This is a genomic window from Acetobacter sp. P5B1, assembly GCF_018811985.1.
In the GTDB taxonomy this organism is placed as follows: Bacteria; Pseudomonadota; Alphaproteobacteria; order Acetobacterales; family Acetobacteraceae; genus Acetobacter; species Acetobacter cerevisiae.
Genome location: NZ_JACRVS010000002.1, coordinates 171,390 through 286,732, shown reverse-complemented (window position 1 = coordinate 286,732; position 115,343 = coordinate 171,390). Strand labels below are relative to the sequence as shown.

Below are 115,343 nucleotides of genomic sequence, written 5' to 3'. Positions count from 1 at the left end.
CATGCCCTGCGTCTGGCTGAGACCATGAGTGGGCAGCGCTATTGTTTCCTTGGCATTCTGGATAGTGACGGGCAGGTTATCCAGACGATCTCACCGCCGGGGAGCGGGTGCCAGAATATCGGTGTTACAGACCCCGCGCCCTCCTTCCAGGGAACCTTGCTGGAAGCCGTGCAGGAAGATGGAAATCCGGACTCTAAAGGGACTTTCCTACGGATTACAGTTCCGGCGATTTTCCTCTCCATTCCGGAAACACGCGGCTATCTGGTCGGCATCCTGCAACTTTCCAGAAAAGCGGCCTATCTGGCTAATAGTGCTGGCTGGCAGGCGTTTTCTGATGAGAGCAATCCCCTCCAGGCCTGGCTGATCAATCAGGATGGAACGCTGTCTTCCGTCTGTACGGACTGTCGTTGGGTGCCCCCGGCAGAGGCGGTGGTGCATCAGTTACAGCAAAGGCTGGAGGCTAGCGAGGGCTCGGTGGTCTCCATGCCAACGGCTGAAGGAGGCTATGCACTGGGAGCTATTGCCGGTGGGGCCGATATTCTGGTGGCCACCCAGAGAACTCCGCGAGAAGCCGATGCGCTGCGCACGATGGTGCTGGAAATCTCGGCGCTAATGATTCTTCTGGTGGCGGGCCTGATTGGCGTGACTCTGGCTGCCAACATTGTTCTTGTCTGGCCGCTGCGCCGCCTGACTTATTCTGTGCAAAAATGGCAAATGGAAGGGGTTTTTGATGCTCGCATTACCCGCGCTATGCCGTTGGAACTTCAACGTCTCGGGCAAGCCTTTACCCGTGCCACGCGCAGACTGAGTCGGCACGAGGCGCGGCTGAACAAGGCGATGGCGCATCAGGAGCTTCTGATGCGTGAAATTCACCATCGGGTGAAAAATAATCTTCAGATTGTGGCCTCGCTGCTGAATTTGCAGGCCAGCCGGATCTCTCACCCTGAGGTCCGGGCAGAGTTTGCGCTTGCGCGAGACCGGGTGCGGGCTTTGGCCACTCTGCACAAAACGCTTTATGCGGAAGACCGACTGGATAGTCTGGATATGGCCAGCTTCCTGCGCGAGTTGTGCGAGCAGACTTTGCATGTTGCGGGGGAGGGGGAGACCGGGCGGATTACGCTCAAGGTTGAATCTGATGACTTCCGGATGAACCCCGATCAGGCCGTGCCTCTGGCGCTGATTATGACCGAAATTGTCACCAACTCTATCAAATACGCTTTCCCTGATGGGCGACACGGCACCATCTCCGTCGCACTGCGTCTGGTAGATCAGATTGTCACCCTGACGATTGCAGATGATGGAATCGGGTGCAGCTTTGATGACGACACACCTGGCGAACGACACGGTATTGGCCGAAAACTGATCCGCGGCTTTGCCCGGCAGCTCAATGCCCAACTTTTCCGAAACGGGGAAAATGGGACTGTCTATAAATTTGTATTTCCGCTGATCAGCGAGTGAAAAAAGTGTCTTTTGATGCATAAAAGACCTGCCACTCATACGCCGGGGCATAGGCGTTATGCTCTGCCCGCAGTAGGGAGCGGCGTCCTTAGGTGTTTGCGTCCTTCGCTGTCCGGTATAAATGCCTAGTTTATGAGTGGTGACAAAGCAGCGATACGTGACTGGACGCGGACACAGTCGCGTCTGGGGCGTCAGGCAGCGCGACCGGTTGTAGTTTTCGGGCTACTGTCCAGTCTACTGGGTGTTGGGCAGGCGTGGTGTGTAGCAACTGTTCTCGGGCATGCCCTCGTCGGCCTTGTCTCGGGTGGTGGCGCACAAACCCTTGTCTTGTGGCCCATTTTGGCTTTTGCGGGGTTAGCGCTCCTTCGTGCCCTTATTATGGCATTGAGCGATACAGCATCTGCCAAGGCTGGGATTGATGCCCGACGCAGGCTGCGCGGGGAGGTGCTGGCCTCCATCCTGACCGGCGGTCCGGCATTGCTCCGCAAAACCCATAGTGGCGAGCTGGCAACAATTGCGGTCGATCGGGTGGAAGCTCTGGACGGCTTTTTTGGCCGCTGGGTGCCTGCTTCAGTTCTGTGGATTGCCGCACCTCTGCTGATTTTACTGCCCGTAGCCTTCATTCAGCCACATGCTGCTTTGGTGCTTGGTCTGTGCGGCGCAGCTGTGCCATTTGGGCAGGCTCTGTTTGGCATTGGCGCCGCCGTAGCATCCCGCAATCAATTTTTGGCGATGACCCGTCTGCAGGCCCGTTTTCTGGACCGTGTGAAAGGGATTGCCACCATTGTGCTGGCAGGCCGCGCCGATGATGAAACGGAACGACTAGGACAGGCCGCCGAAGAACTGCGGCAGCGCACCATGAAAATTCTGCGCGTTGCATTTCTGTCTTCTGCTTCTATTGATTGCGCCATGGTCATAGCGCTGGTGCTGATCGCCATTATGGACGGCAAGCAGGCCATGACGCTGCTGTCTGGCGGAGTTTCTCCGGCTCTGGCGCATACGCTCACCAGTGGATTGTTCGTCCTGCTGGTTATTCCCGAATTTTTCGCCCCCCTGCGGGGACTGGCTCTGGCCTATCAGGACCGTGCGCATGCTCAGGGAGCTGCGACTGCCATTCTGGATCTGCCCGAGGCTCTGCCGCGCCCGTCACCCGATGGCGCGCGCACCGTAAATGCCTCCGGCGTCATGGTGTCTCTGGAAGATGTCTGTTTTACGTGGGATCCCGCCCGTGGGCCTGCGCTGGACCATGTCAGCTTTACCGTTCCTGCGGGGGAAACCCTGATTCTGGCAGGGCCTTCCGGTTCTGGTAAATCAACCATCATGGAACTGCTGCTCGGCTTCATTCAGCCGGATAGCGGGAGTGTGCGATTCAACGGGGCACCGCTGGACAGTATTGTTCCGGATTCCCTGTCCCGCATGATCTCATGGATTGGCCAGAAGCCAGTTCTGTTCGCCGGAACGCTGAAAGACAACATTCTGTTTGCCCGCCCGGATGCGGATGAGGCGGACCTGATGGCCGCCGTGAAAGCGGCTGCTGTGGACCAGTTTTTACCGTCTCTGCCGGATGGATTGGAAACACGGATTGGGGAAGGGGGCTTTGGTCTTTCTGGTGGTCAGGCCCAGCGCATTGCCATTGCTCGCGCTTATCTGAAAAACGCCCCCATCCTGTTGCTGGATGAACCAACCGCGCATCTGGACCCAGCTACCGAAAAAAGCGTTTTTGAAAGCCTGCAACGTCTGGCGCTGCGCCGGACGGTTGTTCTCGCCACCCATTCCGCAGCCGTACATATGTTTAACGGACGGCGTGTGGACCTCCAGATGGGCCGCGTTGTGGCACGGCAGGGAGCCGCGTGAGATGAAAATTTCAGACCAGACAGACGGCAGTACCCCGGCTTTGACGGACCGCCAGGCCATTTTGCGTATTCTGACCCTCTGGCATCGTCAGGCGCCCCGGCTGATTATTGGCGTCATGCTGGCGCTGATCGCCCTTTGCCTTGGGCTGGTGCTCATGCAGGCTTCCGGGCTTCGGCTGGCCAGCAGCGTGCTGGGGGAAGTGGTTATCACGACCGCGCTGTTGCGCTGGGTTGGTGGTGGGCGCGTTATTCTGCGGTATGCCGAGCGGCTTTTTGCGCATGATGCCATGTTCCGTGCGCTGGCTGATCTACGTGTCTGGTTTTTCCATTCTCTGGCGCAGGGTGCTGCTGCCGGGCTGGGGTTCCGGCGTGCGGGCGACATGCTCTCTCGCCTTGTGTCTGACATCGGCACACTGGATGGGCTGTATCTGCGTATTCTGGTGCCGTTTGCCTGCGCCTGCCTGACGCTGCCCATTCTGGTGATTCAGCTTGGGCGGCAGAGTGTCGTTCTGGGCGTACTCGTCGGTGTGCTGTTTGCCTGCTCTGCGTTCCTCGTGCCTTACCTGATTGCCAAATCTGGTCGGGCGGAAGGGGAGCGTCTGGGGAAAAACCTCGCAGCGTTGCGCATTGGTGTGCTTGATCTGGTGGGCGGCTTGCGGGAAATCCGTGCCTTTGGAGCAGAAGGACGCATTCTCTCCCATGTTCAGGCAGATGATGCTGCCCTGCTTGCTGGCCAGATGCGGCTGGCGCGTCGGGCGGCGTATGCCAATGCCTCTGCTTTTCTTTGTGGGCAGGCTGCAATCTTTCTGGTTCTGCTCGCTGCGGCCGGAGCGTTTTCCCTCCATATTTCTGCACTGGCTGCGGTTGGCATTCTGTTCCTGACCGTTGCTGCTTTTGAAAGTGCTGGGGCCCTGACACGAGCTGGTTTGCAGGCTGGTGTTATGGGGGCTGCGGCGCGGCGTGTGGTGGAGGTCGCCGCCAGCACGCCTAACGCCACACAACTCGCGACGCAGACCGATGCGCCGGAAGACACGCATATTCATCTGGAAGGCGTAAAATTCCGCTGGGCTCCTGATCGCCCGTTGGTGTTCGATGGGCTGACGCTGGATATCCCGGCAGGCGCACGGGTTGCCATTCTTGGTCCTTCAGGCGTCGGGAAATCGAGCCTTGCCGCACTGCTTCTTAAAGCCGCAGTGCCGGAAGCCGGAAGCATCACGCTGGGTGGAGAAGAGATTTCCCACATCAAGGCGGACTCCCTTCGTCGGCGTATGGCATGGTTGTCTCAGGCCACGCATCTGTTTGATGACAGCATTCGCGCCAACCTGCTGCTTGGCCGCCCGGACGCCACGGAAGACGATCTGTGGAAAGCACTGGAAGAAGCCGCTGTTGCAGACGTAGTGAAAACTCTGCCGGACGGACTGGATACCTGGCTGGGCGAAGGGGGCATCAAACTGTCTGGCGGGCAGGGGCGGCGTATCGCACTGGCCCGAACTTTGCTGACGCAGGCTCCCATTCTGATTCTGGATGAACCGGCTACCGGCCTTGATGCGCAAACCGAGCAGGACTTCCTGCGCACGCTTAATACCGTGACAGAAGGTCGCACCGTGATCCTGATTGCACATCGCCTGACTGGCGTGGAAACACTGGATCGGATCTGGCGTCTGTCCGGCGGGGTTGCAACGGCCGCCGCCGCCTGAGCAGCAGGCGGAGAAGCCTCCCTGGTCGCAAAGCGCGAAAAGAGTTGGCTTCCCGAAAGTTTTACAGGCAGATTTATAAAATTACTTTGAGCGTCTTTTTATCGTGTTGGGGATCTTCATCATGCGTCGTCTGCTGCCTCTTCTGGGCCTTTCCATTCTTGCTGCGTGCGCCTCCCAGCCCGCGCGTAAATATGTCGTCTTCTTTTCCAATCAGTCTGTGGAACTGAATGACACCGCCAGAAACGTGATTGCTGAAGCCGCGCGGAAGGCCGAGAGCCACCCCGGCAGCATTGTGCAGGTTGAAGGCTATGCCGCAGCCGGCGGGGACCTCTCCGCCGACGCTCTAATTGCCATTCAGCGCGCCAAACTCGTGGCAGCGACCCTGCATGAGGATGGTATCTCCGGAGACCGTATCCGCCAGACGCCGCGCGCTCCCACCAATGGCGAAGGCATGACTGTGGGCGCACGTCGTGTAGAAATTGAACTGGTGAATTCCTGATTTTCGATGACTGAGATACAAACCGACATGACACCTCCGGCTCCTGCTCTGCCGCGGGATGCCGGGGGGCGTGACCGGTTTGTGGGCACCAGCCCGAAAGACGTTCTGCACGCCGTTTTTGGCTTTCCCGATTTTCGGAGCCTGCAGGGGCAGGCGGTCGCGTGCATCATGGAAGGCCGGGACGCCCTTGTCCTGATGCCAACAGGCGGCGGTAAAAGCGTTTGCTATCAGGTTCCTTCCCTTTGCCGCCCCGGCATGGGGCTGGTCATCTCTCCCCTGATTGCCCTGATGGATGATCAGGTGGCCGGGCTACGACAACTCGGCATTAATGCCGCAGCACTCCATTCCGAACTGGAAGGAGATGAGGCCGCAAAAATCCGTTCAGATCTGGCAGCCGGGCGCGTTGACCTGCTGTATGTATCTCCCGAACGTCTGCTTTCCCCCGGCACGCTGGAACGGCTGACGCGGCAACCTATTTCCGTCATTGCAATTGACGAAGCCCATTGTATTTCTGCGTGGGGTCATGAGTTCCGCCCGGAATATCGCGCGCTGGCCTCGCTCCCCAAACATTTTCCCAATGTTCCGCGCATTGCGCTTACCGCGACCGCCGACGAACGCACGCGGGAAGATATTCTCACCGCGCTGGATATGCCGCACGCCGAGGTGCTGGTTTCCAGCTTCCATCGGTCCAACCTCAATATCGCGGCTCTCCCCAAAGCCTCTGAAATGCGGCAGCTTACCGCTGTTCTTGAGCGACATAGGGATGAGGCCTGTATTGTCTACTGCGGCAGTCGTGCCCGGACTGAGCGTATTGCCGCAGCCCTGCGGGACAAAGGCTGGACAGCACTCGCTTTTCACGCCGGTCTTTCCGCCATCGAGAAGCGAGCTGCCTTGCTGCGGTTCCGTTCAGGCGAGCCGATTGTGATTGTGGCAACGGTCGCGTTCGGAATGGGAATTGACCGGCCCGATGTGCGAGCGGTCATTCACCTCGACATGCCCGGCTCTCCGGAAGCCTATTATCAGCAGATCGGGCGGGCAGGGCGTGATGGCCTGCCGTCTGAAACCGTGCTGCTTTATGGTGGCGAGGATATGGCGCGCGCGCGCTACTGGCTGGACCAGTCCAGTGCACCTGACAGCGAAAAACGCATTATGCGCAGCCGTCTGGAAGCCATGATTGCTCTGACGGAAACGACCGGCTGCCGCACACGGGCCTTGTTGCATTGTTTTGGCGAAACGCTGGAAGGCCCATGCGGCCATTGCGATAACTGCCGTTATCCCGTTGTGACCTTTGACGGCACGGATGCCGCCAGAAAATTCCTGTCCACTGTCTATCGCACCGGGCAGAGATTTGGTGCGCTGCATATCATCGCCGTGCTGCGCGGCAAGCTGACGGATGCGGTGGAACGCAACCATCATGACACGCTGTCGGTCTGGGGCATTGGGAAAGATAAAAGCGAGCCGTTCTGGCGCGGAGTGGGGCGACAACTGATTGCGCGCGGTGCCTTGCGGAGCGAAGGGCAATATAGCGGCCTTGCTCTCAATCAGGAGGTCGCCCGGCCCATTCTGCGCGGGGAGGAATCTGTCAGTCTGCGGGCCGACGCTACGCAGGAGCTGGAAAAAGCGGCCAGCCGCACCCGCACTCCGGAAACGCTGGCAGAGCTGCCGGAAGAGAAGCAGGCTGTATTTGCCGCCCTCCGGAGCTGGCGGCTGGATGAGGCGCGGGAGCAGGAAATTCCGCCTTATGTGATCTTCCATGATTCCGCCTTGCGGGACATTGCGCTGGACATGCCGACCAGCCTTGCCGAACTCGGGGAAGTGAAGGGCGTTGGTCGTTCCAAGCTGGAGCGCTATGGGGAAGCCGTTCTGGCGGTTCTGAAGACCGCACAGGGAGTATAAAATGGCCTCCGTAGACGAAAGGCGCGCCCGTATCCTGCAATTTGTGCAGCAGCAGGGCTATGTGGCGAACGAGGATCTGGCGAAAGCCCTGCATGTCACGGTGCAGACTGTCCGGCGCGATGTGAACAGCATGGCGGCGGAAGGGGCTCTGGCGCGTCATCATGGGGGTGCCAGTGCACTCTCTTTTGCAGAAAATATTGCATATTGTGATCGTCAGATTCTCAATCTCTCACAGAAAGAGGCTATTGGAGAGCGCGCGGCGGCGGCGATCCCGGATGGAGCCTCTCTGTTTATCAATATCGGCACCACGACCGAGGCTTTCGCCCGCTCTCTACGGATGCACAGGGCCCTGCGCGTCATCACCAACAACATTCATGTCGCGAGCTTGCTGACGCCGGCCCCTGAATGCAATGTTGTGATTGCGGGTGGTACGGTCAGGCTGCGGGATGGAGGCATTGTCGGCCCGGCTGCTGCGGCCATGATTGAGCAGTATCGGGCTGATTTTGGCGTTATTGGCATTAGCGGCATTGATGAAGACGGTACGCTGCTGGACTTTGATGTGGATGAAATTACCGCAGCACAGGCCATCATCCGAAACTCACGCACCGTCTTTCTGCTGGCTGATCACACAAAGTTCAGACGGCGCCCCATGGCCCGTGTGGGGCACATTTCCGAAGTCAGCGCGTTCTATACAGATCAGGCACCGCCTGAGGGTATCCGCGGCATCCTAAAAGAGACAGGCGTCTGTCTGCATATCGCAAACGAAAGCCAATTTTCGGAAAAGAAAACAAAAAAGGATTTCTAAGCCGGTTTACGTCACATTAAAGCCATTGTTTTTGGCTTACATTTTCGGATACGAATAAGGCCAGTGTCCCGTTTTGGTGTAATTGGAAGAAAAAATGTCAGATTCCGCTCCTTCTCCTGCACAGCCCTATGATCTTCTGATTGTTGGTGGCGGCGTTAACGGCGCGGGTATTGCGCGTGATGCTGTTGGGCGCGGGGCCTCGGTTCTGCTTGTCGAACAGGATGATCTGGCAAGCTATACCTCTTCCGCCAGCACCAAATTGATTCACGGTGGCCTGCGGTATCTGGAATATTATGAATTCCGTCTGGTGCGTGAAGCGCTGACAGAACGTGAGCGTCTGCTGGCCATGGCGCCGCACATTATGTGGCCGATGCGTTTCGTGCTGCCGCATTCCAAACTGGTGCGCCCGGCGTGGATGCTCAAGGCAGGGCTGTTCCTGTACGATCATCTGGCGTCCAACATGACGCTGCCCAAGTCCCGCGCCGTTGATTTCCGCACACATTCTTCAGGCCGTCCGCTCAAGCCTGAATACACCAAAGGCTTCGTGTATTCAGATGGGTGGGTGCAGGATAGCCGACTGGTGGTGCTGAATGCGCTGGATGCCGCTGAACGTGGCGCTGAGATCCGCACCCGCACCCGTCTGATCAAGGCGGACCGGGTCAATGGCGTCTGGGAAGCCGTTCTGGAAGATCGTGCCACCGGCAAGACCAGCACGGTGCGCGCCCGTGCGCTGGTTAATGCCGCTGGCCCGTGGGTTGCCAAACTGCTCTCTGAAACCCTGAAGATCCCTAACTCCAAGTCCGTGCGGCTGGTCAAGGGCAGTCACATTATTGTCCCGCGCGTTTTTGAAGGGCCGCAGGCGTACATCTTCCAGAACCCGGACAAGCGTATCGTGTTCGCCATCCCGTATGAGCAGAATTATACGCTGATCGGCACCACGGATATCCCGTGGAAAGAAGCGCCCGGCACCGTCGGCATTGCGCCGGACGAAGTGACCTATCTGTGTGAAAGCGTGAATCGCTATTTCCAGACGCAGGTCAAAGAAAGCGACGTGGTCTGGAGCTATGCTGGCCTGCGTCCGCTGTATGACGATGCCTCTGCCAATGCGTCCGCCGTTACACGGGATTATGTGCTGGATCTGGACACCACAGACGGCGCCCCGCTGCTCTCCATCTTTGGTGGCAAGATCACCACCTACCGCAAGCTGGCCGAGCATGCTCTGGAAAAACTGGCTCCGGTGCTGCCGGTCGTTGCCGGCGCAAGCTGGACTGCCAGCGAAGTGCTTCCGGGCGGCGATATTGGGGAAGGCGGCTTTGCGGGTGCTCTGGCACGCCTGCGTCGTGCGGCTCCCTGGCTGCCGGAACAGCTTGCATGGCGGCTGATGCGCAATTATGGAAGCCGGGCCTATGAGATTATCGGTGAGGCTGCCTCCATGCAGGACATGGGCGAACTTCTGGGTGGGGATTTGACCACGCGTGAAGTCGATTACCTCATCGGCAAGGAATGGGCCCGCGCACCGGAAGATGTTCTGTGGCGCCGTAGCAAAATGGGCCTGCATCTGAACGAGGCTGAAAAGAACGCGGTTGCAGACTATGTAAAGAAGAAGGTAGCCTGATTTTTTAATCCCAAGCCATCTCTTTCCAAATAAAAAATAAAAAGAGGAAAGTATGACAACCACCCAACGCGCCTTGATTGGCGAACTGATCGCTGAATGCATTGCGGTCTTTATTATTATTGTTTTTGGGGATTCCGTAGCAGCGATGTATGCGCTCTACGACCCCAGCCCCTATAAAATGGCGTATTGGGGCGTCTGCATTGTCTGGGGACTGGGCGTGACGATCGCCATTTACGTCACGGGCGCAGTCTCCGGCACGCACGCCAACCCTGCGGTGACACTGGCGCTGGCCTGTTACCGTGGTTTTTCATGGAAAAAAGTTGTGCCCTATTGGGCAGCGCAGGTTGTCGGCGGCTTTCTGGGCGCGGTGATTGTCTACACGCTCTTCTCGCCCGTCATCGCGCATTATGCCGCCGTTAACCATCTGGACTGGCGGCATGACGGAGCGGCGGCTGGCGTCTTCTTTACCCATCCGGGCGATTTCATCACCCCGATGCATGCATTTGTGGATGAAACCATCCTGACAGCCATGCTGCTTCTGGGGATTTTCGCGGTAACGTGTGAATACAACACGCAGGCTCCGCAGGCGAACTCGGGCGCTCTGATTATCGGCCTGCTTGTGGCAACAATCGGCGCTTCCGCTGGCTATCTGGAAGCGTGGGCCATCAATCCGGCACGTGATTTCGGGCCGCGTCTGTTCTGTTATTTTGCCGGGTGGGGGGAAGCAGCTTTCCCGTCTCCTGGAAATTACTGGTGGGTGCCGGTTGCCGGACCGCTTCTGGGCGGTGTAGTGGGGGCCGGGTTCTATCAGGGGGTTGTAAAACCCTTCATGCCAGCGATCGTTCGGGCCCGGCAGCCTGACGTTGCTCAAGATTAATTGCTCCAGCCATAAGGATAACGTGCGATGAGCAAGCAAGATTACGTATTGGCGATTGATCAGGGCACGACCTCTACGCGCAGTATTGTGTTCGATCGGAATGCCCAGGAAATTTCAAGCGCCCGTCAGGAGTTTGCTCAGCACTATCCTGAACCTGGCTGGGTAGAACATTGCCCCGAAGATATCTGGAACGACGCGAAAGCGACAGCCACCGCAGCGCTGGAAAAAGCCGGTGGTACCAACCGCATTGCCGGGATTGGCATCACCAACCAGCGTGAAACCATTGTTGTATGGGAACGCGCAACCGGTAAGCCGATCCATCGCGCCATTGTCTGGCAGGATCGTCGCACGGCAGCCGTGTGCCAGAAATTGCGGGATGAAGGGGCTGAGGCTCTTGTGCGTGAGCGCACCGGACTGCTGCTGGACCCCTATTTTTCCGCCACCAAACTGGCCTGGCTGCTTGATAATGTATCCGGCGCACGGGCCAGAGCAGAAAAGGGCGAGCTGGCGTTCGGCACTATTGATTCCTTCCTGCTCTGGCGTCTGACCGGCGGCAAGGTGCATGCAACGGATATTACCAATGCGGCCCGGACCCTGCTGTTCGATATCCACACGCAGAAGTGGGACGATGATCTGCTGCGTCTGTTCCGTATTCCGGCCGCTCTGCTGCCGCAAGTGAAGGACAACAGCACCATTTTTGGTGAGACAGATCCGGCTCTGTTTGGCCGCGCCATTCCGATTGCCGGCATGGCAGGGGACCAGCAGGCTGCTGTGGTCGGTCAGGCGTGTTTTGCTCAGGGCATGGCCAAAGCCACCTATGGCACAGGCTGCTTTGTGTTGCTGAATACGGGTGAAAAGCCAGTCACCTCCAAAAACCGAATGCTGACGACCATTGCTTACCGCATCAACGGCAAGACGTCTTACGCGCTGGAAGGCTCCATCTTTGTGGCTGGTGCCGCTATCAAATGGCTGCGTGATGGCCTGCATCTGATTACGCATGCGTCGCAGACAGACGATATGGCAACGCGCGTCCCGCACAGCCACGGCGTATACATGGTACCGGGGTTTGTGGGGCTTGGTGCGCCGCACTGGGACCCGGATGCCCGTGGCCTGATCTGCGGCCTGACGCTTGATGCAACTGCCGCCCATATTGCGCGTGCCGCTCTGGAATCTGTTGCCTATCAGACTCTGGATCTGGTCACAGCCATGACGCAGGACGGAGCAGGCACAACTGAGGCTCTGCGCGTTGATGGCGGCATGGCTGCGAATGACTGGTTCTGTCAGTTCCTAGCCGACATGCTGCAGGTCAATGTTGAGCGTCCGAGCAACATTGAGACTACGGCTCTGGGCGCAGGGTTCCTGGCCGGGCTGGCAACTGGTGTCTGGGAAAATGAGAAGACGCTGGCGTCTGAATGGGCCCGTGGCGCACTCTTCAAGCCTTCCATGGCGAATGAACAGCGTAAGACCATGATTGCTGGCTGGCATCAGGCCGTGAAACGGACCCTGACAAACCCGACCTCAGTGTAACCTCTCTAAGTCGCTCTCTTTTCCTCCCGGCGTAATCCTCATCACGAGGACATAACCGGGAGGAAAAGAAATCCTGCCTTCAGGGCGTTGGCTCAGCCTGATCCAGCTTAATTGTCACGCTTTTGGATGAACCACCCAGAAAGCTGAAGGTAAAGGAAACGTCCTGTCCCGGCTGGACAGAGGCGTCCGGATCCAGACACAGCAGATGATACCCCCCGCGTGGAAACACGAGGGTTGTATGGGCGGGTAAGGAAAGATGCGTAAACAGGGACAAAGTGCCCGGCGTGCTTTCCTGATCAGAATGGTGCCCGACCAGCGTCCGGCATGCTGAAGACCGGACATCGGTCATCAGATGTGCGTTGCCGCCATTATTCGCGATTGTAAAATAAACACCTGCCATGCGGTTTTCACCCTTGATGAACTGCATGCGGGTGTTGGTAATGGTGATGTCGTTCTGGGCGTTATCCTGGCCAGGCAGAGATTTGTCGGGGTCCCGATCTTCCGCCATAACGGGAGCGGAGAGGGCCAGACCAGCCAGCATTGCAGCGACACAGCCAGCACGAAAACGCATTTTCATCGTAACTCCAGTTTTTAATAGCCCGTGACCGGTATAAACTGGTGGGGCAAAAGAATTTTATTGCGGCCACTATACCGCAATGTCGCGCCAGAAGGCCAAGCTTGAAAAAGCACCGGCCCTTTCGGTGCCAGAGTGAGAAAGGCTCACGTCACGATGCGTTGCCCTTTTTGTGGGAACCCGGATAGTCAGGTCAAGGACAGTCGTCCCAATGAGGAAGGCTCGGCCATTCGCCGGCGCAGAGCCTGTCTGTCCTGCGGCCAGCGTTTTACAACAGTCGAACGCGTACAGCTGCGCGATCTGATTGTCGTCAAGGCTGATGGACGCCGCGCGCCGTTTGAGCGGGAGAAAATTACCCGCTCGATCCGGATCGCTCTGCGCAAGCGCCCTGTGTCGGAAAGCAGAATCGAACAGATCGTCACAGGGCTGGTGCGTCAACTCGAAGCCACCGGGGAAACCGAAGTGCCTTCAGCGCGTATCGGGGAACTGGCCATGGATGGGCTGAGAGAGGTTGATACCGTCGGATATGTCCGCTTTGCCAGTGTGTACAGAGACTTCACGGAAGGCCGGGATTTTTCGGAAATTTTGACGTCAATGGACTCGTTAGAACCTGATTCGCAGGAAAAGACTGGACCTCGTGGCATAAAGAAGCCATGAAACCCCGCTCCCTCATACGGGTAGCAGGAGATAGGGATGACAGAGCTGCAGGACCATTCAGAACTCAAAGGCGCGCAACGGCCCCGCACCGCTGCCCGCGTTGCCGCCATTCAGGCTCTTTTTCAGATTGAGCAGAATGAAGATCGCCCGGAAAGCGTCATTCAGCAGTTTCAGGTGCATCGTTTTGGCACCACACTAGACAATGCGTCTTATGACGAAGGGTGCATTCCTGAGGCCGACACGCAGCTTTTCTGCGCCATTGTCCGGCAGGGCGTCGCGGAACGCGGCGTTATTCTGGAGCAGCTGACGCAGACACTCCCCGCAACCTGGCCGGTGGCGCGTCTGGACCCGGTTCTGCGCGCTCTGTTTCAGGCCGCTCTGGGTGAAGCGCTTGAATCCAGTGTGCCGGCGCGCGTGCTGATTAACGAATATATCGACATCGCACACGGTTTCTTCTCGGGTGATGAACCCAAGCTGGTCAATGGGGTGCTCGACACCATCATGAAAAGACTGGCAAACGGCACGACGGAAGAAAAAGAAGACGAAGAAGAAGGTGGTCCCGCTGACTGATCTGCCGCAGGAATTCAGCTTCATCCATCGGCACTTTTCCGAGCTTGCAGGCCCGGCAGCGCTGGGCCTGAAGGATGATGCTGCCGTTTTTACACCGCCTGCAGACAGAGACCTCGTCATTGCTGCTGATGCCATGGTGGAAAACGTTCATTTCCTGCCAGACGATCCTCCTGAAACCATCGGGCGCAAGCTCCTCCGCTGTAATCTATCCGACCTTGCAGCCATGGGCGCGACGCCCGAAGGGTGGTTGCTCACACTGGCCCGGCCTCCGGGTCTGGACGATGCATGGTTTACAGCCTTCTGCAGCGGCCTGAAGGCCGACCAGAAGCATTTTGGCCTCAGCCTGCTGGGAGGGGACACAACCTCCACGCAGGGGCCTCTCGTCCTTTCTCTGACCATTCTGGGTTCGGTTCTTCGCGGGCAGGCTATCCGGCGCGTCGGCGCGCGGGCTGGTGATGGCCTTTGGGTGACCGGCACGATTGGTGACGGCGCTCTGGGTCTGCGTGCTCTGCAAGGGCTCCTGCCTGACCCATCCAGCCACTTAAGCAACCGCTACAGGCTCCCACAGCCCCGTATAGGCCTGCCTCTCTACGGCCAGGCCTCCGCAGCCATGGATGTCTCTGACGGCCTCCTGCAGGACGCAGGCCACCTTGCGCGTGAGAATGAACTGGCCGTGACCCTCAGCGCCGATGCCGTTCCACTATCCGATGCGGCCCGAGCCTGTGGCCCGGACTGGCTGGATGTGTGCCTCACGGGTGGGGATGATTACGAGATTCTGTTTGCGGTTCCACCTGCGCACGAATCCGCGCTCATGCGGGCAGGGGTGCTAGAAACCCTTCACGGGCCTGTTGCGGTGACCCGCATTGGCTACTTTCATGAAGGAAAAATGGGCGTGCAGGTCCTTGACGCCGAGGGCCAGCCCATGCCGTTCACCAAAGGTGGCTGGAGCCATCTTTAGGGGACCAGGTCAGGCTGAAAAGAGAAGTTTCAGCCTGACCTAAGCGCATCAGGAAAGCAGCTTTTCGTACATGCGGTGGCGCTTGTAGGGAACAGGCACAATGCGCTCGATCAGGTTGCGGATGGGCATGTTGGTTTCCAGCACCCAGCCAAGCTCAATCGTACGATAAGGAAGATCGCGACCTCGCTTCATCAGCTCATCAATCAGCAGCCCGGGAATAATGGCGCTGAGAGCCGTACCAGCCAGCTTTTTCTTCACGCCCAGCAAAATCACGCGCGCAGAATAGAAATCGTGCGCAATCAGACGCGATGCCAGTTTGACCCACCCAAGCGGGGAAGGCGCGCCGCCAACATCGCCATTCAGGTCAAAAATATTCGGGATGACCAGCGCAATTGCGACCGGCTCCCCTTTAAATTCGACCAGAACATACTGCTCCGGCCGCAAGACAGGTTTTAACGCTTTGAGCAGAGAGCGAATTTCAATTTCTGTAATGGGGACATTGCCCCACGTGCCTTCCCATGCGTCGTTATAAATCGACCGCAGGATGTCCGCGTCTTCATCAATATGGTCTTTACGCAGCCCACGCACCGTGATGCCGCCCAGTCGCTGTCGCAGATTGGCGGGAATCCGGTTGGCCTGCTCGGCTGCGGGGCTGGTTTCCATCCTGTAGGACAGCAGATCCATCGCCTTGGAGAAGCCGGCCTGCTCAATGGCTGGCCCAAGCGTGGCCGGGTGCCAGCCTGTGCCAATCATGGGAGGCTCCATTTGCCCCTCAATCATGGTGCCCGATTCACCGTGATAATTCAGGGTCCACGGCCCTCTGATCCGTTCAATGCCCTGCGCCTTGAGCCAGCCTGTCGCGGCATCCAGCAGGGGCTTGACGCAGTCGGTGTCCAAGGCATCCAGAGCGCCAAAAAACCCCGTTCTGGGGCCGGGCTGCTCAAGAGCAAGTGTATCAATCTGAGCGGATATTCGCCCGATGGGCTTCCCATCACGCCAGGCCAGAAAGTAACATGCTGTGCCATGGCTGAAGAACGGCGACCGGCGCGGATGGAGCATATCGCGCTGCTCCATGTCCAGAGGTGGGACATAGCTGGGCTGGTCGTTGTAAAGAAGGCGCGGAAGCTTGATGAAGAGCGAAAGCTGACGAGCGCCCGAGACGGCGGAAACGACGATCTGGTTCGGGGTAGTCATCGGTACTCCATCAAACTGGGCCTGGAAACCGCAAGGTGATGCATCATTCCGACGGAATGGAAAAGGGGGAAGTGTGAACAAGGTCTCAACCAGCAGGCACGAACTCCGGTCTGTGCTGATTACAGGAGCCACTGGCGGCATCGGTATGGAACTGGCAAAACGCTACGCGAAACCCGGTCGCGTGCTCATGCTCTGGGGCCGCAATAAAGAGCGGCTGGACGCAATTGCCAAGCTATGCTGCGCCCGTGGAGCTGAGGTTTTTCCTCGTCAGATTGATCTTTCCAATGGTGAAGCCGCTCTTGCCGCCCTCCGGGAAGATCAGGAGCGCTCTGGGCTGGATCTGGTCATCCTCGGGGCAGGGTTGTCCGATATTAAATCCCCCGATCAACAGACAGAAGATCCTGCGGGCGTTCTGAAGCTCGCGCTGGTCAATTATGCAACGCCGGTAACGCTTGCGACGGCTGCCGCACAAAGCATGCTCCGCCAGGGTTACGGAAAAATTGTTCTGATTGGTTCGGTTGCCGGGTTCTATGAGCTCCCGTTCGCGGCATCCTATAGCAGCTCCAAGGCTGGCCTTGCCTGCTTTGCTCAGGCTGCCGATCTGGCCTGGCGCCCGAAAAATATTCAGTTAACCCTTGTGATACCGGGTTTTGTCGACACCCCGATGAGTCAGCGACTGGAAGGGCCGCGTCCATTTCTTGTTTCCGCAGGAAGTGCAGCCCACAAGATCATGAAAGCAGTAAAGAACGGGCAGGCAGAACTGATTTTCCCCTGGCAGTTTCGGGTTCTTCGCGTTGCCGAGCGCCTGCTGCCAGTTTTTTTGCGCAAGCATATTCTGCAAAGCCTTGATGTGGGGCAGAAAGAGCACGCGGGGGGATAATGCCCCGCATTTGAAGCGGGTTTATCTCTGCGCCGGTATCAGACACCCTTCACAAGATTACCCGCAAGCATATGATCTCTCACAGGGTTGAAAAACGATAAGAGGCAACAGCTTATCTCCCTACACCTAGGCGTTTTGAAAATCCTGCACGCAATGGCTTGACCAAAGCTGCGTTAAGAGAGATAAGGCCCTCACACCACACCGGTCCGGTGGCAGAATGGTGATGCAGCGGACTGCAAATCCGCGTACGTGGGTTCGATTCCCGCCCGGACCTCCAGTTTTAGTTAAGCTAAAACTTGAAAAGTGGATTTCTCTGAATTTTATGAATAGACACCTCTCAGGAAGCGCACGTGTAAAGCTGTGCATAGAGAGATGGCTATTGATTTGTAATCGCAGGCCAATTTTATCTTTGCAATTGCGCTTATCAACTCAATAAAATCCTGCATTTTGCCATCATTCAGTTTTTCGGATGATAAAAGATAGAAATATGCCTTTCATCGTGGCATGAAGTGGCAACTATTTATTTGTGCTCTAATTCAGGCAGGAGAAACAAATGCGGCGTATTTACGGGGTCGGGATGGGCATGGCGGCCATGCTTTGCAGTTCCACTGCGTGGGCCCAGAAGTATGACGGGAGTGGTTCACCCACCTTTATTCCGCATACACTGCAGGAAGCTCTTGCTTCAGCCTACCTGACCAATCCTACGCTGCAGCAGGCACGTGCAACTCTACGCGCAACAGATGAGCAGGTTCCTACAGCACTTGCGGGCTGGCGTCCGACCGTGACAGGAACTGTGGGATTGACCTATTATAAGGGAACAAACGATTATCAGGGCTCGGCAGATCAGCCTGGCTATCTACGGATTTATGATACACCAGGCTATACAGCTGGCCTGACAATTCAGCAGCCAATTTATAGCGGGGGCAAAACGACCGCCTCCACGCATCAGGCTGTCAATAAAGTCATGGCGGCTCGCGCCAATCTGATTTCAGTTGAGCAGCAGGTCTTTAAAAATGTTGTGAATGCTTATGTGAGCGTTATCGAAGATGAGCAGCTTCTGCAGCTCAACATCAATAACGAACGCGTACTGCAGCAACAGCTGCGCGCCACTAATGAACGCTTCAAAGTCGGCGAAATTACCCGGACAGACGTCGCTCAGGCCGAATCTGCTTACGCCTCAGCAAAAGCTACGCGCCAGCAGTCCGAAGGCACCCTTCAGACGGCACAAGCCACCTACATGCAGATTGTAGGGATGGCTCCTCCGCCCAACCTGGTCCCTCCTCAGCCTTTGGTGCTGCCCGTTAAAAACGAACAGACTGCGGCAGCCATGGCGGTCAAGAATAATCCTGACGTGATTAATGCTCTTTTTACCGAATCATCGCAGAAAGATGCAGTCGCTGTCGCAATGGCAGCTATCATGCCCAAAATTTCGGCAACAGCGGCTTACAGCAGGCAGATTAACCAGAGCCTCAATCATCAAATTGATGAAAATAAATATGCCATGCTGAATTTCAATATTCCTGTTTATCAGGGTGGCTCAGAATACGCTGCTGTTCGGCAGGCCAAGCAGCAGGCGCAGGCAGCGCACCGTGAAGTGGATATTCAGCGCAGGACAGCCGCGCAGGATGCTGTTTCAAACTGGCAGAAACTGGTTTCCTATCAGGCGGCTATCTCAAGCAACCGCGCTGCCATTAAAGCGGGCACCGTTGCGCTTGATGGTGTCGAACGACAGGCTATTGTCGGCACCAGCACAACGCTGGAAGTTTTGCAGCAGCAGGAAACACTGCTTCAGGCGCAGGTCGCGCTGGTACAGAGCCTGAGCAATATGGTCCTTGCGTCCTACAATGTCGCATCCGCCATCGGCCGCCTGACAGCCGCTGATCTGCAATTGAGCGTCCCGCTCTATGACGACAAAGCATATTACAAAGCCGTAAAAGACCGTCTGTGGGGGCTGAACGACTATGCTGTGAATCAGCCTGGTCGCTAAAAACTCAGGTCGGTTGTCATCAACAATGGCTCGGTCTCTGCTCTGGCAGTCCTGATTTTTGTCGCTTACGATGAAAAGCAGGCGTGTCAGATGTTTCCTGTGGGGAAAGCTGAGACTATAACTCTCCAAAGGCGGGGGCATGAGATGCCTTCCGCCTTTTTATGTTTTCTGGTTGGATATCATGCTGAACAAGACTTTTGAGCCTGCTGAGACAGAGAAAAAACTTTACGAGCTGTGGGAGAGCGAAAAGGCATTTTCGGCTAACCCGCAGAGCGGCAAGAAGTCGTTCACCATCATGATCCCGCCCCCGAATGTGACCGGCACCCTGCACATGGGGCATGCCCTGACCATGACCTTGCAGGACACGCTGGTCCGCTGGAAGCGGATGCAGGGGTTTGACACCCTGTGGCAGCCCGGCACCGACCATGCTGGCATTGCCACGCAGATGGTTGTCGAGCGGGCTCTGGCCGCCGAAAACACCACCCGGCAGGACTTGGGTCGCGAGGCCTTCGTGCAGCGGGTCTGGAAATGGAAAGAAGAGTCTGGCGGCGGCATTACCCGCCAGCTCCGCCGGCTGGGGGCTTCGCTGGACTGGCCGCGTGAGCGCTTCACCATGGACGAAGGTCTGTCCCGTGCGGTCAAAGAGGTGTTTGTCACCCTCTACAAGGAAGGGCTGATTTACCGGGACCGCCGTCTGGTCAACTGGGACCCTATGTTCCGGTCCGCTATTTCTGACCTTGAAGTGGAAAGCAAGGACGTCGCCGGTAAGCTCTGGTACATCCGCTACCCGGTGGAGGGCAAACCGGGCGAAACCATTACTGTCGCCACCACCCGGCCTGAAACCATGCTGGGCGACGTGGCTGTTGCTGTGCATCCGGAAGACGAGCGTTATGCAGCGCTGGTCGGCCAGTCCGTTCGCCTCCCGCTGACAGGACGCCTGATCCCCATCGTGGCCGATCTGCATTCCGACCCTGAAAAGGGCACCGGTGCAGTGAAGATTACCCCGGCGCATGACTTTAACGATTTTGAGGTCGGTCGGCGGCATGATCTGCCCATGCTTTCCATTCTGGATGAGCAGGCCCGCGTGGTTCTGGACGAAATTGAAGACGAACTGAGCAGCGTTGACGGTCTTGCTGACCCGGCTTTTGTGAGAAGTCTGGCAGGTGTTTCCCGTGAGGAAGCCCGCAAGAGCATTGTCGCGGAGCTGGAAAGACTGGAATGGCTCGAGAAAATTGAACCGCATCGCCATCAGGTTCCCCACGCAGAGCGGGGCGGCGCGGTTATTGAGCCACGCCTGACCACGCAGTGGTATTGCGATGCCGGCAAGCTGGCTGGACCTGCCATTGAGGCCGTCACCAGCGGTAAAATTTCCTTTGTGCCCAAACAGTGGGAAAACACGTTTTTTGCGTGGATGCGGGACATCCAGCCCTGGTGTATTTCCCGTCAGCTCTGGTGGGGGCATCGCATCCCGGCTTGGTATGGCCCGGACGGCCACGTATTTGTAGCGCATGATGAAGCTGACGCTCAGAAGCAGGCCGATGCCCATTATGGCACAACTGAAACACTGTCTCAGGACGAAGACGTTCTGGATACGTGGTTCTCATCAGGCCTCTGGCCATTTTCCACGCTGGGCTGGCCGGACAAGACACCGGAACTGGCGCGCTATTACCCGACTGACGTGCTGGTAACCGGCTTTGACATCATTTTCTTCTGGGTCGCCCGGATGATCATGATGGGCGAACACTTCATGCATGATGTGCCGTTCCGCGACATTTTCATTCACGGTCTGGTGCGTGATGAACGCGGTCAGAAAATGTCCAAGAGTAAGGGCAACGGGATTGATCCGCTTGAGCTGATTGATGCCTACGGCGCGGATGCGATGCGCTTCACCATTTGCGCCCTGACAGGCATTGGTCGTGATGTGAAGCTGGGCCGGAAAAAGGTTGAAGATTACCGCGCCTTTGTCACCAAAATCTGGAACGCTGCCCGCTTTTGTGAAATGAACGGCGTGAAGGCACAGGACGAGTTTGACCCACAGAGCGTGACATCCCCGCTCGGCAAGTGGATTATTGCAGAAGCCTCCACGGCTATTCAGGATGCCACTAAAGCTCTGGAAGCCTATCGCTTCGATGAATACGCGCTGAGCTGCTATCGCTTTGTCTGGAACCGCTTCTGTGACTGGTTCCTTGAATTCGCAAAGCCTGTTTTTGCGTCCGATGATGCTGCCGAAGCCGCTGAAATCCGCGCTGTTGCCGCGTATGTTCTGGGGATCATTCTGCGGCTGTTGCAGCCTGTCATGCCGTTTGTCACAGATGAACTCTGGACCGAATTCGGCTTTGGTAAGCAGGGGAGCCTGATTTCTGAGGCATGGCCGGAGCCGGTTGTTCTGACAGGAGCAGAAGCAGCGCAGGCGGAATGTGATCACATCATTCGGCTGATTTCTGAAATCCGGACGGTCCGTGCGGAAATGAATGTGCCACCTGCACAGAAGGCCCCGGTCTTCCTGCAGGATGCTGCTCCGGAAACCGTGGAGCGGGCTGAACGCTGGCAGGAAGCCATTGGCCGCATGGCGCGCGTTTCTCACGTTGCTCCACAGCAGGGTGACGTGCCGCGTGGTTCTGCTCAGACTGTGGTCGATGAAGCGACGCTGATTATTCCGCTGGAAGGGCTGATTGATATCACCGCCGAGCAGGAGCGCCTGAAGAAGGAACTCGCCAAGGCAGACGATGAAATCGCCAAGACCGAGAAAAAACTCGGGAACGAAAATTTCGTCTCACGCGCTAAACCTGAAATCGTTCAGGAAATGCGGGATCGTCTGGAAGCCCAGCAGGGTGAAAGTGTTCGCCTGAAAGCGGCACTCGCCCGCATCGCCTGATGCCAAACACTGTGAAGGAATGAACATGTCCCAGTCTATCGTTCTTGGCGGCGGATGCTTCTGGTGCATGGAAGCTGTTTTTCGGGACATGGCGGGGATTCTCTCCATCGCCCCCGGTTACGCTGGCGGCCATAAGAAAGAGCCCACCTATAAGGAGGTTTGCACTGGCACGACCGGTCATGCGGAAGTCATTCGGCTGGAGTTCGACCCGAGCGTGATCGGATATGAGGATGTGCTGAGAATTTTCTTCACACTCCACAATCCCACCACACTGAACCGGCAGGGGGACGATATTGGCACCCAATATCGCTCCGCCATTTTTTATGCGGATGACGTGCAGAAAAATGCCGCATTGACCGTTAAGGCGGAAATTGAAAAGGCCAGTCTCTGGGACGCGCCAATTGTCACGGAGATTGTCCCGCTAGAGACCTTCTGGCCAGCTGAAGCCATGCATTTCGATTACTATGAGCGCAACCCGACCACGGGCTATTGTCAGGCCGTAATTGCGCCCAAGGTTGCCAAGGCACGCAAACTCTACGCATCGCGCTTCAAACGCGCAGACGTCTGACCCGCTGACTTACTCAGAGATCGCTTCTTCCAAATAGAAGCGATCTCCTTCTTCATCAAAATCAAACAATTCAGCAAAGCGGGTCCAGCCTATAACCGTCTGGAGCGTCTGGCGGGCATAGTCGGGTGACATCGCCTCTTCCAGAGCATCCCGAAAGCGATCAGCATTTGCGCTATGGGATGGACGCTCATCCAGTACGGTGCAGATCATTTTAACCAGTGGAACATGATGCAGCAGCGCATGGCTCATAATGGCTTTGCGCTCATCAAGGTCACTTAGCACAAAATGCACGCCTTCATTGGTGAGCAGGATGTCACCATCCTCCAGTTCCGCCAGGCCTAGCAACTCAAGGGATTCGCCTAACGGAAACAGGTCATCCAGTTCCAGTTGCAGCTTTTCCGCCAGCATGGGCAGATCTGCCCGGCCGTTGAGGGGCGGGGCCGCCAGCGCTTCCATCATCCCGATCATCATCGTGATGGACACCATCGGCAAAGCCATCAGGGACGGCGTGGCCTGAACAGCCTGCTTTACGCCTACAGCCAGATCGGCCTCGGAAATAATGGGGGCGCGTTGCGTCATCAGTGCATAAATATGGTCCACAAACTGGCGAAAGGCTGGATCTTCCCGGTCGCGCGGGTGCGCAAACGGCACCGTCAGGGCATGGGCAATACGACCCGGATTGGAAGAGAAAATCATGATCCGGTCACAGATCAGAACGGCCTCTTCAATATTGTGCGTCACCACCAGCATGGCCTGAACGGGCAGTTTTTTTTCTGACCACAGCTCGACCAGATCTGTCCGAAGATTTTCAGCTGTCAGCACATCCAGAGCGGAAAACGGCTCGTCCATCAGGAGCAGGTCAGGCTGCACGACCAGTGCGCGGGCCAGCCCCACACGCTGCTGCATGCCGCCAGAAAGCTCTTTGGGCCATGCGTTCTCGTAGCCGCCAAGGCCAATCAGATCGATGGCGTTTTCCACCCGCCTGTCGCGCTCTTCGCCCGTAATGCCCTTGGCTTCCAGCCCGAGTGCGACATTTTCTTCCACCGTCATCCACGGGAAGAGCGCAAAGGACTGAAAGACCATGGCAACGCCATCCGCCGGCCCTTTCAGGGCGTCCCCTTTCCAGAGCACCTCACCGGATGAAGGGGAAAGCAGCCCAGCCAAAATCCTCAGGAATGTCGATTTTCCAGAACCCGACCGGCCCAGCAGGCCAACAATCTCTCCCGCATTAAGAGTCAGATTGACATCATCCAGAACCAGCAGATCAACCGCACTGTCTTTATGGTAGGACTGACTGACATGCCGTGCCTCAACCAGCGCTGTGGCGTGTCCGTCTGTCTGGTTGTCGACGAGGGAAAGGGACGTCATGGTTCGGTCCTGTTGTCAGGTCAGTTTCAGGCGGCGGTGAGCGTAATCAGAAAGAGGACGCCAGACCAGCCAGTTGAGGATGAGCACAAACAGCGCCATCACGACAACACCCAGCGCAACCTCACTGATGTCGCCCTCGGTCGTGGCCTGCGCAATATAAGCCCCAAGGCCGTGCGCTTTCAGCGTCACATTTCCCCATTGCGCCACTTCTGAGGCAATAGCAGCATTCCATGCGCCACCCGAGGCCGCCAGAGCCCCCGTCAGATAATAAGGCGTGATGCCGGGCAAAATGATTTTCCGCCACCAGAGCAGGCCTTTGACCTCAAAATTTTCCCCGACTTCCAACAGATTGGGCGGGAAAGATGAGGTGCCGCCGATGACGTTGAACAGAATGTACCATTGCGCTCCCAGCATCATCAAAGGGGTAAGCCAGATATCCGGCGCCAGATGAAAATAAATGATGCCCCCCACAAAAATGGGGAAAAACAGGTTGGCAGGGAATGCTGCGCAGTATTGCACAATCAGCTGCGCCCGATGCGCCCGCGCGGGCTTGAGTCCCAGCCAGACACCCACCGGCACCCAAATAAGTGAGGCCAGACAAAGCATGCTGACAACACGCAAAAGCGTATAAAACCCCAGTACGACAACGTGCCCAATTTGTCCAAGCGTATAGGCGGAGCTGCCGTAAACCCACGCCTGTTCCAGCGCACACAAAAAGATCAGCCCCAGCGCACCCCACCACAGGCCATCTGAGAGCCGTTTTGAAACGGTCGTCTGAGACGACTGAAACCGTTCCTGTCTGCGGCCCAAAGGGAGGGAGCCGATCTTGCGCATAAAAGACAGGAACAGATTGATACTGGCCCGCAGGACACGGCTGCGACGCAGCAGACGAAGCACCCACGGCTCTGCCAGAACTTCATCCTGCACCGTTGTTTCCAGCCGGAACCGTGAAGCCCAGACGGTGAGGGGGCGAAACAGGACCTGATCATACGCCAGAATAATCACCATCATAGCGAGGATGGCTGCCAGCACAGCGCCTATATTTTGCTGGCTGATGGCAACGCCAACATAGGACCCGATACCCGGCAGGGCGATCTGAGTGTTGCCGACGGTAAGCGTTTCTGAATAGACCACCATGAACCAGCCGCCCGCCATGGACATCATGGAATTCCACACGAGCGAGGGAATGGAGCAGGGCACTTCCAGCCGCCAGAATTTTTGCCAGGCGGTCAACCCGAAGCCTCTTGCGGCTTCTTCAAGTTCTGTCGGGACGCTCCGCAAAGACTGATACATCCCAAAGGCCATATTCCACGCCTGAGAGGTGAAAATGGTGAAAATGGCGGCCAGTTCGGCCCCCAGCACCTGTCCCGGAAAGAGCCCCAGAAAGAAGGTTACCGTAAAGCTCAGAAAGCCCAGAATGGGAATGGACTGGAGGATATCCAGCAAGGGCACCAGAATTTGCGCGGCCCGGCGGCTTTTGGCGGCCAGTGTTGCGTAAAAAAAGGTGAAAACAAGGGAGAGCCCGAGAGCTGCGAACATCCGCAGAGTGGTCCGCAGGGCGTAGCCGGGAAGATACAGGATATCGAGATGGATCGGACCCTGAGCCGGCGCGGCGAGGAGGGGTGCCAGCATGTGGCGCACACTATTGCCAGCCAGAACAGCCAGCCCCACCACGCAAATCAGAAGAAAGGCATCTGCCGTATTCAGGTGGCGCAACGGCAGACGCGTCGAGGGGTTTTGAGAAGAAAGAGAAAAATCTGGTCGCGCTGCCGTCATGGCAGACCGGTTCCCGTACTACCAAAGCCCCCTGTGCCTCGGGCTGTTGCGTCCAGACTGTCACATTCGGCCCAGGAGACGCGCTCAACCGGCGCAATAACAGCCTGAGCAATGCGCATGCCGTGCTCAACGGTAAAGGGCTGATCTCCTGCATTCAGAACAATGACCCCGACTTCGCCGCGATAATCTTCATCAATGGTACCGGGGGAGTTGGGCAGAATAATCCCGTGCTTCAAGGCCAGACCAGAGCGGGGGCGGACCTGCAATTCGTATCCGGGGGGCAGAGCGATGCACAGCCCCGTCGGGATAACCGTGCGGCCACCGGGCTGGAGCGTGACTGGTTCCGGCACAGCTGCCAGAAGATCCATCCCGGCTGCACCTGCTGTAGCATAAGACGGCAGTGGCAGATCCTGCCCGTGGGGCAGGCGCTGCACCCGCACTGTCAGGCCGGTGTTCCGGGATTCAGTTGCAGGCATCAGGCACTCCATATCTCATAATTCTTATAACGACTTGTGAGGCTTTAAAAACCAGTCTGCAAGAGTTGTGGCAAGCCTGCGGGCCACTTCTTCCTTACTCAGGCGAGGCCAGTGCTCCACCTTATCCTGCGTGATGAGGATGACCTGATTTTCGGACCCACCCATAACATCTGAACCTGCCCCAACATTGTTGGCAACAATCCAGTCACATCCCTTTCGCGCCAGCTTGGCGCGGGCATGGGCTTCTACCGTCTCGGTCTCAGCAGCAAAACCGATAACAAGGCGTGGGCGGGAAGGGGACTGCTCTGAAAGCTCTGCGAGAATGTCCGGGTTCGGCAGCAAGGCCAGTGGTGGGGGCAGATCATCCTTGCCCGTTTTTTTGATTTTCTGATCCTGCACATGCGCAGGTCGCCAGTCCGCAACGGCAGCCGTGCAGATGGCGGCATCAAACGACGTGTTTTTTGCGGCCTTAAGAGCCAGATCACGCATCTGGCGGGCTGTCTCGCAAAAGGACACAGTAACCCCTGCCGGGGGACGCAAGACTGTCGGCCCGCTGATAAGCGTCACCTCAGCACCCAGATCTGCCAGAGCTTCGGCAAGCGCATAGCCCTGCTTGCCGGAAGAGCGATTGGCGAGATACCGCACAGGGTCCAGCGGCTCATGGGTCGGACCTGCCGTTACAAGGCAATTTTTGCCCGCCAAAGGGCCGATGCGCCGACTCTGGCGTCGGAAAAACGCCAGAACAGCATCCCGCACATCCGCAGGTTCCACCATCCGTCCGGGACCATATTCCCCACAGGCCATCTCACCGGCAACGGGCCCGAGAAAGGTCACGCCACGTTGCCTGAGTGTTTGAATGTTGGCCTGCGTGGCGGGATGGTCCCACATCCGCACATTCATGCCCGGTGCCACCATGACGGGGGTGTCCGTCGCCAGCAGCACTGTGCTGGCCAGATCATCCGCCAGACCGCCTGCCATGCGCGCAAGCAGATTGGCGGATGCAGGGCACACAACAATCAGATCAGCCGAGCGGGAAAGGGCGATATGCCCCATTTCCTGCTCAGCCGTGAGGGAAAACAGATCCGTATGAACAGGCTGACCGCTGAGCGCCTGCAACGTCAGCGGTGTAACAAACTGACTGCCCCCCTGCGTGAGCACGCATCGCACCTGTATACCATCAGCCCGCAGCGACCGGATAAGTTCCGGCGCTTTGAAAGCGGCAATACTTCCGCTGACAATCAGCAGAACAGAGCGTGGGGTGAGGGACGCCGTCATGCAGGATCAGAGACGCCAGCCAGAGTGAATGGCTGCAATCCCGCCAGACAGAGACTGATACCGCACGTGAGACAGGCCTGCCTCACGGAACATTTCTGCCAGCGTTTCCTGATCCGGGAAGGTGCGGATGCTTTCTGCCAGATACTGATAGCTTTCCCGATCACCCGCCACCATGCTGCCCATGGTCGGCAGAACCTTGAAGGACCAGGCATCATAAATCGGCGCCAGAGCGGCAACCTGCACGCGAGAGAATTCAAGGCACATGAAACGGCCGCCGGGACGCAGGACGCGGCGCGCTTCCCGAATCACCGCATTCTTGTCGGTGCAGTTTCTCAGGCCAAACGCGATGGACACACGGTCAACCGACATATCTTTAAGGGGAATGGCTTCAGCATCCACCACCGCAAAGGAGAGGTCGGATACAAAACCCCGGCTCAGCGCACGGTCACGCCCGACAGAGAGCATGCTGGCGTTGATGTCGGTCATGATGGTGGGGCCGCCGCCACCCTGCAGCCAGCCAAAGCTGATGTCACCCGTGCCGCCTGCCAGATCCAGCAGGGACAGCCCGGGCTGAGGCCCGAGTTCCGTGACAAAAATACGTTTCCAGACCCGGTGAATCCCCAGAGACATCAGATCATTCATGACATCATACTTGCCCGCAACGCTGTCAAATACAGCGCGGACGAGGGGTTTCTTCTCTTCCTTCCGGACGGAACGGAAGCCGAAATCGGTTTCTTCCGCCTGCGGCGCAGCGGAAGATGAGGGGGAGGGCGCAAAGCTATTGTCGGTCATGGTGTTACCCTATACCCTGCTTTGCACTCATGCCGGAACTCCCTGAAGTCGAAACCGTGATGCGTGGTATGCAGATCGCTCTGCAAGGCCACAAAATCAGCGATGTCATTCTCCGCCGCCCGGATCTGCGATGGCAGATTCCTGCCGATTTTCGTGCTTCCGTCGCCGGACAGACCGTCACTGGCTTCCGCCGCCGTGGGAAATATATTCTCATGCGGCTGTCGAATAATCTTTCCGTCGTGCTGCATCTGGGCATGTCGGGACGCATTATTCTCGATTCTCCGACCACTCCCGCGCTGCATGAACACGTCACCTTCATCACGGCGCATGGACGGCGCTGCGGGTTTGTTGACCCACGCCGCTTCGGGATGCTGGACCTCGTGCCCACCGGGCAGGAAGAGCGGTATAAATTTCTCGCCAGCATGGGGCCGGAACCGCTGGAGCCCGCGTTTACGGGGGCTGTGCTTCAGGTAGCCTTTAAGGGCCGAAAATCTCCGATCAAAACGGCGCTCCTGGACCAGAAAGTCGTCTCGGGTCTGGGTAATATTTATGTCTGCGAAGCGCTGTATCGCACGGGCATTCATCCTCAGACTGCCGCAGGCTCCCTGAAACCTCAGGAAACAAAGCAGCTGGTTCAGGCCATTAAGGATGTTCTGAATGAAGCGATTGCCGCAGGTGGCTCAAGCCTGAAAGATTATGTGCGCCCGGAAGGCGGTCTGGGCTATTTTCAGCATGCCTGGCGCGTTTATGGGCGCAAAGGACAACCGTGCCCGGACTGCCCCGGACCGCCAGCCTGTGCTGGGGTCGAGCAGATCACACAAGCCGGTCGCTCTACCTTTTTCTGCCCCTTACGGCAGAAAATAAGGTAAAATTACCTCTATAATGAGGGAAGCGGCTTGACTGTGGATACCGCTGTGGATTACAGCACCGCTACATCTTTGCAGCCACCCTGGCATTGCCGGGCTGCTACCATTTCTTTTGTGCTGGATAAAATAGAAACTCATGGCGAATATCGCTTCAGCGCGTAAGCGCATCCGGCAGACCGCAAAGCGGACTGCTCGTAACACAGCCCGCAAGTCTCGCATGCGCACCTTTATCAAGAAGGTCGAAACTGCAATTGCTGCTGGCAACCATGACGAAGCTCGTGAAGCTCTGCGCGTTGCTCAGCCGGAACTGCAGCGCGGCGTGATCAAAGGCGTTGTGCATGCAAACACCATTGCACGCAAAATTTCCCGCCTGTCTGCTCGTGTGAAGTCTCTGGCAACCGCCTGAGACCTTCAGGCTGCATCAGCAGCCTTTAGACGCATGCGTTTTGTAAAGCCGAATCATCCTGGGGTGGTTCGGCTTTACTTTTGTGTAGCCCTCGGCATGGCATGGCAGAGATGAGGGCAAGAGCACAGAGATTTTCATTGCTCCTCCCTCGGTCGTGCTTTAATTCTGGCAGCTAGTCTCCACCCTTGGGAGAGCGTCTTTTTCGCGCTCCTGTGCCGCATTTCATAGCGGCAGTGTAGGCCCGCCGGAAGCCCGGCTGCCTGGTGGCCGTGCAAGCGGCCCCCTTATCGAAAATCACGCGCGGCTGGCCGCGTTTATGACCGCTCGGGAGCGTAGATGACAATCGGAGTGGACGATGACGAAAGGGCTTTCCCCCAAGCTGAGGATGGCAAGGCGCTTGAGGAATCGTGGTTACAGATCTGTTCAAGGCTGAAAGGGGAAGTCGGGGAGGTTGAATACCGTACCTGGCTGACCAAGATTGCGCTGGGGCCTGTGGATGGTGATGAGATTACACTCCTCCTTCCCACCCGCTTTCTGCGTGACTGGGTACGAAGCCAGTACGGCGACCGCCTGAGCGAATTGTGGAATCAGGTTCTGCCCGCCATTCGTCGGGTCGAGCTTCAGGTCGCACGCCCCGGTGACCCGGCGGCACCGCCGCTTGCGCTCGCCACCGAAGACGCCCCCGTTACTGCCCCCAGTATCGAAGCGGAAGAAGCACCGCGCAGCGCGCCAGAAGTGCGGAGTGACCTCGTTACCACGCTGGATACCCGCTTTACGTTTGATACGTTTGTGGTGGGGAAACCCAATGAATTTGCCTATGCCTGCGCACGGCGTGTGGCCGAAAAGCCGTCCAGCGTCGGTTTCAACCCGCTCTTTCTCTATGGCGGAGTAGGCCTCGGCAAAACACATCTGATGCATGCCATCGGCGCGGAACTGGTGCAGAGCGGCAACGTCTCCGTTGCCTATATGTCCGCTGAAAAGTTCATGTATCGTTTCATTGCGGCCATCCGGTCTCAATCGACCATGGAATTCAAGGAACAGCTGCGCTCCGTGGATGTGCTGATGATTGATGATCTTCAGTTCCTGATCGGCAAAGACAACACGCAGGAAGAATTTTTCCACACCTTCAATGCGCTGGTGGATGCCGGGCGGCAGATTGTCGTGTCTGCGGATAAATCGCCATCTGATTTGTCCGGATTGGAAGATCGTCTGCGGACCCGGCTGGGCTGCGGCATGGTGGCAGATATTCATGCCACCACGTTCGAGTTGCGTATTTCCATTCTTGAATCCAAAGCTGCTGCGTCGGGCGTAGTTGTGCCCGGTAAAGTTCTGGAATTTCTTGCCCATAAGATCACATCGAACGTGCGTGAGCTTGAAGGCGCCCTCAATCGTTTGATTGCGCATGCCAATCTGTTTGGTCGTCCGGTAACGCTGGAAGCCACGCAGGACGTTCTGCATGATATCCTCAAGGCGCATGATCGCCGGGTGACGATTGAGGAAATCCAGAAGCGGGTGGCCGAGCACTGGAATATCCGCCTGACGGATATGTCCTCCGCCCGCCGTGCCCGCGCCGTCGCTCGCCCACGGCAGGTGGCGATGTATCTGGCCAAGCAGCTCACCAGCCGCTCTTTGCCCGAAATCGGCCGCAAATTTGGCAACCGTGACCATACAACCGTCATGCACGCCGTCTCGCGCGTTGCGGAGTTGATGGAGCGTGATCCCGCTTTTGCAGAGGATGTCGAACTGATGCGTCGGATGCTGGAAAGCTAGACCGACGAGTGCCTGCACTCTCACGCAGGGGAGGCAGGCACTCAAAGATTGACTGCACCGTTACTGCTGTTAGTTTTCAACAGGATAGATCCCGGCCCGCCTGAATTCCTGCGTGGGGCCGGTCATGCAGGAAAGAGGCATAGATGAAGTTTTCAGCTGAGCGCGCAATACTGCTCAAAGCTTTGGCACACATCCAGAGTGTTGCTGAAAAGCGTAACACCATCCCCATTCTTGCCAACGTTCTGATTCAGGCGGCGGACGGGCGACTGAGCCTGAAAGCCACCGATATGGAAATCGAGGTGGTGGAAGAAATTCCGGCGACCATCAAGCGGGATGGTGCAACCACTGTTCCGGCGTCGGTTCTGTATGAAATTGTCCGTAAACTGCCGGACAGCGTGGAAGTGGAGCTGGATCAGGCCGACAGTGAAGGGCCGCTGCTGCTCCGTGCAGACCGCTACTCCACGCGCCTGAACGTGCTGAGCGTTGATGATTTTCCGTCCATGGGTACGGGTGATCTGCCGTGTCACTTCAAAGTCGGGGCAGGGGTGCTGCGCTCCCTGATCGACCGGACGCGGTTCGCAATCTCCACCGAAGAAACGCGCTATTACCTGAACGGCATCTTTTTCCATGCAGCCGACACGGATGCCGGAAAACTGCTCCGCGCCGTTGCGACCGACGGACACCGTCTGGCACGTGTGGAAACGGAACTTCCCGCAGGTGCGGAAACCATGCCGGGCGTGATTATTCCACGCAAAACGGTGGCTGAACTGCGCAAGCTGATTGATGAAGCGCCGGAAGAAATTGAGGTTGCCCTCTCGGAAACTCGTGTGCAGTTCACGGCTGGGCCGGTCATGCTGACCTCCAAGCTGATTGACGGGACCTTCCCGGAATATGACCGCGTGATTCCGCTCAACAACAAGCGTATTCTACGCGTTGGCAAAAAAGACTTCTCAGATGCAGTGGCTCGTGTGGCAGCCATTAGTCAGGAGCGGTCTCGTCCGGTTAAACTGGCACTGGAACCCGGCCTGCTGACTCTCTCCGCCAGCAGCCCCGAACAAGGCGTCGCTACGGAAGAGCTGGACAAGACCCGGATTTCCTATGATGCAGAAGCACTGGAAATCGGCTTTCAGGCCCGTTACCTGAACGACATTACCGATCAGGTGGAAAAGGACGTTGAGTTCGCGTTTTCTGACAGTTCAGCCCCCACCATCGTCCGTGATGTCGATAGTCCCTCAGCACTGTATGTGCTGATGCCGATGCGCGTTTAAGACAGTAGGCGTCTTTCTGAGCCTTATCAGGTAAAAAGTGGCTCAGCTTCTTAAACTGACCCTTTCCGAATTTCGTAACTATGAGCGTCTGGTGTGGTCACCAGACGCATCTCTTGTTGTGCTCACCGGCGAGAACGGGAGCGGCAAAACCAACCTGCTTGAAGCCCTTTCTCTCCTCACACCGGGACGTGGGCTGCGAGGCGCACCTTTAGCGCAACTGGGCCGCGACAACGCAGCAAGCTGGGGTATTTCCGCCCGCTTTTCCTTTGACCAGGACGTTTTGGAACTCGGCACTGGCATGGCTGGGGCAGGAGAGTCTGCACGCCGCGTCTATCTGCTGAATGGCCAGCAGGTCCGCAATCGGGATGCGCTGGACGATACGCTCTCTGCTGTATGGATCACGCCTCAGATGGACCGTCTCTTCAGCGAGGGCGCATCCGGCCGACGGCGCTTTCTTGACCGGCTGGTCATGGCTGTCACCCCGCACCATGCGCGCCAACTGTTAGCGTATGACCGCGCTATGACGCAGCGGAACCGGCTGCTCCAAACCCGTTTTTCTGAGGCCTCATGGTTGAGCGGGCTGGAAGCCTCCATGGCCCGCCATGGCGTGGCCGTTGCGGCTGGCCGGCGCGAGATGGTGCAACAGCTCTGCCTGTTTGCTCAGTCCAGTCTGGGCGCCTTTCCCGGCGTGAATGTTACGTTGCTTTGTAGTGTAGCAGACCAGCTTGAACACAATCCTGCGCTGACTGTGGAAGACTGGCTCCGTGAGCAGTTTGCGGCCAATCGGCAGCAGGACAGGGAGCGCGGGCGGGCCACCTTTGGTGTGCACCGCACAGATTTCCGGCTCTCCGACTTACAAACCGGCCTTCTGGCGGCCTCTGCCAGCACAGGCCAGCAAAAGACCCTTCTGATGGGCACAGTGCTGGCCCATGCCCGACTGGTGGAAGATTATCGTGGCATGCCGCCGGTCCTGTTGCTGGATGAGCCGCTGGTGCATCTGGACCGCAATCGACGCGGCTCTTTGCTGGAAATTGTCAAAGACTTCCGCACCACCGTGATCCTGACCGGAACTGACGAAGCACCTTTTGAGGATTTACGGGCGCAGGCTCGATTTGTCGCACTAAAACATGGAGAATTTCTCGGATAAATCGAGAAACAATCCCATAAAAGAGAGCTTCCAATCTGGTCGGACTGCGCTGGCCGGAGTATAAGACAATATCAGGTCCTATTCTTCTTTTCCGGAGTACCGTTACCATATGACAGACCTTTCTCAGCCCACACCATCCACCGGAATGGAAGAGTATGACGCCGCGTCGATCTCTGTGCTGAAAGGGCTAGATGCCGTCCGTAAGCGGCCAGGGATGTATATCGGTGATACCGATGACGGCTCCGGCCTGCACCACATGGCGTTTGAAATTATTGATAACGCTGTTGATGAAGCCCAGGCTGGCTACGCGACCCGTTGTATTCTGACCCTGAATGCCGATGGCAGCGTAACAGTGCGGGATAACGGCCGCGGCATTCCGACGGACATGCATACCGAAGAAGGGATCAGCGCGGCAGAAGTCGTGCTGACGCGTCTGCATGCCGGCGGCAAGTTTAACCAGAATTCCTACAAGGTTTCCGGTGGTTTGCACGGCGTGGGTGCGGCTGTGGTGAATGCCCTTTCTGAATCCATGGAAGTACGTATCTGGCGTAACGGGCAGGAGCATGTCATCCGCTTCCGTCATGGTGAACGAGAAGGGCCTCTGGAAGTCGTCGGCCCGTCTGACGAAGAACGCGGCACACAGGTCACCTTCAAACCCAGCGGTGAAACCTTCCCCCGAACAGTTTTCGACTTTGCCATTCTGGAACGCCGCCTGCGTGAGCTGGCCTTCCTGAACTCTGGCCTCGAAATTGTTCTGCGCGATGCCCGCACAGAAGACGTTCGGGAAGAAATTTTCTTTTATGAAGGCGGTCTGGAAGCCTTTGTGGAGTGGCTTGACCGCTCCCGCACCCCGATTGTCACGCCGCCCATTACAGGCAGCATGGAAAACCCGGATAACGGCATCAAAGTTGAGTTCGCTCTGAGCTGGAATGACAGCTTTCACGAAACGATGCTGTGCTTCACCAACAATATTCCCCAGCGTGACGGTGGCGCCCATCTGGCCGGGTTCCGGCAGGCGCTGACGCGTATTGTCGGCAAATATGCGGAAAGCATTGCCAAAAAAGACGCCCATTCTCTGGTAGGTGAAGATATGCGTGAAGGCCTGACGGCTGTTCTGTCCGTCAAAGTGCCTGATCCGAAATTCTCATCCCAGACCAAAGACAAGCTGGTTTCTTCCGAAGTGCAGCCGGTAGTGCATGCGGCCGCGGCTGATATGATCGGCCACTGGTTTGAAACGCATCCCAAAGAAGCCAAGATTGTTGTCGGCAAGGTGCTGGATGCCGCCTCTGCGCGTGAAGCTGCCCGGAAAGCCCGTGAGCTGACCCGCCGGAAAGGTGTGCTGGACATCTCCTCGCTGCCCGGCAAGCTGGCCGACTGCCAGGAACGTGACCCCTCTAAAGCTGAAATCTTTATCGTTGAGGGTGATTCCGCTGGCGGAACGGCAAAGCAGGGGCGTGACCGCCGTTTTCAGGCGATCCTTCCACTTAAGGGTAAAATCCTTAACGTGGAACGCGCCCGGTTTGACCGGATGCTTGGCTCTGCGGAAATCGGCACGCTGATTACCGCACTGGGCACCGGCATTGGTCGCGGTGAGGCCGATCAGGGCGGTTTCTCTATCGACAAGCTCCGTTACCACCGCATCGTCATTATGACTGACGCTGACGTGGACGGCTCCCATATCCGTACGCTTCTGTTGACTTTCTTCTTCCGTCAGATGCCGGAACTGATTGAACGCGGCTATCTCTATATCGCTCAGCCGCCGCTCTACCGTGCTAAACGTGGCAATGAAGAACGCTACCTGAAAGACGATGCCGCTCTGGAGCAGTATCTTCTGGATAAAGCTCTGAATAACGCATCCTTTGTCTATGCCGACGGCAAGGTCGTTTCCGGGGCTGATCTGGAAGCTGATCTGCCGTTTATCCGGCAAGCGACGCAGGCTATTGCTCGTCTGTCCAACCGCGTGCCGAGCTGGATTATTGAGCAGGCAGCGCTGGCTGGCGCTCTGACGTCTGATCTGGAAACGCTCCAGCAGCGCATTCCTGACCTTCAGAAGCGTCTGGATGCCGCTTCGGCTGAAAATGAACGCGGCTGGAAAGCTGTTGCCAGCACGGATGGTCTGGAACTGGCCCGTAGCGTGCGTGGCGTAGGGGAAGTCTACCGGATTGACCCGAACATGCTGGCAGGCGGCGATGCGCGCTGGCTCACCAACCAGCTGGATCGTCTGGTGCGTGAGTTTGGCACTGGTGTCAGCCTACGTCTGGAAAGTACGGACCTTCCGCTGAAAGGACCTTCCGAGCTCTATACGCGCCTGCTGGCACAGGGGCGGCGTGGCCTTGCCATTAACCGCTTTAAAGGGCTGGGCGAAATGAACGATGAACAGCTGTGGGAAACCACGCTGGACCCGGCCATGCGCACCCTGCTTCAGGTTAAAGTCGGAGACGTTGAAGAAGCCGGGCAGGTGTTCACCACCCTGATGGGCGATGTGGTGGAACCCCGCCGTGACTTCATTGTGGGTAACGCTCTGAAGGTTGCCAATCTGGACGTGTAAGGCAGCAGTCTTTCATTCTTGCATTCTTTTATAGGGAGCCCTACGGCTCCCTATTTTTTACGTTCTTCTTGCAAACGCATTTGCGATCAGAGGCGATGGCGACTGCATGACGCTACGCCCCTCATGATAAATCATGCCTGAAACAAAAGCTGTGCCGGTACAGTGGTGACCAACCAGTGACACCCTTGAGGCCCACCACAGAATTATAGTTCTGCAAGTCTTTGAAAATCCCACACCGACAAAAACCGATCAGGAAGAAAGGCGTGGAAAAGGAAGAAATATGGCTCCGCCTATCCACGCGGACTATGGAAATATCTGACTGATCCGGCCACTAGACCCTGACCGTGCGCCCAATCACTCGCAGCGCCAAAATGACGCAGCCACAACAAAAAAAAGAGCGGAAAGCTGGCCGATGACCTTCTTTCCGCTCTTCAAACAAGCCTGCTGCCGGGCAGGCAGCTCGTGAGTAGGTATTAGCCGCCGGCTTTGATCAGCTGATCAATCTCTCGGAACTGTTTCAGCAGGGCCGGAAGAGTTTTGATGGGCAGCATGTTCGGGCCATCGCTCGGAGCACGGTCCGGGTCTTCATGGGTCTCAATAAACAGGGCGGCTACACCAATCGCCAACGCAGCGCGGGAGAGAATAGGGGCAAATTCCCGCTGGCCGCCTGATGAACCACCCAGGCCACCCGGCTGTTGCACGGAGTGCGTGGCATCATAGACAACGGGATACCCTGTCTGCGCCATAATGGGCAGACCACGCATGTCGTTAATCAGGGTGTTGTAGCCAAAGCTGGTTCCACGCTCACAGAGCATGATGCGCTGGTTGCCCGTGGAGGCAATTTTGGCCGCAACGTGTTGCATGTCCCACGGGGCAAGGAACTGGCCTTTTTTGACGTTCACAACAGCGCCAGTCTTACCCGCAGCCAGAAGCAAATCTGTCTGGCGGCACAAAAACGCCGGGATTTGCAGAACATCAACAGCTTCCGCAACCGGAGCACACTGCTCCGGAGCGTGAACATCTGTCAGGACCGGAATGTTCAGGCTGTTCCGGATATCCGCCAGAATGGCCAGACCATCCTTCATGCCAACACCTCGGGCGCTGGACAGGCTAGTGCGGTTGGCTTTGTCAAACGAGCTTTTGTAAATCAGCCCGACATTTGCCGCAGCACACAGTTCTTTCAGGGCGACTGCCGTTTCCATGGCATGAGCCGCGGATTCAATCTGACACGGTCCGGCAATCAGCACAAAAGGCTGATCATTCCCGACTGTCAGAGACTGAAGCTGAAAGTTATGTGCTGCAGCGTGCGTCATGCGCGGCGGGCCTTTTCAAGTGCTGCGCCGACAAATCCGGAAAACAGCGGGTGCGGTGCAAAGGGGCGGGACTTGAGTTCCGGATGATACTGCACCGCCACAAACCACGGATGATCCGGATACTCGACCACTTCTGGCAGAATCCCATCAGGAGACAGGCCAGAGAATTTCAGTCCGGCTTTTTCAAGCTGGTCCTTGTAGTGAATATTCACTTCATAACGGTGACGGTGGCGCTCACGAATGTTCGTCGTGCCGTAAATTTCTGCCGCACGAGAGCCTTCCACCAGCGTTGCCGGATAAGCGCCAAGCCGCATGGTGCCGCCCAGTTCTCCGCCTTCACTCCGGCGCAAGCGCTCGCTACCACGCGCCCATTCCGTCATCAGACCAACCAGCGGCTCATCAGCTTCACCAAATTCGGTGGAAGATGCATTGGGCAGACCTGCGAGATTACGAGCGCATTCGATCACTGCCATCTGCATCCCGAAGCAGATGCCAAGGAAAGGAATACCGCGCTCACGCGCAAAACGCACTGCTGCAATCTTGCCTTTGGAACCACGCTCGCCAAATCCACCGGGCACCAGAATGCCATGCGCGGTAGACAGGCGCTCCAGAGCTTCCGGAGACTCTTCCAGCGTTTCAGCTTCCACCCAGTCCAGCTTTACTTTCGCACGATGCGCAATCCCACCATGCAGAAGTGCCTCGTTCAGAGACTTATAGCTGTCGAGCAGGGCCGTATATTTGCCAACCACGGCGATGCGAACGTCACCATCCGGACGACGGATGGCATCCACAATTTTCTCCCAACCGGACAGGTCGGGTTCTTCGGTGTGGGGTAGGCCGAAATAGCGCAAGACCTCGGTGTCCATGCCTTCAGCATGGTAGGCAAGGGGGCAGGAATAAATGGTGTCCACATCCCGCGCAGCAATCACAGCTTCCGGACGGACGTTACAGAAGTTGGCAATCTTGCGGCGCTCGGTGTCCGGAATAGCGCGGTCACAGCGGCAGAGCAGGATCTGTGGCTGAATGCCGACATTCTGTAGTTCTTTTACGGAATGTTGAGTCGGCTTGGTCTTCAGTTCCCCAGCAGACGGGATCCACGGCAGCAGCGTGAGGTGGACCACCATGGTCTGATCCGGACCAAGGTCATTACGCAGCTGACGAATAGCTTCAAGGAACGGAAGGCTTTCAATATCCCCAACCGTGCCACCAATTTCGACCAGCACGAAATCCACATCATCCGTATTGGCAACTACGATGTCCTTAATGGCATCGGTAATGTGCGGGATGACCTGCACCGTAGCCCCAAGATAGTCCCCGCGGCGTTCGCGGGCGATGACATCGGAATAGATCTTGCCGGTAGTGGTGTTGTCTTCCTTGGTGGCATTGACGCCGGTGAAGCGTTCGTAGTGGCCCAGATCAAGGTCTGTTTCGGCCCCATCGTCGGTCACGAAAACTTCCCCGTGCTGATACGGGCTCATCGTGCCGGGATCGACGTTCAGATAGGGGTCAAGCTTACGCAGGCGGATTTTATAGCCGCGCGACTGCAGGAGTGCAGCAAGAGCCGCTGACGCAATGCCTTTCCCAAGAGAGGACACCACACCGCCGGTGATAAATACGAAACGGGTCATGAACAGACTTCCTACACGGACAAAGCCGGGTGGGTAAAGATGGACACAAAAATTCCTCCGCAGCTTTGTGCAAGCGCAGAGGAATAAAGACTCTTTCTCTCTCCGGCTCCGGGAAGGAGGGAGAGAGTGGGAAACATGTTACTGTTTAGACGGTGCAGGAGCCGCCGGCGGTGCGGCAGGCTGAACAGGCGCTGTAACGGCGGCCGGAGCAGGGGGCTGAGCCAGAATGTCATGCCCGGCACCGGTGGATGACCCACGGTTCAGAATCGCCAGCACCAGAGAAAGCAGCATGAACAGCCCGGCGAGCACTGCCGTGGTGCGCGTCAGCAGGTTGGCCGTGCCACGGCCGGACATGAATGCCCCCATGCCCTGACTGCTGCCAATGCCGAGGCCGCCCCCTTCACTGCGCTGGATCAGCACAGTGCCAATCAGGGCTATGGTCACGCAAATATGCAGAATCAGCAGGGCTGTGGTCATGTCGAGTTCCCGATAAAGTGCGGAAATCAGGCAGCAGAAGCCGCGCCGATAATGGATAGGAATGCCTCTGCATTCAGGCTGGCACCCCCTACAAGGGCACCTGCTACATCTGCAATCGACAGAATGGAAGCCGCATTCTTGGCATTAACGGAGCCACCATACAGAATCCTGACAGTTTTGCCAGCCTCGCCAAACTGACGAACCAGCTCTTCGCGCAGGAATTTCATGGTTTCGGCAATTTCGTCCTCTGTCGCGGCACGACCTGTGCCAATGGCCCAGATCGGCTCATACGCCAGAATACCGGAGAAATTGTCGGGCAGGGAGCCTTTGATCTGCCAGCCTAGCGTGTCGAAATGCTCACCGCTTTCACGCTGATCTTCCGTCTCACCAATACAGACAATGGGGGTCAGGCCGGCTTTTGTAGCCGCAACCGCTTTCTCACGCACGGTTTCATCCAGCTCACCATGTTCCTGCCGCCGTTCGGAATGCCCCAGAATAACATAGGAGACGCCAAGGTCCGTTAGCATGGCGGGAGAAATATCCCCTGTATGCGCGCCGGAGACATCCTTGTGACAGTCCTGCGCGCCCAGAGCGATGGGAGAGCCTTTCAGCTTGTCTGCCAGCAGCGCGAGCTGCGTGAAGGGCGGGCAGGTTACAATATCCGGTACAGTCGCCGGGAGCCCTGCCAGCAGAGCTTCAACAAGCGCCTGCGAATCACGGCTGGTGCCGTTCATCTTCCAGTTGCCGACGATAATCTGTCTGGTCATACGCCTCGTCCTTCCGTGCTGCCTGTGCCCACATCATCGTTGCGTCACTGAGGCCGTCTGAACAGGCTAAACCATACACTCGGGCTGTGGGGCAAGATGCTGTGTGCGTGTTTCGGTCCTTAACGGGTCGTTACCGCTGGTCAAGAGCGACTGGTCCGCTTATGGTGCCGCGCCCGGGTTTGCCCGTGGCATGATGTTCTGTCTCAACGGATCCTTGGGTTCATGATTTCCTATCTGCGTCGCGTTTTTGTTGAATCCTGGCTTGGGCGTGTCTGCGCCATCGTCATCTTCCTCGCTTTTATTGGCTGGGGTGTGGGGGATGTGCTCGGCTATATGGGCACAGAAACCGATGTGGTGGCCAAAGTTGGCCAGCAGCGCATCAGTTCGGCTGATCTGGGGCAATCTCTGCAAGGAGAAATGCCGACCATCGCCAAACAGATGGGCGTTTCGGACCCGGCACAGGTACCCCCAGCCATGCGCCAGCAGATTGCCTATCAGGTTCTGCAGCGGTTGATCGGGCAGGCTGAACTGCTGGAAGCCGCGCGCAAGCTGAAAGTGTCCGTGCCTGATTCGGCTGTGCGGGATGAAGTGTTCTCTCTGCCTTACTTCAAGGGCGCGAATGGCCAGTTTGACCGGAATATTCTGAACGCGCGCCTGCGGGAACGCGATATTCCGGAACAGCGCTTTCTGACGATGATCCGTGATGATCTTGCCAGCCGCACCATGTTGCAGCCCATCGGGCAGGCGGCCAGTGTGTCTGACACGATTGCAAAACGCCTGTCCGACTTCGGGCTGCAGACGCGCACGGTTGATCTGATCCGTATCCCCTTTGTCGAGCAGTCCACTCCGGCGACCCCGGATGATGCCGTCCTGCGCCGCTATTATGCGAACCATCTGAACGACTTCCGGACGGCGGAACTGCGCCATGCCCGCGTTGTCGTGCTGTCTCCCGCGACGGTCGCAGACACCATCACCATTGATGAAAAAGATCTGAAGCGCGTCTATGATGAAGAGAGCGACCGCTATCACGTGCCGGAAACGCGTGATGTGCAGGTTGTGACAATGCCGGATGAAGCGCAGGCCCGCGCTGTCGCCGATGTCTGGACAAAAGGCGCTGACTGGGCGGCTGTGCAGGCCGCAGCAAAAGGTGGCGCATCCGTTGAAATGCCCGGCGCGCGCCCGTCTACCATTCCCTCTGAAAGCCTGAGCAAAGCGGTCTTCGCAGCACCTCTCAATCAGATTCAGGGGCCGTTTAAATCTGACGGTGGCTGGGTTGTTCTGCAGGTCACAAAAGTGACCCCGCCGAAAGACACGCCTTTTGACGTGGCGAAAAAAGAGATCCTTCAGCAGTATCGTGATGCGAAAGGCCCGTCTGTTGTTGGCGAACGCAGCCGCCAGCTGCAGGATGCCATGGCAGGCAACGGTCTGGACGCCATTCCGACCGACATCGGGGCTGCTGCTGCGGCAGGCACGCTGGATGCCAACGGCAACACGCAGGATGGCACCCCGGCACCGCTTCCGGCTTCCGGCAAGCTGCGTGACGCCATTGTGCAGCAGGTGTTTGCCCAGACCAAAGGCGCGAAACCGAACCTGACGGAAGGACCAGACAATAGCTGGTATGCCGTTGAAGTCGACAGCATTACACCGGCTGCGCAACTGACTTTTGAACAGGCGAAAGCCAACGTTCTGGCTGCATGGCAGGCCGAAGCCCGCAAGCATGCAGCAGACGAACAGGCCACAGCACTTTACACTGCTGCACAGGAAAAAGGCGGCCTCGCCAATGTTGCGGGGGCGGGCGCACCGATCGTGAAAGGGCTGACTTTCTCACGCGCTGCACCGAACAAGGCCATCCCCTCGGAACTGATGGAATACCTGCCACGTATGAAAGCAGGCCAGTCTGTGATGGGTGAGGATGCTGGCGAGTTCATCGTGGCAACCGTCACATCTGTTTCCACGCCCAACCCGATGGCAGATCTGGGCGCTTATCAGCGCCTCAAAAGCGCTCTGACGCAGTCCACCGGCGACGATCTCGTAGCCTCCTATGTGGAAGCCCTGAGCAAACGTACCCCGCCTGTTATTAATCAGCGGGCAGTGACAGCCACGTTGTCCTCCCTTGGGTTTGATGGAAGCACGACCCCATGAGCGTTACGGCACGGATTGCAGCCTCACCCTCACGCGAGGCCTGCCAGACGGCATGGAAGGCCGGAAAGCCATCCATTGTTTTTTCCGTTGAACCAGCAGATCTGCTCACGCCGGTTTCCGCCTATATCCGTCTTGCAGGCTTTGACGGCGGCACAGGCCGCCACACCCTGCTACTGGAAAGTGTTGAAGGCGGTGTGTCCCGGGGGCGCTATTCTGTTATCGCGCTCAAGCCAGATCTGGTCTGGACCTGTCATAACGGGCGGGTCACGGTGGATGAAAACCCGGCACAGCCGGACACCACAGTGCGCACTGTTGACGGAAAGGCGCTGGACTCTCTGCGTCAGTTGATCCGTGAGACGCAGCTTGATCTGCCCGCCGGTCTCCCGCCTATGATTGCCGGACTATTTGGCTATCTGGGCTATGACATGGTGCGGCAGATGGAGCATCTGCCCGATGCACCGCCCGATGATCTGAACCTGCCGGAAGCCATCATGATGCGCCCCGGCCTGTTCGCGGTTTTTGATACGGTCAGTGACGAACTCATTCTTGCTGCGCCGGTCCGGCCAGCAGCAGGAGAAGATGCCGGAGACGCGTGGGATAAAGCGCACGCACTTCTGACCCGTGCTCGCACCTGCCTTGCTGGTGCACTGCCCGCCGCTATGCCGGAAGCAAATCTTCCAGCAGCATTTGAAGCGCCGCACTCAACGTTCTCTCGTGAGGAATTCTGCGCGGCTGTTGAGAAAATTCAGGATTATATTGCCGCAGGGGACGCCTTTCAGGTTGTGCCCAGCCAGCGTTTTTCCGCCCCCTTTACGCTGCCATCTCTGGCCCTTTACCGCTCACTCCGCCGCATCAACCCGGCTCCGTTCCTGTTCCATCTGGATCTGGGCGCGTTCTCGCTGGTCGGCTCCTCGCCTGAAATTCTGGTCCGCCTGCGGGAAGGCACCATGACAGTCCGACCGCTGGCCGGCACACGCCCGCGCGGCAAGGATGAGGCTGAGGATCTGTGGCTGGAACAGGATCTGCTGGCAGACGAAAAAGAACGTGCCGAGCATCTGATGCTGATTGACCTCGGGCGCAATGACGTCGGCCGCGTCTGCCAACCCGGATCAGTAAAGGTCACGGAACGGTTTGTGATTGAACGTTTCAGCCACGTTATGCACATTTCTTCCAATGTGGAAGGCACCATTCAGCCGGATCTGGAAGCGTTGGATGCTCTGATTGCCGCATTCCCGGCAGGCACCCTCACTGGCGCTCCGAAAATTCGCGCCATGGAAATTATCGACGAAGTTGAACGCAGCCGCCGGGCAACCTACGCAGGCTGCATCGGATATTTTGGGGCAGGGGGCGATATGGACACCTGCATCGGGCTGCGTATGGCTGTTGTTAAAGATGGCATGATGCATGTGCAGGCGGGGTGCGGCGTGGTGGCTGATAGCGTGCCTGATCTGGAATATGAGGAAACACACCACAAAGCACGTGCCGTTTTCCGCGCAGCAGAAGAAGCCATTCACTACGCCACACAGGATAAAGGCTGAGTTCTTGCTCTTCCGTCATTTGACCCGTGGGCCCCATAAGGTCATCATAAAACCATGATCCTTCTGATCGACAATTATGACAGCTTTACCTTCAATCTCGTCCATTATCTGGGTGAGCTGGGGGAGCGCTGTGATGTGCGCCGTAACGATTCTCTGACAGTAGAAGACGCCATGGCGCTCAAGCCGGAAGCAATCGTGCTCTCACCGGGCCCATGCTCTCCTAATGAAGCCGGGATCTGTTGTGACCTGATTGCAGCCGCTGCCGGAAAGATCCCTGTTTTTGGTGTGTGCCTTGGGCATCAGGCCATCGGGCAGGTTTTTGGCGCGCAGGTGGTGCGGGCTCCCACGCCCATGCACGGCAAGATCAGCCCGGTCTTTCATGATGGGAAGGACGTCTTTGTTGGCCTTCCCAATCCGTTCAACGCCACGCGGTATCATAGCCTGACGCTTGAACCGTCAAGCATTCCGGACAGTCTGGACGTTACTGCCTGGACGGAAGACGGCATCATCATGGGGGTCCGCCACAAGCAGCACCCTATTTCTGGCGTACAGTTTCACCCGGAGAGCATCGCATCCGAATACGGACACGATTTGCTGCGGAACTTCCTTCAGGAAGCACGTGCGTGGAACGAGAAGAAAACAGCGGCCTGACATGCCGGAGATCAAACCTTCCCCTTCGGAAAATCCGGACGCTTTTTTCACCACGATCCTGAACGCTCTGGCCCACGGCAAAACACTGACCAGTGCCGAGGCTGAGACAGCCTTCGGCATCATCATGGATGGCACCCTCCCTGCGGAGCGGGTCGCGGCTTTCCTGATGGCGCTACGTGTGCGGGGTGAAGATGCCGGGGAGGTTCTGGGCGCAGTTACTGCTTTAAGGCGCCGCATGATCCCGGTGCCACAGGTTCCGGCAGACACGATTGATGTCTGCGGAACAGGCGGCGATAATTATGGAACACTGAACGTCTCCACAGCCGTCGCTTTTGTGCTGGCCGCTCTGGGCGTGCCAGTAGCCAAACACGGTAACCGAGCCGTGTCTTCCCGCGCCGGTGCGTCTGATGTGCTCCAGGCTTTGGGCGTGCCCTTGGTGGCTGACCCGGCAGAGCTGTCTCGCCAATTAAACCTGCACAAACTTGTTTTCCTGGCTGCCCCCCATCATCACCCGGCCATGCGGCATGCAGCTCCGGTCAGAAAAGCGCTGGGTATTCGCACCCTGTTCAATCTGTTGGGGCCAATGGTCAATCCGGCCGGTGTAAAGCATCAGCTCATCGGCGTTTTTTCCGCTGAGTGGCTGAATCTGGTGGTTGATGTTCTGCATCGTCTCGGCTCGGAACGGGTCTGGGCCGTTTGTGGTCAGCCGGACGGGGAAACGCAGGGTATTGATGAACTGACACTGGCTGGCCCCACCCGTGTCGTCGCCCTTGAAAACGGTACCACGCACCCCCTTGTTGTACAGGCCGAAATGGCGGGGCTGCCTTATGCGCCGGTTTCCGCCATTCGGGGCGGGGATGCGACCCATAATGCGCAAGCACTGGAATCCTTGCTCCGTGGTGCCCATGGGGCTTATCGTGATACAGTTTTGCTGAACGTAGCCTGCGCCCTGCATGTGGCCGGACGGCGTTCCATCCTGAAGGGACTGCACATAGACCCTCAGGCCTTCAGAGAGTGCGTGGCCGATGTCAGTCGCGTGCTGGATAACGGTGCCGCCCTGGCGGTGCTCAATGGTTTGCGTACATCATCTTCTGGTACGCATGCTCAAGACATGACAGGATGATTATGAACGAAATACCCAATTCGTCCGCTGCCGGAAATTCTGACGTAGAGGCCGGTATTCAGGCAGACCATCTGCCGGATGTGCTCTCGCGGATCTGCGCGCGGACAAGAGTTGAGGTTGAGCACCGTTCAACCCTTGTATCTCTGAAAGAGATGATCGCCAAAGCGCAGGATGCGAAAGATGCTCCACGCGGCTTTGGGCGCGCTCTGAAGGAAAAGGCCGCTGACAGAACAGTCGGGCTGATTGCCGAAATCAAGAAAGCCTCTCCCTCAGCTGGCATCCTGCGTGAAGAGTTTGACCCGGCCCAGATTGCTGTAGGGTATGAGCAGGCGGGCGCTGCCTGCCTGTCCGTTCTGACGGAAAGCTCCTGCTTCCATGGCCAGAATGAAGACCTCCAGACAGCCCGTGCAGCGTGTTCCCTGCCGGTGCTGCGCAAGGACTTCATTCTTGACCCATGGCAGGTTTATGAAAGTCGCGCACTTGGGGCTGACTGCATCCTGATCATCATGTGCATCCTCACGGATGAAGAAGCTCTGGCTCTGGTGGATCACGCCAAAGGGCTGGACATGGATGTGCTGGTGGAAGTGCATGATGAAGACGAACTGAACCGTGCCCTCGCGCTCGATACGTTCCTGATCGGTATTAACAACCGCAATCTCAAGACGTTACAGACCGATATTGAGACAACAAAACGCCTCGCGCCGCTGGTGCCGCCGGACCGGATTATTGTCTCCGAGAGCGGCATCAAAACGCATGGCGATGTGATGTCTCTGGCTGAGATTGGGGTGACAGGTTTTCTGGTTGGGGAATCTCTGCTCCGTCAGCCTGACCCCGGTCAGGCCGCACGGGCTCTGCTGGGGTTTGCCTAACGTGTCTGAAAAGACGCTGACGCATCTCGATGCCTCCGGCCACGCTCACATGGTGGATATCTCGGAGAAGTCCGACACCCACCGGAAGGCTGTTGCAACGGGATCTATCCTGATGCGGCCAGAGACCCTGAACATGATTGTTTCAGGGACGATGCCAAAAGGGGACGTGCTGGCGACTGCCCGCATTGCCGGCATTATGGCGGCCAAGAAAACAGCGGATATTATCCCGCTTTGTCATCCACTGGCACTCAGCCGTGTATCGGTCGATCTGCTGCCGGCTGATGACAAGATCGAGATCACGGTCTCTGTTACAACAAAAGGAGCAACCGGCGTTGAAATGGAAGCGTTAACCGCAGTAAGTGCAGCGGCACTGACTTTGTACGACATGTGCAAGGCGGTAGATCGCGGCATGAGGATTGACGGGATCAGGCTCCTGCATAAAAGCGGGGGGCGGTCCGGCGACTATAATGCGGAGTAATTGATAGGATCATGCAGGATTGAAGACATAAACGACGCAAACTGCGGGTGGTTTCGTTTTTATAAATCCTGAATCCGCAAGACGAATTGTTCACAGTCACAGTTCTTAAACACCAAAAGGAAAAACCGATGGCGGCGGCGCAAGAAAATACAGCGCGTGTGGGAGGAAACGGCCCCTCCTTAACCCGTGAGCAGTTCATGGACGCATTTCATGAGATGCTGCTGATACGTCGGTTTGAAGAAAAAGCCGGGCAGCTTTACGGCATGGGGCTGATCGGCGGTTTTTGCCACCTGTATATCGGGCAGGAAGCCGTGGTGGTTGGCATCCAGATGACGCTTAAGGATGGTGACAAGCTCATCACCTCTTATCGTGACCACGGCCAGATGCTGGCTGCCGGGATGACCCCGCGTGGCGTGATGGCCGAGCTGACGGGGCGCGCCACCGGGTATTCCCACGGTAAGGGCGGCTCCATGCACATGTTCTCGCGTGAGAAGAATTTCTACGGTGGACACGGCATTGTCGGCGCGCAGGTGGCGCTGGGTATTGGTCTGGCTTTTGCCAACAAGTATCGCGAAACGGATGAAGTGTCCGTGGCCTACTTTGGGGATGGCGCTGCCAACCAGGGGCAGGTGTACGAAAGCTTCAACCTCGCGGCCCTTCATAAACTACCGTGCCTGTTCATTATTGAGAACAATCTTTACGGCATGGGGACCAGTGTGGAACGCGCCTCTGCGTCTCATGAACTCTGGCGGAATGGTGAGCCCTGGGGCATTCCGGGGAAGCGCGTAGATGGCATGGATATTGCCGCCGTGCATGAAGCCGCAGCAGAAGCCGTGGCGCATTGCCGGGCAGGCAAGGGGCCGTATCTGCTGGAGATGATGACCTATCGCTATCGCGGTCATTCCATGTCCGACCCGGCAAAATACCGTAAGCGTGAGGAAGTGGATCAGGTCCGCAAAACTCGTGATCCTATTGAACATGTGCGCCAGATTCTGCTGGACGCAGGTGTCAGTGAAGACAGCCTGCGCAAGATTGAAGATGACGTAAAAGCAACAGTGAACGATTCAGCTGAATTCGCGCAGACCAGCCCTGAGCCTGATCCTGCCGAGCTTTATACAGATGTGCTGCTAGAGGCGTAACGGATTATGGCGACAGACATTATAATGCCCGCTCTTTCTCCGACGATGACGGAAGGAGCGCTGGCGCGTTGGGTTAAAGCCGAAGGCGATGCCGTTGCTATTGGCGATGTGCTTGCTGAAATCGAAACCGACAAGGCAACCATGGAAGTGGAAGCCATCGAAAGCGGTATTCTGGGCCGTATTCTGGTGCCGGAAGGAACGCAGGATATTGCCGTTAATACGCCTATTGCCATTCTGGTTGCAGAAGGTGAGGCCGTTCCGGATGCGGCAGCGTCTGCCCCGGCAGCAGCACAACCAGCCACAACAACCGAAGAGCCTGCTGCACAGCCATCTGCTGTGCCCGCAACACCAGCAGCGGCTTCTTTGAGCGCTCCCGAGCCAGAAAAAGACTGGGGTCCGACAGCGGAAATCACCGTGCGTGAAGCTCTGCATGACGCCATGCAGGCTGAATTGCGCCGCGACCCGGACGTTTTCCTGATTGGGGAAGAAGTCGCGGAATATCAGGGCGCCTACAAAATTTCTCAGGGTTTGCTGGCTGAGTTTGGTGATAAGCGCGTGATTGACATGCCGATTACCGAACATGGCTTTACCGGCATGGCCGTTGGTGCAGCCCTGACGGGGCTTAGGCCAATTGTAGAGTTCATGACCATGAACTTCTCGATGCAAGCCATTGATCATATTATTAATTCCGCAGCCAAGACGCTATATATGTCTGGTGGCCAGATGGGTTGCCCCATTGTCTTCCGCGGCCCTAACGGCGCGGCAGCACGCGTTGGGGCACAGCACTCCCAGTGCTACGGCAGCTGGTATGCTCATGTTCCGGGCCTGAAAGTGGTCGCCCCCTGGTCATCCGCCGATGCCAAAGGGCTTCTCCGCGCCGCAATCCGGGACCCGAACCCCGTTATCGTGCTTGAGAATGAAATTCTCTACGGACGCAAATTCCCGTGCCCGGTGGATGAAGATTTTATCCTGCCCATCGGCAAGGCCAAGGTTGAGCGGGAAGGGCGGGATGTGACCATCGTGACTTTCTCCATCATGGTTACAACGGCACTGGAAGCCGCCGAAGCACTGGCTCAGCAGGGGATTGAGGCCGAAGTCATCAACCTGCGCAGCCTGCGTCCGCTGGATACGGCCACGATTGTGGAAAGCGTCAAGAAAACCAGCCGTCTCGTCACGCTGGAAGAAGGCTGGCCGTTTGCCGGCATTGGCGCGGAAGTCGCCATGCAGGTGATTGAGCATGCGTTTGACTGGCTGGATGCCCCGCCGGCACGAGTCACCGGCGTAGACGTTCCGATGCCGTTCGCCGCCAATCTGGAAAAGCTGGCCCTGCCGCAGCCCGAGCACGTGGTTGAAACCGTGCGTCGCCTGATCTGAGGAAAAAGAGATGGCTATAGAACTTCTTATGCCGGCCCTGTCCCCCACCATGACGGAAGGCACACTCGCCCGCTGGGTTAAGGCGGAAGGCGAAAAGGTTGCGATTGGCGACGTGATTGCCGAAATCGAAACTGACAAAGCGACCATGGAAGTGGAAGCCATTGAAGATGGCATCCTCGGCCGCATTCTGGTGCCGGAAGGCACGCACGAAATTGCGGTCAATACGCCGATTGCCATTATGGTTGCAGAAGGCGAGACCGTGCCGGAAGCCGGAGCAGTCAAACCCCAAAGCTCTGCGCCGCCTTCACCAGTTGCTCAGCCCGAAACGGCACCGCAGGGTTCGGCTCCCGCTTCTGCGCCAGCCACAACTCCTGCTGCACCAGTGGGGCAGGCCGCCACAGGCAAGCGAATTGTTGCGTCCCCACTGGCAAAGCGTGTTGCCAGCCAGAAAGGACTGGACCTTTCCCGCATTAAAGGGACCGGCCCGAATGGTCGCATCGTGCGCCGGGACGTGGACAACGCTGCGGCTCCGGTCACAGTTGCTGCCGTGGCAGAGGTTCCGGCCCCCACAAGCCGGACCGTCCCGCATTCCAGCATGCGCAAGGTCATTGCCCGTCGCCTGAGCGAAGCAAAAAGCACTATTCCGCACTTCTATGTCTCTGCCGATGTTGAACTGGATGCGCTGCTGGCTCTCCGCTCTCAGCTGAACGCAACATCCCCGGATGAAGGGCCTGACGCCTTTAAGCTGTCTGTTAATGACATGCTGGTCAAAGCCTCGGCCATCGCCCTCAAGCGGGTGCCGAACGTGAATGCGTCGTTTACTGATCAGGCGATGATCCTGCATGACAACGTGGATATTTCCATCGCTGTTTCCATTCCGGACGGCCTGATTACCCCCATCGTCAAGCATGTTGACCAGAAGAGCCTGAAGCAGATCAGTCAGGAAACCAAGGATCTGGTCAAACGGGCACGGGCGGGCAAGCTGAAACCGGAAGAGTTTCAGGGTGGCACGTTCTCCATTTCCAATATGGGCATGTTTGGCGTGCGTGACTTCTCCGCCATTATCAACCCGCCGCAGGCCGCTATTCTGGCCATTGCCGCAGGCAAAAAACAGCCTGTTGTGAAGGGAAATGAACTAGCCATTGCCACGGTCATGACGGTCACGCTTTCCGTTGACCATCGCGTGGTGGATGGTGCGGTTGCGGCAGAATGGCTCTCGGCCTTCCGGTCAGTGGTCGAATCTCCTCTGACACTTGTTCTTTAACATCGCGTTTGCAGGAAACGACCATGAGCGGAACCGATTTTGATATTATCATCGTGGGTGGCGGACCGGGTGGCTATGTTGCGGCGTTGCGGGCCGCACAACTCGGCCTTTCTGCCGCGGTGGTGGAAGCGAAGCATCTGGGTGGAATTTGCCTGAACTGGGGCTGTATCCCTACAAAGGCTCTTCTGCGCGCCTCTGAAATCAACCATCTTCTGCATGACCTCGGCACCTATGGGTTCAGTGCAGAAAAGGTGGGTTTTGATTTTTCGAAAATCATCGCCCGCTCCAGAGCGGTCTCCAGGCAGCTTTCAAATGGCGTCGCGCATCTGCTGAAAAAAGCCAAAGTTCCGGTTTTTGAAGGCTTTGGAAAGCTGGATGGCGTTACGGGCAGCAAGCGTAAAGTCCTGGTCACACCGGAAAAAGGCGCTCCCGTTACGCTGACGGCGAAGCACGTGATCCTTGCCACAGGCGCACGTGCCCGCGTCCTGCCGGGACTGGAACCCGATGGAAAATTGATCTGGTCGTACCGCGAGGCTCTGGTGCCGGACGCTCTCCCGCGCCGCCTGCTGGTGATCGGCTCAGGGGCCATTGGCAGCGAATTCGCCTCCTTCTACCGGAACATGGGGTCTGAGGTCACGCTGGTTGAGGTCGCGCCGCGTATCCTGCCTGTGGAAGATGAAGAGATCAGCGCACTGGCGCGCAAATCCTTTGCAAAACAGGGCATGCGGGTGCTGACCTGTGCCAAGGTCGGCACTCTCCGTAAATCCGATACGGATGTCACCGTGCCCGTTGAGGTCAACGGTAAGATCGAAGAGTTCACGGTCGATCGCGTGATCTCGGCAGTCGGGATTGTGGGGAACGTCGAGAAGATTGGTCTGGAAGGCACCAAGATCAAAACAGATCGCACGCATGTGGTCACGGATGCTCTGTGCCGCACGGGTGAACCCGGCGTGTATGCGATTGGTGATCTGGCTGGTGCTCCGTGGCTTGCGCACAAAGCGAGCCATGAGGCTGTGATGTGCGTAGACGCCATCGCAGGAAAGCAGGTGCATCCTATTGATATTACAAAAATTCCCGGATGCACCTATTGCCGTCCGCAGATTGCTTCTGTCGGCTATACGGAAGCCCGCGCCAAAGAGGCTGGCTACAAGGTTCGGGTGGGCAAATTCCCGCTGCTGGCCAATGGCAAGGCTCTGGCCATGGGCGAGCCGGATGGACTGGTGAAAACCGTCTTTGATGCCCAGACTGGTGAGCTTCTGGGAGCTCACATGATTGGGGCGGAAGTGACGGAAATGATTCAGGGTTATGTCATTGCCCGCACGGGAGAACTGACGGAAGCCGAACTGGCTGAAACCATCTTCCCGCATCCGACCATTTCTGAATCCATGCACGAAGCCGTGCTGGCTGCTTACGACGGCGCTCTGCACTTCTAGTCATAAAGCAGACGGCTGCTCTCGTGGGTGTGATGCCGTCTGATACGCCACCAGGAGCGTTCCTACCTTGACGCAGAGGTAAGAGCGTTCCAGTTCTTCTTAACCCGGAGTGTGGGAGCGGGCGATATCATGTCTACACGCGTCTTGATTGATCATCGGAAGGGCGGGGCAAGCAAAGTCCGTCATCCGGAAAAGGCACACCGGCCAGACAATCCGATTGCCCGCAAACCCGAATGGATCCGCGTTAAAGCCCCAACGCATCCTGTCTATCATGAGACACGCAAGCTGATGCGGGACAACCGTCTGGTGACGGTGTGTGAGGAAGCTGCGTGCCCCAATATTGGGGAATGCTGGTCCCAGCGCCATGCCACCATGATGATTATGGGGGAAATCTGCACACGTGCCTGTTCCTTCTGCAATGTGACCACAGGCCTGCCGCATGCTTTGGATGCGGATGAACCAGCCCGTGTGGCCGAAGCTGTCGCCAAGCTCGGTCTACGTCATGTGGTGATTACATCCGTGGATCGCGACGATCTGGAAGATGGCGGAGCCCGGCATTTCGCACGAGTCATTACGTCAATCCGGGACGCAGCGCCTGAGACGACCATTGAAATTCTTACACCTGATTTTTTACGCAAGAACAACGCATTAGAGATTGTTGTTGAAGCGCGACCTGACGTTTTCAACCACAATCTTGAAACAGTGCCACGTTTGTACCCAAGCATCCGTCCAGGGGCCCGTTACTACCAGTCCATGCGCCTGCTGGACCGCGTAAAACAGCTGGATGGCTCCATCTTCACCAAGTCCGGGCTGATGCTGGGGCTGGGGGAAGAAAGGATGGAAATCGCTCAGGTCATGGATGACCTGCGTATTGCAGATGTGGATTTTATTACGATGGGCCAGTATTTGCAGCCTACGGTGAAACACGCGGCGGTTGCCCGTTTTGTCACCCCCACTGAGTTTGAGGAGTATGGCGCCATGGCCCGCGTCAAAGGTTTTCTTCAGGTCAGTTCCAGCCCACTGACCCGTTCGTCCTATCATGCTGATGCTGATTTTGCTGAACTGCAGCAGACGCGCAATGCCCGTCTGGCGGGAGCGAACTGATGCCTAAACACGCAGAAAAGCGTGTTCTCGCGTATCGGGCCGATCAGATTTTTGATCTTGTTGCAGATGTTGGGCGCTACCCTGAGTTTCTGCCCTGGTGCGTTGCGGCGCGCGTTCGGACCCGCACAGCAACTGAACTGGTGGCGGATCTGACTGTCGGGTTTGGGCCGTTTCGGGAAAGTTTTACCTCCCGTGTCACGCTCAATCGACCTGACACCATTATGGTGCAGTATGAAAAGGGGCCGTTCCGATACCTCAAAAATATCTGGAAATTCACCCCCAATCCGCGTGGCTGCGTGGTAGAATTTTTTGTCGATTTTGAATTCCGCTCCCGCATCCTTCAGGCTGCTATCGGCGTTGTATTTGGGGAAGCCGTCCGCCTTATGGTCTCAGCTTTTCTGCGGCGCGCGCGTGAGGTTTACGGGCCACCAGAAACAGCCGCAACCTTGCCGGAAGAGCGTCCTGTTGCACAATAATTCTCAAGAAGAACGGTTTAGGTTAAACGCTCTAAAATACGCAGGGTGATTGTTACAGGCCGCAACTTTCTATAGATTACTAATCTGTTGGAAAGTTGCTTTTTGTAAAAGCAACTCAGCGTTTTGGATAAGGACTGATATTTATGAAAAAATTCTTTGCTGCTACAACGCTTGTTACTGCCACACTGGCTGCAAGCCCGGTTTTTGCTGCTACGCACCACGCACACAAACACACAGAACATTGCTCTGGTACAAAATGTGGTGCTGAAGCTAAAGCTGCAAATGGTGATGCCGCGACTGACGACCTGAACAACCAGAGCCTGTCCGCTGCACAGCGCGCCAATGCTCCGGCCTTTGCTGCTGCTCCGACTGCTCCGGTTGCTGCACCGGTTCCGGGCGCAACGGTTGCTGTTCCGGCGGCTGGCACGGGCGTTACGGTTCCGGCTGTTCCGGCTGCACCCACCATGCCGAACGTAACGGCTCCTGCAGTTCCGGCTGCACCCGCTGTTCCGACAGCAACTGTGCCGGCTAACGCTCCTGCTGCCGGTCAGTAAAAAGCGATAACACTCTGAAAATGCAGCTTAATCTGCAATAACGGCGTGTCGCAAAAGAGCGTCAGAGGGATATCCTTCTGACGCTTTTTTTGCATGATTGGCGCTTAATCCAGACGCTGCACCACAAGAGCAAGCGCATACAGAGCAGCCTGAGAGCGAACCGCTGTGCGATCCCCTTTGAAAATCCGGGCTTCCGCACGCACATCGCCACCTCGCACGGCTGTGCCAAACCAGACCAGTCCCACAGGTTTTTCTACTGAACCACCACCGGGACCGGCAATTCCGGAAATGGACACGGAATGTGTCGCATCCTGCGCGATGCCAAGCGCACCGCTCGCCATCTCTCTGACTGTTTCCGCACTCACAGCGCCAAATTGCTGTAATGTATCTGCCTGCACACCGAGAACTGACTGCTTCATACTGTTGGAATAGGTCACAAGACCGCCTTCGGTCACATCTGATGAGCCTGCGTGATGCGTCAACAGAGCGGCAACCAGCCCTCCTGTGCAACTTTCTGCCGTCACCAGTTTGGCTTCAGCCCGTCTGAGGGCTTCCAGCAGCGTCGCAGAACGCTGTATCAGTTCGGCAGAAAGATCTGAGGTCAGAAGGGATGCAGACATAGCGATCAGCCTTTAGAGGAGGGCAGGCGGCATGCCACAAGACGCGCAGCCTTGATGCAACCCGCAGCCATGACACCTGCAACCAGATCATCCCCCATAATGCCTGTTGCGCCATGCTTGCGGTCCAGATACCCGACGGGGCCGGGCTTTTTGATATCGAAGAGGCGGAAAAGGACAAAAGTCAGAACGGAGAGGCCGAGGCTTTTTCGGACGGAAGCAGGATCTTCCGCGTCTTCGGGCAGGCAGGCCAGTAGACTGACCCACATGCCCGCAACCTCATCAATCACAATCCAGCTGTGATCTTCGCCTTCTCCGGCACGGTCCGCTGCCCACCAGCCCGCGATGGAAACCACCCCAATTGCCCCAACTAACGCCTTCGGACGTTTGAGGAGAGGAAGCCCCAGTAGCAAAGCCGCTAAAGATCCCACAGTGCCCGGCGCGCGTGGTGCCAGACCACATCCGCCGAACGTTGCCAGAAAGCGAGACGGTGTCATGCTTATTTCCCCATAGCCGTATAAATCGTCATATTTTCCCACACGCGCTGGACGTAATTTCGGGTCTCAGAGAAGGGAATGCTCTCAATCCAGTCGATCATCTCATCCTGCGAGGCACCGCTGCGAGCCGGATCTCCGGCAGCCGTCAGCCAGCGTGAGAGACGGCCGGGACCACCGTTATAAGCGGCGGCCATGTAAGGCACGACGTTACCGAATTTATCTTGCAAATAAGACAGATAGGCCGCGCCCAGCGCCATATTATTTTCCGGATCATGCAAGCCTGATGCCGTCGCGGCAGAGGCCGGAACACCCGCTCTGCGCACCATATCCCCCGCTGTAGATGGCTTGAGCTGCATCAGGCCAATGGCATTGGATGAACTGATTGCATCAGGATTGAAGTTGCTTTCCTGACGAGACAGACCCAGCACCAGCCCGGACGGAAGCCCTGTGGCCGGGGGCGTATAGGGAGCAGGCCACCCAGAGTGGAGCAGGAACAGTCCATCCCGACCAACCTGACGCGACACCGAAACCGCCACATCAGGCAAATTCAGCCGCATAGCGAGATCACACAAGGCCAGCCGGTCGGACAGAGACACCAGTTGCTGACTGAGCAACATCAGGAAGTCCCGCGCATGCGGCTTATCACCCCAAGACACAAGCAATTGGGCCGCCTGAACCAGATCGCTCCCGGCAAGACGGCTGGCTGATGCCGCAGGGTCTCGTTCCGCCGTCAGAGCTTTGACTATGGAAGGCGGGATATGGTCGGGGGCCAGCAGCGTGGTTTCATTCCCAGCCAGTTTGGCTGCTGCCATCTGACCGTAAAACGTTCCGGGATAGCTCGCAGCTTTCTGCCAGTCGGCCTGCGCAGATGCGTTATCCTGTGCCGCCAGACGGGCCCGCCCAAGCCAGTAAAACCCGCGACTTTTGGTGATAAGCGCAGAAGAGTCAGCCAGTGGCTTAAAAAAAACATCCGCCTGCGTCGGATTGTGCAGTTTTTGCAGCGCAATCCATCCACTCAGAAACTCTGCATCCAGACGGGTCGCTCCGGTGACGGTGGTATCATTCGCCAGAAACAGAGCGTCCTCATTCTGTCCGGCCTGCACCAGTTCACGCGCCAGCGCATCGCGCTCCCGCCAGAAGGCTGGATGACGCGCCCTGGCTTCAGCCTGCACACCCGCAGACTTCCAGAGTGCCGCGGCATCCGTGTCGCGCTTCTGGGCCCGCAGCCAGCGGAGATGGTCCAGAATGAGGTAAGGATCTGTAGCCTCAGAGGCGGCCAGGGCGGCTGCTAATGCTTCGGCACTGGCGTCATTAGCCCGAAAGGCCAGTCGGGCCTGAGCCTGCTTCTGCCGGATAGCACTAAGGTAAGGCACCGTCTGGCGTGCTGCTACCAGCAATCCGGCCTTTTCCTCCCGGTTAAACCGCAGCCAGGAGGCTTCCTGCGTCAGCGCCTGAGGAAACGCACCCGACAAGGCCGATGCCGCTGTGGAAGCATCATTGCCATTCATCCAAGCCTGCTTTGCCTCTGCGGCAAGATGACTTGAAAGCCCGGAATTCGACGCGCCGACCTGAACCGCACACTGCGCCAGTGCAGGGCCGTAGGTCAGTGTTTGCGCACAAAGTCGCCCCAGAACCGCAGGGTCGGTCTCCTTAGCCAGAGCCTGCTGCATACGGGACTGCAGAAGCTGCCAGCGCGGCCAGACGGGGCGGGTTTTCAGAAAGTCCGCATACTCTTGTGCACTGGCATGCGATGAGCCGACCAGACTGAGCCAGACGGTCAGACGATCAGAGACTGAGCCAGAAACGCCAGCCTGTGAGGGAGACGTAGCCACGGGCTGGGGGAGCGCCTCAGCGGGCGAAGACGAGGCTGTGGGCGTTGCCGTTTCCGGGGGAGCCGAACACGCACTTAAAAGTAGAACAGCCAGCGGCAGAACTGCCTGCCGACGCCATGCGGAAGAATGTAAAACTGACATTCCCGGAAGATCAGCGATCCCGCATGCGCTGGCAAGTCATGATCGGCGCGGGAGAGGGGAGGTCAGCCCATCAATGAGAGAAGGGCAAATGTATCCAGACCTCACCACCACCTTTAACAATCAGCTCAATCGCAACACCGAGAACGATCAGCAGCCCAACCCACGAAATCCATTTGTACTTGTCCAAAAGGCGGGCGATAACGGACGCGGCAACCCCCATCAGCAAGACAGACAGAACCAGACCTGCCACCATCACAGCCGGATGCTCTGCCGCTGCACCAGCAACGGCCAGCACATTGTCCAGACTCATGGAAAGGTCAGCGAGAAGAATGCGCAGCACGGCCTTGCCGAAGCTGCCGGGCGGGGAAGCACCGTCCGCATCGTCATGCGGACCGGCCCGCATCTCCGAGTACATCTTCCAGCACACCCAGAGCAGCAACAGGCCGCCCGCCAGCGTCAGACCGATGATTTGGAGAAGCTGCACGGCGACCAGCGCCATCAGAATACGGATGAGGGCTGCCAGTGCGATCCCGACAAAAATGGCCTTCCGCCGCTCGCTCACTGGCAGAGAGCGCACAACCAGCCCGATCACAACGGCGTTATCTCCCGCCAGCGTGACGTCAATCATCACGACCTGAAGGAAGGCAAAAAGCGCTTTCAGGCTGAAAGCATCAAGAAAACCGTGCACGAAAACTCCGATTCGAGAGGCTGGGATCGCCAAAACAAGTCTCTGAACATCCTGAAAGAACCCGGAGTGTCAAAGTTTTTTGTTTCACGGGCAGACGCGGGGGCCGGAATCGGGTAGAGAGGCCCGCATCATTCCGTTCTCAGGAGGAACACCGCGTTATGGTGCCGCGCTATACTCGCCCTGTCATGGCCGCTATCTGGTCGCCTGAAAATCGCTACCGCATCTGGTTTGAGATTGAAGCACTGGCCTGCGAAGCCATGGCCGAATATGGCGCTGTGCCAAAGGAAGCCGCAAAAGTTGTGCGTGAGAAGGGCGATGCCGCAATGGCCGCTTTCTCCGATGCCGATCTGGCCCGCATTGACGAAATCGAGGCTGAAACACGCCACGATGTGATTGCCTTCCTGACCTGGCTTGCTGAGAAAGTTGGCCCGGAAAGCCGTTTTGTGCATCTGGGCATGACGTCATCCGATATTCTGGATACGTGCCTTGCCGTGCAGCTGACGCAGGCGACCGACCTGCTGCTGAAAGATCTGGACGACGTTCTGGATGCGCTGCGCACCCGTGCATTTGAACACAAGCACACCCTGACCATTGGCCGCAGCCACGGCATCCATGCCGAACCGACCTCCTTTGGTCTGAAGCTGGCCGGGCATTATGCGGAGTTCGTCCGCAACAAGGCACGCCTTGAAGCGGCTCGTGCGGAAATTGCCACCTGCGCCATTTCCGGTGCCGTCGGGACTTTCGCCCATCTGGACCCGCGCGTTGAAACCTACGTCGCTGAACGTCTGGGCCTAAAGCCCGAACCGGTCTCCACGCAGGTCATCCCGCGTGACCGCCATGCTGCCTACTTCTGTGCGCTGGGGGTGATTGCCAGCGGCATTGAACGTCTGGCTATTGAAGTGCGCCATCTGCAGCGTTCTGAAGTGCGGGAAGCGGAAGAATTCTTCCACAAGGGCCAGAAGGGCTCCTCCGCCATGCCGCACAAGCGGAACCCGGTGCTGACGGAAAACCTGACGGGTCTGGCGCGCCTTGTGCGGTCTGCCGTTATCCCGGCTCTGGAGAACGTGGCCCTGTGGCATGAGCGCGACATCAGCCATTCTTCCGTTGAACGGAACATCTGCCCGGATGCCACCATTGGTCTGGACTTCGCGCTGGCACGCCTCGCCGGCATGATGAGCAAACTGCTGGTCTATCCCGACCGCATGGCTGCCAACATCGAAAGCCTTGGCGGCGTTGTGCACTCAGGTGAAGTCCTGCTGGCTCTGGCCCGTGCAGGTCTATCACGTGAGGATGCTTATCGGATCGTCCAGCGCAATGCGATGGAAACATGGACCAAGCTCGGCACGCCGGAAGGCCGGACCTTCCGTGAAAATCTGGCGGCTGACCCGGAAATCTCCGGGCGTATTCCGGCAGAAACGCTGGATGCCGCCATGGACAGCCGCCAGCATCTGAAGGCGCTGGATGGCCTGTATCAGAAAGTATTTGGGGAACCCGGCCCGGCTCTGTGAGCTGGGGCGTCCCTATATCTTCCATGCCCGAAGCCTGCTATGACGCGTCTGAAGAAGGGAAGGCTGGTTTCAGTCTTCCCCCGGACCGGTTGCAGGGATCGGTTTTAAACGTTCAAGACAGGTAAGGATGACCATGGCCCGTCGCCGCCAGCTTTACGAAGGTAAAGCCAAAATCCTTTTTGAAGGTCCGGAACCCGGCACCCTTGTGCAGTATTTCAAGGATGATGCCACGGCTGGCAACGGTGTCAAAAGCGGCATCATTACCGGTAAGGGCGTACTGAATAACCGCATCAGCGAGCATCTGATGCTGCGTTTGCAGGAAATCGGCATTCCCACGCACTTCATCCGCCGCATCAACATGCGTGAGCAGCTGGTGAAGGAAGTCGAAATTATTCCGCTTGAAGTTGTGATCCGCAATATTGCTGCGGGCAGCATTGCCAAGCGCTTTGGTATTGAGGAAGGCACACGCCTGCCACGGACCATTGTAGAGTTTTACTACAAGAACGATGAGCTGAATGATCCGCTTGTCTCTGAAGACCACATCATCGCTTTCGGCTGGGCGTGCCCACACGACCTTGAAGACATGACCTCCATGGCCATGCGGGTGAATGATTTCCTGTGCGGCCTGTTCAGCGGCATTGGCATTCAGCTTGTAGACTTCAAACTTGAATTTGGCCGCTCCTGGGAAGGGGACGACATGCGGATTGTGCTGGCGGATGAAATTTCACCCGACAACTGCCGCCTGTGGGACAACCAGACCAACGAGAAGCTTGATAAGGACCGTTTCCGCCGTGACCTGGGCAATGTCCGGGAAGCGTATCAGGAAGTTGCCCGCAGACTGGGCATTCTGCCCGAAGCAGGCAATGGCGGAGACATGAAGGGTCCGGAGACCATGCAGTGACCATGCCGACAGCAACGGGGGCTTTATCATGAAAGTACGTGTAACCGTCATGCTTAAGGAGGGTGTGCTTGACCCGCAGGGGAAAGCCATCGGCCACGCATTGCACACATTGGGTTTCCCGGGCGTGAATGACGTCCGGGTCGGCAAGATTATTGATCTGGATGTTGAGGGCACGGACCGTGCCGCTGTCCAGAAACAGGCCGAAGACATGGCGCGGGATCTTCTCGCCAATCTGGTGATCGAAGACTTCACGGTTGAGGTGCTGGGATGAAACGCCTCGCCCTGATCGCCCTTGGGGGAGCTCTGCTTGCGCCGACGCTGGCCCATGCTCAGCGCATTTCCCCCATGCAGGCTGGCAACTTTGCCCGCATCTGCACCCGTGCAGCAGGTGCCACCGTGTGTGATGCCTACATCACCGGCGTTGCAGATGCTGTTGCTCTCTCCAAGATCAATGATCGCAACGAAGGAGACGCTTCCGCTCCGGCAGGCTTCTGCGTCCCGACGTCAGAAAATGGTGCTGCCATGCGCGTTAAAGTGCTGGCATGGCTGAAAGCGCATTCTGAAGCGATGTCCAAGCCTGTGGGCGAAAGCGTCTTCAAGGCTCTGCATGACTCTTACCCGTGTAGCAGCGCAAAATGAAAGCAGCGATTGTTGTCTTTCCGGGCACTAACCGTGAGCGCGATATGGCTATCGCACTACGGCGTGTAACCGGACATGAGCCCCGCATGGTCTGGCATCGTGATACCGACCTGACCGGGATTGATCTTGTGGTTCTGCCGGGTGGCTTCAGCTACGGGGATTACCTGCGTTGTGGTGCCATGGCGGCCCATTCTCCCATCATGACGGAAATCCGCAGCTTTGCGCAAAAGGGTGGTCATATTCTGGGGGTCTGCAATGGCTTTCAAATTCTGACGGAATCCGGCCTGCTGCCGGGTGCCCTGCTGCGGAACGCTAACCTGCGCTTCCTGTCTCAGGATTGCCATCTGCGTGTGGAACGGACGGATACGCCTTTCACCCATAAATGGCAGAAAGGGGATGTATTCCGCACGCCTCTGGCGCATGGGGACGGCAACTACACGGCTGACCAGAGCACATTGGACCGTCTGGAAGGCGAGGGACTTGTTGCCTTCCGCTACGCCGCGCCAAATGGTCAGGTGCAGGCTGACGATGTTGCCAGCAACCCCAACGGCAGCGTGAACAGCATTGCGGGCATTCTGAGCGAAAACACTCGTATTTGCGGCATGATGCCTCACCCGGAAGATCTTGTTGACCCGCTGATGGGCGGTGTGGACGGTCTGCCGCTGTTTGAAGGTCTTGTGGAGGCTCTTGTCCGGTGAAAAAGACCGTTGATGCATCTCTGGCCCAGGAATTTGGGCTGACGGCTGAAGAATATGCGCGCGTTGTCACCATCATGGGCCGCACACCCAGCCTGACTGAGCTGGGTGTGTTCTCGGTCATGTGGTCCGAGCACTGTTCTTACAAATCCTCTCGCAAATGGCTGCGCACGCTCCCCACCAAAGCCCCGTGGGTTATCCATGGTCCGGGTGAGAATGCTGGCGTGGTGGATATCGGGCAGGGCTATGCGGCCATCTTCAAGATGGAAAGCCATAACCATCCGTCCTTTATCGAGCCGTATCAGGGCGCTGCCACGGGTGTTGGTGGTATCCTGCGTGACGTGTTCACCATGGGTGCCCGCCCGATTGCCAACCTGAATGCCCTGCGCTTCGGCAATCCCGAAACGCCGCGCACGCGCCAGATTATTGATGGCGTTGTGCGTGGCATTGGCGGCTACGGCAACTGTGTGGGTGTGCCGACCGTAGGCGGGGAGATTAACTTCCACCCGGCTTATGATGGCAACCCGCTGGTCAATGCCATGACGGTTGGCCTTGCGCGTAAAGACCGGATTTTCCTCTCTGCTGCCGCAGGGGTGGGTAACCCGGTTGTGTATGTGGGCTCCCGCACCGGGCGTGATGGCATCCATGGCGCCACCATGTCCTCCGCCGAGTTTGACGAAAACGCCATGGCGAAGCGTCCGACCGTGCAGGTTGGCGACCCGTTCATTGAAAAGCTGCTGATTGAAGCCTGCCTTGAACTGATGGCAACGGACGCCATTGTCGCCATTCAGGACATGGGTGCCGCTGGCCTGACCTCGTCCGCCGTGGAAATGGCCGGCAAAGGTGGCGTCGGGATTGAGCTGGATCTGGACGAAGTGCCCCAGCGTGAGCCGAACATGACGGCTTATGAGATGATGCTGTCCGAGAGCCAGGAGCGCATGCTCATGGTCCTCAAGCCCGATCGCACGGAAGTCGCCCGCAAGATCTTCGAGAAATGGGAACTGGACTTCGCCATTATCGGGCATCTGACGGAAACCGGCCATATTGTGGTGAAACACAAAGGGCAGGTGGAAGCGGATATTCCGCTGGATCCGCTGGCGGATCAGGCTCCGATCTATGATCGCCCGGCCACCACGCCGGTTGTGCCGGAACCTCTCGGCGCTGTGCATGCCCCGCTTTCTCTGGATGCCGCACTGCTCAAGATGGTGGGGTCGCCGGACCTCGCATCCCGCGCATGGGTATGGAACCAGTATGACAGCACGGTTGGTGGCCAGACGGTGCGCCGTCCGGGCGCTGCTGATGCCGCGATTGTCAAAATTGAAGACACGTCACTGGCGCTGGCTATCACGACAGACTGCACGCCGCGCTATTGCCATGCTGCCCCCAAAACCGGGGGCGCACAGGCTGTGGCCGAAGCATGGCGTAACCTGACCGCGACCGGTGCCCGCCCGCTGGCTGTGACGGACAACCTCAATTTCGGTAACCCGGAAAAACCGGAAATCATGGGGCAATTTGTCGCAGCGATTGAAGGGATGGGCGATGCCTGTCGCGCTCTCGACTTCCCGGTCGTGAGTGGCAACGTCTCTCTGTATAATGAGACGCGTCAGCCGGACGGCTCTGCTCTGGCCATTCTGCCCACCCCCGCCATTGGCGCACTGGGTGTGCTGGATGACGTGGAGAAAGCCGTTGGCCTGGAGATGCAGGATGGTAAGGCCGTTGTTCTGGTGGGTGAAACCCGCGGAGAACTGGGCCAGTCCATCTGGCTGCGTGAAGTGCTGGGCCGTGAAGACGGGCCGCCGCCACCGGTTGATCTGGCTGCGGAAAAACGGAACGGTGACTTCGTCCGTCAGGAAATCCTCAGTGGCGCGGTTTCCGCCTGCCATGACCTTTCCGATGGCGGCCTGATGGTTGCTGTTGCTGAAATGGTGATGGCCAGCGGCGTGGGTTGTGAACTGGAAAGCCCGGACAGCGGCATCCGCCCCGAAGCCTTCTGGTTTGGTGAAGATCAGGCCCGCTATCTGGTCTGCGTCGATAATGCCGCAGAGTTCTGCGCCCGTGCAGAGCAGGCCGGTGTTCCGGCTCGTCTGATTGGCCAGTCTGGCGGAAATGATTTGATTTTGCCAAGTGGCGTCACAATATCTGCTGCACGACTTGTTGCCGCGCATGAGGCCTTCTTTCCGGCCCTGATGACCCGCTGAGTAACTGAAAGGGATCTGTAAGCCATGGCGATGTCCGCCACTGAACTTGAGACGTATCTTCGTCAGGCTTTCCCCGATGCGCAGATCAGGATTGATGATCTGGCCGGGGACGGTGACCATTATTCCTGCTCTATCGTGAGCGAGGCCTTCAAAGGTCTCAACCGCGTGAAGCAGCATCAGCTTGTCTATCAGGCCTTGCAGGGCCATATGGGCGGCAAGCTGCACGCGCTCGCGTTGCAGACGTCTGCGCCCTGAACGGCGTATTTTTCCGCTTTTTTAGCAAGGATCCAGGTTAATGTCGGAAACTGTCAAACAGCAGATCCAGAACGTAATTGATACCAACCCTGTCACGCTGTTCATGAAAGGTGATGCCGACTTCCCGCAGTGCGGCTTCTCCGCACGTGTAGTGCAGATTCTTGAGCATCTGGGCGTACCGTTCAAATCCGTGAATGTTCTGGCGGACGCCGGTATTCGTCAGGGGATCAAGGATTTCTCAAACTGGCCGACCATTCCCCAGCTTTACATCAAAGGGGAATTCATCGGCGGGTGTGATATCGTGACGGAAATGTACCAGTCCGGTGAACTCCAGACCCTGCTGAAAGAAAAAAATATCCCTCTTAAGGCAGCTTCCTGATTTTTTAAGTTGTCAGGCAATCAGAGGGCTGTGTAGTCTGAAAACAGACAAACAGAGGTGGGATATTTTTTGATGATGCGTCTTCCGTTTTTGCGCTGCGCCTTCGCTTTTGTTGGTTTGAGCGCAGGTGTTTTCTCCGTGAACTCTTCAGCGCACGCGGAACGTGTCATTTCCGATCTGGAAGCCAGCAAGCTGACGTTCGCGTCTTTGACTGCTGCGCCCCCGCCGGTTGTTCATGTGCGCCGTGTGAGCCACGTTGTTCGGGCCAGCCACACGCAGGTTGCCTCTCAGCGTGGCGCAACGTCTCGCAACATGGTGCATCTGGTGGCTTACCACCCCAGCAAACGTGTAGTTGCGCATGCTGCAACGCGCCGCCATCGCACCTGAGCGTTTGCGCCTCTAAACGTCTTCTAAAAAGCGCGGCTTGCCTCTGGCACCGCGCTTTTTCTACATCTGGCGGATAACATCTTTCACCCAGTGCAGCGCGTTTTGCTCATCAACCGCTATCAGGTCAAACCGCAATTCTTCGTAAACCCAGTGCTGGTGTGCCGCCAACAGACACTCCGCAGCCCTATAAAGCCGCCTTTGCTGAGAGACACCCAGACATTCCGTCGCACCGCGGAGTGTTTTGCGCTTTTTTACTTCTACAAAGCAAATCAAGCTGCCCTTGCGCATAACAATATCAATTTCACCACGGCGCGTGCGGGCTCTTTTTAAGAGAATAACCCAGCCTTCTTTCATGCAAGCCGAGCATACGGCCTCTTCCGCACTCAGGCCATCCTGATAGGCTCTTGATCCTCGCGCCTGCCGGAGCAACCTTTGTCGATTCTGTTCTGGTTCAATGATATCAGGCCTGACTGCCACCGTTTGATTCCTTTCAGGATGCATTTTGCCCCATGACGTTTGATATTCTGCCGCATCTTTCTCTGGTGACAGTCACGATCATTCGTTTTGTGCTGGTGACAAGCGTTGCGTTGCACATCCTTCTGACAAAAAGAAATACCTCATCCGCCATCGGCTGGATTGGCATTTGTGTTCTTATGCCTGCTTTGGGGACTGTTCTCTACGTCATGTTTGGAATCAACCGTGTGCGCCGTCTGGCTAAAAAGCTGGTGAGCGGCCGGTCCTCCCATCGGTTTGAAGAGTCCCATAGCTCATCCTGGAACAGAGAACTGGATGGGCAGTTTGCGCCTCTGGCCATGATGGTGGGCAAGCTGACCAGTCGCCCTCTGGTCGGCGGGAACAAAATCGTCCCTCTGCATGACGGAGACGGCGGTTACCCCTTCATGTTGAAAGCCATTGAAGAGGCCGAGCAGAGCATTCTGCTGTGTTCCTATATCTTTCGGAATGATCAGATTGGCGGTCTGTTTATCGAAAAGCTGATTGCAGCCCAGAAGCGCGGTGTGCAGGTGCGCGTTCTTGTGGACGGCATTGGGAGCGGATATTTTCTGTCTCCCGTTTATCGCCGGTTGAGGCGGGCAGGGGTGCCGTGCGGGCGCTTCATGCATTCCATGCTGCCCTGGCGCATGCCGTTCATCAATCTGCGCAATCACCGGAAAATTCTGGTGGTGGATGGCAAGACAGGCTTCATGGGCGGCCTGAATATTGCCGATGAAAATCTGGTTTCCAGAAAACCGCCGCATCCGGTGTCCGATACCCACTTCATGCTGGAAGGACCCGTCGTCAAACAGCTAGCCGAAGCCATCGCCTGGGACTGGTATTTTGTGACGCAGGAGACGCTGGAAGGCGATATCTATTTCAAGGAACACACCAGCACCGGGGAGTCAGTCGCCCGAATTGTGACCGCCGGCCCAGATACTGACCTTGAAAAAATTGAATACACCATGCTGCAGGCTATCACTCTGGCCCGGCGGCAGGTCAGACTGATGACGCCCTATTTCCTGCCGGGGTCACGCGTCATGTCGGAACTCGCACTTGCGGCCCTGCGTGGCGTGCAGGTGGATGTGGTCATTCCGCGTTGCAGTAATCATCCACCTCTGGACTGGGCCTGCTCCGCCAATATCGCGCCCCTACTGAATGCCGGTGTTCGCGTGTGGCTGGTCAATCCACCTTTCAACCATTCCAAGCTGATGGTGGTGGACCGGGCGTGGTCTTTTGTCGGAAGTTCCAACCTCGATATTCGCAGCCTGCGCCTGAATTTCGAGATCAATATGGAAACCTATGATGTCCTGATGGCAGAAATGCTGGATGATTTCATCTGCCATCACAGAAACCGGCGTCTGACCCACCATGATCTGGATAAACGGAACAAGCTGATCCAGATCCGTGATGCCGCAGCGCGCCTGTTTATGCCTTATCTATGACGCAACAGAGGCCAGCACTTTGATATCGGGCCGCAGCTGAACAGCGATAGGCCGATGGTCTGAGGCAAATACCGGGAGAACTCTGGCACTCAGGCAGCTCATGCCTTCTACCAGACAGCGGTCAATACGGATGGGAACCAGATCCACCATACGATGCGTCGGTGCTTTTGGTCCGACGTCTCTGAAGCCCGGCACCAGCGTCGGACCAACAAGGTTGAAGTCCCCCAAAATGGCACATGGTGCTGGCAGAAGTGCGGCAATACGCCGCAGTTGCCGCCGGTTCAGCACCTGCCCGTGGGACAGGTGAACATTGGCCAGAGAGAACGGGCCGTAATCAATAATTTGCGCATGACGTTTGACGACCGCGCCTGACGGAATAGTGCAGGCACGCGGCGTGCGGGCAAACGGTGTCCGGCTCCAGCAGGCCGGGCCATGAATACGGCCGGGTAGAGGCGCACGGGCATAGTAGCCGCCCAGAATATCTGACAGCACGTCAATTTCAGCCGTCGCTTCCTGCATCAGAAGAATATCCGGCCTTTCCGCTTCAATCAGGGCGACAACATCATGCACCGTCGCACCCGTTCTTCTCAGCAGGTTCCAGCTGATAATTTTGGTGCTGTCATGCTCTGTGGAGACAGGGGGCCGAAGCTGTTTTTTGCGACGGTGCGCATCCATGAGACGGAGAAAATGACGCCTCATGAGGGCTGTCTCCTTTGATCATCAGAAGAAGAATGAGAGGGCGCTTCCTGAGCGGCAAATTCCACAGTCAATGTGAAGCCCACAGCCAGCAGGATCGGCCCCAGAAAAATCCCCAGCCCCCCAAAAGCCATTACGCCCCCAATAACCCCCAAGACGGTCAGGAGATATGGCAGCTTGCTCCCCCGCGCAATAAACAGCGGGCGGATGACATGGTCGGCCCCGGAAATCAGTAAAAGCCCATAGAGAAGGAGCAGGACACCTTTGGCCACGTGGTGGTCGACCAGAAGCCAGAGGGACGCGGGCACCCAGACAAGCGGGGCCCCAATCGGCAGAACGGCCAGAAAAGCGGCCAGCACACCAAACATGACAGGTTCGGAAAGCCCGGTCAGCCAGAAGCCAATGCCGGTCAAAATCCCCTGAATGATCGCCGTCCCCAAAATACCATACACAGTGCCGCGCACGGTCCCGCCAATAATATGCAGGTGCCGGCCAGCATGTGGGCCGGCTATGCGGGTTATTACCGCTTTCAGCGTGTCACCCAAAGAAGAGCCACTGAGCCAGAAAAAGAAGGCGATGAACAAGGCCATCACCAGATGCAGCGCGCCATTGGCCACCTGCATGAAAAGCACCAGCAGGGACTGGATGATATCCCCCGCATAAGGCCTCAGGCTGGCCCCTAGATGATCCACATCATGGCTCCAGTGTTGCCACTGACCGGCAAGATCCTGCCCGACCATGGGAATATTTATCAGCCAGCCGGGAGGAGGGGGAAGATGATGGGAAAAACTGAAAAGGGCATTCAATTGAGACGCCCAGCGCGGGCTGGCAGCGATTGTCGTGGACGCCAGAAAAGCGAGCGGGATGACAAATCCCACAGCGCAGAGAAACGTCATGATCAGACTCGCAGCCAGAGCGCTCATACGGCGTCTGAGGTGCTGGAACACGGGCCATGTTGCGTATGTCAGAACGCCAGCCCACAAAATTGCTGAGGAAAAAGGGGCAAGAACAATGACGCATCCATAGGCGATGCCGCCAAGCAGCAGAGCCAGCATGATCCGTTCGGTTGTCAGAGTCAGCCCATCCATCATGGGCATAGTAAACCACGGATCCGGGACTTTGTCTGGTCTCTTAAAGCCTTTTCAGCATCGCAACGGGAACATACCGGCACCCGGTATCTGAAATTGTCTTAAGGCAGCATTGACGGGATTTTACAATCTGTTAACTAACGTATTATTAACAATACTATTCGATAAAACATTTTGTTCATAACGTGTTGATTCATAAGGTGGAAACTATGACTGCTGTCACAATGCATCTTGGTGAAATTGGTCAGCAGCTCAGAGCTTTTCGCCTTGAATCCGGCATGCGGGCTGATGAAATTGCGGCCCGTCTGGGTGTCTCCCGCGCAGCGCTATACCGGTATGAAAAAGGCGAAGTCATTAAGCTGGATACCGTCCAGAGGCTTGCTGAACTTCTCAATATCTCGCCTCTGACCCTGCTGGGGGTCGGCATTGAATATTACAGTTGCCCGGATAGTTTTTTCCAAAAAATCACACAGATTGAAGGTGATATTGAACAGATCCTGCAGGTCTCGGATCCGGTCTGCTATCAGGTCACATCACCCGCCTACGATGCTGTCCTGCTGGAAGCGCATGCCAGCCAACAGGGAAAAGAGGGGGGCGCTCTGATGGATGCGCCAGCCATCCTGGCGCAGTCAAAACGACGCGCACTGTATAGCCAGCGCAAACCGTCCATTATTTCCATGTTGCCTGAAAATCAGATTATCGACTTTCTGACACATGGCGTGGGAGCTGGCTTTCCCATGTCCTCAACATTGCGGCATAAAGCGCGGCAGGTTGCGGTGCAGGAAATCCGCAACATTATCACCTTGATTGACTCTGTCCCGATGGGACTTCAGTTCAGTGTCATTCCCAAAAACATCACCACAACATCGTGCATTTTCATGCGCCGCAGTGAGCTGATGGCCGTGGCCATCAACCCGTTCCGGACTGACTGCTCTGCAGAAAGCACCGCCGGAATTGCCATGATCACATCCTCTCCGGAAGCCGTAGCGACACATCAGCATATGCTGGAGACACTCTGGCAGACATCCCTTAAGGGACGAGAGGCCATTGACCGCCTCAAAACACTGGTGGAGCATCACGGAGCTGTCTGAAAAGACAGCTTTTTAAAACTCTGACCAATACCCTTCCGGGCAGACTTGCTTTACCCTCATCGATACTTCGTCGCTGGTCCGGGATTAATGCTATGTCGCCCCTTATTACCGTAAAGACCCTTGCCTGCTGGCAGGGAGAAAGCCCGCTGTGTATTCTGGATGCAACAGCGCTTTTGCCCGGAGAAACCAGCAACCCGGATGAGGCTTTTCTGAAAGCCCATATTCCCGGCAGTCTGCGGTTTGATATCGACCTTTTCTCCGACCCGGAAAGCACGCAGCCTCATACTGTTCCGTCTGCTGCGCGCTTTGGCCGCCTGTTTGGCGCTCTGGGCATCAGCAGGTCAACGCGTGTGGTGTTTTATGATCAGGGCAACACCGCCTCGGCATGTCGGGGCTGGTGGCTGGCCAGACTGTTTGGGCATGATCAGGCCTTTATATTGGATGGTGGCCTTCCGGCATGGCTGCGCGACAATCAGCCAATCGCACAGGGTGCTGCCCCTATGCCAACGGCTCAGCCTTACGCATGCCATACCCGTTTTGCGCGCCTGAAAGGGCTGGGGGATATGCTGGATATTGTTTCCGGTGCCTTGCAGCCCATTCTGGATGCCCGCTCCGCCGCCCGCTTTTATGGGGAAGTACCAGAACCACGCCCCGGTCTGGCCTCTGGACACATGCCCGGCGCGATTAATCTTCCTTACAAAAAGCTCCTTGCAGACAATGGGCAGTTTCTCGCCCCTAACCGCGTGCGGGAGATTTTGCTGGAAGCCGGAATGCCGGCGGATAAACCCGCTGTGACAACCTGCGGCTCAGGCATGACGGCAGCCGTCCTGAGTGTGGGCCTTGCGCTGGCTGGCTTTGACGAAGGTGCGCTCTATGACGGCTCATGGGCAGAATGGGGTGCCACGCCAGGCGCACCCGTGACGAAAGGATCTTGAACAATGACGTCTGACGCCAACGTGACACGCGGCTGGGACAAGCTTTCCTCCACGCTCACCCGCCTGGGCAGACCGGAAGCACAACCTGAAGGCACGCCCGTCAACATGGCCCTCACGCGCGGCTCCACGGTGTTGTTTCCCACGCTGCACGACATGCGCCACCAGGGGCAGAAACGCTTTGACCATGCCTATATTTACGGAGCCATGGGCACACCTGTTCAGCACGAGCTTGAAAAAGCGATTGCGGTCATTGAGGGTGGGTCAGACTGTCAGGTTGTCTCATCCGGGCTTGCGGCCTGCACTACGCCGTTGCTGGCATTCCTGAATGCCGGGGACCATTGCCTGCTACCAGATTCTGTCTATAGCCCGACCCGTCGGTTTGCAGAAAACGTACTCAAACGCTTTGGCGTGGAAACAACCTATTATCCGCCCTGCGCCTCTGCTGAGACACTGACCGGCCTGATGCAGCCCAACACACGGGTATTGTTTTCAGAAAGCCCGGGCAGCCATACGTTTGAAGTGCAGGATGTTCCCATGCTGGCCCGCGTTGCCCACGCGCATGGGGCCCGACTGATGATGGATAATACCTGGGGCTTCGGCATTTTTGCACCGTTCACGCATGGCGTGGATGTCTCTATTCAGGCGCTGACCAAATACCCCTCCGGTCATTCTGATGTGATCGCCGGGGCTGTTACGGTTGCAAAGGCAGAAGACTGGCATCTGCTGCGAGATACCGCCATTCAGTTGGGCCAGCTTGCCGGGCCGGATGATTGCTGGCTGACCCTGCGCGGCCTGCACACCATGGGGGTACGTCTGTCTCATCAGGCGCGGTCCGCCATGCAGGTTGCGCACTGGCTAAAAGACCGGCCGGAAATTGCCCGGATCCTGCACCCGGCCTTCCCCGAATGTCCGGGCCACGAAATCTGGAAGCGTGATTTTACCGGGGCAGGAAGCCTGTTCGGCTTTGTGCTGAAAGACACATTTAGCCAGAGCGCTATGGAAGCCATGATTGATTCACTGAAGCTGTTCGGCATCGGCGCATCATGGGGCGGGTATGAAAGCCTCGTGCTGCCAACCAGCAAAGGCATTACCCGGAACTTCCCGGCAGATGAGGCTGAAGGGCCGTCCATGCGCCTGCAGATTGGACTGGAAAGCCCGGATGATCTGATTGCTGATCTGGAACAGGGACTGAGCGTTTTAAAAGCCCATGGCTAGCAGCGCGCTGGCTGTTTAATCCTGCCCGGAGCGGAGACGAAAGGTCGCCGCTTCGGCCACATGGGGAGACTGAATTTCGGTCTCTCCCGCCAGATCAGCAATGGTACGGGCAACGCGTATCATGCGGGTATAGCCGCGTGCTGAAAAACGGAAGCGTGTTGCCACTTTCTGCGCCAGAGCCTGCGCGGCCTCCGTTATCGGCATCTGTTCCAGAGTGGCCTGCGCATTTTTCATGCCGTCATGTCGGGTATATTGCCGCTGGCGCGCGACCTGCACCCGTTCCGCTACAGGTGCACTCGCCTCACCAGACGGGCCGGAAAGATAATCCAGCGGCTCGAACGGCTGCATCGCCACATGAATATCAATACGATCCAGTAGTGGCCCGGAAAGCCGTGCCATGTAATCCTCGCCGCAGCGGGGAGCCTTACGACATTCCTTGCTGGCATCCCCCAGATACCCACACCGGCATGGGTTCATGGCGGCAATAAGCTGGAAGCGGGCAGGGTAGGTTACGTGCAGCGCGGCACGAGCGATACTCACACGCCCCGTTTCCAGAGGTTGCCTCAGGGCTTCAAGTGCTGCGCGGGAAAATTCCGGAAGCTCATCGAGAAACAGAATTCCGTGGTCGGCCAGACTAATTTCACCCGGCCGTGCCTTGCTTCCGCCACCTACCAGAGCTGGCAAGGTTGCAGAATGATGCGGGTCTCGGAAAGGAGGGCGTCGGATCGGACGACCGTCTTTCAACAATCCGGCGGCACTATAAATGCGCGAGACGTCCAGACTTTCCCTCTGCGTCAGATCTGGCAGCAGACTGGGCAGGCGGGCAGCCAGCATGGATTTTCCGGCACCGGGTGGCCCGGAAAGAAGAATGGAATGGCCACCAGCCGCAGCAATTTCCAGCGCCCGGCGTCCGGTTTCCATCCCCTTGATCTCAGAAAGATCCGGCAGACGTTCAGAGGATGGGTCTGGCGCGCGTTCGGAGAAAGCCGGTGGCGTGAGAACCTGAAGACCGGTGAAATGATTAATAAGAGCGAGAAGAGTGGGGGCGCCCAGAATGGCAATATCGCCGCCGCACAACGCTTCTTCCGCCTGCCTGGCCGGACAGATCAACCCCAGAGACATGGCGGATGCCTCAATGGAGGCAGACAGCACACCAGCCACCGGGTTTAGCCGACCATCCAGAGAAAGTTCACCCAAAGCTGCAAAACGCGACACCTCTTCGTAGGGCAGAACTTCCATGGCGCAGAGCAGGGCAAGCGCTATAGGCAGGTCGAAATGCGACCCTTCTTTAGGGATATCGGCAGGGACAAGATTGATAACAATGCGCTTGGCGGGCAGCGCCATACCCATGGAGGTCAGAGAGGCGCGGACGCGCTCCCGGGCCTCCCCCACTGCCTTGTCAGGCAGGCCAACAATCAGAAATGCCGGGAGGCCGGACGAAATCTGGACTTCCACCCAGACAGGCCGCGCCTCTATCCCGGCGAAGGCAAAACTACGGATGCGGGAATTGATCATTCCCGCCCCCGGACCGCCATCAGATCAATGACCCTGATAGATCAGACGGGCACGAATGGTGCCCTCAAGGTCACGCAGAGCGTGCAGGATGGTGTCATCCGTATCCTTGTTTTTACCCGTATCAGCTTCCACAACCACGTAGCCGATCTCACCATCCGTCTGCAGGAACTGCGCTGTGACGTTGCAGGTCTGCTTCAGGAAGATTTCGTTCAGACGCATCATCATGCCCGGCACGTTGTGGTGCACGTGCATAAAACGGGTGCCGCGCGGGCTCTGCGGGAGCTGCACACCGGGAAAATTAACAGCGCCGAAGGTTGACCCCACATCGGAATATTCGACCAGCTTACGGGCCACTTCCACCCCAATGCGCTCCTGCGCTTCGGCCGTGGAACCGCCGATATGCGGTGTCAGAATGACGTTATCCAGCTCCTTGAGCGGCGTTTCCAGACGATCATTCGGACCTTTGGGTTCCTTGGGGAACACATCGATAGCCGCACCTAGCAGATGCTTGTCTTTCAGAGCCTCGGCCAGCGCATCAAGGTCGACAACATTCCCGCGGGCGTTATTGATCAGGAACGAGCCTTTTTTCATGGCGCGGATCTGTTCAGCGCCCATCATGTTTTTGGTTGTCGGGAGCTGCGGCACATGCAGGCTCACCACATCACTCTGGCTCAGCAGGTCTTCCAGCGTATCAACCGGCATGGCGTTCCCATGGCCGAGCTTATCCACCACATCATAGTAAATGACGCGCATGCCGAAAGCTTCTGCCAGAACGGACAGCTGTGAGCCAATGGACCCGTAGCCAACAATCCCGAGCGTCTTGCCGCGCACTTCCCAGCTATTGGCGGCGGATTTGTTCCACAGGCCCTGATGACAGCCAATGGAGCCGGGGAAAATGCGGCGCATAAGCATGACAATCTCGCCCATGACCAGTTCGGCCACAGAGCGGGTATTGCTGTAGGGCGCGTTGAAGACCGGAATCCCGTTCAGCCGGGCGGCTTCCAGATCCACCTGGTTAGTTCCAATGCAGAAGCAGCCAATGGCAATCAGACGGTCAGCGCCCTCAATTACCTCTTTGGTCAGCTGCGTGCGGGAACGGATCCCCACAACATGGACGCCTTCCAGAGCTTTTTTCAGGGCATCGCCTTCCAGCGCTCCCTTGTGGCGGACCACGTTCTCGTAGCCGCTGGCTTTCAGCAGCGCGACAGCGCTATCGTGAACGCCTTCAAGCAGCAGAATGCGGATCTTATCCTTGGGGAGGGACAGTTGCGTGCTCATGAGGAATGACCATACCTGTTGTGCTGAAGCGCAGGCCTATCGCAAAATGCGGTAAATTCATAGGTCTGGCGCAGTGAATCGTTAAAATGAGCGAGCCTGTCAGCCATGCCCGACCAGAGTGCTTACGGCCTCGGCATGCAGAGCAGGGTCTCCCGCCGCCAGCACGGTCCGGTCTCCATCCGCTCTGAGCGGGCTGCCGTCCCATGCCGTGATTTTACCACCAGCTCCTTCAATAACCGGCACAAGCGCGGCCCAGTCCCATGGGTTCATGTCGCACTCTGCAATCAGATCAACCTGCCCGAGCGCCAGCAGGCCATAGGCGTAGCAATCACCGCCCCATGTCATGCGCTTGGCACGGGCTTTCAGCGTTTTCCAGCCTTCATGCGGCGCACTTTCCAGCATTTCAGGCGATGTGCAGGAGAGTTCCGCATCTGCCAGACGCGGACAGGGGCGCGTAACCGGCGCACCACCCAGCGGGGAACTGAAACGGGTCTGCTGCCCGGTCAGGCCAATCCAGCGCTCCTGCAGAACGGGCTGATCAATCACCCCCAGCACAGGCTGACCGTCCCGCAGGAGCGCGATCAGCGTTCCAAACAGTGGCCGGCCCGTCACAAAAGCCCGCGTCCCGTCCACCGGGTCCAGCAGCCACCGATACCGGGCGGCGTCATTCACAAGACCGAATTCCTCTCCAAACACCCCATGGTCAGGCAGACGCTCCGCGAGAATGGCACGCATCACACGCTCGGCTGTGCGGTCTGCAATGGTCACGGGGCTTTCATCCGCCTTGTCGGTAACGCTGATACCCCGCCGGAACCATGGCCGCACCACGCATCGGGCGGCCTCGGCCATCATGATGGCTACGTCCAGAAAGGGGTTCAGATCGTCATCGCTCATGGGTTCACCTTGGGATCGGAAGAAGGAGCGGGGGCTTCGGCATCCCCCAATGTGTGCAGATACGCGATAATATCCGCGCGCTGAGCCGGATCAGGCAGACCGACCAGAGACATGCGTGTGCCGGGCGCAAACCGGGCAGGGGACGTGAGCCAGTCCGACAAAGCCTGATCTGACCAGACATGCCCATGCTGGCTTTTAAGCGCCGTAGAATAAGAATAGTTGGAAAGCCCCGCAATTCGGCGACCTGCTACGCCGGAAAGATTAGGCCCAACGCCATCGGACGCACCCTCATTCACGGCATGGCAACTTGTGCAGACCTGATGGACAAGCGCATCGCCTTTTTCAGCATCCGCATGCGCCATGAAATGGGCAATAGGTTTATTGTCCAGACCGGGGAGAGAAAACGCAGGTTTTGCGGGGGCTGTCTGAGGCACAACGGCTGAGCCTACAGCGCTACACATCCATACGGACACGCCGGAAAGCAGAAAGGCCGCGCCCAGCCGGTTGAGAAACATGCTGTCCATACGAGAAGCCGGGTCCTCCGGTTGCGTTTGGCTCACGCCTTTTCTAGACTGCGCGCCGCTTCCTGTCATGCAGGGCGCTGTGCCAGTTTCGGCAGCGTTTTCACACTGTTTCCAAGGCTATATTCCGTGCCGTATTCCAGAGCAAGCTGATGATCTCCCCGCTTGTCATCATCCCAGCCCGGCTTGCCTCCACACGCCTGCCCGGCAAACCACTGGCCGATATTGCCGGACGCGCCATGATTCTGCGGGTGCTGGATGCGGCCATTGCTGCGGATGTCGGCCCCGTTGCTGTTGCCGCGGCGGATCAGGAAATTTGTGATGTGGTGACACAGGCTGGCGGTCGCGCCGTGCTGACAGACCCGGACCTTCCATCGGGCTCAGACAGAGTCTGGCAGGCAGCACAAGAGCTTGACCCTGAGGGCGAGCACGATGTGATCATCAATTTGCAGGGAGATCTGCCGACGTTTTCCCCGGATGATCTGCGTGCCGTAATGCGCGTGATGCCTAACCCGGCCTTCGATATTGGCACGCTGGTAGCTCCGGTCCTCTCTGAAGACGAAAAACTGGCTGCGTCCGTAGTTAAGGTTGCCTGCCATTTTGACGCAGATACACCCTGCGCTCCGGCCCTGTATTTCTCCCGCAACCCGATTCCGTGGGGCGAGGGGGGGCTGTGGCACCATGTCGGTGTTTACGGCTGGCGACGGGAAGCGCTGAAACGTTTTGTATCCTTGCCGGAATCGGGCCTTGAACGCCGCGAGAAACTGGAGCAGCTTCGCGCTCTGGAAGCCGGGATGCGTATTGGCTGCGCACGCATTGACGCAGCCCCCTTTGGTGTGGACACCCCGGCAGACCTGGACCGGGCCCGGCAGCATTTCAAGGCATGACACACGCAATGACTGATAAGATCATCGCCTTTCAGGGGGCCCTGGGCGCCTATTCCGACCTCGCATGTCGCACAGTTAAACCCGGCTGGCGCACGCTACCCTGCAAGACGTTTGCCGGGGCCATAGAGGCTGTTCATACCGGCCGCGCGGATCTGGCCATGCTGGCCTGCGAGAACAGTCTGGCAGGGCGCGTGCCGGATATTCACACACTGCTGCCGGCCTCGGGCCTGCATATTGTGGGTGAGCATTTTCAGCGCATTGAACACTGCCTGCTGGGCGTGCCCGGTGCCAGACTGGAAGATATCAAGCGCGTCCATACGCACCCCGTCGCCATGGGGCAGATCTGCAATCTGTTGCGAGAGCGTGGCCTGACGCCGGTTACGGAGTTTGATACGGCGGGTGCGGCAGAGCTGGTGGCGCTCTGGGGCAAAAAAGAGGAAGCCGCAGTTGCCTCCGAACTGGCAGCAGAGCTGAACGGTCTGGAAATTCTGCTCAAAAACGTGGAAGATGCGAAGCACAACACCACGCGCTTCTACATCGCCTCCCGCACGGCGGAGCGCCCCGCCTGCGGCACCCCGCATGTGATGACGACGTTGATTTTTAACGTCAAAAATATTCCCGGTGCGCTCTATAAGGTGCTGGGAGGTTTTGCCACCAACGGCCTGAACATGACGCGGCTGGAAAGCTACATGACAGGCGGAAGCTTTGCTGCAACACGCTTCCTGATGGACGTAGAAGGCCATCCGGAAGAAAACCGGCTGGGCAAAGCCTTGTCAGAACTTGAATTTTTTGCCGCGAACGCCGAAATTCTGGGCGTATACACGCAGTCGCCTTTCCGGCGACACATGACCGGCGCTCCCTCTGAAGACCAGACTTCAGGGCACGCAGACGCCATTTCGGGATAGACGACAGCTCATGTCAGACACACGCTTTACAGGCTCCATTACCGCTCTGATCACCCCGATGAACCGGGATGGCAGTCTGGATTTCACGTCCTTTGAACATCTGGTGAACTGGCAGATTGAAGAAGGCACGTCCGCCCTCTGCGCCATGGGGACCACGGGGGAAAGCCCGACCCTGTCGCATCAGGAGCATCACGAAGTTATCGAACGCGCCATCAAGGTTTCTGCTGGCCGCGCTCCCGTGATTGCAGGCGCAGGCTCCAACAGCACGAGTGAGGCGGTTGATCTGGCGCGCCACGCTGAAAAAGCCGGGGCTTCTGCGGTGCTGGTCGTCACGCCGTACTATAACAAGCCGACGCAGGAAGGCCTTTACCGGCACTTCATGGCCGTTGCGGATGCAATTTCCATTCCGGTCGTGCTGTATAACATTCCGGGCCGCTCGGTGATTGATATCAGCGTGGAAACGATGGCCCGACTGGCACGCCATACCAATATTATTGGCGTGAAAGATGCCACGGCCAATCTGCTGCGCCCGCTGCAGGTACGCCGCGCCATCAGCAAGCCTTTCAATCAGCTTTCTGGTGAGGATGGAACGGCAGTATCCTTCCTCGCAGCAGGAGGCGATGGCTGCATTAGCGTCACCTCAAATGTCGCTCCAGCTCTATGCGCCAAGGTTCAGGCCGAGTGGCAGGCTGGTCGTGTAGCAGACGCCATCGCCACACAAGATAAGCTCCTGCCGCTGCATGACGCTCTGTTCTGTGAAAGCAATCCGGCACCGGTTAAGTATGCAGCCAGCCTTCTGGGTCTGGCCGGGGAAACCTGCCGTCTGCCGCTGGCACCGCTCACCGAACCTTCACGCCGACTGGTCAAAGCGGCGCTGATTGATGTCGGGCTGCTGAACTAAGCCATGGCAAAGAAACCAGCAAAGGCGACCATGATTTCTCATGGTATTGCCGCACAAAACCGCAAGGCGCGCTTCAATTATACCATTACGGAAACCATTGAGGCAGGTCTGGTCCTGAAAGGGGCTGAGGTCAAAAGTCTGCGTATGGGCCGGGCCACGATTGCTGAAGCCTTTGCTGCGGAACGCGATGGGGAGTTGTGGCTGCTCAATAGCTATATCCCGGAATATCAAGGGGGCGTTCTGTCTCGCTTCGATACGCGCGCACCGCGCAAGCTGCTCCTGCACCGCAAGCAGATTGAGAAATTTCTTGGTGCTGTTGCGCGGGAAGGGGCGACGCTGGTTCCGCTGGATATTCACTTCAACGCCCGTGGCTGTGCAAAAGTGACACTCGGCTTGGGTGAAGGCAAAAAGAGCGTGGACAAGCGCCATGCGATTGCGGATCGGGACTGGCAGAGAGACAAGGCCAGACTGCTACGCAACAAAGGGCGCGGAGACTACTAAGCCCCGCGCCTCTCTCCCTGGGAGGCAGCAAGCTCCACCTACCCAAGAGGCAGGCATAAAAAAACCCCGCACAAGGCGGGGTTTTCTCGTTTTATACGGTTTGTATAAAACTTAGTCTGCGTCGATTGCAGCGGCTTCCGGGCCTTTCTGACCCTGAACAACCTTTACATTCGTGACCTGACCTTCGTTGAGGCTAGCCAGACCAGAGCGCTCCAGAGCTGAGGCGTGAACAAAGATGTCCTTGCCGCCGCCATCAGGCGTGATGAAGCCGAAGCCTTTGGTCGCATTGTACCATTTTACGGTACCGCGCACTTCTTCAGCAGAGGAAAGATCCGGGGCCGGACGCGGAGCGCGACCACCAAAACCACCAGCGCGCGGTGCACCACCAAAGCCACCGGGAGCACGCGGGCGTTCCGGCTGAGCTGTGCTTTCGTCAACGGAAATGACTTCTGCAACCTGACGGCCCTTCGGACCCTGACCGATGCGCACGGACAGAGTGGCACCGGGGCTTACGCCGTCGTGACCAGCCTGGGACAGGGCATTGGCATGCAGGAAGACATCGCCGGAACCATCAGACAGTTCAACAAAGCCGAAGCCTTTTTCGCTGTTGAACCATTTAACAGTCGCTCCGATTTCCGGACCGGAAGCGATAACCTGCGGGCCGCCACCTCCTGCGGGTCTGCGCGGAGCGTATCCGCCACGGTCACCACCGCCAAAAGCGGGGCGTTCGCCATAGGAAGGCGTTGACATAAAATCATCGTCAAATCCGCCGCGGCGCGGAGAACGAGAGCTGCGGTCGGTCCTGTTACTTCTCAACGGTCTTGATCCTGGAGCATGGAGAAGGCATTTGCTTCTCCAGATATTGAAAAATGGGCAGAGTGGTCTGCAACCACACCCAATCATGGCTTACCATACCGGGTGTGGCGTCGCTATAGAAAAGCATGAAATCGGGCCGGGTTTCATCTCTTTTCCAAGCTATAACATTTTTGTGACAATCAAAGCGTAAATAGAGGCTGACTGAACATCCTGCAAAGCGGATAGCTGGGAATCAGGGTTTCTTGTTGCAGCGTAATCAACTAAAGAAAATAAAACTGACTCTGCATTGGCAGAACGAGAGGAAAGCTATGTCCGCCGTCATGAAATTACCCCACGTGAGGTATATTGCTGCCGCAACCCTTATGCTGGCTGGTAGCGCTCTTGCTTCTCGCTCTGCGCATGCAACGCCCTTACAGGACAAGCAGGGCACATGGACTCTGCAGGGGGAAAATGATGCCGTTTCCACCCTGAAAGGCACGTCTGACCAGTACTATACCAGTGGCCTGCGGCTGAACTGGACGTCTGGCACCGATACGCTCCCCACACCCATTGCCGCCATCAACAAGGCAATCTGGGGCAATGGGGTGCAGCGCATCAGCATGGGCCTGCAGCAGATGATCTTCACCCCGCGTGATACGCAGTCCGGCAGCCCGTGGGCACCCGGGCAGCAGCAATCAAGCCTTCTGCGGGACCGTCCGTATTCCAGCCTTCTGCTGGGCACCATCAACCTGATTAATGATACAGACACCACACGCAGCGTGTTTGGCATCCAGGGCGGTGTGATGGGGCCAGCTGGCCTGGGGCGTCAGCTTCAGAATGGCTTCCATGGCGCCATTGGGGACACCAAAAATCAGGGCTGGAAGCATCAGCTCCAAAACCAGCCTATTTTTCAGGTGCAGGGTGGGCGAACCTGGCGTCTGCCGCTGGTCAACCTTGGCCCGGTCCAGTTTGATACGCTGCCCTCAGCCGCCGCCGCGATTGGTGATTACCAGATCTACGGCAAAATCAGCGACATGATCCGCTTCGGGCAGGGGCTTGATAGTGACTTTGGTGTGCCGACCATTCAGGCCGCCGGCACCGATGGTACAGATGCCTATAAGGCCACACGCCCTGTTGCCTGGTACTTCTTTGGCGGGGTGACCGGTGAGGCCGTGGCGTATGATGCGTCCCTCGAAGGCAACACCATGCGCGGCAATTCCCTGCACGTGAACAAGAAATGGGATGTGGGCGAAATTCACGCAGGCCTTGCGGTCATGTTCTATGGCCTCCGCGTGTCCTACAGCCAGGTCTGGCAGACTCAGCAGTTTGATGGCGCAAAATCAGGCCTCTTCAACTACGGGTCGCTCATGGTTTCCGCGAAATTCTAAGGAAGATGATCACAAAAAGAACAATTGCTTAAAAAATAGGCATTAATTTTCTGTAATTGTTCTTTTTTTGTGGTTTTTGCGCAACTTTATGAAGTTTCTGCCTCATTCTGAGGCGCAGATTCACGTTTTAGCTTGGCGTTAAGGAAACCGTCCTTTTACATTTGAATACAGAAAGACCCTCTGGTGTTCGATGGAAATGGAAATTCTGATGCCGCGTAAGAATGATGCCTCATCTGTCAGCAATGTTATCCCGTTCCAGATGGAAATCTTGTCGGGCCACCGGGAATACCTGTCCCGCTGGGTTCATGCCGGACACCCGATGGGCGTCTGTGATGCCGACATCTTTTCCGTCGAACAGCGGCAGGCTGGCGTATCTTCTGGCTACGTTCTGATCTGGGTGCGGGAAACCGCAGACCCTGCCTACAAAATCTACTCTCGCGGGAACAGCTGGGTGGTAATGGACGCCATTCGGGAAAATGTTCTGGGCCAGTTCCGGTCTTTTGCGGATGCCCTGCACATGGTGCGCCCGGTGCTGCCCCGCCCCGAGAAAATTGTGGCGGCATGACATAAAAAGTGGCCCTATACCGCCGCGCTTTCTCCTCAAACACGGTCTTTTTCTGTAACACTCTGATGCTCCCGCATCAGGGTGTTTTTTTATTGGCGTCTCTCCTTGTCGCAACGCGGCATCAGGGTGGCGCTGCGTGCCACAAGAAGGGCAGTAAAGCGATTTCAGGGATTGCGCATCCGCTCTTCTCCTGCTGCAAGGTCTCAGCAAGACCTGCAAGCCTGACCTTAAGGAAGATGATATGACGACGATAACTCTCGCCCACCCAGACTCAACAGTTCATGAGGCGACAGCGGCGGCTATCATCCGGGTTCTGGAAGCAAATGATGTAGAGCCTGAAATTGTCATCGGTCCGAAATCTGCTCTGGCTGAGATGCTGAAAAACGGGGAGGTCGATCTCTACGTTTCCGCATGGCTGCCGGATGATTCCGACCTGCTGGCACCGGGCGTCACCCCGCTCGGCAAGCTGTTCCAGCCCAGCGCATGCTGCTGCATCTCGCGCGAAGATGGACCTGTTGTCTCCCTGAGCGACGTGGCGCAGGCCGGGCCGGAGCTTTCCCGCACCATCATCACCCCGGCATCGCTGCAGAAGCACGTTGAGCAGATGCTTGCAGACTACGCACTTACAGACGCTGGGTTTACCCTCAAAGTTCTGCCTGACGAGGAAGCTCTGGCCTCCATCACAGCGGCGTTAAACAGCAAAGACTGCATTCTTATGCCGCTTGTTCAGCCTTGTTTCCTGTTCCATCAGGGCGGCTTTCGTATTCTGTCCGACCCCAAAGGCAGCATGGGCAAAGAGCAGGAAGCCCGCATGCTGATGCGTCCCGGTCTTGCTGACGACATGGATCAGGATTTGCAGGATGAGCTGGACGAACTGATGCTGAGTGTGAAAGTGATCAGTGCCATGGATTTCGCCATGCGCACAGAAGGCCTGACAGCGGATGAAGCTGCCGAGTCCTGGCAGCGAGGTAAACTGTTGCCGCGCTAAGGGAGAAACTGCGCATGACAGACCACACCAGCACCGACACGCGGGATACTGAACTGGCGGCGCAGTATGAAGCGTATCCTTACCCCGAGCGAAATCCCCAGGATGAGGCCAAACGGCTGCTGATTGGCAGCCCGAGCCATCTGCGGGAAATTGATTACTGGGTGTTCGGGGCGCAGCGCCCCCGCAGCCAGCCGCTCCGCGCCCTGATTGCCGGATGCGGCACGGGGGACGGCGCCATTATGCTAGCCACCCAGATGGCGCGGGCAGGCAGGCCGGGGGAAGTCATCTGCGTTGATCGTTCCCGCCACGCTCTGTCCATTGCGCAAGCCCGCGCCCAAGTGCGCGACCTGAACAATATCCGCTTTGTGGAAGGCTCTCTGACCGCATTGAACACGCTTGATCTCGGGCTGTTCGATTACATCGATTGCTGCGGTGTTCTGCATCATTTACCGGATCCAGATGCAGCCCTTGCCGGACTGGAAGCCGCCCTCGCGCCCGGTGGCGGCATGGGGCTAATGGTCTATGCCCCATATGGCCGCACCGGCGTTTATATGTTGCAGGATGCTCTGGAAGAGCTTGCTCCTTTTGATGAAAAACCAGCCACCCGGCTGGATATGGCCAAGCGCGTGATGCGTCACCTGCCGGCCACGGCATGGCTGCGACAAAATGGAAATTTTGGAGACCATCTGAGCGGTGGGGATGCTGGCCTGTATGACCTGCTCCTCAACCCCAGAGATCGCGCTTACACGGTCGGTGCCTTTCTGGATCTGCTGAACAGGGCAGGGCTGGAAGCCTCCTGCCTGATGGAACCAGCGCGCTATGATCCGGCTTTGTTTCTGCCGGACCCGAAAGTGCGGGCACGCATCGCGCAGCTCCCCGCACGGGAGCAGGCCATGGTTGCGGAATCTCTGACAGGGAACATGGCAACCCATGTGGCGTATGTTGTGCACAAAGGCACGAGCGTCACGCGAGCCGATGCATCCTCATTTGATGCGGTGCCGATCATGCGGGAAATTCCAGGCATTGAGCTGGCTAAACAGATGCGACCGGACCACACGCTGCCGTTCGCATTCGGGACGCTGGTTGTGCCCATTCCTTTGCCGCCGCAGGCGCGTGGCCTTCTGCCGCTTATTGATGGGGAGCGCACCGTGGGCGATTTGGCCGCCATTCTCGCAACACGCGGTGTGCCGGAAAACAAATTCCGCACAGTCTGGCAGGAAACCTTTCATACGCTGGAACGCCTGAACCGCGTGCTTCTGCTGCCGCCCGCATGATGCGTACGCCTGAAACATCGGCAAGCAAGACCCATGGATCGGCGATGACGCCAATTATCATTTTTGGAGCGGCACTGCGGGCTGACGGCACACCATCGCCAGCCCTGCAGCATCGGGTGCTGTCCGCTGTGCAGTTTGGCAAGTGCCAGAAGGTGCCGGTCTATCTCGTGACTGGTGGGGTGCCGCGCAACGGTTTGACGGAAGCCTCCGTCATGCGCAGATTGCTTCTGGAAGCAGGCGCTCCCCCTGAGGCTATCCTTGAAGACCATGCTGCAACGGATACATTTGACTCCGTTGTCAACTGCACAAAAATCCTGAAAAAACAGGTCTTTGCAGATCAAACTCTCGCATTGGCCACAAGCACATACCACATGCCACGCTGCCTTTTGCTGATGCGTCTGACTGGATGGTCCGTGCAGGCCGTGCCGTTTCCATTCCCTGTAACTGGGCGGAAGAGCGTGTTCCGAGCGGGCCTGCGCATGCGCATCGGGCATGAAGTTCTTGCCAGCCTGTGGGATGCTTTTCTGGTCTTGTGCTGGCGTATTGTGCGCTGAGCACGGGCGGCGTATCTTTCTCTCCTCTCCTTTCAAACAGCACTCCATGAACTGCGTTTGATCTGATTTCAGCCTGACAGGCTTGAAGAACCTCTTGAAACAGTAGGTATTATGGCTGTTTACGCTTTTATTTTTCCGGGGCAGGGTAGCCAGTCCGTTGGCATGGGGGCTGACCTCGCCGCTGCCTTTCCTTCAGCACGCGCCGTGTTTGAAGAAGTCGACGAAGCACTGGGCGAAAAGCTCTCCAAAACCATTTTTGAAGGGCCGATGGAGGCTCTGACCAGCACGGAAAATGCGCAACCGGCTCTGATGGCTGTTTCCATGGCTGTGCTGCGCGTTCTGGAAGAGCATGGCGGTCTGGATCTGGCCGGGAAAGTGACACTGCTGGCCGGGCATTCCCTTGGGGAGTATGCCGCTCTGGCCGCTGGCCGCGCCTTTGGTGTGACAGAAGCTGCTCGTTTACTGCGTACACGCGGTCTAGCCATGCAGAAAGCTGTGCCGGCAGGTGAGGGTGGCATGGCCGCGCTGATTGGCGCAACGCTCGCTCAGACGCAGGAAATCTGTGAAAAAGCCGCACAGGGCGGTGTTCTGGAAATTGCCAACGATAACGGTGGCGGCCAGATTGTTATTTCCGGCACCATGGCAGCAATCGACAACGCCATTGCGCTCGCCAAGGAAATGAAGATCAAGCGTGCCGTCAAACTGCCGGTGTCTGCTCCGTTCCATTCCTCACTGATGCGCCCGGCAGAAGATGTGATGGCCGAAGCGCTGGCCAACGCAGACATCGCGTCTCCGATCGTGCCGGTTATTGCCAACGTAACCGCTGAGAAGGTGAGCGACCCGGATGCGATTCGTCAGGCCCTGACAAAACAGGTGACAGGCCGTGTCCGCTGGCGCGAAAGCGTGGAAGCCATGACGAGCATGGGTGTCGATACGTTTGTGGAAATCGGTGCAGGTAAAGTGCTGTCAGGCCTCGTTCGTCGCATTGATCCCGAAGTTTCCACCAGCTCTGTTGGCACACCAGCAGATATCGAAACTCTCCTGAAATCTTTTTAAAACAACGGAATAAAAGACTATGTTCAGGCTTGATGGAAAAACGGCTCTGGTTACGGGTGCTTCCGGTGGTATTGGCCGGGCGATTGCTGCCACCCTACATGCTCAGGGTGCTACGGTCATCCTGTCCGGCACGCGGGAAGCCGTGCTGCAGGAGCAGGTCAAGGAACTGGGCGGCGAACGGGCATTTTATGTCACGGCCAACCTGTCCGAAGCAGCTGAAGCTGATGCGCTGGTCGGCAAGGCCGAAGAAGCTGCCGGGGCTCCGCTGGATATTCTGATCAACAATGCTGGCCTGACGCGTGACACGCTCGCCCTGCGCATGAAAGATCAGGACTGGGATCAGGTTTTGAATGTGGACCTCTCTTCCCCGTTCCGCCTGTGCCGCGCCGCCCTGAAAGGCATGCTGCGTCGCCGTGCTGGGCGCATTGTGAATATTGCTTCCGTCGTCGGCACAACCGGCAATGCCGGGCAGGCTAACTATTCCGCAGCCAAAGCGGGGATGGTGGGCATGAGCAAATCTCTGGCACAGGAAGCAGGCTCACGCGGCGTCACCGTCAACGTCGTGGCACCGGGCTTTATTGTCACGCCCATGACGGATGTGCTGCCGGATGCGCAGAAAGAAAAACTGACCAGCGCTATTCCGCTTGGCCGTCTTGGCAAACCGCAAGACGTGGCCTCTGCCGTGATGTATCTGTGCTCGGAAGAAGCCGGGTGGGTTACAGGCTCCACACTGCATGTTAATGGCGGTATGGCTATGGTATAAACACGTCCGGGAAGCTATTGCTTCAACAGGTCGTGCAAATTGTTTCCGGATGTGGCAGACAGGCTCCGTAAATGGTCTGGATGCACCTGTCCGGAACACAGTTAACCGGTTCATGTTGGCGTGAACCGGAAAAACGTGCTAAGCGCCCGCAACCCTGTTGCGTGGGAGAGGAAAGAGCGACATGCTCAGCCTTACCTGCAACAGGCAAACTGGCAGACTTAAGCGCCTAGATAACTTGCCCGCTTTTCCAGGGCACATAGGAAGCAGAGACAGATGAGCGAAATCGCTGACAAGGTTAAGAAAATTGTGGTCGAGCATCTCGGCGTCGAGGAAAGCAAGGTCACGCCGGAAGCGTCGTTCATCGACGACCTGGGCGCAGACAGCCTTGATACCGTTGAACTCGTGATGGCTTTCGAAGAAGCTTTCAACGTCGAGATTCCGGAAGACGCTGCTGAGAAGATCGCCACGGTTAAAGACGCGATTGACTACATCGAGAAGCAGAAAGCTGCCTAATTTAGGCCGTCTTCTTTTTGCAGACTAATATAAGGTCCCTCACTCCTTGAGGGGCCAGACAGATTCAAGCGGGGAGCGGGCTGGTTTGTTGCAGTCGGCCGGAGCAAATTCGGGCCGGAGACGCGTCGTCGTCACCGGTATGGGCATGGTGGGTCCTCTGGGCCTCGGTGTCGAAAACGTATGGTCACGTCTGATCGCAGGGGAAAGCGGGATTGAAAGAATCACGCATTTTGACCCCAGCGATCTGCCGGCGCAGGTTGCCGGACAGGTGCCGGAAGGACCGACTTCTGAAGGAAAGCTGACGCTTTCTGACTGGATCTCGGTCAAAGACCAGCGCAAGATGGACCGTTTCATTCACATGGGACTGGTCGCAGCGACTGAAGCTGTGGAGGATTCCGGCTGGAAGCCTCAGACTGAAGAAGATAAATGCGCCACAGGCGTGATGATTGGCTCAGGCATTGGTGGTCTTCAGACCATCTATGACGCCTCCATCACGGTGCATGAAGGCCGCGCCAAGCGTCTTTCTCCCTTCTTCATTCCATCAGCCCTCATCAACCTTGTCTCAGGACATGTGTCCATCAAATACGGGTTCCAGGGGCCAAACCACTCTGTGGTGACAGCCTGTGCAACCGGTGTGCATGCCATTGGTGACGCCGCACGGCTCATCATGTTTGGCGATGCCGATGTGATGGTCGCAGGTGGTGCAGAAGCAACGGTCTGCCCGCTGGGCATTGCCGGGTTCTGCTCAGCAAGAGCGCTTTCTACCGGGTTTAATGAAACGCCGCAGAAAGCCTCCCGCCCGTGGGATAAAGACCGTGACGGTTTTGTAATGGGTGAAGGCTCGGGTGTGGTTGTGCTGGAAGAGTACGAACACGCCAAGGCTCGAGGCGCTAAGATCTACGCAGAAATTGTAGGCTATGGCATGTCCGGGGACGCCTATCACATTACGGCACCATCAGAAGGGCATTATGGGGCTTTCCGCGCCATGCGCTCGGCTCTGAAGAGTGCAGGCGTTACACCCGCTGATGTTGGCTACGTCAACGCACACGGCACCTCCACTATGGCGGATGACCTTGAGCTTGAAGCGGTCGAACGTCTGTTCGGGGATGATGCCCGCACGCTGGCCATGTCTTCTACCAAATCCTCCACCGGGCATCTGCTTGGTGCGGCGGGTGCGATTGAAGCCATCTTCTGCATCCTGGCGATGCGCGATAACGTGGCCCCTCCCACGCTTAACCTTGATAACCCGTCACGCGAGAGCGTGATTGACCGGGTCGCGCATACGGCGCAGCAGAGGCAGATTAATGTTGCTCTGTCCAACAGCTTCGGCTTTGGCGGCACAAACGCCAGTCTGGTTGTCCGCCGCGTCTGATAAAGGACGATATGCGCAGGTTATTATCGGTTTTGTTCCTTCTGCTCCTCATAGGGGCAGGGGGAACAGCCTTTAAAGCATGGCTCGATTATAAAAATCCGGGACCATTAGCTCACGAAACTGACGTTGTCATCCCGCATGGCGACTATCTAAGCACAATCCATACATTGCAGCAGGCTGGCGTTCTTCAGTCCGGATACTGGACAGAACGGCTTTGTCTAACCGCTGTTCTGCTCACGCGGAAAGACGGACAGCTTCACGCGGCTGAATTGCATTTTCCGGCCTTTGTCTCCATGCAGGAGGCATTGCATATCATCCGACACGCCCATCCGGTTCTGCACAAGCTGACCATTCCGGAAGGCCTCACAGCGCATCAGATTCAGGCGCTGCTTCAGTCAGCTCCCTTTCTGGAAGACGACGCACCTTTGCCCGCCGAAGGCAGCGTCATGCCCGAAACCTACGGGTATTTGCGCAATACCAGCCGCAAAATACTGCTGGAACGCACCCAAACAGCCATGAACAAAGCGGTCCAGACCGTCTGGAACAAACGCACGCCGGTGGCGGAAATTCCCGATGAGCAGACTTTGGTGACTTTGGCGTCTCTGGTGGAAAAGGAAACTGCTCTTCCTGCCGAGCGCCCTCTTGTGGCACGCGTCTTCATCAACCGGCTGCAACAGGGCATGAAGCTGCAAACGGACCCGACCGTAATTTACGCCCTGACCAATGGCACACCTCCTCTGGGCAGAGCGTTGACGCATACGGATCTTCAGGTCAGCAGCCCATACAATACCTATATGGTCGCAGGCCTGCCTCCGGGGCCAATCTGCTCGCCGGGCTTATCGTCTCTGGAAGCCGTAGCGCATCCGGCAACAGGAAATATGCTGTATTTTGTGGCAAACGGGCAGGGGGGCCACAGCTTTGCGGCCAGCCTGATGGAGCACAATAAAAATGTGCAGATTTTTCGGCAGAAGAAACAAGCGGATCATACCTCTACAGCACAGCAATAGAGGCATGGAGTGATAAAGGCGCGGTTTTACCCGCGCCTTGTGATTATTTTACCGGGGCCAGATTTTCATGCTGGATGCTCCCCACACTCCCAGATCCCGTCGTGCTGATAGCATCACTCCCGAGCGTATCGGCACCGGTTGTTGCAGCATGCTGAGCTGCGCCCGCCGTCTTGCTTGTCGGTGTGGTAGTCGCCGGAGCCATTTTTCCGTAGCGGGTCAGCACGCTCCGCAGCGGATCAGCACCCGGGTTGTTCACGCGCATAGAAACAACAATGTCTTCAGGCCCAACGCTCTGACTGTAATAGGCGCGGTTGGCGTCGCTGTTGACGGTGAGTTTGGTCCCACCAAGAGCCGCACCGGCGAAGAGGCCCTGAGACTTCTGCGCAACAAGAATGTCCGTATTTCTGGCCCCGGCATTGCCGCGCTCGGCATTACTGCTGAGGGTCGCAAAGGACACACCGGCATTGGCCCCAAACTGGAACTGGCTATCCAGCAGTGCCTGTAGCCCCCGGTCCGTCATGACAAAGAACATCGCCTGAGAATTCTGCACACCCAGCTGAATCCCAAAGGATGCCGTGCTGAGCGTATAGAAAGCCGGGTCTGACCATGATCCGCGAGCGTCTCGGGCCAGCAGCAGACAGCCGCCTCCAGCCCCACCAAAGGCAATGGACATACGGAAAATGGAAGGACACACCATGACGGCGCGGGCCTTCCCCAGGTTAACGGCCACGGTGCTTTGCGCCGTAGCTCCCACAAAAATGTCCTGCACCGTCAGCGCAGCTTTATCGACAAGCGTCTGCCCGCTGTCAGCCGCGCGTGCCTGCAGCGGGGCATAGCTCAGAGCGGTTGCCATTCCCAGAGCAAGAGAAAAGGAGGAAAAACGGTAAACTGACCGCATTCTGGTGGTCTCCATTATGGGCCTAAATTACTGGCCTAGCCTTACGTCTCGTTTGTGGCGGCAGAATGGCCCGAAGGCCAGACCCCACCGCTTTTAATCCAGAGAAATTCCTACGGCAGAGGACAGAGCCTGCGCAATATGCGGGTTTGCCGCTAAAATTGTCGCAGGCCCTGTCAGGCCGCCTTCCTTCAGGAAAGGCGAGACACAGGCCCCGGCTTCTGCCAGCAGAGGAAGAGCCGCGGCCACATCCCACAGATTGATGACAATTTCGATATAGCCGTCCAGCCGCCCGCATGCGACGTCCGCCAGCGCCAGTGCGCCCGACCCACCGGAGCGAGGCATAGCCCCCAAATCCATGATGGCGTCGATTTTTTCCATAAATACCGGCTTAGGGACCCGGTTGCTCCAGCCCATCTCAATCATGGCGCTGGCCGGGTCTTTGACCGGCGAGGCCTGAATGCGTTTGCCGTTGAGGAACGCGCCCTGCCCACGCAGAGCCGTGTAAACCTCGCCCAGAGCAGGCGCCTCGATCACCCCGGCCATCGGCTCATCCCCATCCAGAAGGCCAAGAGACACACACCAGCGGTTCCGGCCGCGGGCATAGTTGGACGTGCCGTCAATCGGGTCCACCACCCAGCGCAAGCTGCCTGCACGGGCAACGCCGCCTTCTTCACCCTGAAAGCCATCATCCGGGAACAGAGCCTGCATCCGCTGGGCAATAAAGCTTTCCACGGCACCATCGGCTTCAGTCAGCCAGTCCTGCGCCGACTTCTGCTTGCCTTCCGGGCCGCCGGGAGCGGGACGCATGGACATGGCAAGACGAGCAGCATCCTGCACCACTGCCCGAGCGGCTTCCAGACGATAGGCGAGGGCGGGGCTGGGTGAAGACATGGGCAACAGGCTCCAGATTAAGAAATATTATAAAATAATATCATAGCCCGAAGTCCGTGCAGAAGCGACTGCCTTTCTCCCCGCCGAATGTGCAGCATGTCCGACGCAGGAAACAAACACCACCTGCTCCAGATCGGTTATTTTTTCTTTTTGTAGAGGTCTTTCGGCCAGCGACGATGCAGCCAGAGCCAGCTTTCCGGCTTGCGCCTGATCCAGCTTTCCAGCCGATCATTCACTGCCTGCACCAATAGGCTCAGGTCCTGCTTCTTATCGCCCGTATCCGGCAGTTCCATCGGGGGTTCGACCACAATCCGCAAGCGAGCCGGACCAAGCCGCTCCACATAGCCGGGGATGACCGGGCAGCGATAGCGCAAGGCCATGGCCGCCAGTGCCGGTGCTGTCATGGCGGGGCGACCAAAAAATGTGCCTTCAACACCGTCATTCATTTTCTGGTCTACCAGCATACCCAGACGGCCACCTTTGGAGACATAAGCCAGAGCCTCCCGCGCCCCACGCGCGCCCTTGGCAAACAGAGGCATGGGGGTAGGGGCCATGGCGGTATCCCGCAAGTTGCGGATCATGGCATCAATGAGGGGGTTACCTGCTGCCCGATAAAAGGACGCAAAGGGCGTACCATGCCGGGCGACGCCGGGCGGCAGCATTTCCCAGTTGCCGATATGGCCGGACACAAACAGAACCGCGCCGCCGCGCCGGGCCTGTTCTTCCAGATACTCAGCCCCCTGCACCTCAAAGCCCGGCCCGCTGGCGGTGTTTTCCTGCAAGCAAGATAAATGTGGAAGTTCGCCCACCGTGCGGCCTAGATTTTCCCACACGCCGCGCACAATCCGGGCGCGCTCCGGGGCGTTCAGCTCCGGTATGGCCAGTTGCAGATTTTTGTCTGCTATTTTGGAAACCGGCAGCAATGGTCCGATGAACCGACAGAACCGTCCCGCAAAATTGGACGCCCGCGCAGGCCCCATCCGTAAAAACAGGTTCAGCAATGCCTGAGCAATCCGCGCCTCCAGACGCATCAGGCGCGTTATGCGCACGGCGCTCATGCGGGCCTCTGGCTTAAAAGCTGGTCCAGCAAGGCCTCGGGCGCAGCCTCATTCTGCCAGACAAGTCCGACCCCCACGGTTCGGAGTTGTTTTCTGAACGAGAGAGGAAATCGCACCGTATCCTTGGGGGTGGTCACAAGTTGTGCGTCTGCCTGCCGGGCCAGTGTAGCAAGATGGTTCATATCCCCATCTTTATAAAAATAATGATCTGGAAAAGCGAGACACTCCACCGGGTTCACCCCAGCCTGCCGCAGCCCATCAAAAAACTTGGAGGGACGACCCAGTCCGGCAAAAGCAATGCACCGCGCCCCTTTGAGCACCTGCGCTTCCGATGCGGTTTGCAAATCAGCCCGCATAACATCTGGCAATAAGTCCGCATACTGCGCCAGAAAACCGGTTTTATCCGGCCCAATCAGCAGAACTACCGAGGCCCGCACAAACGCACACGCCGGGGTCTCACGCAATGGTCCAGAAGGCAGAACATGCCCGTTGCCAAGCCCGACCACACCATCCACCACCAGAAGAGACACATCCTTGTGCAGGCCAGGATTTTGAAAGCCATCATCCATAATAAGGCAGGTAGCTCCTGCCTCTACGGCCGCTTGAGCCGATGCAGCGCGGTCTCCGCCGACCCATGTGGGGCACTGCTGGGCCAGCAACAGGGCTTCATCCCCGACATCTCGGGCTGAATGGCGAGCAAGGTCAACCTGCGTAGCCGTTTTGATACGCCCACCATAACCGCGTGTGAGAGCATGCACAGCAATCTTCCGCTTTTTCAGCCGGGCCACGAGATCCAGCACCACGGTTGTTTTCCCTGTGCCACCAGTGGTGAGGTTGCCACAGCACAAGACCGGCACAGGAGCTTTCCAGCCGGCTTTCTTCTGCCTCTTCACCGCACAGGCCGCCACCAACGCCGAGAGGGGCGAAAGCAGCCATGGGAACACTCTGGCCTGCGGATCTGACCAGAAACGGGGAGGGCGGATCATGATGACAGAAGCGCCAGAATTTTATCCGCCAACTGCTCTGGCAGAGCCATATTGGCGGTCGCTACGGCCTGCGCCTGTTCCGCACAGACCTGACGACGCCCCGGATCGTTCAGCATAGCGCCCACCCACTCAGCCAGTTCCGCCGCAGTTTGAACAATCGCAACACTCTGCCCCAGAACGGCAAAGGCCTCCTGAAAATTCTGAACACGCGGGCCGGTCGCGAGCGCACAGTCCAGACGAGCAGGTTCAAACGGATTATGGCCGCCGCCACCTGTTCGCACCTCCGGCAGACTGTTGCCGATAAAGACAATGCCAGCCAGCCGATAAAACAGCCCCAGTTCGCCCAATGTATCGCACACCCATACGGTATCGGTCGGCGCAGGAACTTGCCCCAAGGCCCTTCGCGGCGCTCCGCCAAAAAGAGCGCTAACGGCAGCACCGCGTTCCGGATGGCGCGGCACGATAATGGTGAGAAGGAACGGAAAACGTGCCCGCAAGGTTTGGACCGTCTGCCGGAGTGCATCTTCTTCTCCATCATGCGTGGACGCTGCCAAAAACACCGGCCGCCCGGCAAGCTGCTGCTGAACGGCAAGCAACTCAGCCTGATCCACCGGCAACGGTGGAGCCGCTGTCTTGAGATCGCCTGCTTTCGTCAGGGACCGTGCGCCAAGCTGACGGAACCGCTCGGCATCCTCTTCGGAGCGGGCTGCAATCCACGCAAACCGTTCCAGCATCCGCCGGGCAACAGGACGTAATTTACCCCAGTTTTTGAAAGAGCGTTCCGACATCCGCCCATTGACGAGGGCCACAGGCACATTCTGCCGGTGGCACAAGCCAATCAGGTTTGGCCAGAGTTCACTTTCTGTAAAAACCACAGCCTGTGGCCGCCAATACGCCAGAAAACGCTGCCCCCAGCGCGGCACATCCAGCGGCACAAACTGATGGATCAGCCGGGGATGCGTCAGGCGTTGCTGCAAAAGGCGCGCCGCCGTGACGGTTCCGGTTGTGACCAGTACTGTCAGAGCCTGCTTTTTCTCCAGACAGAGCTGCACGAGCGGCAAAATGGATACCAGTTCACCCACGCTGGCTGCATGGCACCAGACCAGTGACCCTGCCGGGCGCTCGTGCGAGGCAAAGCCCATCTTCTCCCGCACCCGGTCCGGCAGTTCCTTCCCGCGTGTCTGCCGCCAGCGCAGCAGGAAAGGCAGTGCAGGAGCAAGCCCCGTAGCTACCCAGCCCCAAACCCGTGACGGCTGAAGAGATAACGGTGCAAGCCAGACTTTTTCCTTCTGGCGGCCCGGATGGTCCACCCATGGCCGCTCAGCTTCCAGCGTGACCTGCGTAATCGCCTCGGCCAGCAGCCGGTCTGCACTATGTTCGGCCTGCGCCTCTTTCTCACGCGGGAGAATAAGCGGAGCGCCGCACACAAAATGACCGCGCCCAAAAGGCAGCGGCAAAATCATTTTATCCCAGGAGTTCACGCGGATGCCCCTGCACGTTGCACCAACGGGCACAATCGGCTTTCTGACAAGGGCAGCCAGCGCCGTGGCCCCTTGCTGAGCCTGCCTGCGTGGGCCTCTTGGCCCATCCGGCGTAATGGCAACAATGCCGCCATGCCGCAATCTGGCTCGCATGCGGCGCAGGGCGGCGGCACCGCCTTTGTTTTTACCCCGTGTGTCGGAAGAGCCCGCAATGGACCAGATGCGCCATTTTCCAACAATATCGGCAATCAGGCGCCCATCCCGATTACGGCTGATAAGCACGTGCAGTCGCATGGCAGGGTTTTGCGGTTCCGCCCACCACCACAAGGCAGGGGTGAGCGGCAGCACCTCATGCCAGAAAGCCACAACTGCCGTGCGGCCATCCTGACAGGTGAGAACCTCGCGGGCCTCCGGGTCGATACTAAATGTCCAGCGCGTAGTGCGCAGGGTCAGCCCCAGATAGCCCCGGATTGTGCTGACAAGAATTTTTCGAACGAAGGATCCGGCGGAATGCGGAAGACGCGCCACAGTGCCAGATCTCCCGCGCTAGGCCAGCCTCCGCCTAAAGGCAAATCCCTCTGCCTGTTCCTTCAGAATGGAAGGCTGATAGGCCACCGTGAAGGCTTCATGCGCCCGCTGCCAGACAGCGGGATCAGAGCTTTCAGGTAAATCTATTGCCGTGACCCCGCACCGGAGCAGAAATTCATACTGGTCCGGCAGGACATGCCCGCCAGCCCGAATTTCACCCTTGAAGTGCAGATGTTCACGCAAGGCCCGCGCCTGCGTAAACGGGCGGCCATCCCGGAACACCGGGAAGGTCAGCGCCACAACATCCAGCCGGGGCAGGGCGTCCCGCAGGGTCTCGACTTCGTCAGCAGAGCTCAGCACCACACCAAGCCGCCCATCGCTATTCCGGCCCAGCCCTTCAGAAAGGCGAGCCCGCGGCACCAGCACATCGCCTGCAGGAAGAGAGACTCCCTCAACGGCAATCTGCCATGTGTCCTGAATAATCTGGCCGTTCTCAAGCAGTGGCATATGCGGCGTCCTTGAATGGTGCTGTGCCTAAACGGCGGCACGTTTCAATAAACCGCTCCCCCGCCGTTCGTCTGGAAAGATACGTATCAATGATCCGGGCGATTGCATCAACCGTTTCATCTTCCGACATGGCAGAGCCGAGAATTTGTCCGATGGAGGCATCGCCATCTCCAGCGGAGCCACCCAGCGTAATCTGGAAGGCTTCCTCGCCGCGTTTATCAACACCCAGAATGCCAATATGCCCGGCATGATGATGCCCGCAGGCGTTGATGCAGCCGGAAATATTCAGTCGCAGCGGTCCGATTTCCCGCTGGAGATCAGCATTGGCAAAACGGGAGCTCAGCTTCTGGGCGATGGGGATGGAGCGGGCGTTGGCCAGCGCGCAGTAATCAAGACCGGGACAGGCGACGATATCAGTGATGAAACCGATGTTCGCTTCCCCAAGCCCGTTTTTCTCCAGCGCCTGCCAGACATCATACAGCGCATCCTGCCGCACATGGCCCAACACTACATTTTGCAGGTGCGTGATGCGGAGCTCCCCAAAGCTGTAGCGTTCCGCCAGATCAGCCAGAAGGTCCATCTGCGCCGAGGTCACATCCCCCGGGATACCGCCAGCCGGTTTGCAGGAGATCGTAATCGAGCAATAGCCAGACTGCTTGTGCGGATGAGTGTTGGTATGGACCCATGCATCAAACGCCCGGTCGGCCTTGCGCTGGGCGGCCAGTTTTTCCGCCGCATTGCCTGCCGGGGCAAAATCCGGCGCGCCAAACCGTGCGCGGATTGCCTCAACGGTCGCTTCGGGTATCCGGTAGCGAGCCCGGTCCATGGCAGCAAATTCTGCATTCACCTGATTAAGGAATTCTTCCGTGCCCAGGGCCTGAACCAGAATCTTGATGCGCGCCTTATAGATATTGTCGCGCCGGCCATGCGCGTTATAGACGCGCAGAACGGCTTCCAGATACGCAATCAGATCTTCTTCCGGCAGGTCATCCCGCAGTCTGACGCCAATAATTGGCGTACGGCCCAGACCGCCGCCGACAAAGACTTCAAACACCGGGCGACCATTTTCGCCCTCACGCGCAATCAGGCCAATATCATGGAAGCGCGCGGCAACACGGTCCTGCTGGCTGCCGGAAATAGCAATTTTGAATTTACGGGGCAGGAACGTAAATTCCGGATGCAGCGTAGACCACTGCCGCAGAATTTCCGCATAGACACGCGGGTCCAGCACTTCATCCGCAGCAGCGCCGGCAAACTGATCTGCCGTCACGTTGCGGATGCAGTTCCCGCTGGTCTGAATGGCGTGCATGTCCGTATCGGCCAGCACGTTCAGAATTTCCGGCGTGTCTTCCAGCCGGATCCAGTTGAACTGAATATTCTGGCGGGTGGTGAAATGCCCGTAATCACGGTCATACGTGCGGGCAATATGCGCGAGCGTGCGCATCTGCTTCGCATCCAGCACCCCGTACGGAATGGCTACCCGCAGCATGTAGGCATGCAGCTGAAGATAAAGGCCGTTCATCAGCCGGAGCGGCTTGAATTCTTCTTCCGTCAGAGCACCGGACAGACGCCGTTCAACCTGATCTTTAAACTGAGCAACGCGTTGCTTCAGAAACGTGCGGTCAACGTCATCGTAAGCATAATGCCCGACGGGCAGTGCGGCAGATGGAGAATGAGACATGGAAAAAGCCAATCTTGATCGTCTGTTCAGGCGTACGGAGCAGGGTGAGGCGCGTGCCAGTCTGGCGTAAAATTGGGATGCACGCTGGGGCCCGCAGCGCGGATGCGCTCACGACTGGTAACAGGGAGCGGGCCAGACGCCGTCTCGGTAACCTGAACGCCATAAATCCCCACCAGAGCCTCTTCCTGCGCGCGGGCATTGCAGGCTTTCAAAGCCTCCTCAACCGCACTGTTGGGGTAGAGTTTTGCGTCCTGAATCAGCGTCGTCCACTGGCCATCGGCAGCCAGCCAGACGATGCGGCCATCCAGAAGACGATTGGCGGTGATGACGCTGGTGCCTTCAGCATCCCGGCGACTGTTTCTGCGATCCACAGCATATCCCTTTCCGGAACGATCCTTGGGAAAAGAAATTACATCATGCGTGATATATTATCAATATACCACGCGCCGTTTTGAGTGATCATAGATGAAGCACGTCGCTTCGTGATAAAATAACGTAACGGCTCAGAGGGACCCGTTTATCCGCAGCGTTCTCCATCCCGAAACAGTCGGGCCCGGCTGATATCAAGCAAGCCAGAGGCCTGAATTTCCACAGTATTTTCTGTGCAATCAGGAATGCTGAACGGTACAGAACGCTCAGCCAGCTGCGCTCTATAATGCCGATAACCGTTCCGCGCTCCCTCCGCGATGAGGGAGAGAGCAGGCTCTTGCGCTGAACGCTCGTCAGGGCTGCATACCTGAATTTCATAAGGTCGCAGCATGGCCGTTATCGGTCCGGGAGCAACAGACGCATCGACCGCAAAGGGAAGAAGGCCCGCTTCATCCGGCACCATCAGACCATCCTGCACGACGCCGTTAAAAGATGGCGCTTCCCCGAGGAACTCCATAACAAACGCTGTCTGCGGGTTACGGTTCAGGTCTTCCGGCGTGGCATCCTGCACAATCTGTCCATGCTGCATCACGACAATGCGGTCTGCTATTTCTACGGCTTCATCCTGATCATGCGTGACCAGAATGGTGGTCAGCCCCAGACGCTCATGCAGGGCTTTCAGCCATGTGCGGATGGAGCGCCGTACAATAGGGTCGAGCGCCCCGAAGGGCTCATCCAGCAACAGAAGTTTAGGCCCCGTTGCCAATGCACGGGCAAGCGCCACACGCTGCCGCTGCCCGCCGGAAAGCCGCGCCGGGTAGGATGCTCCGGCATCCGGGATCTGCATAAGGTCCAGCAGCTCCTGCACGCGCGCCGCAATAGCGGAGCGGGAAGGGCGCTCGGAACGGGGCAGCACATCCAGCCCGAAAGCGATGTTTTTTGCTACCGTCATATGGGGGAACAAGGCGTAATTCTGAAAAACGAAGCCAATCTTGCGGGCACGGTCCCGCATGGTCCCCATCGTCTGCCCATCCAGCAGCAAGGTGCCCTGCTCAAACGTATCCAGCCCGGCAATAGCCCGGAGCAGGGTTGTTTTCCCGGCACCTGAGGGGCCAACCAGCGCCACAAACGCCCCTGTTGGTACATCCAGAGAGACATCATTCAGCAGACGCCGCGTGCTGCCCGGTGCATAGCGCACCAGATGCTCAACCTGCACACTCATGCCTGCTTCTCCCTCCAGCGGGCCAGCCACTCCGGCGCGGAGCGGAGCAAGACGGCCATCATCGCCATGCCAGCCAGCAGCGCAGCCATGCTAAAGGCCGCAACGGTCTGGTATCCATTATAAAGACTTTCAATATGCAGCGGCATGGTCTCGGTCATGCCCGGAATATGGCCGGACACGACGGAAACCGCACCAAACTCACCCATAGCCCGCGCCGTTGTGAGCAAAATGCCGGAAAACAGGGCAACCCGCGCACCGGGCAGCGTGACCCGCCAGAGAATATTCCAGAACCCGGCCCCGGCCAGCATGGCGGCCTCTTCCGCATCGCGCCCCTGCTGCTCCATCAGCGGCACAAGGGTGCGGACCACATAAGGCAAGGTGACAAAGATGGTGGCCAGCATGATACCGGGCACGGCAAAGGCAATATGAATACCCGCCTGCTCCAACGCGGGTCCCCACCAACCCTGAGCGCCAAACAGCAGGAGCCAGACAAGGCCCGACACAACCGGGGAAATGCTCAGCGGCAATTCAACCAGCACCAGCAGAGCAGACCGGCCGGGGAAGCGATATTTTGTCAGCACCCAGGCGGCCATCACCCCAAAAACGGTATTTGCCAGCACGGAGACGACCGTAACCTCCAGCGTCAGCCAGATGGCCGACAGACCGTCCGGGTCAGACAAAGAAGCGAGCGCCGGAGCCAGACCATTCTTGAGAGCCTCCGCCACCACCACCGCAGGAGGCATAAGCAGCACCAGAACAATCAATCCCCATGTGAGAACCCAGAGAGAATATTTTCTCATCTCTGCTCCCCCCACACAGACAACCGCCTGCGCACCAGACTGACCAGAACCAGCGCGAGCAGGGAAGTGAGCAACAGGATCAGCGCTATAGCCGTGGCTCCCGCGTAATCAAATTCCTGAAGACGGACGACAATCAGCAGAGGGGCAATTTCACTCTTGAAGGGTTGATTGCCTGCAATGAAGATCACAGAGCCGTATTCCCCAACGCCCCGCGCAAAGGCCAGACCAAAGCCTGTCACCAAAGCTGGAAGCAGAGGGGCAATGACGACGCGCGTGACCACCTGCCAGGGTCTGGCCCCCAGCAGAACGGCGGCTTCTTCCATGTCGCGCGGCAGGTTTTTTAGCACAGGCTCAACCGTGCGCACCACAAAGGGGAGGCCGACAAACATCAGAGCCAGCACAATGCCGGTCCGACTATAAGCCAGCACCAGACCAAGCTTTGCGAGGGGTGCGCCAAGCCAGCCCTGCGGGCCGTAAAGCGTGGCGAGTGTAATGCCGGATACGGCGGTCGGCAGGGCAAGAGGCAGATCAATCAGCGCATCCGCAATCTTGCGACCCGGCAAATCCCCGCGCACAAGCGCCCACGCCAGCAGCAACCCAAGGGGCGCATTCAGTAAGGCTGCCAGAAAAGCGCTGGAAAAACTGGTCCACAGAGCGGCAAACATACGGGTGTCATGCGTTGCCGCGACCATAGCGCCCACACCATCCTGCCAGGGGCGGATGATTAGCGCGCACAAGGGAAGGACGATAAAAAAGCCCGTCCAGAGAAGGGTTACCCCTAGCGCCAGTCGATAACCGGGCAAGGCGGACCCGCCACCCCGCAAAAAGGACAAAACAGCCTGCTTCATGCTGCGTTAAAAGCCTGACCGGAACTCATCTTCATCCTTCTCCTGCCGCCATCCTCAGGCACAGCCCTGAAAGCGCACGAGCCAGAACACAGGTTACGCACGGCAACACTCTATTCTGACCCGTGCTTCGCCCTGATTAAGAGCGGGCTTTCAGCGCACCTGACAATCTGACGGTGTCTTTGATGAAGGATGCAAGTGTTTTCGTTTCGGATTCAACACTTCCTGCGCTGGTTTTCAGGTGCAGGGCAGGGCTGACCGGCGCTTCGTAAGGCGCATCAATGCCCGTAAAGCCGCTGATCTTGCCAGACCGTGCCGCAGCATACAGCCCTTTGGGGTCACGCTGCTCACAGGTTGCAAGGTCTGCATCCACAAAGACTTCAGCAAACTCTTCCCCGAGAATCTGACGAGCCAAAGCGCGGTCAGAGAGCAGGGGGGAGATCAGTGCGACCAGCACAACCTGACCGGCATCGCGCAGAATTCGGGCGACTTCCGCTGCCCGACGGACATTTTCAGTCCGGTCAGCTTCAGAGAAACCCAGATCCTTGCACAGGCCGGCACGCAAAGTGTCGCCGTCCAGAACGGTAACGTCCACACCATCAGCAAAAAGGGCTGCTTCCGTTGCGCGTGCCAGAGTGCTTTTGCCAGAGCCAGAAAGCCCTGTCAGCCAGAACACGCCGCCACGATGGCCCTTCGCCCGTGTGCGGTCCTGCGTCGTGACGGTACTTCCTGTGGGGTGAATAACCTTTTCACCATCAGCGATAGCAGCAGGCCCCAGAAGCGGCGCACCACCAACAATACGCTGCTGACGGTCCACCAGAACGCCGCGCCCGTCTGCCGTGCCCGGAACAAAGGGGTCACACAGAATGGTTTCTGCAGCAGAAAGCGTGATTTCTGCAAAGCCTTCTGCCGGGACTTCCTCGCCCGCATATTTCTGCAGGTCGTCCAGATTCACGACGGAATCAATGGACGTCACCGTCACGGCATGTTCCGCTGTCGCCAGACGCAGATGGAAGCTTTCCCCCACATGCAGCGGCTCCTGACGCAGCCAGAACAGGCGCGTACGGATGCGGGAGGCCGCAACCGGCGGAGTTTCTGATTTGTGGAGCAGATCCCCACGGTCCGGGATCACATCCGGCTCTAGCGTAACAGCGACGGACTGACCCGCAGCAGCAGAAATCTGCGGCGCAGTGTGCCAGCTTGCGATGGAAGAAATCTTCGCAGGGGTTTTCTGCGTGCCGATAATCACTGTATCGCCCACGCGCACCCGGCCACGCTCAATGCGACCGGCCACATAGCGTTTGTCGTCAAAGCGGTAGACATCCTGCACCGGCAGGCGCAGCGGCAGTTCCGCGCGAGACGCAGGCGAGGGGACCTGTGCCAGAGCTTCCGTCAGGGTCGGGCCGCTATACCAGGGCATCCGGTCGGAACGGCTGGCAATGTTATCACCATCACGCGCAGAGGCCGGAATAAAGAGAGCGGCTTCCAGATCCAGCTTTGTGAGGAGTTCGGAGACGGATTTTTCTGCAGCTTCAATCTTCGTCTGATCGAAGTCCAGCAGATCAACCTTGTTCAGCAGAACAATCACATGCCGGATGCCGATAAGGTGCAGCAGCATGGCATGGCGACGGGTCTGTTCCCGAGCACCTTCAGCCGCATCCACCACCAGCACAGCGGCTTCCGCATCCGCAGCGCCGGTGATCATGTTACGCAGGAACTGGCGATGACCCGGCGCATCCACAATCACAAACTCCCGCTTATTCAGCAGGAAGGGGATGCGGGTGGAATCAACCGTCACACCCTGATCGCGCTCGATCTGAAGGGAGTCGAGCAGGAAACTCCACTCAACTTTCAGCCCGCGCTTTTTGGAAGACGCAATAATCTGGGCGACCTTGCCGTCCTGCAGATTATCCGTGTCATGCAGCAGGCGGCCAATCAGGGTTGATTTACCGTGGTCGACGTGACCGACGATAACGATCGGCGTCGCGGGCTCCTGAGACTGAGCCACAGAGGGGGAAAGCGTATTCGTCATAATTCTATTCCAGTCCGCTAAGGCTCAGAGATAACCGGCGACGCGCAGCCGCTCGAAGGCATCTTCGGATTCGTGATCCATGGCCCGGCCAGACCGTTCGGACGTACGGGTGGTTTCCAGTTCAGCAATAACCTCAGCCAGCGTGCTGGCATTGCTTTCAACCGGGTTGGTAATGTCCTGATCGCCCAGAGAGCGATACCGCTTGCCGTTCTTGGCAAAATACAGGTCCACCAGCGGGATGCCTTCACGCTCGATGTAGCGCCAGATATCAATCTCCCGCCATGACAGCAGAGGATGCACACGGATGTGCATGCCTTCCTCATGCGGGGTGGCATACTGGTCCCAGAATTCTGGCGGCTGGTTGCGGATATCCCACTTGTGGCTGGCACCACGCGGGCTGAAAACGCGTTCCTTGGCCCGTGTGCCCTGTTCATCCCGACGGATACCGGCAATCACGCCCTGCAGCTTGTGCTTTTCAATCATCGCGGCCAGACCTGCCGTCTTGCGCGCAGCGGAACGCGCGGCTGGCGGCAGGGACGGGTCCATCTCTTCAACTGGCGGACAGGTGCCCAGCAGCAGGTCCAGATCCCATTTTTTGGCATATTCATCCCGGAATTTATACATTTCCGGGAATTTTTTGCCGGTATCTACATGCATGACGGGGAAGGGCACGCGGCCCAGAAAAGCCTTTTTGGCCAGCCAGACCATGACGTTGGAATCTTTCCCCAAAGACCACAACATGGCGAGAGGCTTAAGCTTGCGATAGGCTTCCCGAAGGATGAAGACACTCTGTGCCTCGAGCTGATCAAGATGGTCCATTTGTCTGGTCAAACCTGTTTTGAGAAGAGAGATTAAGGTGTCCTGAACGTTCAGGAAGCCGTGTGAATGCCGCACTCTGTCTTGGCCAGTCCGGCCCAGCGCCCGGCGCGCGGGTCTGCAGTCTGACCAACAGGGCGCGTGCAGGGTGCACAGCCGATAGAGAGGTAGCCTTCCGCCACCAGCGGATGCGGGGGCAGGCCGCGGCGGGCCATTTCCCGCGTAATGTCTTCAGCCTCCCAGAGCGCCAGCGGGTTCAGGCGGATTGCGCCATCCTCCTTTTCTTCCACCACTGGCAGAGCGGCACGGGTGGAAGCCTGAGAGCGCTTGCGACCGGTTATGAGTGCCTCATAAGGCAACGTTGCCAGATCCAGCGGTTCAACTTTCCGCAGACGGCAGCAGGCATCCGGGTCAAACGCCCAGAGTTCGCCGGTTGGGTCACGTTCCTGCACCTCGGCCGGTGCGGGCCGAATATCAATCACGTTTTTCAGGCCAAGGAAGCGCGCCAGTTCCGTCCGATAAGCCAGCGTTTCTGGAAAATGCTTACCCGTTTCCAGAAACAGCACAGGCATATCCGGATCTACTTCCGCCACAAAAGCCAGCAAAAGGGCTGATTCCGCGCCAAAGGAGGACAGCACGCCCACCTTTTTACCAAGCTGAGCAGATGCTGTGCTGAGAAGTCTGACAGGATCCTGGGCCTGGGAGCGCAAGACTGTCAGAACTGACCGGGCAACAGACATTCGGGAATTCCAATAACAACTACGTGAAATAGTATTTAAAGGATATTGCACGTAAATAGATGCCGCTTCAAGCCCATTCTCCACGAAAGAATTTCGTATTTTGCAGGTAAGGTATTCCACATACACAGATGATGTTTTCTAGCCTGAAAAGCACGCTATGTCTTTTGCCGAAATGTTATTTGTCATTTTTGAAACAATCTGATCGGCATAAGTCACTGAAAAAACAAGCGGATCGAATGTCGGAGCCAGCTTTGTCTCGTGGGATGGTACGGAACTGCGCGTTCATGCAGAAGGCGGAAGAGGCGCACACACGACGGCGAGCAGGAGAGTCCCGTCAAAGAGGCCCACAGAGCCAAACAACGTCACCGAGACTATTCATCGCGGAAAACACTTCAGAGCACTCTCTGACGCTTTATACGCGCCTCACATGCATCTGAATCTGCTTTGATCCAGAAAAATTATTCCAAAACAATGCACTAGGATACTTTCCACGCAGCCGGTCTGCAAAACTCCTCAGACATCTACAGAAGCCGGCAGGCCCAGCAATCCCGTTGTGTGGCGGTCGACAGATCCGGCATAACCCGCCACCATATCCACCCTCGGATATCATTTAGTTGGCATAATATATCTTATGCGATTTATGTCCTAGCGGGTCAGGCATCAAAAATCCCGCCAGATCCATTCCCCTCAACTGTCATGATCTGCTGTGGGCTTTCTGTATGGTGATGCATGTGCTCCACGCCAGTAATTAGAAGCTGAAGGTCCCACGGTTCTCAGTCTGATCAGCTCCGATGATCCTATTGGATTGGCGCACCAGACGTATCACAGGATCAGTTGTTCATCACTTGGTCTGCGCACAGCGAGTGTTTCTAATGAGGCCGCAGCGCCCTAGGACGCGCCTGAACTACCGACACTCGCAAAACCACGATCTCTTATGCGCCTTTGTTCACCGGATCTGTCGACCATCATCTCAGGCTTATTGCACTGAACGGATCTCCAGAATCAGCTCCACGCTAAGAAACCATTCAAAGCAAAAGCCCTGATACAGGCCCTGCCCTTAATTTTTCAATAAATCACAGCATCAACACCCGCCAGACAACCAGTCCTGCCGTGGCAGACCGATCAGACCTGGCGGACGTTCTCTGCACTCCGCTGTTATTTTGTCGGCTTGGGATTATCCCGGCGGAACAGTTCCCATTCGTCCATCACTGTGCCGTCCGGCAGATGGCAGTAGCCAACCTGTCCTTTGGTCGCATCCTGCTGCATGCTCAGCGTGCCACCTTTTTTGGTACAATAAAGCGCTGCCGGATTGGGAATACGGAGCGGCCGAACGCTGTTGCGGCTCTGGTCTTGCGTATTATGCTCACACCCTGCCAGCATCCCTGCGGCACAAACCGCCAGTGCGGCTCGGGTCAGACGAGAAAACGTAAGGGTCATGGCAGTGCGTCCTGTTTTGATTATCTGAAAGACAGTCTCTCGTATGGGTCGGGATTTGTCACGCCCTGCACAGCCCTCTGCGCACCTTTTCCACGTTTTTCACGCAGATCGCCCCTCACCTGCATCATGCAGACATGGCTCCAGCAACGCGCACAGCCAGTCCGCAAAGACCTGCAAGCGATGAGAAAAATGTCGACGGTGCTGGTAGAGTAACGTCATCGGCATAGGCTCTGCCCGCCACGCAGGCAGGACTTCCGCCAGCTCCCCTGCCTTCAAGTGGTGCTGCACATCATAGGCTGGCACCTGAATCAGTCCCAACCCGGCCAGACAGCAGGCTATCAGGGCTTCCGCACTGTTGACGGTCACACGGCTAGCCATGGCACAGGTGTGTAGCTGCCCGCCTTCCTGCCACTCCCATTCTTCTACGCGCCCACTGAAGGCAGACGCATAGCCGATAGCAAGATGCTTCGGCAGATCCTGGGGAGTGCCGGGCATGCCGTAACGAGCGAGATAGGCAGGGCTTGCAACGTTAATCAACGCCAGTTCGCCAACCTTGCGGGCAATCAGCCCGGAATCCTGCAAAGGCCCGATGCGCAGCACGCAATCAATCCCGTCTTCCACCAGATTGACAGGCCTGTCCGTTACCCCCAGTTCAATATCAATCTCAGGATAGCGCTCCAGAAAATCCGGCAACGCCGGAGCTACAATCAACCGCCCGATCCGCCCCGGCATATCCACGCGCAAAACGCCACGCGGCGAAGCTTTATCTCGGCGGAACAGGCCTTCTGCCTCTTCCACATCCGCCACCAGTCGCAGACAGACATCATAAAATGCCCGACCATCCGCCGTGGTGGAAACGGTGCGTGTTGTGCGGGATAGTAAGCGCGCCCCTACCCGGCTTTCCAGCGCCTGAATAGCTGTAGAAACGGAAGACCGGGGCATGTTGAGTGTATCCGCAGCCCTTGAGAAACTGCCAGAATCCACCACACGCAGGAAAATACGAAAAAGATCAATCCGATCCACAACACCCTCGGGTAGCACGCTCAATTGTTCGGATTATACGACAAGTGTTGTCTAAAGACACCTATTTATTAAGAAAAATGAAATGATACTGTTTCCCTCATGAAAGTCCGCATCCTGCGGTGTCTTTCAAGGAAAGGACAACCGGATATGGCAGACCACAGTCTCAAAGGAAAAACCGCTCTGATTACAGGCGGCGCCAAGAACCTTGGCGGCCTGATTGCCCGCGATCTCGCTGCGCATGGCGTCAAAGCCATTGCCATTCACTATAATAGTGACGCGAGCCGCCCCGAGGCCGAAAAAACTCTGGCCGACCTGAAAGCCGCCGGTGTGCAGGCCGTTGCCCTGCAGGCAGACCTGACGACCGCAGCCGCTAACAGCAAACTGTTTGCGGACACCATTGCCGCCATCGGTAAGCCCGATATTGCCATCAATACCGTCGGCAAAGTGCTGAAAAAGCCGATTGTGGAAACCTCGGAAGCCGAGTTTGACGAGATGTTCGCCATCAATTCCAAGGCGGCCTATTTCTTCATCAAGGAAGCCGGGCTGCACCTGAATGACAACGGCAAACTACTGACCCTCGTCACGTCCCTGCTGGGGGCTTACACCCCATTCTATTCCACCTACGCAGGTGCCAAGGCTCCGGTTGAACATTTCACGCGGGCAGCCTCCAAGGAGTTTGGTGCACGCGGCATTTCGGTGAACGCCATTGGTCCGGGACCGATGGACACGCCGTTCTTTTACGGTCAGGAAGCACCGGAGGCCGTGGCGTATCATAAAACCGCCGCCGCCCTGTCTGCCTTCAGCAAAACGGGTCTGACGGACATTGAAGATATTGCACCGTTCGTCCGTTTTCTGGTCTCGGAAGGCTGGTGGATGACGGGCCAGACCATTCTGGTCAATGGCGGTTACACCACCAAATAACCCGGCCTTTTGGGGAAGGAGCGCACGCACCGCTCCTTCCCCACGCCTTTCCAACAAATTGTTGTGTTTTTTCATCGAATATTTATGAGTAGGGTCAGAAGCATCAAGAGTCAGGCCGACGCCTGACACCAACCTGCGTCCGTGCAAGGTGGTGCCTTCCCTGCCTTGCAGTGAAGGGATGTGGCCAGAAGACCGGCAATAACGGACCCATGCCACGCGCGTCGTCGCTTTGTCTTTTGATCTCGTACCGTTTTGAAGAGATCAAACATGACACAGATTACCCAACAGTTTGCCAGCGATAACTATGCCGGAATCTGCCCCGAGGCTCTTGCCGCCATGCAGGAGGCCAATCAGGGCTACGTGCCAGCCTATGGCGAGGATATCTGGACCACCCGCGCGGCGGACGCCTTCCGCACCCTCTTTGAAAAAGACTGTGATGTCTTTTTTGCCTTCAATGGCACGGCAGCCAACGCACTGGCCCTCGCTTCGCTGTGTCAGTCCTATAACAGTGTGATCTGCTCCGCTCTGGCCCATGTGGAAACTGACGAATGCGGCGCACCAGAGTTCTTCTCCAACGGCTCTAAGCTGCTGCCTGCCCCCACAGAGGGCGGCAAGCTGACGCCTGACGCCATTCGCACGCTGGCAACAGAACGAACGGACATTCACTTCCCCAAACCCCGCGCCGTTACCATTACTCAACCGACCGAAACCGGGCAGGTTTATACGCTGGCTGAAATTCAGGCCATTTCCGCTGTCTGCCGTGATCTGGGCCTGCGTTTGCATATGGACGGTGCCCGTTTTGCCAATGCCTGTGCTGCCCTTGGATGCTCGCCCGCGGAGATGACATGGCAATCCGGCGTGGATGTCCTGTGCTTCGGGGGCACAAAAAACGGCATGGCCGTTGGGGAAGCCATTCTGTTTTTTGACCGCGATCTGGCGGAAGGGTTCGATTACCGCTGCAAACAGGCCGGACAACTCGCGTCCAAAATGCGCTTTCTGGCTGCCCCGTGGGTTGGCGTTCTGGAAAGCGGGGCATGGCTCCGCAATGCTATAAGCGCCAACGCTGCGGCTGCGCATCTGGCCAAACAGATTACCCCGCTTGACGGGCTGGAACTGATGTTCCCCCCAGAAGCCAATGCTGTCTTCCTGAAAGCCCCGGCAACTCTGCTGGAGGGCCTGCGAGAGAAAGGCTGGCGCTTTTACACCTTTATTGGCGGTGGCGCGCGCTTCATGTTCGCGTGGGATGCGGATCTTACTCAGGTCGATGCGCTGGCAGCGGATATTAAAAGCCTGCATGCAACACTCTAGCCGGATATTTCTTTTCCCTATGGCCCGAAATGAAATCTCAATCCGGGCCATCCCCGACGTTCTGCAGGCTGGTCTTGCCGGGGTAAACCGGATATATTCAGTCCTGCTTTCCACTTAAAATCTGGTTCTTTGCGCATGCCTGACGGTTCTTCTCCTGTAACGCGTTCTCCCTCAGCCCCTTTGCCGGAAGTCCGTCATGACTGGACGGTGCCGGAAATTCAGGCTCTGCTGGACCTTCCGTTTCCGGAGCTGATGTTCCGTGCTCAGGCAACACATAGGGCGCATTTTGACCCCACGGAAATGCAGATTTCCACGCTGCTCTCCATCAAAACCGGTGGCTGCCCGGAAGATTGCGCCTATTGCCCGCAGAGCGCGCTGCACGAAAAAAGCGTTAAGGCCGAGCGTCTGATGGCCGTCGATGCCGTGCTGACAGAAGCCCGCAAGGCGAAGGAAGCCGGGGCCAGCCGCTTCTGCATGGGGGCCGCATGGCGCTCCCCCAAGGAGCATGATCTGGAAACCGTTTGCGCCATGATTGAAGGCGTCAAAGACCTTGGTCTGGAAACCTGCGTGACACTGGGCATGCTGGATGCCGGACAGGCTGGCAAGCTGCGGGATGCCGGGCTGGATTACTACAACCACAACCTGGATACCTCGCCGGACTATTATGGCGACATCATCACCACCCGCACCTATCAGGACCGGCTGGATACCCTGTCCAACGTGCGGGATGCGGGCATTAATGTCTGCTGTGGCGGCATTGTCGGCATGGGTGAAAATGAGACAGACCGCGCCGGTCTGATTGCCGCCCTCGCCTCTCTGCCCGCGCACCCGGAAAGCGTTCCGATCAACCTGCTGGTGCGCGTAAAGGGCACACCGCTGGGTGAGTCTGAAGAAGTCGATCCGCTGGATTTTGTCCGTATGATTGCTGCGGCCCGTATCAGCATGCCCAAAAGCCGGGTCCGTCTGGCCGCTGGTCGTGAAGATATGAGCGATGAAACACAGACCCTGTGCTTCCTTGCCGGTGCAAATTCCATTTTCTACGGTGAGCGCCTGCTGACCACGCCAAACCCGCAGGCTTCGCGGGATCGCAAGCTGCTGGATAAGCTGGGCATGCATACAACTGGCATTTCTGTCTAAAATGTCTCTTGCATTCCTTGCCTGATCTGCGTCAGGAGCTGTCGCATGTCTTATATGGTCAAGGAAATGTTTCTCACCCTGCAGGGTGAGGGTGGACAGGCTGGGCGACCGGCCGTCTTCTGTCGTTTTGCAGGATGTAACCTGTGGTCTGGTCGGGAATCTGACCGGGCCGAGGCCATCTGTCAGTTCTGTGATACCGATTTTGTCGGCACGGATGGTGATGGCGGCGGCAAGTTTGAAACTGCCGAGAAGCTGGCCGAGACCATTGCCGGCCTCTGGCCCGTGTCTGGCAACGCCATGACGGTGCCGGGGCTGGTGGTTTTTACCGGTGGTGAACCGCTACTTCAGCTGGATGCGGCTCTGATTGACGCCATGCATGCCCGCAATTTCACCATTGCGGTGGAAAGCAATGGCACGCTGCACGCACCGGAGGGCATCGACTGGCTATGCATCAGCCCCAAAGAGGGCGCGGCACTGGCACAGACGAGCGGCACAGAACTCAAGCTGGTCTATCCGCAGCCGGGGCTTGATCCGGCCACACTGGAACATCTTGATTTCAAGCATTTCTGGCTCCAACCCATGGACGGGCCGAACCAGAACGACAATATACAGGCTGCCATCCGTTATTGTCTGGCCCACCCCAAATGGGGCCTTTCTTTACAGACCCACAAGCTGACCGGTATTCCCTGACCCATGTCTACTCCCGCACGCGCCTCTGAAGAAGCTGCTCTGGTCCTGTTTTCCGGCGGCCAGGATTCCGCAACCTGTCTGGCATGGGCCCTCGCCCGCTTTGGGCGGGTGGAAACGCTGGGGTTTGATTACGGGCAGCGCCATGCGGTGGAACTGGAATGCCGCGAGACCCTGCGGGATGGCCTGCGCGCCCAAAATCCGCTCTGGAAAGAGCGGCTGGGCATGGACCACACCCTTGCTCTGGGAGCACTGGGCAATATTTCTGAAACGGCGCTGACCCGCAATGCAGAAATCGCCATGGAAAAAGATGGCCTGCCCAATACCTTCGTGCCCGGTCGCAACATCATTTTCCTGACCTTTGCCGCAGCCCTCGCCGCCCGCCGCGGTATTCGCCACATTGTCACCGGCGTGTGCGAGACAGATTATTCCGGCTATCCCGACTGCCGGGATGACACCATTAAAGCCGTGCAGGTCGCCCTGAACCTTGGCATGGACTCACGCTACGTGCTGCACACACCGCTGATGTGGATTGATAAAGCCGAAACCTGGAAACTGGCTGAAGACCTGGGCGGGGCTCCGCTTGTGTCCCTGATCAATGAGGCAAGCCACACCTGTTATCTGGGAGACCGCGGCACCCTGCACCCGTGGGGGCATGGCTGTGGAGAATGTCCCGCCTGCGCCCTGCGCCGCGCCGGGTGGGAAGAGTATGTGGCGGAGAAGACCAATGCCTGATCTGGTTTTTACCCGTCGCTTTTCCATGGGCCACCGGCTGATCCACGGAGCTAGTGAATCCTGTGCCCTGCCCCACGGGCACAATGAATTTGTAATTGTACGCCTCAGCCCCACGACCCGCACGCGGCTGGATGGGAAAGGTAATATGCCGGTCTCGTTCCAGCGGGCAAAAAGCACATGGCATCGCTTTGTAGATGAAAAACTGGATCACGCCTTGCAACTGGCGGAAGATGATCCCTTGCTGGCATGGTTCCAGACCAACGAGCCTGCCCGGGCGCAGCGCATTGTCATCACACCGGGTGACCCGACAACGGAACTGATGGTCTGCCTGATGATGGCGAAACTCAGCGCCTTTTTGCGTGCAGATGGCGACGTGCTCCGTTGCACGGAAGTCTCGCTGCAGGAAACGCCGACCAATACCGTGACCTTCAGCGGCAACCCGGATGACATGATCCCGGCCGTTCGCCCGCCTGAGGCCTGCTGGTGGCACCGTGCGGATATGTCGATTTCCGACTGACGACTGAGCCGCCGTGCCGGATGGTTTTCTAACCAGTATCGGCACATCCAAACCCTTCCCACAAATTGAAGTCATCCACGGCGTAGGCCGGACGGATGAACACATTTTCTTGACCCTTACCTTTCTTCCTTCAATTCCAAAGAAATTGCATGAATAATTAAGAAAACCCATAAAAACAAAATAAATAGGCTGATTTTTGGAAAAACTCGCATACTCCTTCTGGAGTTTTCTTCATAAAATCCCGTTTTTCGATGTGATCTGGTCTCAACACGTCAAAAAATGGGCTTCAGCCCTTACGCTTTTTTTCATCTTTTTCTTCTCGTTCCTCTTTATGACCCCAGCCTATGCCCAGACAGATGATCAGGAACTGAGGAATGAACCCGCTATCCGGGTTGATACGCCTTTGCCGGATAAAGGCTCTCCCCCCTCAACCGTACCTCCCTTTGCCCGGCCAGAAGCCGTATTCGCAGACCCCGGCGGTCTGACAAGCTGGCTGAGACGGCGCGGCATTGCCTTTCTGTTCGCCAACACTAATGAATTTGCAGGAGCCATCACCAAACCGGCCCGCGGCGAGAAATTTCGCACTTACCGGCAAGGGGCCAGTAATGCCGGGCAATATGCAGCCTCCCTGAATATCGACTGGGAAATGCTGGCCGGCCTGAAAGGGCTGGCCACGCATATGATTACGACCGGGCGTTATGGCACCACGGCAAACCGCATGTTTGGAGACTGGCTCAACCATAGCTCAGAAGATTATGGCGGGGCTGGGAACGTGGCCGTGCATCTCGTCATGCTCTATGCGGAAGAAAACCTGTTTGGTAACCGCCTTGCCATAGCGGGCGGCCGCATGGCCGAGCTTTCAGATTTTGCCGCCAGTGAGCTGTTCTGCAACTTCATGAACGGTAGCATCTGCGGACGCCCCAAGGGAATTTCAGACAGTTCTTACTATCCAGGCTATCCCGCAGCCACGTGGGCCTTCCGCGTACGCGGGAGACCGACGCGTGATGTTTACGTGCAAACGGGCGTCTATTTTGCGGAAGACGGCATTTATCAGGTGGCGCAGCATCGCACAGGCTTCAAGTTCAACGGAGCCAATATCGTCGGCCATGTTGTGCCGGTTGAAGTCGGGTGGGAACCAAGAGCAGGACGGAGCCATAGCCTGCCCGGCCACTATAAAATTGGTGCTGCCTTGCAGGATGTATCGGTTGCGGACACCTACCGGGACACGAGAGGAAAACCCTATGTGTTGACGGGTGCCCAACCGGCACGACGCCAATATAGCTGGTCAAGCTGGCTCATGCTGGACCAGCAGCTTCTGCGCTATCGTAAAAGCCAGAAAAACTCAGGGATCACGGCTCTTGGTGGGCTGATCTATAATGACCCGCACACAGCCCTGCGAGATTATGAAATTTACGGCGCGCTGATTAACCGGGGTTTCTGGCGCAACCGCCCTTATGACACCATCGGGATTGCGTTCAGCTACACGCATATTGCCAAAAATGTGCAGAAAACCGAGGCACTTTTACAGAGCCAAAATCAGACCATGATCAACCACGCCACCGGCATCCAGCGGCATACCAGCGTTCTGGAAGTGAATTACGCCATCCATGTCATGCGCGGCGTCATCTTCCAGCCGGTTTTTGAATATTATTTCCGGCCCAATGGACAAGGCAATTTGCCTGATGCTGCCATGCTTGGCTTTAAAAGCCATATCGAAATTTTCTGAAGCCCTCTGCTGCGGGCCAGTGTTCCATGGCCCGCAGCGAAGGATTACAAAACCTCAGACGTCTGCCAGTTCCAGAACCTTCGTGGTTTTATCCCGCAACTCAGCGCACAGATCCGGGTTATTCGCCAGTGTCTGACCATAAGACGGGATCATGGCTTTCAGTTTTGCATCCCATTCCGGCAGCTTCTCAGCAAAGCATTTTTTCAGCACGGTCAGCATGATGGGTGCTGCCGTGGAAGCGCCTGGAGACGCCCCAAGCAGAGCAGCGATTGAACCATCCTGACTGGAAATCACTTCCGTCCCAAATTGCAGAACCCCGCCCTTCTGAGCGTCTTTCTTGATAATCTGCACGCGCTGGCCAGCCACCACCAGTTCCCAGTCCTTGGACCGCGCGGTGGGGACAAAGTCCCGCAGGGCATTCATCCGTTCACTATTGGACTGCATGACCTGCTCAATCAGATATTTGGTCAGCGGCCAGTTATCCCGCGCAACGGACAGGATAGCCTTGATGTTATCAGGCCGGATGGAGCGGGGCAGATCCATCAGAGACCCATGTTTGAGGAAACGGGTTGAGAAGCCCGCATACGGCCCAAACAGCAACGCGGGCTTGCCGTCAATCATGCGAGTGTCCAGATGCGGCACGGACATGGGCGGCGCACCAACAGAAGCCTTCCCGTACACCTTGGCCCGATGCTGCGCCACAATCTCCGGGTTCGTGCAGCGCAGGAACTGGCCACTGACCGGGAACCCGCCGACCCCTTTGGCTTCCGGGATACCCGTTTTCTGAAGCAGAGACAGCGCACCGCCCCCCGCCCCAATAAAGACAAAGCGAGCATTGACCGTACGCTGCGTATTGAGGCGAAGATCCTGCACCAGAATCTGCCACCGCCCATCCGGTCCGCGCTTGATATTCAGCACATCATGTTTGGTATGCAGGGTGCAGCCGCCGGTTTCTGTCAGATAGCTGAACAGCAGGCGCGTCAGCGCGCCATAGTTCACATCTGTCCCGTTCAGGCTCCGCGTTACAGCCAGAGGCTGCCCCGGCGGCCGCGCCTGCATAACAAGCGGCATCCACTGCGCCATCTGGGCGGGATCTTCAGAATATTCCAT

The 115,343-nt window shown here is 57.5% G+C and carries 109 protein-coding genes, 1 tRNA gene and 1 riboswitch (2 of these 111 cut by a window edge); of the genes, 70 read left to right on the top strand and 40 right to left on the bottom strand.

Going from position 1 to position 115,343, the window contains the following annotated elements:
• The 9 genes from KP703_RS02700 to glpK form a co-directional block, all read left to right on the top strand.
• Window positions 1-1,458 carry the 3' portion of a sensor histidine kinase gene (locus tag KP703_RS02700; protein WP_062140478.1) on the top strand. It extends 213 nt beyond the left edge of the window, so only the last 1,458 of its 1,671 coding nucleotides appear in the window; its start codon lies off the left edge, out of view; it ends in the stop codon at window positions 1,456-1,458.
• A 132-nt stretch (window positions 1,459-1,590) separates the two neighbouring features.
• Window positions 1,591-3,312 (top strand): thiol reductant ABC exporter subunit CydD, encoded by a 1,722-nt coding sequence (gene cydD / locus KP703_RS02695; protein WP_215753724.1) that lies wholly within the window; start codon window positions 1,591-1,593, stop codon window positions 3,310-3,312.
• Window position 3,313: 1 nt separating this feature from the next.
• Entirely contained in the window at window positions 3,314-5,008 is a 1,695-nt protein-coding gene (cydC, locus tag KP703_RS02690) for a thiol reductant ABC exporter subunit CydC (protein ID WP_215753723.1), read from the top strand.
• Window positions 5,009-5,129: 121 nt separating this feature from the next.
• A complete protein-coding gene (locus tag KP703_RS02685; RefSeq protein ID WP_062273749.1) occupies window positions 5,130-5,507 on the top strand; it encodes an OmpA family protein in 378 nt (125 codons plus the stop codon).
• Window positions 5,508-5,534: 27 nt separating this feature from the next.
• Entirely contained in the window at window positions 5,535-7,403 is a 1,869-nt protein-coding gene (gene recQ, locus KP703_RS02680) for a DNA helicase RecQ (RefSeq protein ID WP_215753744.1), read from the top strand.
• 1 nt (window position 7,404) lies between these two features.
• Window positions 7,405-8,208: a DeoR/GlpR family DNA-binding transcription regulator gene (locus tag KP703_RS02675; RefSeq protein WP_215753722.1), complete on the top strand. Its 804-nt coding sequence runs from the start codon at window positions 7,405-7,407 to the stop codon at window positions 8,206-8,208.
• Window positions 8,209-8,302: 94 nt separating this feature from the next.
• The gene (gene glpD / locus KP703_RS02670) at window positions 8,303-9,823 is read left to right on the top strand and encodes a glycerol-3-phosphate dehydrogenase (RefSeq protein ID WP_062140370.1); all 1,521 of its coding nucleotides are present in this window, start codon (window positions 8,303-8,305) and stop codon (window positions 9,821-9,823) included.
• A 52-nt stretch (window positions 9,824-9,875) separates the two neighbouring features.
• Window positions 9,876-10,700, top strand: a complete 825-nt coding sequence (locus KP703_RS02665) for an MIP/aquaporin family protein (RefSeq protein ID WP_062273686.1) — start codon at window positions 9,876-9,878, stop codon at window positions 10,698-10,700.
• 27 nt (window positions 10,701-10,727) lie between these two features.
• Window positions 10,728-12,227 (top strand): glycerol kinase GlpK, encoded by a 1,500-nt coding sequence (gene glpK / locus KP703_RS02660; RefSeq protein ID WP_215753721.1) that lies wholly within the window; start codon window positions 10,728-10,730, stop codon window positions 12,225-12,227.
• Window positions 12,228-12,306: 79 nt separating this feature from the next.
• Here the strand turns inward: glpK and KP703_RS02655 are convergent, their stop codons facing one another.
• Window positions 12,307-12,804, bottom strand: a complete 498-nt coding sequence (locus KP703_RS02655; RefSeq protein WP_215753720.1) for a copper chaperone PCu(A)C — start codon at window positions 12,802-12,804, stop codon at window positions 12,307-12,309.
• A gap of 153 nt (window positions 12,805-12,957) precedes the next feature.
• On the opposite strand from KP703_RS02655, the gene nrdR reads away from it, so the two are divergent.
• The 3 genes from nrdR to thiL are packed head-to-tail and all read left to right on the top strand — an operon-like array spanning window position 12,958 to window position 14,986.
• Window positions 12,958-13,458, top strand: a complete 501-nt coding sequence (gene nrdR / locus KP703_RS02650; RefSeq protein ID WP_062140362.1) for a transcriptional regulator NrdR — start codon at window positions 12,958-12,960, stop codon at window positions 13,456-13,458.
• A 36-nt stretch (window positions 13,459-13,494) separates the two neighbouring features.
• Window positions 13,495-14,028, top strand: a complete 534-nt coding sequence (gene nusB, locus KP703_RS02645) for a transcription antitermination factor NusB (protein WP_215753719.1) — start codon at window positions 13,495-13,497, stop codon at window positions 14,026-14,028.
• Window positions 14,012-14,986 (top strand): thiamine-phosphate kinase, encoded by a 975-nt coding sequence (gene thiL, locus KP703_RS02640; protein ID WP_373687418.1) that lies wholly within the window; start codon window positions 14,012-14,014, stop codon window positions 14,984-14,986. Before nusB ends, thiL begins: the two co-directional genes overlap by 17 nt.
• Window positions 14,987-15,034: 48 nt before the next feature.
• On the opposite strand, the gene KP703_RS02635 is transcribed toward thiL, so the two are convergent.
• On the bottom strand, window positions 15,035-16,180 hold the full coding sequence (locus tag KP703_RS02635; protein ID WP_062273696.1) for a hypothetical protein: 1,146 nt from the start codon (window positions 16,178-16,180) through the stop codon (window positions 15,035-15,037).
• Between the two features lie 73 nt (window positions 16,181-16,253).
• Here KP703_RS02635 and KP703_RS02630 point away from each other — a divergent pair, with 73 nt between their 5' ends.
• The 5 genes from KP703_RS02630 (at window position 16,254) to msrA (ending at window position 22,490) form a co-directional block, all read left to right on the top strand.
• Complete coding sequence (locus tag KP703_RS02630; protein ID WP_373687417.1) at window positions 16,254-17,060, top strand: SDR family NAD(P)-dependent oxidoreductase; 807 nt, start codon at window positions 16,254-16,256, stop codon at window positions 17,058-17,060.
• Window positions 17,061-17,263: 203 nt separating this feature from the next.
• A tRNA-Cys gene (locus tag KP703_RS02625) sits at window positions 17,264-17,337 on the top strand.
• A gap of 276 nt (window positions 17,338-17,613) precedes the next feature.
• The gene (locus KP703_RS02620) at window positions 17,614-19,047 is read left to right on the top strand and encodes a TolC family outer membrane protein (RefSeq protein ID WP_215753718.1); all 1,434 of its coding nucleotides are present in this window, start codon (window positions 17,614-17,616) and stop codon (window positions 19,045-19,047) included.
• 181 nt (window positions 19,048-19,228) lie between these two features.
• Window positions 19,229-21,922, top strand: a complete 2,694-nt coding sequence (locus KP703_RS02615) for a valine--tRNA ligase (protein WP_215753717.1) — start codon at window positions 19,229-19,231, stop codon at window positions 21,920-21,922.
• A gap of 25 nt (window positions 21,923-21,947) precedes the next feature.
• Window positions 21,948-22,490: a peptide-methionine (S)-S-oxide reductase MsrA gene (gene msrA / locus KP703_RS02610; RefSeq protein ID WP_215753716.1), complete on the top strand. Its 543-nt coding sequence runs from the start codon at window positions 21,948-21,950 to the stop codon at window positions 22,488-22,490.
• Window positions 22,491-22,499: 9 nt separating this feature from the next.
• Here msrA and KP703_RS02605 read toward each other — a convergent pair whose 3' ends face one another.
• Genes KP703_RS02605 through KP703_RS02585 form a run of 5 tightly spaced genes read right to left on the bottom strand, consistent with a single transcriptional unit; the run spans window position 22,500 to window position 28,177 of the window.
• Window positions 22,500-23,858: a nitrate/sulfonate/bicarbonate ABC transporter ATP-binding protein gene (locus tag KP703_RS02605; RefSeq protein WP_215753715.1), complete on the bottom strand. Its 1,359-nt coding sequence runs from the start codon at window positions 23,856-23,858 to the stop codon at window positions 22,500-22,502.
• 15 nt (window positions 23,859-23,873) lie between these two features.
• Complete coding sequence (locus tag KP703_RS02600) at window positions 23,874-25,634, bottom strand: ABC transporter permease subunit (protein ID WP_215753714.1); 1,761 nt, start codon at window positions 25,632-25,634, stop codon at window positions 23,874-23,876.
• A complete protein-coding gene (gene dut, locus KP703_RS02595; protein WP_062273754.1) occupies window positions 25,631-26,110 on the bottom strand; it encodes a dUTP diphosphatase in 480 nt (159 codons plus the stop codon). Before dut ends, KP703_RS02600 begins: the two co-directional genes overlap by 4 nt.
• 24 nt (window positions 26,111-26,134) lie before the next feature.
• A complete protein-coding gene (coaBC, locus tag KP703_RS02590; protein WP_215753713.1) occupies window positions 26,135-27,385 on the bottom strand; it encodes a bifunctional phosphopantothenoylcysteine decarboxylase/phosphopantothenate--cysteine ligase CoaBC in 1,251 nt (416 codons plus the stop codon).
• Window positions 27,386-27,391: 6 nt separating this feature from the next.
• The gene (locus tag KP703_RS02585; RefSeq protein WP_062140342.1) at window positions 27,392-28,177 is read right to left on the bottom strand and encodes a class I SAM-dependent methyltransferase; all 786 of its coding nucleotides are present in this window, start codon (window positions 28,175-28,177) and stop codon (window positions 27,392-27,394) included.
• Window positions 28,178-28,206: 29 nt separating this feature from the next.
• Here KP703_RS02585 and mutM point away from each other — a divergent pair, with 29 nt between their 5' ends.
• The 6 genes from mutM (at window position 28,207) to gyrB (ending at window position 36,182) form a co-directional block, all read left to right on the top strand.
• Window positions 28,207-29,046: a bifunctional DNA-formamidopyrimidine glycosylase/DNA-(apurinic or apyrimidinic site) lyase gene (gene mutM / locus KP703_RS02580; protein WP_215753712.1), complete on the top strand. Its 840-nt coding sequence runs from the start codon at window positions 28,207-28,209 to the stop codon at window positions 29,044-29,046.
• 133 nt (window positions 29,047-29,179) lie between these two features.
• Entirely contained in the window at window positions 29,180-29,449 is a 270-nt protein-coding gene (gene rpsT, locus KP703_RS02575; protein WP_043552691.1) for a 30S ribosomal protein S20, read from the top strand.
• A 336-nt stretch (window positions 29,450-29,785) separates the two neighbouring features.
• Window positions 29,786-31,219, top strand: a complete 1,434-nt coding sequence (gene dnaA, locus KP703_RS02570; RefSeq protein WP_215753711.1) for a chromosomal replication initiator protein DnaA — start codon at window positions 29,786-29,788, stop codon at window positions 31,217-31,219.
• Between the two features lie 143 nt (window positions 31,220-31,362).
• Window positions 31,363-32,487: a DNA polymerase III subunit beta gene (gene dnaN / locus KP703_RS02565; protein ID WP_062273712.1), complete on the top strand. Its 1,125-nt coding sequence runs from the start codon at window positions 31,363-31,365 to the stop codon at window positions 32,485-32,487.
• A 37-nt stretch (window positions 32,488-32,524) separates the two neighbouring features.
• Window positions 32,525-33,634, top strand: a complete 1,110-nt coding sequence (gene recF / locus KP703_RS02560) for a DNA replication/repair protein RecF (protein ID WP_215753710.1) — start codon at window positions 32,525-32,527, stop codon at window positions 33,632-33,634.
• Window positions 33,635-33,743: 109 nt separating this feature from the next.
• Window positions 33,744-36,182: a DNA topoisomerase (ATP-hydrolyzing) subunit B gene (gene gyrB, locus KP703_RS02555; protein WP_062248840.1), complete on the top strand. Its 2,439-nt coding sequence runs from the start codon at window positions 33,744-33,746 to the stop codon at window positions 36,180-36,182.
• Between the two features lie 473 nt (window positions 36,183-36,655).
• Here the strand turns inward: gyrB and kdsA are convergent, their stop codons facing one another.
• The 4 genes from kdsA to tpiA form a co-directional block, all read right to left on the bottom strand.
• Window positions 36,656-37,495, bottom strand: a complete 840-nt coding sequence (gene kdsA, locus KP703_RS02550) for a 3-deoxy-8-phosphooctulonate synthase (protein ID WP_061490966.1) — start codon at window positions 37,493-37,495, stop codon at window positions 36,656-36,658.
• Complete coding sequence (locus tag KP703_RS02545; RefSeq protein ID WP_215753709.1) at window positions 37,492-39,123, bottom strand: CTP synthase; 1,632 nt, start codon at window positions 39,121-39,123, stop codon at window positions 37,492-37,494. Before KP703_RS02545 ends, kdsA begins: the two co-directional genes overlap by 4 nt.
• A gap of 138 nt (window positions 39,124-39,261) precedes the next feature.
• A complete protein-coding gene (gene secG, locus KP703_RS02540) occupies window positions 39,262-39,600 on the bottom strand; it encodes a preprotein translocase subunit SecG (RefSeq protein WP_043552680.1) in 339 nt (112 codons plus the stop codon).
• A gap of 26 nt (window positions 39,601-39,626) precedes the next feature.
• On the bottom strand, window positions 39,627-40,367 hold the full coding sequence (gene tpiA, locus KP703_RS02535) for a triose-phosphate isomerase (protein WP_043552678.1): 741 nt from the start codon (window positions 40,365-40,367) through the stop codon (window positions 39,627-39,629).
• 222 nt (window positions 40,368-40,589) lie between these two features.
• Between tpiA and KP703_RS02530 the strand changes: the two genes are divergently transcribed.
• The 13 genes from KP703_RS02530 (at window position 40,590) to KP703_RS02470 (ending at window position 54,512) form a co-directional block, all read left to right on the top strand.
• Window positions 40,590-42,509 (top strand): peptidylprolyl isomerase, encoded by a 1,920-nt coding sequence (locus KP703_RS02530; protein ID WP_215753708.1) that lies wholly within the window; start codon window positions 40,590-40,592, stop codon window positions 42,507-42,509.
• Window positions 42,506-44,047: an anthranilate synthase component I gene (gene trpE, locus KP703_RS02525; protein WP_215753707.1), complete on the top strand. Its 1,542-nt coding sequence runs from the start codon at window positions 42,506-42,508 to the stop codon at window positions 44,045-44,047. Before KP703_RS02530 ends, trpE begins: the two co-directional genes overlap by 4 nt.
• A 54-nt stretch (window positions 44,048-44,101) precedes the next feature.
• Window positions 44,102-44,698 (top strand): aminodeoxychorismate/anthranilate synthase component II, encoded by a 597-nt coding sequence (locus tag KP703_RS02520; protein ID WP_215753706.1) that lies wholly within the window; start codon window positions 44,102-44,104, stop codon window positions 44,696-44,698.
• Between the two features lies 1 nt (window position 44,699).
• Window positions 44,700-45,821 (top strand): anthranilate phosphoribosyltransferase, encoded by a 1,122-nt coding sequence (gene trpD / locus KP703_RS02515; protein ID WP_215753705.1) that lies wholly within the window; start codon window positions 44,700-44,702, stop codon window positions 45,819-45,821.
• Between the two features lie 2 nt (window positions 45,822-45,823).
• Window positions 45,824-46,690: an indole-3-glycerol phosphate synthase TrpC gene (gene trpC / locus KP703_RS02510; protein ID WP_215753704.1), complete on the top strand. Its 867-nt coding sequence runs from the start codon at window positions 45,824-45,826 to the stop codon at window positions 46,688-46,690.
• 1 nt (window position 46,691) lies between these two features.
• The gene (gene moaC / locus KP703_RS02505; RefSeq protein ID WP_061503091.1) at window positions 46,692-47,168 is read left to right on the top strand and encodes a cyclic pyranopterin monophosphate synthase MoaC; all 477 of its coding nucleotides are present in this window, start codon (window positions 46,692-46,694) and stop codon (window positions 47,166-47,168) included.
• 128 nt (window positions 47,169-47,296) lie between these two features.
• A complete protein-coding gene (pdhA, locus tag KP703_RS02500; protein ID WP_062140313.1) occupies window positions 47,297-48,307 on the top strand; it encodes a pyruvate dehydrogenase (acetyl-transferring) E1 component subunit alpha in 1,011 nt (336 codons plus the stop codon).
• Window positions 48,308-48,313: 6 nt separating this feature from the next.
• Window positions 48,314-49,681, top strand: coding sequence for a pyruvate dehydrogenase complex E1 component subunit beta (locus KP703_RS02495; protein WP_215753703.1), 1,368 nt, complete (start codon window positions 48,314-48,316; stop codon window positions 49,679-49,681).
• A gap of 10 nt (window positions 49,682-49,691) precedes the next feature.
• Window positions 49,692-50,945: a pyruvate dehydrogenase complex dihydrolipoamide acetyltransferase gene (locus KP703_RS02490; RefSeq protein ID WP_215753702.1), complete on the top strand. Its 1,254-nt coding sequence runs from the start codon at window positions 49,692-49,694 to the stop codon at window positions 50,943-50,945.
• A 23-nt stretch (window positions 50,946-50,968) separates the two neighbouring features.
• A complete protein-coding gene (lpdA, locus tag KP703_RS02485) occupies window positions 50,969-52,378 on the top strand; it encodes a dihydrolipoyl dehydrogenase (protein WP_215753701.1) in 1,410 nt (469 codons plus the stop codon).
• 129 nt (window positions 52,379-52,507) lie between these two features.
• The gene (gene lipA / locus KP703_RS02480) at window positions 52,508-53,482 is read left to right on the top strand and encodes a lipoyl synthase (RefSeq protein ID WP_062140467.1); all 975 of its coding nucleotides are present in this window, start codon (window positions 52,508-52,510) and stop codon (window positions 53,480-53,482) included.
• On the top strand, window positions 53,482-53,958 hold the full coding sequence (locus KP703_RS02475) for a type II toxin-antitoxin system RatA family toxin (protein ID WP_215753700.1): 477 nt from the start codon (window positions 53,482-53,484) through the stop codon (window positions 53,956-53,958). Before lipA ends, KP703_RS02475 begins: the two co-directional genes overlap by 1 nt.
• A 143-nt stretch (window positions 53,959-54,101) precedes the next feature.
• The gene (locus KP703_RS02470; RefSeq protein ID WP_215753699.1) at window positions 54,102-54,512 is read left to right on the top strand and encodes a hypothetical protein; all 411 of its coding nucleotides are present in this window, start codon (window positions 54,102-54,104) and stop codon (window positions 54,510-54,512) included.
• A 104-nt stretch (window positions 54,513-54,616) separates the two neighbouring features.
• Here the strand turns inward: KP703_RS02470 and KP703_RS02465 are convergent, their stop codons facing one another.
• The 4 genes from KP703_RS02465 to KP703_RS02450 form a co-directional block, all read right to left on the bottom strand.
• Window positions 54,617-55,132 carry a CinA family protein gene (locus tag KP703_RS02465; protein ID WP_215753698.1) on the bottom strand — a complete coding sequence of 172 codons (516 nt, stop codon included), beginning with the start codon at window positions 55,130-55,132 and terminating at the stop codon, window positions 54,617-54,619.
• Window positions 55,133-55,137: 5 nt separating this feature from the next.
• Window positions 55,138-55,626, bottom strand: a complete 489-nt coding sequence (locus KP703_RS02460) for a phosphatidylglycerophosphatase A (protein ID WP_062140301.1) — start codon at window positions 55,624-55,626, stop codon at window positions 55,138-55,140.
• Window positions 55,627-55,628: 2 nt separating this feature from the next.
• On the bottom strand, window positions 55,629-57,599 hold the full coding sequence (locus tag KP703_RS02455; protein ID WP_215753697.1) for a lytic transglycosylase domain-containing protein: 1,971 nt from the start codon (window positions 57,597-57,599) through the stop codon (window positions 55,629-55,631).
• Between the two features lie 70 nt (window positions 57,600-57,669).
• Complete coding sequence (locus KP703_RS02450) at window positions 57,670-58,287, bottom strand: YjbE family putative metal transport protein (RefSeq protein ID WP_082779915.1); 618 nt, start codon at window positions 58,285-58,287, stop codon at window positions 57,670-57,672.
• Between the two features lie 158 nt (window positions 58,288-58,445).
• On the opposite strand from KP703_RS02450, the gene purB reads away from it, so the two are divergent.
• The 9 genes from purB (at window position 58,446) to KP703_RS02405 (ending at window position 65,249) form a co-directional block, all read left to right on the top strand.
• A complete protein-coding gene (gene purB / locus KP703_RS02445; protein ID WP_062140297.1) occupies window positions 58,446-59,795 on the top strand; it encodes an adenylosuccinate lyase in 1,350 nt (449 codons plus the stop codon).
• A gap of 133 nt (window positions 59,796-59,928) precedes the next feature.
• A complete protein-coding gene (purC, locus tag KP703_RS02440; RefSeq protein WP_215753696.1) occupies window positions 59,929-60,696 on the top strand; it encodes a phosphoribosylaminoimidazolesuccinocarboxamide synthase in 768 nt (255 codons plus the stop codon).
• Between the two features lie 28 nt (window positions 60,697-60,724).
• Window positions 60,725-60,967 carry a phosphoribosylformylglycinamidine synthase subunit PurS gene (gene purS / locus KP703_RS02435; RefSeq protein ID WP_043552652.1) on the top strand — a complete coding sequence of 81 codons (243 nt, stop codon included), beginning with the start codon at window positions 60,725-60,727 and terminating at the stop codon, window positions 60,965-60,967.
• Window positions 60,964-61,335: a Rap1a/Tai family immunity protein gene (locus tag KP703_RS02430; RefSeq protein WP_062251146.1), complete on the top strand. Its 372-nt coding sequence runs from the start codon at window positions 60,964-60,966 to the stop codon at window positions 61,333-61,335. The genes purS and KP703_RS02430 overlap by 4 nt, the downstream gene beginning before the upstream one ends.
• A complete protein-coding gene (gene purQ, locus KP703_RS02425) occupies window positions 61,332-62,033 on the top strand; it encodes a phosphoribosylformylglycinamidine synthase subunit PurQ (RefSeq protein WP_215753695.1) in 702 nt (233 codons plus the stop codon). The genes KP703_RS02430 and purQ overlap by 4 nt, the downstream gene beginning before the upstream one ends.
• Window positions 62,030-64,228: a phosphoribosylformylglycinamidine synthase subunit PurL gene (gene purL, locus KP703_RS02420; RefSeq protein ID WP_215753694.1), complete on the top strand. Its 2,199-nt coding sequence runs from the start codon at window positions 62,030-62,032 to the stop codon at window positions 64,226-64,228. The genes purQ and purL overlap by 4 nt, the downstream gene beginning before the upstream one ends.
• A gap of 24 nt (window positions 64,229-64,252) precedes the next feature.
• A complete protein-coding gene (locus KP703_RS02415) occupies window positions 64,253-64,483 on the top strand; it encodes a BolA/IbaG family iron-sulfur metabolism protein (RefSeq protein WP_043552646.1) in 231 nt (76 codons plus the stop codon).
• Between the two features lie 40 nt (window positions 64,484-64,523).
• Entirely contained in the window at window positions 64,524-64,862 is a 339-nt protein-coding gene (grxD, locus tag KP703_RS02410; RefSeq protein ID WP_062140289.1) for a Grx4 family monothiol glutaredoxin, read from the top strand.
• A 138-nt stretch (window positions 64,863-65,000) separates the two neighbouring features.
• Window positions 65,001-65,249 (top strand): hypothetical protein, encoded by a 249-nt coding sequence (locus KP703_RS02405; protein WP_373687416.1) that lies wholly within the window; start codon window positions 65,001-65,003, stop codon window positions 65,247-65,249.
• A gap of 60 nt (window positions 65,250-65,309) precedes the next feature.
• Here KP703_RS02405 and KP703_RS02400 read toward each other — a convergent pair whose 3' ends face one another.
• The gene (locus KP703_RS02400; protein WP_215753692.1) at window positions 65,310-65,726 is read right to left on the bottom strand and encodes a YraN family protein; all 417 of its coding nucleotides are present in this window, start codon (window positions 65,724-65,726) and stop codon (window positions 65,310-65,312) included.
• 44 nt (window positions 65,727-65,770) lie between these two features.
• Here KP703_RS02400 and cls point away from each other — a divergent pair, with 44 nt between their 5' ends.
• Complete coding sequence (gene cls, locus KP703_RS02395) at window positions 65,771-67,186, top strand: cardiolipin synthase (protein WP_082779914.1); 1,416 nt, start codon at window positions 65,771-65,773, stop codon at window positions 67,184-67,186.
• Here the strand turns inward: cls and KP703_RS02390 are convergent.
• Together KP703_RS02390 and KP703_RS02385 are read right to left on the bottom strand one after the other, a co-directional pair.
• Entirely contained in the window at window positions 67,181-67,885 is a 705-nt protein-coding gene (locus tag KP703_RS02390) for an endonuclease/exonuclease/phosphatase family protein (protein WP_062273747.1), read from the bottom strand. The two genes, cls and KP703_RS02390, sit on opposite strands and share 6 nt — an antisense overlap.
• Window positions 67,882-68,973, bottom strand: coding sequence for an AI-2E family transporter (locus tag KP703_RS02385; protein ID WP_062251140.1), 1,092 nt, complete (start codon window positions 68,971-68,973; stop codon window positions 67,882-67,884). Before KP703_RS02385 ends, KP703_RS02390 begins: the two co-directional genes overlap by 4 nt.
• A 206-nt stretch (window positions 68,974-69,179) precedes the next feature.
• Here KP703_RS02385 and KP703_RS02380 point away from each other — a divergent pair, with 206 nt between their 5' ends.
• The 3 genes from KP703_RS02380 (at window position 69,180) to metC (ending at window position 72,211) form a co-directional block, all read left to right on the top strand.
• Entirely contained in the window at window positions 69,180-70,061 is an 882-nt protein-coding gene (locus tag KP703_RS02380) for a helix-turn-helix domain-containing protein (protein ID WP_215753691.1), read from the top strand.
• A gap of 92 nt (window positions 70,062-70,153) precedes the next feature.
• The gene (locus KP703_RS02375) at window positions 70,154-70,996 is read left to right on the top strand and encodes a sulfurtransferase (RefSeq protein WP_215753690.1); all 843 of its coding nucleotides are present in this window, start codon (window positions 70,154-70,156) and stop codon (window positions 70,994-70,996) included.
• Window positions 70,997-70,999: 3 nt separating this feature from the next.
• Window positions 71,000-72,211, top strand: coding sequence for a cystathionine beta-lyase (metC, locus tag KP703_RS02370; protein ID WP_215753689.1), 1,212 nt, complete (start codon window positions 71,000-71,002; stop codon window positions 72,209-72,211).
• 15 nt (window positions 72,212-72,226) lie between these two features.
• Here metC and KP703_RS02365 read toward each other — a convergent pair whose 3' ends face one another.
• The 4 genes from KP703_RS02365 to KP703_RS02350 form a co-directional block, all read right to left on the bottom strand.
• Window positions 72,227-73,726 (bottom strand): YifB family Mg chelatase-like AAA ATPase, encoded by a 1,500-nt coding sequence (locus tag KP703_RS02365; protein ID WP_215753688.1) that lies wholly within the window; start codon window positions 73,724-73,726, stop codon window positions 72,227-72,229.
• A gap of 24 nt (window positions 73,727-73,750) precedes the next feature.
• Window positions 73,751-75,004 carry a phosphoglycerate dehydrogenase gene (serA, locus tag KP703_RS02360; protein ID WP_062251135.1) on the bottom strand — a complete coding sequence of 418 codons (1,254 nt, stop codon included), beginning with the start codon at window positions 75,002-75,004 and terminating at the stop codon, window positions 73,751-73,753.
• A 99-nt stretch (window positions 75,005-75,103) separates the two neighbouring features.
• Window positions 75,104-75,898, bottom strand: a complete 795-nt coding sequence (locus tag KP703_RS02355; RefSeq protein ID WP_215753687.1) for an inositol monophosphatase family protein — start codon at window positions 75,896-75,898, stop codon at window positions 75,104-75,106.
• A complete protein-coding gene (locus tag KP703_RS02350) occupies window positions 75,895-76,458 on the bottom strand; it encodes a cytochrome c family protein (protein WP_373687415.1) in 564 nt (187 codons plus the stop codon). The genes KP703_RS02355 and KP703_RS02350 overlap by 4 nt, the downstream gene beginning before the upstream one ends.
• Before the next feature lie 113 nt (window positions 76,459-76,571).
• On the opposite strand from KP703_RS02350, the gene KP703_RS02345 reads away from it, so the two are divergent.
• From KP703_RS02345 to smpB, 4 genes are read left to right on the top strand one after another with little or no spacing between them, the layout of a single operon-like run.
• A complete protein-coding gene (locus KP703_RS02345) occupies window positions 76,572-77,306 on the top strand; it encodes a 3-deoxy-manno-octulosonate cytidylyltransferase (RefSeq protein WP_215753686.1) in 735 nt (244 codons plus the stop codon).
• A gap of 8 nt (window positions 77,307-77,314) precedes the next feature.
• Window positions 77,315-78,211 (top strand): prephenate dehydratase, encoded by an 897-nt coding sequence (locus KP703_RS02340; protein ID WP_215753685.1) that lies wholly within the window; start codon window positions 77,315-77,317, stop codon window positions 78,209-78,211.
• A 10-nt stretch (window positions 78,212-78,221) separates the two neighbouring features.
• Window positions 78,222-79,112: a 4-hydroxy-tetrahydrodipicolinate synthase gene (gene dapA / locus KP703_RS02335; RefSeq protein WP_062140255.1), complete on the top strand. Its 891-nt coding sequence runs from the start codon at window positions 78,222-78,224 to the stop codon at window positions 79,110-79,112.
• 3 nt (window positions 79,113-79,115) lie between these two features.
• On the top strand, window positions 79,116-79,613 hold the full coding sequence (smpB, locus tag KP703_RS02330; protein ID WP_062140253.1) for an SsrA-binding protein SmpB: 498 nt from the start codon (window positions 79,116-79,118) through the stop codon (window positions 79,611-79,613).
• Window positions 79,614-79,724: 111 nt separating this feature from the next.
• On the opposite strand, the gene KP703_RS02325 is transcribed toward smpB, so the two are convergent.
• Window positions 79,725-80,429 carry a cold-shock protein gene (locus KP703_RS02325; protein WP_082779481.1) on the bottom strand — a complete coding sequence of 235 codons (705 nt, stop codon included), beginning with the start codon at window positions 80,427-80,429 and terminating at the stop codon, window positions 79,725-79,727.
• Window positions 80,430-80,749: 320 nt separating this feature from the next.
• Here KP703_RS02325 and KP703_RS02320 point away from each other — a divergent pair, with 320 nt between their 5' ends.
• From KP703_RS02320 to mltG, 10 genes are all read left to right on the top strand, one after another.
• On the top strand, window positions 80,750-81,796 hold the full coding sequence (locus KP703_RS02320; RefSeq protein ID WP_156470213.1) for a lipid A deacylase LpxR family protein: 1,047 nt from the start codon (window positions 80,750-80,752) through the stop codon (window positions 81,794-81,796).
• 190 nt (window positions 81,797-81,986) lie between these two features.
• A complete protein-coding gene (locus tag KP703_RS02315; protein ID WP_231866173.1) occupies window positions 81,987-82,361 on the top strand; it encodes a hypothetical protein in 375 nt (124 codons plus the stop codon).
• A gap of 241 nt (window positions 82,362-82,602) precedes the next feature.
• Window positions 82,603-83,349: a glycine betaine ABC transporter substrate-binding protein gene (locus KP703_RS02310; protein ID WP_215753684.1), complete on the top strand. Its 747-nt coding sequence runs from the start codon at window positions 82,603-82,605 to the stop codon at window positions 83,347-83,349.
• Between the two features lie 14 nt (window positions 83,350-83,363).
• Entirely contained in the window at window positions 83,364-84,623 is a 1,260-nt protein-coding gene (locus tag KP703_RS02305; RefSeq protein WP_215753683.1) for a class I SAM-dependent methyltransferase, read from the top strand.
• 44 nt (window positions 84,624-84,667) lie between these two features.
• Window positions 84,668-85,177 (top strand): YdcF family protein, encoded by a 510-nt coding sequence (locus KP703_RS02300; RefSeq protein WP_215753682.1) that lies wholly within the window; start codon window positions 84,668-84,670, stop codon window positions 85,175-85,177.
• Between the two features lie 111 nt (window positions 85,178-85,288).
• A complete protein-coding gene (gene fabD, locus KP703_RS02295) occupies window positions 85,289-86,233 on the top strand; it encodes an ACP S-malonyltransferase (RefSeq protein WP_215753681.1) in 945 nt (314 codons plus the stop codon).
• Window positions 86,234-86,252: 19 nt separating this feature from the next.
• Window positions 86,253-86,996: a 3-oxoacyl-[acyl-carrier-protein] reductase gene (gene fabG, locus KP703_RS02290; protein ID WP_215753680.1), complete on the top strand. Its 744-nt coding sequence runs from the start codon at window positions 86,253-86,255 to the stop codon at window positions 86,994-86,996.
• Between the two features lie 273 nt (window positions 86,997-87,269).
• On the top strand, window positions 87,270-87,509 hold the full coding sequence (locus tag KP703_RS02285) for an acyl carrier protein (protein WP_006557907.1): 240 nt from the start codon (window positions 87,270-87,272) through the stop codon (window positions 87,507-87,509).
• Between the two features lie 85 nt (window positions 87,510-87,594).
• Complete coding sequence (gene fabF, locus KP703_RS02280; protein WP_082779480.1) at window positions 87,595-88,881, top strand: beta-ketoacyl-ACP synthase II; 1,287 nt, start codon at window positions 87,595-87,597, stop codon at window positions 88,879-88,881.
• A gap of 11 nt (window positions 88,882-88,892) precedes the next feature.
• On the top strand, window positions 88,893-89,888 hold the full coding sequence (mltG, locus tag KP703_RS02275; RefSeq protein WP_215753679.1) for an endolytic transglycosylase MltG: 996 nt from the start codon (window positions 88,893-88,895) through the stop codon (window positions 89,886-89,888).
• Between the two features lie 43 nt (window positions 89,889-89,931).
• On the opposite strand, the gene KP703_RS02270 is transcribed toward mltG, so the two are convergent.
• The 16 genes from KP703_RS02270 to KP703_RS02195 all read right to left on the bottom strand — a co-directional run bounded on the left by KP703_RS02270 (window position 89,932) and on the right by KP703_RS02195 (window position 107,202).
• Entirely contained in the window at window positions 89,932-90,786 is an 855-nt protein-coding gene (locus tag KP703_RS02270; RefSeq protein WP_215753678.1) for a lipid-binding SYLF domain-containing protein, read from the bottom strand.
• Window positions 90,787-90,879: 93 nt separating this feature from the next.
• Entirely contained in the window at window positions 90,880-91,677 is a 798-nt protein-coding gene (locus KP703_RS02265) for an inositol monophosphatase (RefSeq protein WP_215753677.1), read from the bottom strand.
• 137 nt (window positions 91,678-91,814) lie between these two features.
• Entirely contained in the window at window positions 91,815-92,735 is a 921-nt protein-coding gene (locus KP703_RS02260) for a lysophospholipid acyltransferase family protein (RefSeq protein WP_215753676.1), read from the bottom strand.
• Entirely contained in the window at window positions 92,732-93,718 is a 987-nt protein-coding gene (gene lpxK / locus KP703_RS02255; protein WP_373687422.1) for a tetraacyldisaccharide 4'-kinase, read from the bottom strand. The genes KP703_RS02260 and lpxK overlap by 4 nt, the downstream gene beginning before the upstream one ends.
• The gene (locus KP703_RS02250; protein ID WP_215753674.1) at window positions 93,718-95,730 is read right to left on the bottom strand and encodes a glycosyltransferase N-terminal domain-containing protein; all 2,013 of its coding nucleotides are present in this window, start codon (window positions 95,728-95,730) and stop codon (window positions 93,718-93,720) included. Before KP703_RS02250 ends, lpxK begins: the two co-directional genes overlap by 1 nt.
• Window positions 95,731-95,748: 18 nt before the next feature.
• Complete coding sequence (locus KP703_RS02245) at window positions 95,749-96,237, bottom strand: DUF934 domain-containing protein (RefSeq protein WP_215753673.1); 489 nt, start codon at window positions 96,235-96,237, stop codon at window positions 95,749-95,751.
• The gene (locus KP703_RS02240; RefSeq protein ID WP_215753672.1) at window positions 96,224-97,918 is read right to left on the bottom strand and encodes a nitrite/sulfite reductase; all 1,695 of its coding nucleotides are present in this window, start codon (window positions 97,916-97,918) and stop codon (window positions 96,224-96,226) included. Before KP703_RS02240 ends, KP703_RS02245 begins: the two co-directional genes overlap by 14 nt.
• Window positions 97,919-97,944: 26 nt before the next feature.
• Window positions 97,945-98,289: a DUF2849 domain-containing protein gene (locus KP703_RS02235; protein ID WP_215753671.1), complete on the bottom strand. Its 345-nt coding sequence runs from the start codon at window positions 98,287-98,289 to the stop codon at window positions 97,945-97,947.
• A 146-nt stretch (window positions 98,290-98,435) separates the two neighbouring features.
• Window positions 98,436-99,509 (bottom strand): sulfate/molybdate ABC transporter ATP-binding protein, encoded by a 1,074-nt coding sequence (locus tag KP703_RS02230; protein ID WP_062272804.1) that lies wholly within the window; start codon window positions 99,507-99,509, stop codon window positions 98,436-98,438.
• Entirely contained in the window at window positions 99,506-100,309 is an 804-nt protein-coding gene (locus KP703_RS02225) for a sulfate ABC transporter permease (RefSeq protein WP_215753670.1), read from the bottom strand. Before KP703_RS02225 ends, KP703_RS02230 begins: the two co-directional genes overlap by 4 nt.
• Window positions 100,306-101,157, bottom strand: coding sequence for a sulfate ABC transporter permease subunit CysT (gene cysT / locus KP703_RS02220; RefSeq protein ID WP_215753669.1), 852 nt, complete (start codon window positions 101,155-101,157; stop codon window positions 100,306-100,308). Before cysT ends, KP703_RS02225 begins: the two co-directional genes overlap by 4 nt.
• 136 nt (window positions 101,158-101,293) lie before the next feature.
• Window positions 101,294-103,186 (bottom strand): adenylyl-sulfate kinase, encoded by a 1,893-nt coding sequence (cysC, locus tag KP703_RS02215; RefSeq protein WP_215753668.1) that lies wholly within the window; start codon window positions 103,184-103,186, stop codon window positions 101,294-101,296.
• Between the two features lie 24 nt (window positions 103,187-103,210).
• Complete coding sequence (cysD, locus tag KP703_RS02210) at window positions 103,211-104,005, bottom strand: sulfate adenylyltransferase subunit CysD (protein ID WP_061491034.1); 795 nt, start codon at window positions 104,003-104,005, stop codon at window positions 103,211-103,213.
• 50 nt (window positions 104,006-104,055) lie between these two features.
• Window positions 104,056-104,742, bottom strand: a complete 687-nt coding sequence (locus KP703_RS02205) for a phosphoadenylyl-sulfate reductase (protein ID WP_215753667.1) — start codon at window positions 104,740-104,742, stop codon at window positions 104,056-104,058.
• A gap of 1,155 nt (window positions 104,743-105,897) precedes the next feature.
• The gene (locus KP703_RS02200; protein ID WP_062140208.1) at window positions 105,898-106,179 is read right to left on the bottom strand and encodes a DUF333 domain-containing protein; all 282 of its coding nucleotides are present in this window, start codon (window positions 106,177-106,179) and stop codon (window positions 105,898-105,900) included.
• A 99-nt stretch (window positions 106,180-106,278) separates the two neighbouring features.
• Window positions 106,279-107,202 (bottom strand): LysR family transcriptional regulator, encoded by a 924-nt coding sequence (locus KP703_RS02195; protein WP_215753740.1) that lies wholly within the window; start codon window positions 107,200-107,202, stop codon window positions 106,279-106,281.
• A 147-nt stretch (window positions 107,203-107,349) separates the two neighbouring features.
• On the opposite strand from KP703_RS02195, the gene KP703_RS02190 reads away from it, so the two are divergent.
• From KP703_RS02190 to KP703_RS02160, 7 genes are all read left to right on the top strand, one after another.
• A complete protein-coding gene (locus tag KP703_RS02190) occupies window positions 107,350-108,123 on the top strand; it encodes an SDR family oxidoreductase (protein WP_062140203.1) in 774 nt (257 codons plus the stop codon).
• A 95-nt stretch (window positions 108,124-108,218) separates the two neighbouring features.
• Window positions 108,219-108,336, top strand: a riboswitch (SAM-I-IV-variant riboswitch).
• A 54-nt stretch (window positions 108,337-108,390) separates the two neighbouring features.
• On the top strand, window positions 108,391-109,431 hold the full coding sequence (locus tag KP703_RS02185) for a low specificity L-threonine aldolase (RefSeq protein ID WP_215753666.1): 1,041 nt from the start codon (window positions 108,391-108,393) through the stop codon (window positions 109,429-109,431).
• Between the two features lie 135 nt (window positions 109,432-109,566).
• Window positions 109,567-110,568, top strand: a complete 1,002-nt coding sequence (bioB, locus tag KP703_RS02180; protein WP_215753665.1) for a biotin synthase BioB — start codon at window positions 109,567-109,569, stop codon at window positions 110,566-110,568.
• Between the two features lie 45 nt (window positions 110,569-110,613).
• Window positions 110,614-111,258 (top strand): 7-carboxy-7-deazaguanine synthase, encoded by a 645-nt coding sequence (gene queE / locus KP703_RS02175; protein ID WP_215753664.1) that lies wholly within the window; start codon window positions 110,614-110,616, stop codon window positions 111,256-111,258.
• A gap of 3 nt (window positions 111,259-111,261) precedes the next feature.
• Complete coding sequence (gene queC, locus KP703_RS02170; RefSeq protein WP_215753663.1) at window positions 111,262-111,990, top strand: 7-cyano-7-deazaguanine synthase QueC; 729 nt, start codon at window positions 111,262-111,264, stop codon at window positions 111,988-111,990.
• Window positions 111,983-112,507: a 6-carboxytetrahydropterin synthase gene (locus KP703_RS02165; protein ID WP_215753662.1), complete on the top strand. Its 525-nt coding sequence runs from the start codon at window positions 111,983-111,985 to the stop codon at window positions 112,505-112,507. Before queC ends, KP703_RS02165 begins: the two co-directional genes overlap by 8 nt.
• Window positions 112,508-112,838: 331 nt before the next feature.
• The gene (locus tag KP703_RS02160) at window positions 112,839-114,233 is read left to right on the top strand and encodes a carbohydrate porin (RefSeq protein WP_215753661.1); all 1,395 of its coding nucleotides are present in this window, start codon (window positions 112,839-112,841) and stop codon (window positions 114,231-114,233) included.
• A 54-nt stretch (window positions 114,234-114,287) separates the two neighbouring features.
• Here KP703_RS02160 and KP703_RS02155 read toward each other — a convergent pair whose 3' ends face one another.
• Window positions 114,288-115,343: the 3' portion of a malate:quinone oxidoreductase gene (locus tag KP703_RS02155; protein ID WP_062140455.1), read on the bottom strand. Its footprint extends 444 nt past the window's final position; only the last 1,056 of its 1,500 coding nucleotides appear in the window; its start codon lies off the right edge, out of view; its stop codon occupies window positions 114,288-114,290.

Coding starts and splice junctions, on each gene's coding strand:
- KP703_RS02460 (WP_062140301.1), bottom strand. CDS start 55,626: ATGACACCGTCTCGCTTTCTGGCAACGTTCGGCGGATGTGGTCTGGCA.
- KP703_RS02390 (WP_062273747.1), bottom strand. CDS start 67,885: ATGAGGCGTCATTTTCTCCGTCTCATGGATGCGCACCGTCGCAAAAAA.
- KP703_RS02300 (WP_215753682.1), top strand. CDS start 84,668: ATGACGCCAATTATCATTTTTGGAGCGGCACTGCGGGCTGACGGCACA.
- KP703_RS02615 (WP_215753717.1), top strand. CDS start 19,229: ATGCTGAACAAGACTTTTGAGCCTGCTGAGACAGAGAAAAAACTTTAC.
- KP703_RS02285 (WP_006557907.1), top strand. CDS start 87,270: ATGAGCGAAATCGCTGACAAGGTTAAGAAAATTGTGGTCGAGCATCTC.
- KP703_RS02225 (WP_215753670.1), bottom strand. CDS start 100,309: ATGAGAAAATATTCTCTCTGGGTTCTCACATGGGGATTGATTGTTCTG.
- KP703_RS02340 (WP_215753685.1), top strand. CDS start 77,315: ATGACTGATAAGATCATCGCCTTTCAGGGGGCCCTGGGCGCCTATTCC.
- glpD (WP_062140370.1), top strand. CDS start 8,303: ATGTCAGATTCCGCTCCTTCTCCTGCACAGCCCTATGATCTTCTGATT.
- KP703_RS02240 (WP_215753672.1), bottom strand. CDS start 97,918: ATGTCTCATTCTCCATCTGCCGCACTGCCCGTCGGGCATTATGCTTAC.
- KP703_RS02385 (WP_062251140.1), bottom strand. CDS start 68,973: ATGATGGATGGGCTGACTCTGACAACCGAACGGATCATGCTGGCTCTG.
- dnaA (WP_215753711.1), top strand. CDS start 29,786: ATGACAATCGGAGTGGACGATGACGAAAGGGCTTTCCCCCAAGCTGAG.
- KP703_RS02260 (WP_215753676.1), bottom strand. CDS start 92,735: ATGAGCGCCGTGCGCATAACGCGCCTGATGCGTCTGGAGGCGCGGATT.
- KP703_RS02375 (WP_215753690.1), top strand. CDS start 70,154: ATGTCGCCCCTTATTACCGTAAAGACCCTTGCCTGCTGGCAGGGAGAA.
- KP703_RS02315 (WP_231866173.1), top strand. CDS start 81,987: ATGGAAATGGAAATTCTGATGCCGCGTAAGAATGATGCCTCATCTGTC.
- KP703_RS02585 (WP_062140342.1), bottom strand. CDS start 28,177: ATGACCGACAATAGCTTTGCGCCCTCCCCCTCATCTTCCGCTGCGCCG.
- KP703_RS02490 (WP_215753702.1), top strand. CDS start 49,692: ATGGCTATAGAACTTCTTATGCCGGCCCTGTCCCCCACCATGACGGAA.
- KP703_RS02200 (WP_062140208.1), bottom strand. CDS start 106,179: ATGACCCTTACGTTTTCTCGTCTGACCCGAGCCGCACTGGCGGTTTGT.
- KP703_RS02545 (WP_215753709.1), bottom strand. CDS start 39,123: ATGACCCGTTTCGTATTTATCACCGGCGGTGTGGTGTCCTCTCTTGGG.
- recQ (WP_215753744.1), top strand. CDS start 5,535: ATGACACCTCCGGCTCCTGCTCTGCCGCGGGATGCCGGGGGGCGTGAC.
- KP703_RS02345 (WP_215753686.1), top strand. CDS start 76,572: ATGATCTCCCCGCTTGTCATCATCCCAGCCCGGCTTGCCTCCACACGC.
- nusB (WP_215753719.1), top strand. CDS start 13,495: ATGACAGAGCTGCAGGACCATTCAGAACTCAAAGGCGCGCAACGGCCC.
- KP703_RS02655 (WP_215753720.1), bottom strand. CDS start 12,804: ATGAAAATGCGTTTTCGTGCTGGCTGTGTCGCTGCAATGCTGGCTGGT.
- KP703_RS02605 (WP_215753715.1), bottom strand. CDS start 23,858: ATGACGTCCCTTTCCCTCGTCGACAACCAGACAGACGGACACGCCACA.
- secG (WP_043552680.1), bottom strand. CDS start 39,600: ATGACCACAGCCCTGCTGATTCTGCATATTTGCGTGACCATAGCCCTG.
- purB (WP_062140297.1), top strand. CDS start 58,446: ATGGTGCCGCGCTATACTCGCCCTGTCATGGCCGCTATCTGGTCGCCT.
- purS (WP_043552652.1), top strand. CDS start 60,725: ATGAAAGTACGTGTAACCGTCATGCTTAAGGAGGGTGTGCTTGACCCG.
- fabD (WP_215753681.1), top strand. CDS start 85,289: ATGGCTGTTTACGCTTTTATTTTTCCGGGGCAGGGTAGCCAGTCCGTT.
- KP703_RS02430 (WP_062251146.1), top strand. CDS start 60,964: ATGAAACGCCTCGCCCTGATCGCCCTTGGGGGAGCTCTGCTTGCGCCG.
- cysD (WP_061491034.1), bottom strand. CDS start 104,005: ATGGACCATCTTGATCAGCTCGAGGCACAGAGTGTCTTCATCCTTCGG.
- pdhA (WP_062140313.1), top strand. CDS start 47,297: ATGGCGGCGGCGCAAGAAAATACAGCGCGTGTGGGAGGAAACGGCCCC.
- nrdR (WP_062140362.1), top strand. CDS start 12,958: ATGCGTTGCCCTTTTTGTGGGAACCCGGATAGTCAGGTCAAGGACAGT.
- kdsA (WP_061490966.1), bottom strand. CDS start 37,495: ATGACGCACGCTGCAGCACATAACTTTCAGCTTCAGTCTCTGACAGTC.
- KP703_RS02600 (WP_215753714.1), bottom strand. CDS start 25,634: ATGACGGCAGCGCGACCAGATTTTTCTCTTTCTTCTCAAAACCCCTCG.
- KP703_RS02620 (WP_215753718.1), top strand. CDS start 17,614: ATGCGGCGTATTTACGGGGTCGGGATGGGCATGGCGGCCATGCTTTGC.
- KP703_RS02365 (WP_215753688.1), bottom strand. CDS start 73,726: ATGATCAATTCCCGCATCCGTAGTTTTGCCTTCGCCGGGATAGAGGCG.
- KP703_RS02165 (WP_215753662.1), top strand. CDS start 111,983: ATGCCTGATCTGGTTTTTACCCGTCGCTTTTCCATGGGCCACCGGCTG.
- KP703_RS02205 (WP_215753667.1), bottom strand. CDS start 104,742: ATGTCTGTTGCCCGGTCAGTTCTGACAGTCTTGCGCTCCCAGGCCCAG.
- mltG (WP_215753679.1), top strand. CDS start 88,893: ATGCGCAGGTTATTATCGGTTTTGTTCCTTCTGCTCCTCATAGGGGCA.
- rpsT (WP_043552691.1), top strand. CDS start 29,180: ATGGCGAATATCGCTTCAGCGCGTAAGCGCATCCGGCAGACCGCAAAG.
- trpE (WP_215753707.1), top strand. CDS start 42,506: ATGAGCGTTACGGCACGGATTGCAGCCTCACCCTCACGCGAGGCCTGC.
- KP703_RS02470 (WP_215753699.1), top strand. CDS start 54,102: ATGAAAAAATTCTTTGCTGCTACAACGCTTGTTACTGCCACACTGGCT.
- KP703_RS02685 (WP_062273749.1), top strand. CDS start 5,130: ATGCGTCGTCTGCTGCCTCTTCTGGGCCTTTCCATTCTTGCTGCGTGC.
- gyrB (WP_062248840.1), top strand. CDS start 33,744: ATGACAGACCTTTCTCAGCCCACACCATCCACCGGAATGGAAGAGTAT.
- cydD (WP_215753724.1), top strand. CDS start 1,591: ATGAGTGGTGACAAAGCAGCGATACGTGACTGGACGCGGACACAGTCG.
- glpK (WP_215753721.1), top strand. CDS start 10,728: ATGAGCAAGCAAGATTACGTATTGGCGATTGATCAGGGCACGACCTCT.
- KP703_RS02245 (WP_215753673.1), bottom strand. CDS start 96,237: ATGCCACTGCTTGAGAACGGCCAGATTATTCAGGACACATGGCAGATT.
- dut (WP_062273754.1), bottom strand. CDS start 26,110: ATGCCTGCAACTGAATCCCGGAACACCGGCCTGACAGTGCGGGTGCAG.
- purQ (WP_215753695.1), top strand. CDS start 61,332: ATGAAAGCAGCGATTGTTGTCTTTCCGGGCACTAACCGTGAGCGCGAT.
- KP703_RS02465 (WP_215753698.1), bottom strand. CDS start 55,132: ATGTCTGCATCCCTTCTGACCTCAGATCTTTCTGCCGAACTGATACAG.
- trpC (WP_215753704.1), top strand. CDS start 45,824: ATGAACGAAATACCCAATTCGTCCGCTGCCGGAAATTCTGACGTAGAG.
- KP703_RS02190 (WP_062140203.1), top strand. CDS start 107,350: ATGGCAGACCACAGTCTCAAAGGAAAAACCGCTCTGATTACAGGCGGC.
- KP703_RS02380 (WP_215753691.1), top strand. CDS start 69,180: ATGACTGCTGTCACAATGCATCTTGGTGAAATTGGTCAGCAGCTCAGA.
- tpiA (WP_043552678.1), bottom strand. CDS start 40,367: ATGACCAGACAGATTATCGTCGGCAACTGGAAGATGAACGGCACCAGC.
- KP703_RS02265 (WP_215753677.1), bottom strand. CDS start 91,677: ATGTCTTCACCCAGCCCCGCCCTCGCCTATCGTCTGGAAGCCGCTCGG.
- smpB (WP_062140253.1), top strand. CDS start 79,116: ATGGCAAAGAAACCAGCAAAGGCGACCATGATTTCTCATGGTATTGCC.
- KP703_RS02455 (WP_215753697.1), bottom strand. CDS start 57,599: ATGTCAGTTTTACATTCTTCCGCATGGCGTCGGCAGGCAGTTCTGCCG.
- lpdA (WP_215753701.1), top strand. CDS start 50,969: ATGAGCGGAACCGATTTTGATATTATCATCGTGGGTGGCGGACCGGGT.
- KP703_RS02665 (WP_062273686.1), top strand. CDS start 9,876: ATGACAACCACCCAACGCGCCTTGATTGGCGAACTGATCGCTGAATGC.
- KP703_RS02415 (WP_043552646.1), top strand. CDS start 64,253: ATGGCGATGTCCGCCACTGAACTTGAGACGTATCTTCGTCAGGCTTTC.
- KP703_RS02230 (WP_062272804.1), bottom strand. CDS start 99,509: ATGAGTGTGCAGGTTGAGCATCTGGTGCGCTATGCACCGGGCAGCACG.
- KP703_RS02270 (WP_215753678.1), bottom strand. CDS start 90,786: ATGCGGTCAGTTTACCGTTTTTCCTCCTTTTCTCTTGCTCTGGGAATG.
- msrA (WP_215753716.1), top strand. CDS start 21,948: ATGTCCCAGTCTATCGTTCTTGGCGGCGGATGCTTCTGGTGCATGGAA.
- KP703_RS02355 (WP_215753687.1), bottom strand. CDS start 75,898: ATGAGCGATGACGATCTGAACCCCTTTCTGGACGTAGCCATCATGATG.
- mutM (WP_215753712.1), top strand. CDS start 28,207: ATGCCGGAACTCCCTGAAGTCGAAACCGTGATGCGTGGTATGCAGATC.
- KP703_RS02635 (WP_062273696.1), bottom strand. CDS start 16,180: ATGACTACCCCGAACCAGATCGTCGTTTCCGCCGTCTCGGGCGCTCGT.
- cysT (WP_215753669.1), bottom strand. CDS start 101,157: ATGAAGCAGGCTGTTTTGTCCTTTTTGCGGGGTGGCGGGTCCGCCTTG.
- fabG (WP_215753680.1), top strand. CDS start 86,253: ATGTTCAGGCTTGATGGAAAAACGGCTCTGGTTACGGGTGCTTCCGGT.
- bioB (WP_215753665.1), top strand. CDS start 109,567: ATGCCTGACGGTTCTTCTCCTGTAACGCGTTCTCCCTCAGCCCCTTTG.
- cydC (WP_215753723.1), top strand. CDS start 3,314: ATGAAAATTTCAGACCAGACAGACGGCAGTACCCCGGCTTTGACGGAC.
- KP703_RS02310 (WP_215753684.1), top strand. CDS start 82,603: ATGACGACGATAACTCTCGCCCACCCAGACTCAACAGTTCATGAGGCG.
- serA (WP_062251135.1), bottom strand. CDS start 75,004: ATGAGCACGCAACTGTCCCTCCCCAAGGATAAGATCCGCATTCTGCTG.
- queC (WP_215753663.1), top strand. CDS start 111,262: ATGTCTACTCCCGCACGCGCCTCTGAAGAAGCTGCTCTGGTCCTGTTT.
- grxD (WP_062140289.1), top strand. CDS start 64,524: ATGTCGGAAACTGTCAAACAGCAGATCCAGAACGTAATTGATACCAAC.
- trpD (WP_215753705.1), top strand. CDS start 44,700: ATGCCGGAGATCAAACCTTCCCCTTCGGAAAATCCGGACGCTTTTTTC.
- KP703_RS02185 (WP_215753666.1), top strand. CDS start 108,391: ATGACACAGATTACCCAACAGTTTGCCAGCGATAACTATGCCGGAATC.
- KP703_RS02495 (WP_215753703.1), top strand. CDS start 48,314: ATGGCGACAGACATTATAATGCCCGCTCTTTCTCCGACGATGACGGAA.
- lipA (WP_062140467.1), top strand. CDS start 52,508: ATGTCTACACGCGTCTTGATTGATCATCGGAAGGGCGGGGCAAGCAAA.
- coaBC (WP_215753713.1), bottom strand. CDS start 27,385: ATGACGGCGTCCCTCACCCCACGCTCTGTTCTGCTGATTGTCAGCGGA.
- dapA (WP_062140255.1), top strand. CDS start 78,222: ATGTCAGACACACGCTTTACAGGCTCCATTACCGCTCTGATCACCCCG.
- KP703_RS02160 (WP_215753661.1), top strand. CDS start 112,839: ATGACCCCAGCCTATGCCCAGACAGATGATCAGGAACTGAGGAATGAA.
- purC (WP_215753696.1), top strand. CDS start 59,929: ATGGCCCGTCGCCGCCAGCTTTACGAAGGTAAAGCCAAAATCCTTTTT.
- dnaN (WP_062273712.1), top strand. CDS start 31,363: ATGAAGTTTTCAGCTGAGCGCGCAATACTGCTCAAAGCTTTGGCACAC.
- KP703_RS02305 (WP_215753683.1), top strand. CDS start 83,364: ATGACAGACCACACCAGCACCGACACGCGGGATACTGAACTGGCGGCG.
- cysC (WP_215753668.1), bottom strand. CDS start 103,186: ATGACGAATACGCTTTCCCCCTCTGTGGCTCAGTCTCAGGAGCCCGCG.
- KP703_RS02530 (WP_215753708.1), top strand. CDS start 40,590: ATGATTTCCTATCTGCGTCGCGTTTTTGTTGAATCCTGGCTTGGGCGT.
- queE (WP_215753664.1), top strand. CDS start 110,614: ATGTCTTATATGGTCAAGGAAATGTTTCTCACCCTGCAGGGTGAGGGT.
- KP703_RS02675 (WP_215753722.1), top strand. CDS start 7,405: ATGGCCTCCGTAGACGAAAGGCGCGCCCGTATCCTGCAATTTGTGCAG.
- KP703_RS02475 (WP_215753700.1), top strand. CDS start 53,482: ATGCCTAAACACGCAGAAAAGCGTGTTCTCGCGTATCGGGCCGATCAG.
- KP703_RS02320 (WP_156470213.1), top strand. CDS start 80,750: ATGAAATTACCCCACGTGAGGTATATTGCTGCCGCAACCCTTATGCTG.
- metC (WP_215753689.1), top strand. CDS start 71,000: ATGACGTCTGACGCCAACGTGACACGCGGCTGGGACAAGCTTTCCTCC.
- KP703_RS02520 (WP_215753706.1), top strand. CDS start 44,102: ATGATCCTTCTGATCGACAATTATGACAGCTTTACCTTCAATCTCGTC.